Source organism: Bacillus sp. G1(2015b), from assembly GCF_001482475.1.
Taxonomy (GTDB): Bacteria; Bacillota; Bacilli; order Bacillales; family Bacillaceae; genus Bacillus; species Bacillus safensis.
Map to the genome: position 1 here is coordinate 115,343 of NZ_LKIC01000028.1, position 115,343 is coordinate 230,685.

Here is a 115,343-nt window from a genome sequence, read left to right on the forward strand (position 1 = left end):
ACAAGCTATCAATTGAATAAGGAATGGAGAAAATCTAACCCACTTATTGACAAACATTTCGTTGATATATAAGAATTTTCACTCTATTTTAAAAAAAAGTGTTTTCATTTTTTAATTTTCATATATAATAATTTTACGCCACCAATTTATTGCGCTAAATTTAATCTAAATATTCAGAAAATATTGTGAATTATATGAATGTGGCGTCTTTAGACTGATACTAAGTTTTGGGAGTGATGGTATGAGCAATTCGTTGTTTAGAAAAAAGAGCATTTCAGAGCTCATTGCGGCAACACAAGGGGAAAAAGCATTAAAAAAGGAATTGGGTTCATTTGATTTAACCATGCTTGGCATTGGAGCCATAATCGGGACAGGGATATTTGTTCTGACAGGTACAGGAGCCGTCACTGCAGGGCCAGGACTTGTTCTATCATTTGTCATCGCAGGTCTTGCTTGTTTGTTTGCAGCACTGTCATATGCGGAATTTGCTTCCACAGTGCCTGTATCAGGGTCTGTGTATACATTTACGTACGCATCAATGGGGGAATTTCTAGCGTTTATCATTGGCTGGGATTTAATATTAGAATATATGCTGGCCGCTAGTGCCGTTTCAGCGGGCTGGTCGGGCTATTTTGTGTCATTTTTAAATGGGATAGGGATTCATATACCAGTTGAGTTAACAGCAGCACCAGGTGGTTTAAAGGGGCAAGTGACATATTTTAATCTTCCAGCATTTATTATTTTAATGGTCATCACCTTCCTGTTGTACTTTGGTATTAAAGAATCAAAACGAGTAAATAACATCATGGTTATTATGAAAATTGCTGTGATTCTGCTCTTTATTTTAGTCGCTGTGAAATATGTAAAACCTGAAAACTGGACACCATTCGTTCCATTTGGCACATCAGGGGTCTTAAGTGCAGCAGCCCTAGTATTCTTTGCATTTATCGGGTTTGATGCAGTAGCTTCCGCGGCAGAGGAGACAAAAAATCCATCACGCAACCTGCCTAGAGGGATTATTACTTCCTTATTGATTTGTACGCTGCTTTATGTTGTTGTTAGTGCGATTATGACGGGCATCGTTCCTTTCATGAATTTTGAGGGAGTATCACATCCAGTGTCTCTCGTTTTACAAGTAGCCGGACAAAACTGGGTGGCTGGTATTGTGGATGTCGGTGCGATTCTAGGGATGACAACCGTGATGCTTGTCATGCTGTACGGCCAGACACGCGTGATGTTTGCTATGTCTCGTGATGGTTTGGTGCCGAAGGTTCTATCAAAGGTTCATCCAAAGCATAAAACACCTTACATCAATACACTGTTCTTCGGTACATTGTCAGCATTAATGGGTGGATTTATTCCACTTGATGAGCTGGCAAGCCTAGTGAACATCGGGACACTTTCAGCATTCATTTTGATTTCAGTGGCGGTCATTGTGATGAGAAAAACGCAGCCGGACTTACCGAGAGCATTCAGATGCCCAGCAGTTCCGCTTATTCCGATCTTGGCTATTCTATCTTGCGGATTGCTCATTTATAAGCTTGGTGCAATCACCTTTGTTCGTTTCTTAATCTGGCTTGCCATTGGGCTGGTTGTGTATTTCTTATATTCAAGAAAGCACTCAGAATTGAATAAAAAATAACTTAAAAAAGCCCGTGCTACTTGGTGCAGTCAAGTAACACGGGCTTTTGCTTTTGAGTACTGATTAAAAACCTAACTGAAGATCGACATCGATTGATACGATGGCATAGACACAAACAATGACAAAGATATTCAGTACGACACCGAGGAAACCTGGACCCGTACGGCCTTTTTTAATGAACAGTTCAATAATGCCAAATGGAACTGCGGCCATTGCAAAAGGTAGCATTTGAAAAGAATAAAATGTCACGTTGCTGATAATGGCGAGGTTTAGCATGAGCAGGGATAATATCGCTGTGCCGACAGAAATCCAGCCAAATACATTATGCTCTTTAAAGATTCTTACCAATTCCATAATTCCACCTCGCTCACTTTTGCCGTTTTAATGCGTTTTGTCTTCACAAATTTCTCAATTTCTTTAGAAGGTCCAGTGACCACAGAGCCATAAACCGTGACGCCATTTTGATCGATATAGCGTATACGATTAGACAGATCAAGATCAGGTCTGCCGGAGATCGTTGTTGCCCAGGTCGGGTGCTGATTGACATAAGCAAGGGCATCTTTGAATTGATCTACCTCAGTTTTGGATGTGTGCTGAAGCTCTTTTAAAAATTCAGAGTCTTTCCCAGGAAAGCCGATTGGCCGCTGATTTCCACTTAATGAATCCTCTGTTTTAATCGCATTCCACAGCACTTTCATATCGTATTTTTTAGCAAAGGAATAAACGTCCTTTGGTGTGTAAGCTTTGTCATAGGATACATACACTTCACTTACTGTTCCTTCAGGAAGCTTGTCTAACGTAGTGAGTGTTTGTTTTTTTGAGGCATCTGCCTGCGCCGAAGGATGAGTAAAGAAACCTTCCGTTTCGCGTGCGCTGTCACCATAATAAGAGATGGTAGGCTGCTTTAATTTATCGAAAAACATTTCGATTTGTTCACTGCCAATGGCTTCTGTTTTATTGCCAATTTGTTTTTGCAGCTTCAATTCGGTGTTCATCCCAAAAAGTTTGACCTGACCTTTTAAATCCTTCATATCTATGGCCACGTTTGGTTTGGTCAAAGCGACGGTGACAGCGGCTGTTTCCATGAAGTGATTGCCTTTGCTCTCGGCTCCGCCAACGCCGTAGTATAGATAACTTCCTAATGTACAAAGCGGTAAAATAATGAGTGTCGATATGACAGCAAGTACGGAAATACGTAAATATGACTTTCTTTTTCCGTATTGTAAAATGGCTTTTTGCTTCTCAGGACTGATGGAAAAATCTGTCCAATCCGAGTCGTTCAGTTCCTGGCTTAAGCGTTTTTCGTTTTCTTCAAGCTCTTCCTCAAACGCTATCATTTCTTCCTCATTCATCTCACCATTATTATATTTTTCCCATCGCTTGTTAAATTCTTCATTCATCATTAACACCTCTGTTGTAAAGTGCTTTTAGGCGCTGCCTTGCACGAAATAAAACACTTTTAAAATTTGCTTCAGTAATATTCATGACCTTGGATGCTTCCTTGTAATTTAGTTCTTTTAAATAATACAATGTCAACGCTTCCTTGTAGTTATCTGGAAGCTGCTCCAAATACATGGTGAGTACTTCCTTTATTTCAACCTGTTCAGCAGGGCTTTGTACAGACGTTTGTAAAAGACCGCCAATAAGGTCATCCGATATGGTCACTTCTTTTTTATGTTTCCTGACATAATCAATAAAAGCATTTCGTGCCACCTGAAATAACCAAGGTTTCACTTTGCTATGGTCGTAGGAATGAATATGTATATAAGCACGCATAAAGGTTTCCTGCAATAAGTCCTCTGCCAAATGTTTGTCTTTTGTCATGGAGAGCAGAAACCTGTAAACATCGTTCATATACATTTGATAAATTTCATCGATCGTCACTGATTTTTCTCCCCTCTATGTTATACACGCATAAGAAAGGCATAAAGTTGCACGAAACTTCTCATTACCGTACATTACTCATTTCTTTCGCCGAATCAAAATCATTTCTCCTTATCATAGCGAAATTTGCATCATTTATAAAGTATTTTCAATAGAACAAATCAGGAAAAAACATCGAAAAACGACAAAATTGGACACAATTCCTATTCTATTCTCCCCTAAAACCATGTGCTTGAATACAGTAAGAACGTTCATTTTAAACGAAAAAGATAGGGAGGATTGGGCTGCTCATAAATTTTTAGTACCAGGTAATAAAAAATTTGTTATAATAGAGACAAATCCTTCATTCTTCAAACAAAGGAAGTGCACTATGTATAAATTTTCAGGCTATACCGTCAAATTAATATTTGGTCTCCGAGGTGGAATCAAAGTATATCAAAAAGAGAATCTGCCAACTGATCGGGGTTTTGTCATTGCTTGTACACATGAGGGTTTTGTGGATGTTCTTGCATTAGGCGCAGGAATTCTTCCGTTTGAGATCCATTACATGGCGAAAAAAGAATTGTTTGCGAATAAATGGATCGGTGGATTTTTAAAAAAGATTCATGCCTTTCCAGTTGATCGAGAGAACCCTGGGCCAAGCAGTATTAAAACGCCCATTAAATTATTAAAAGAGGGAAAGATCGTTGGGATTTTTCCAAGCGGAACGCGTACAACAGAGGATGTTCCTTTAAAAAGAGGGGCAGTGACCATTGCGCAGCTCGGTAAAGCGCCAATTGTTCCAGCCGCATACAAAGGGCCTTCAAATGCGAAAAGCCTTTTCAAAAAAGGGAAAATGCGCTTAATTATCGGTGAACCGATTGAACTGTCTGAATTTGACCATCTCCCGCCAAAAGAAAGATTAGGTGCCATGACGGAAGTATTAAACACGAGAATTAAAGAGTTAGAAGCTCAATTAATCGAAAAGTCATAAGAAAAACGACCGCTTGCTTAGGCAAGGGTCGTTTTTTTATTAAGAAGCGCCTTCTTCAGCTGCTTCTAATAATTGTTCATTTAACTTTTTTACTTCGATGTATGCCACATGGTGTCCATCGACTTCATTAATGATAAATTCATAGCCTTGTTCACGAATGGCGTCATTTTTCTCTACTTCATATTTCTGAGTAAGGAACCAGCCGCCAATTGTGTCGACCTCTTCATTATCAAGCTGTATACCTAATAGCAGGTTGACTTGATCAACAAGGACCTTCCCATCAAAGATGTAATGGTCTTCTCCAAGTTTACGCACTTCGTTGATTTCATCAATGTCGAACTCATCACGAATTTCACCAACGATTTCTTCAAGAATGTCTTCAACGGTCACAAGACCTGCTGTACCGCCATATTCATCAGATAAAATGGCCATGTGTACACGTTCACGCTGCATTTTGAGCAATAAATCATGAACAGGAACCGTTTCAATCACATGAATAATCGGATTCACAAACTTTTCGATCGTATCACTTGTAGAACACTCACCGCTAATGCAGGCAGTGAGAACCTCTTTAATATTTAGAACACCAATAATATTGTCTTTGTCGCCATCTTCAATTGGATAACGTGTATATTTTTCTACCTTTGTTACCTTCAACATTTCCTCAATGGTAATATCATGAGGGAAGCTGACAACTTCGGTACGAGGAATCATAATTTCTTTCGCCAGACGGTCATCAAATTCGAAAATTTTATTTACATATTTGAATTCAGACTGGTTAATCTCGCCGCTCTTATAGCTCTCTGATAAAATAATCCGCAATTCTTCTTCAGAGTGCGCCATGTCATGCTCAGATACTTGCTGAAGACCAAACGCTTTTGTTAACAAACGAGCAGAACCATTTAATACCCAAATGAACGGGAACATCACTTTGTAAAAGATCATCAGTGGTCTAGCAAATAGAAGGGATACTTGCTCCGCCTTTTGAATGGCAAGCGTTTTTGGTGCAAGCTCTCCAACGACAACGTGTAAAAACGTCATGATACTAAACGCAATAATAAAAGTGACAATAGAACTAGCTGATTGAGGAATGGACAGCTCTACAAATAGTGGAGCAAGCATATGTGCAATTGTTTCTTCCCCTAACCAACCAATACCAAGGGCGGTAATGGTAATACCAAGCTGACAGGCTGATAGGTACTCATCAAGGTGAGTCGTTACATGCTTGACAGCAACTGCTGTTTTATTACCTTCTGCGATTAACTGATCAATTCTTGAGCTTCTTAAGCGAATGATCGCAAACTCTGATGCAACGAAAAACGCGGTTAAAGCTATAAGTAAAGCAACTATGAGTAAATTAACTATGTCCAATTAAGGCCTTCGTTCTGACTTTGAGAACGAAGGTAACACCTCCTGTTTAGTAAAAATTTTAACTTAACAGCAGTAAAAATGATTGGACAGCCGTCATTTTTTCAGGAGTAAGCTGTTCTTTTAGTTTTTCACGTTGTTCTGGCTGAAGCTGCTTACAACGTGCCAAAATGCGGTCCATATGCTCATTCATCCGATCGATATCAGAGGTTAAATGGACAAGTTCATCTTGATCTTCCTTTTGAGAAGGAAATTGTTCATCTAATCTGGATTTGATGTCAGAAAGAGCCAATCTCTGCTGTTTGCAAAGAACGATTAATTGTAATCGTTTTAAAGCATATTCATCGTAATAACGATAATTTGAGCAAGATCTAACAGGCGCAAGCAAACCTAGATTTGTATAATAATCTACAGTTCGTTTCGTTACCTGTGCAATCTGTGCTAGTTCACCAATACGATACTTTTTCTCAGCCCCATCTGAACATCTCCTCCTAACCGTCACGTTATAGTTTATGAAAATAGTTTAATATAATTCTAGTCTGAAACACAAGTTAATTGTTCATATTTCCTGCCAATAAGAAGAAACAGAGGAGGATTTCCCTCAATTTAGTCAGTCATGTCAAAAACAGCATGATGATACAGGAATTTTCAGATTATTTATGGTAAGATAAAATGAATACCGTTTCATATATATGTAGAGAGGCGGAATTTTACGTGAACCGGAGGTGGTTAAGTGGGGCCCTCAAAGTCGTCTTATTTAATCAGTTAACCGTTTTGCAAAACATAACATCATCAATCAGGAGGTGACTCCTTGTTCTTCAAAGAAAGAGCAAGGTTAAATGGACGATATTGTTAATCTGAGTATAGTCGGTGTTTTGATTGCTTTAACAGCTTTCTTTGTTGCATCTGAATTTGCCATAGTAAAGGTGAGAAGTTCAAGAATTAATCAGCTTGTTGCCGAAGGGTCCAAAAAGGCCATCATGGCGAAAAAGGTGACATCAAGGCTAGATGAATATTTGTCAGCCTGTCAGCTCGGTATTACAGTGACATCCCTTGGTTTAGGGTGGATTGGTAAGCCGGCTGTGAAAGAACTTTTGGTTCGAGGTTTTGGTTTGACAAACATTCCTGATTCAGCAATCAGCCTGATCTCAGCAACACTTGCGTTCTCTATTATTACCTTTTTGCATGTAGTTGTAGGTGAGCTTGCACCAAAAACGCTTGCCATTCAAAAGGCGGAAAAAATGACGCTATGGCTGTCAGGCCCGCTGCATGCATTTTATATCCTTATGTTCCCTTTCATTTATGTGTTAAACGGGTCAGCCCGTTTGTTAACTAAAATGATGGGCATCGATATGGGGTCTGAAAAAGAACATTCCCATTCTGAAGAGGAACTGAAGATTTTATTATCTGAGAGCTTAAAAAATGGGGAAATCAACCCATCAGAATATAATTATATGAACAAGATTTTCGATTTCGATAATCGAATTGCCAGAGAGATCATGATACCGCGCAGAGAAATTTGTGCGATTCCAGAAGATATGCCGTTAGATGATATCCTCGCCATTATGACGCAGGAAAAGTATACACGTTTCCCTGTGTTTTCAGGAGATAAAGACCATGTTATCGGCATGCTGAACAAAAAGCAGCTCTTTGCAGATCTTGTGTATCAAGGAGAAAAAGATCAACTGAAAATTCAAGATTATATATATCCAGTGATTGAGGTCATCGACACGATTCCTATTCAAGAGCTTCTCGTCAAGATGCAGCGTGATCGAATGCATATGGCGATCTTAACTGACGAATATGGCGGAACGTCTGGGCTTGTCACAACGGAAGATATTTTAGAAGAGATTGTCGGAGATATTCGAGATGAATTCGATGAAGATGAGCAGCCAGTTATTCAAAAAAGAGCCGATCATCATTATGTTTTAGATGGCAAAGTGAGATTGGATGAAGTTCAAGATTTGATCGAGATTTCATATCATGATGAGGAAATTGATACAATCGGCGGGCTCATCTTAAAAGAGAATATTGATATTAGAGAAGGACAATCCATCTATCTTGATGATATTCGAATGAAAGTGCTGGAAATGGATGGACGTTACGTTAAAAAGATTGATTTAAAAAAAGGTGTCACATCGGCAGAAAAAGGCAGTGCACGCACTGGGCTTGATATAAAGGAGCCGCTGCTAGTAAACGAAATGACCTTGAGCGAAAAATAAGCTCAAGGTTTTTTTAGGTATTTAGTCTCTTTTAAACGAATATATGTTCGGTATATAATAAGAACAAACGTTCGATAAAGGGGGATGGACATGCTTTGGTACGAAACAGCAAGTATCACGGAGAAAAAAACCTCAATGAAACGAATTGAGTTTCATTTAAAGAATTTCAAAAATTATCAAGCAGCGATCTTAAATATCGAAAGGCAGCTTGAAAAAAGAAGCCCGCATCATCTCGATCACATGACACGGAAAAAGTTAGAAGAGCAAAAAAGTCAGTATGAACTCATCGTTGCTTGTATTGAAACGGCATTAAAAGAGTTGGATGAAATAGAGCAGCAGCTCATCGATTATAAATATTTTCGAGATTGGCGGATGGCAAAATGTGCAATGGAAATCGGCTATAGTGAAAAAACACTCTTTTTGATGAAGCGCCAGCTCATGGATCAGTTGCTCATCAGCTTAGCCGCCATCACCAATATTTAAAAAAGATGCTGTCCTATTTGATAAAACGCAGCAAACAGACATAAAGACCCGATGATGGTGACCAATAAGTAGACAGCAAGCTGTCCAATTTGCCGCTCATGCAGCATGGACGCAGCCTCTACACTAAATGTAGAGAATGTTGTAAAACCACCGAAAAAACCAGTCCCAATGATCATAAGCAGCGGATCATTGTTAGTCACTGCACCTGTCAGTAAACCTAAACCGGCTGCGCCGAGTAAGTTGATGAGAATAATACTAAACGGAAAACGAGTATGAAACTTGGTTTTCTGAATCGATTGACTGAGGAAAAAACGAAGGGCACTGCCTATCCCGCCAGCAACAGCTGTATACAATACAATCATTTATCTGCTTCCTTTCGGCTGCTCATTTTGTTGAAAGAGGTGCTGAGCGGTGATCAGTCCACATAAGGCAGCGCCCACTCCAGCAATCACTGAGAGTAGAATGTACATGACACTTGATGTGAACAGTCCATCCTGTAATAAGAGAACTGTTTCTTTAGAAAAAGTGGACATTGTCGTAAAACCACCACAAAATCCTGTTCCGATTAAAGCAGCAAGATATTTTTTTCCCTTCCGAAACATAAAATACCCTGTTGAAAAGCCAAGAAGCAGACTGCCTATAATGTTTTCAATCAGCGTTGCATAGGGGAATGTGTGGCTGACAACGGACTGGCTAAGTTCATATCTACAAAGGGTACCAACCAGTCCACCGATAAATACGGCGAGATATGCTTTCATTTACATCATTTCTCCTTTAGAAAAAATGGCGGGTGATCCGTCACCACTCCATCAATGGGATATGTTTTGATCCTGTCGGCTGTTTTTTGGTCATTCACTGTCCATACAAAGACATCCATTCCAAATGAGTGGATGCGATCAATCCACCATCTGTTGATCAGCGTTTTCTTCATATTAAGGCAATCCGCAAAGGAGCTGTACTCCGCTAATTTCCTTTTCGTCAGTTTGAAGGCAGAGGGTTTTATAATAAAAGCCGTTCGAAGAGAAGGGGCGTAAGCTTTGACTCTTTGAAGGGCATTGGCATCAAAAGATTGAACCATGATGTGACGGGAATAGGCAAACCGGTTGATGATGTCGACAACTGCTTTTTCAATCCCAATCTGCCGTTTTGGATGCTTGATCTCAATCAGTATCCCGACACGCTGACTGTACCTTTGAAGGATTTCCTGTAAGGTGGGAATTCGTTCGTTGGCGTACTGAGAATCAAACCAGCTTCCTGCATCCAGTTTCTTCAGCCGATCAAGTGTATAACTTTTCACTAATCCGCTTCCGTTACTCGTTCGATCAACGGTATCATCATGGATAACGGCTACGTGCTGATCCATTGTCAGCTGGACGTCTAACTCAATATAATCCGCACCCTGCTGAACAGCTAAATCAAATGCGGCGATTGTATTTTCTGGGGCAGCGCTTGATGACCCTCTATGTGCGATAATATACACATGCTCCAGCTCCTGACATAAGTTCTGGTCTTATCATATCAAATTTTTGCTGTTTTTCCTTCTTTACTATATGGAACGAGGGAGAGCTGTATGTAATGGAACATGGCTTGTGGTGAGAAAGCATCGTGTATAAAAGGTGAAAAGTTGCAGGAATATCCCAAGCTCTTATTGAGTAAATCTGAACTACATCATTTTTTCTTCGATCAATTTTGTCCAAATCGTCAGCGTTCGTCAAAATATTAGTGCTTTCGTCATGTTGACTGAAAATTCTGATGTTTTATAATGATGAAAAGGAGGCGAGATGATTGGGTAAAGGGAGAATTAGAGTGGAAGAACGTATTAAGGTCGAAACGGATGCTGAAATGTTTAAAGCGACTCTCCTTGATCAGGCTCAGAAGAAAAAGTAGTTTGCTGCCCGTCGATATGTCTCTAGCCAAAATTGCATATTTGAACATCATGCCTCGGGATTATTCCCGAGGCTTTTTATGTAGAGGTCAGACATTTAAGAGAGGACATGAACGAAGGTTATATTATAAACTAGAGAGGATTGTTTTAAAGGAGAGAGACAGACATGTTTACACAAAAATGGATGGATACATATTTTACAGTAGATATTGCGATCCAAATCGGTATTAGCCTTTGTATTTTATTGCTTTTTTTATTGCTTCGGAAAGTATTTACGAAGTATTTATTTCAACTTCTGTTTAGGCTGACAAATCGGTCGAAGACGGAGGTCATTAACCAAATTGTTGTGGCATTTGAAAAACCAGCCAGGCTGTTTTTCGTGGCACTTGGTTTATATTTTGCGTTAAGACAGGCACCATACTTTGAGCATCATATGGATGTCATCATTAAATTGTATAGATCCTCCATTATTTTGATGCTGACGTGGGGACTTTGTAATTTAACCGCAGCATCTTCCTTCTTATTTCAAAAGGTCAATTCGAAATTTGAACTAGAAATGGATGATATTTTAGCACCGTTTTTATCAAAGGTACTTCGTTTCATTATTATCGCACTAAGTATTAGTATCATTGCACAAGAATTTAATTATGATGTCAATGGACTTGTGGCAGGTCTTGGTTTAGGTGGTCTAGCCTTTGCGCTGGCTGCGCAGGATACAGTGGCTAACTTTTTTGGAGGGATTGTCATCATTACAGAGAAGCCTTTTACGATGGGCGACTTTGTGGAGACACCAAGTGTTCTTGGGACTGTTGAAGATATTACATTTCGAAGCACAAAGTTTCGAACACCTGCTGAAGCCGTTGTGACCGTTCCGAATTCTACGCTTTCTAAGGAGCCGATCACAAACTGGACGAGAATGAATAAACGTCAGATTACGTTTTCTGTTCGCGTTTCCTACAATACACCAAAGGAAAACATTGATCAGTGTATTAAGCGTCTCAAACAGATGCTTCACGAGCATGATGGTGTGCATAAGGAGACGATTATGGTGAATCTCGATGTATTGGCAGACAGCTATTTGAACTTGTTTTTCAACTTTTACACAAACACGACAGCTTGGTCTGAAAACCTTGATATAAAGCAGGATATTAACTATCGCATCATAGATATTTTCCACGAAGAAGGTGTAGAATTTGCTTTCCCTGGACAGGCCATTTATATGAAACAAAAAGGTGAGAAGCAGCTGGGTGAATAAAGGAGGAATGGTACGTGGATCAAAAAAAGGTGGAAGCGCTAAGAGAGAGAATATCGCAGGCTTCACATATCACAGTACTCTCAGGTGCGGGTATGAGTACAGAATCGGGTATTCCGGATTTTAGATCAACGGGTGGTCTGTGGACAGAAGATACTTCCCGCATGGAGGCGATGAGCCGATCCTACTTTTTATCAAATCCTCATCAATTCTGGCCGAAATTTAAGGAATTGTTTCAGATGAAAATGAGCGGGGAATACGAGCCGAATAGCGGGCACACCTTTTTAGCCAGCCTTGAGCAACAAGGGAAGCATGTGGATATTTACACCCAAAATATTGACGGTCTTCATAAAAAGGCGGGAAGCCAGCATGTATATGAACTCCATGGCTCCATTCAAACGGCTACTTGTCCATCTTGCCAAGCGGTCTATGATCTGCCTTATTTGTTAAAAGAAGAGGTGCCGGTCTGTCAAACGTGTGGACGTGTGCTCAAAACAGATGTTGTTCTTTTTGGAGATATGGTCAAACATCTTGATCAAGTGGAGACATCACTTCAGAAAACGGACATGCTGCTCGTCATGGGGACTTCCCTAGAGGTAGCGCCAGCGAGATATATTCCAGAAGATGCAGCCCATGATCCTTCCATCTTCATGGTGATGATGAACTTGAGTGAAACAGAATTCGATCCGCTTTTTGATCTTGTCTTTCATGAGCGGATTGGCGATCTCGTGAAAGCTTTATAAATCATTAAAAAAACCCGCATCCAACAGGTGCCGATTTTTGACTTTTCATATCGAATACACGACAAATAGAAAAGCTCCCTATTTTCGTAGGGGGCTTTTTACTGCATGAATTCATAGGTTGATGCAATGCGGTATCTTTGGTCATGCGTCCACGAGTCGATTTATTCTGCTAGTTGTTTTCTAGAATGATCAGTAGCTATCATACCTTACTTATATAACTACTATTGAAGGTAATATAATCTTATCAACAATTTTCTCAATGTAACTCTTACTTATTGGTTGATCAATTAATATGATGCGATGTGAAAATAATCCAAGAATCGTATCAACTAATATGCTTCCATTTTCCTCTAATGTCTCAGTGCCTAAAAAAGGTTGCACTATCGTTTCAATTGCTTTTTGTAAGTTCAAAATAAATTCTCTATATAAATCCTTATTCTTTATACTTGCATGAGGGAGGGCTGCAAAAAGGATCGTCGTAAAATACTCATGTCGTTTATTACCCCTTACAAAGCTATGGCATAGCAAATTAACTAATTGTTCTCTAAGGGATAATTCAGCCCCTTCTATCGGCAAAGAAATAGAACCGTTTTTAAAGGGATCAATTCGTTTTACTGCCTCCAAGACAAGTTCTTCTTTTGAACTCCATCTTCGATAAATAGCAGCTTTACTTACTTTAGCTTCTTTCGCTATTTTATCCATGGTCAAATTTAAGAAGCCAATGTCAGTTAATATGTTCAGTGTCGTTTCCAATATGAGATCATTCTTATCCGGATCTATCGGCCGGCCTCGCTCTTTGGCTTTCATACATTCTCTATCCATTCTGAAAACTCCTTTTTCTTTATTATGCACTACATCTATTTGAACACAAAAAAAATTTTTAGTAAATACGGTACCTTAAAGTACCGTATTTGTGTTATAATCATTTTCGGAACTCATGAGTTTCGAAAATGATTATAGGAGACTTCTCTATTTTTTCATTTATACACACTAATGAAAGATGAGAGGGAAGAAGAAAGGGAGATTTTATTTGAGTACAAACACAAATGTCTCGGCGCCTGAAGTTACAGGTAAAGAGTATAAAGTTATTCCAATTTTTGCTGCATTTTTAATCAGTGCTTTTATTGGACTATTTAGTGAAACAGCTTTAAATATTGCATTAAATACATTAATTGATGTTTTCCATACTAATGCGACTACGATTCAATGGTTAACAACTGGATATCTATTAACATTAGGTATTTTGGTTCCTGTTTCAGGACTTTTACAACAATGGTTTACCACAAGACAATTATTTATTACTTCTTTAGTTTTTTCTATTATTGGCACCGTTATTGCTGCAATGGCTCCTAGTTTTGAAGTGCTAATGGTGGCTCGTATTTTCCAAGCGATAGGTACTGCATTAATATTACCTTTAATGTTTAATACGATTTTGATTATTATTCCTCCAAAAAAACGTGGTGGGGCAATGGGGATGATTGGGCTAGTGATTATGTTCGCGCCAGCTGTTGGCCCTACGTTATCCGGATTAATTCTCGAAGATTTAACCTGGCACTGGATTTTTTGGATTTGTTTACCCTTTTTAATTATAGGATTACTAGCAGGTATTTTTTATATGGAGAACGTTTCCGAATTAACAAAACCGAAGATTGATATTTTATCCATTGTATTATCAACAATCGGTTTTGGTAGTACGGTATTTGGATTTAGTAGTGCTGGAGAAGGACCAGAAGGATGGGGAAGCCCAAAAGTAATAGGATTGCTAATTATTGGAGTGATCGCATTAATCTTATTCTGCTGGCGCCAACTAAAAATGGAACAGCCTATGATAAATTTACGTGCTTTCCAATATCCAATGTTTACCCTAGGTGTTGTACTTGTATTCGTTTGTTTTATGCTTATTATGTCGTCGATGTTACTTTTACCAATGTACTTACAAGCAGGTTTGACGCTTTCCGCATTTGTGGCCGGTCTTACTCTACTTCCAGGTGGAATCATCAACGGCTTGATGTCTCCTGTTATTGGTAAATTATTTGATCGCTTTGGCCCCAAATGGCTTGTCATTCCTGGGTTTTTAATAACTATTATTGTAGTATGGTTTTTATCCAATGTTACGACAACAACTACGTTAACAGTGATGGTTCTACTTCATATCTCCTTGATGATTGGGATTGCCTTGATTATGATGCCAGCTCAAACAAACGGATTGAATCAGCTGCCTAAGAAATATTATCCTAGTGGAACAGCTATCATGAATACCCTTCAACAAATAGCTGGTGCGATTGGAACAGCCGTTTCAGTAAGTATTATGTCTTCGGGGCAGCAAGCATACTTAGCAGCTACCAAAGACCCTACAAATCCAATACACATCCCTGAAGCCATCACGGCAGGAATTCAGAACGGCTTTATATTTGTATTATTTATTGTAGTTCTCGCATTAATCTATGCATTCTTTATAAAACGTGTAGACATTAATTAAATAAAAATACAAGAACCAAAAAAAAACTCCTTATGTAAGATAGGGAGTTTTTCTTTTTGGTGTGTACATTCATTCTAATGTATTTGCCATTTAAGAATTTTCAGTAGTTCAATTAATTATTCATTTATTATTTCATTCGTATCTGAGATTACGATAGAAGAAACTGCTTGTCTAATAGTAAACGCTATTGTATAACCCTAGATATCCTTTATTATAGTGAAATTTTAGAAACAATAAAGTACAGGATTTATCTAAACTACTAGTGTGTTTTATTAAATTTTCGAGCTTCATTTTGGTTTGCTGACATCTCGAAAATTGGGTAGTCATAAGCTCTCATAGCTTTTTCATATTGAGAAATCGCATTATATACATCAGCTTTCTGTTTATGAACAGTTACAATTTGCTCTGCTAAAATACGAGCATCTCGCAAAGCTAAATTTGCACCAGCGCCGAAGCTTGGTGGCATAGCATGGATGGCATCACCAATCAATGTAACACGACTAGTCTCCCAAGGATCTATTGGTTCTATTGCACGAACGGAAAGCGCTGCTACAGTATGAGGGTCAATGCGTTCAACGAGACCTCGTAAAATAGGATGCCAATCTTTTGTTAAATCAACCATCATCTGATGAAGTTTCAGAGGAGATTCTCTGTCTGATGCACTTAAGTATTGTGGAATTCCCAGTGTAATCATGACATAATCATCAACAGACTCAATAGTAGATTTAGGTGCTAGTTCCTTAGCAGCTTCGTCTACTGTACGTCTTGGCTCAAACGGTCCAATTGCCATAAGTGTGTCATTTGAATCTGCCGCCATGATGAAACCATCAAATAAGATGTCTGGTAATGTCTGTCTGATCTCTTTGGTAAGAGGAGATTTAGAATAAATTGCTCTAGCATTTGTATCTATTGGTTGGACGTGAGGCATAAGCTGATAGCGAACAGCTGAATTGATGCCATCTGCTGCTACTAATATGTCCCCTTTGGCAACCGTACCGTCAGCTAAAAATAATGTTACTCCTTGTTTATTCTGTTCAAATCCTGTAACAACTGAGTTGAAATGAACATGTTTTTCAATGCCACTCAGTAAAATTTGGCATAATGTTTTTCGATTTACAGCTGTATGGGGGAATTTTTCATCGTTTGGAGCTCCAATATGTGGACGAACACCTATTTCATTCATTTGTTCATCTATTAATACAGCCATTTCACGACGTGGATTTTTTCTAGACGTCTGTACATACAACTCATACAAGTTTTCTGGAAGAGCAGCACGAAGCGATTCGCCACCATCCATATTCATATGCAAGCGATATCCATTTTTAGATACTTCATCTTCGCGCTCATATATGGAAAAGCTAATGCCTGCTTTCTTTAAGTGCTGCCCTAGACACAACCCTCCAATGCCGCCGCCTGCAATTAATACGTGTAAATCTGACATTACATATTCCTCCTAAACAATATTAAAACAACACTTTGTATGTTAAAATTCAAAGTGTTAGTTTATATTATCTAATTAAGCTGCTATCCAACAACCATTAATTTTCCATAAAATGTGGTTTAAACAACGTTTTTTACAATTATTGTCGTTTAAATTTTAAAAATAATTCAAAAGTAGGAGTTCAATGAGAAATGAAAAAGTTAGATCGACGTGTTTTGAAAACGAGAAGAGCCATTATTTCTGCATACCTTTCTTTACTAGAAGAAAAGAATATGCACGCTATATCTGTTAATGATATTACAGAAAGAGCAGATATAAACCGCTCTACATTTTATGCTCATTATAAAGATAAACAGCACTTACAAGAACAGAGTATCAAAGAAATATTAGATGACTTGGAAAAAGCCATTGCAAATAAGCCTTCGGGAGAGAAAACAACAGAATTTAGCTTAACAATGCTTCAAAATATCTTTGAACGAATGTTTGAAAACATCTATACCCATAGTAAATTTTATAACATCATGCTCGGAGAATATGGTCCTTCTGTATTTGCTAAGAAGTTAGAAGGGATTATTAGAAAACATACTCGAAAAGGTTTGGAGGTTGTTAAAGCAGATGACATTGATTCATCTGTTTCTCAAGATATTTACTTAAGCTATATGACATCAGCCCAACTAGGAGTTATTCATTATTGGAGAGAAAATCAGTTTAAAGATTCACCTGCTTTTATGGCTCAGCAACTTCTTCAATTGTATAAGATAGGAATGACTATGAAGGATTAAATTGGAGGGGGTTAGGGGAATACGTTATGCATCTAAACAGATTTGTAGATTTATATATAAACTTTCTTTTTATTTATTGAAGAAGACAGGTTGACAGGTGATCAACCTTAAAGATGTGGTTTATTTCCCCTACAATTTGTAGTGAAGCAAGGTATGATAGCGAAAACAACTAACAGATTAAATCGACTCGTGGACGGACACCACAGATGCCGTATTGCATCAACCTGTGTGATAATTCATGCAGCAAAAAAGCCACCTTTGAAAATAGGAGGCTTTTCTTTTGATCTTCTTGTTTCATCAATTCAATTTAGTAGGTTAACACAGTGACAGAAAAGTAACTAGACTTACTAAACCAACTGTTAACATTGGTTTTATTGGTCACATTAATCATGGGAAAACCACTTATTGCTGCAGCGGCTTCATTGTTTCATCAAGGACTTCAAATGTATAGCCCTTTGCCTTTAGCTGCGTGATTAAGCTGTTTAAGTATTTTGCCGTCGCTGGCTGATCGTGCATTAAGATGATTTTTGGTTCTTTTGGATATTTTGTCTCCAGCACTTGCAGCTGATTTAATACCTCTGGTACATATTTTGAGCTTTTATATTTCCAGTCAAGACTGTCAATGGTCCAATCCCAGTAGACAAAGCCTTGTTGTTTTAAACGTGCTTTTTGCTGATCAGTTAAATTTGGGGCGCTGCCATAAGGTGTTCTTACAAGATGGGTATACTCACCTGTGACAGAAGCCAAAATGCGCTGATCTTCTTTCATCTCGTTAACAGGAGAATCATTTTTTTGATAAAAGCGTTTCACATCATGGGTGATACCATGAAGCCCTAATTGATGACCTTCTTGATGAAGTCTTTTCACAGCTGCCGGGTGTTCTTTAATCTGCGGCCCGAGCATAAAGAATGTAGCCTTCACTTTTTGCGCTTTTAGCACATCTAACAGCTGATTTGAAGTCGCTGATGGACCATCATCAAAGGTTAAAAAGATTGTTTGATCCGTTACATGTTTATTAGAATCGATCTTAAAATGTGCATCTAATGTTTTCCTAGAAGCATCTTTTGCTTTCATACTAGTGCTTGTGTCCCTAAATTGACTGCTCGCAGACAATTTCGCCGGCTGATCTGCTGCCTGCATATTGGTTTTGGACATATCCCAAATAAAAAAGAGGATCAGTGTCAGAATGACAAAACCAATCGCCTTTGAGAGCAGCATTGTGTTTGAAGGTGTCTGTTTTTTTTTAACCCGTTGCATTACAATCGCTCCAATAAATCAAAAATTTGTGTCGAATCATGTAGTGAATTCTGTCTTTTTTCGCTGTTTTTTGTCATGTTTATATGGTGTCAGTATACAGGAAAAAAGAGCCTATGAATATAGAAGATGCTAAAAAATTGGAATCTTTTTGGTTATCAATCTATATTTGTTACAATGAAAGGTTATCCAATTCATATGATGTGAAATAATTCTGAATAATCATTGAAACGAACCCATTTATCCGCTAAGATAGCATCAGATTCAACCATTAATGCAAAGCGAAGGGGAGATTCCATATGAAAGTATTGTACAATGGAGATTTCATTGAAAAAAAGGATGCACATGTTGATATTGAGGACAGAGGCTATCAATTTGGTGACGGAGTCTATGAGGTCATCCGAGTATACAATGGTACTTTGTTTACGTTAAAGGAGCATACAGAGCGTCTGTTCAAAAGTGCAAAGGAAATTGGTATTCATCTGCAAGGTACAGTATCTGATATGGAAGAAAAGTTACAACAGCTCGTCGCTCACAATCAATTAACAGATGGCGGTGTGTACATTCAAGTCACGCGGGGTGTCGCACCTCGTAAACATCAATATAGCGATTCTCTCACTCCTCAAATCACGGCATATACGTTCCAGGTGAAAAAGCCTGTTCAAGAGCAGACAGCTGGTGCAAAGGCCATATTATCTGAGGATCTTCGCTGGTTAAGATGTGATATCAAAAGCTTAAACCTTTTATATAACATCATGGAAAAGCAGAAAGCATCTGAAGCTGGTGCGTTTGAAGCAATCCTGATAAGAGACGGTTTTGTGACCGAGGGAACCTCCTCGAATGTATATGCCGTGATTGATGGCGTGATTCGCACTCACCCTGCAAACAATCTCATTTTAAACGGCATTACCCGTAGAAAGCTGCTGGAGGTATGTGAGGCAGAAGGATGTACTGTTGAAGAAAATCGAATAAGCAAAGAAGAACTGCTGCGCGCTCAGGAAATCTTCATCAGCTCGACGACGGCTGAAGTCATTCCGATTGTTGAAATAGATGGCGAACCAGTAGGGAAAGGCGTTCCAGGCGAGCTGACAAAGCGCGTACAGGAAGGCTTCCAGCAAAAAATTAAACATGAAAGTGAAGCATCGATCTCTTCATAAATAAAAAAGGCTGTAAACATTCGTTTACAGCCTTTTGTGATGTATTTATTTCACAATAAGCACAGGTATATCTGATTTTGCTGATAACTTTTCACTCACACTGCCAAATAGCATTTTTTTCAATCTGCTTTGGTCACGTGCTCCCATGACGATGAGGTCTGCTGATATTTCCTCAGCATATTCGATAATCGCTTCTGCTGGTTCTCCCTCCACGATTTCAATGGCAGCCTCAAACTGCTCCTCATTTAAAAGCATTCGTGCTTCTGCGACGACCTCTTCTGTATGGTCTTCAAAAATCAAGGGACTTTGCTGTTCATCATGAGGCACATACACAGGGGGTGTTTGAAGATCTGCCATGCCGCCGCCGATATAAGCTCCGCCAGTCATTGGGCGCGGTGCATCAAACACCTGTCTGCCTGTTTTGCCATCATGGGCATAGGCAACGGTCAGCTTGGCATGCAAGGTTTTGGCTAAAGCGATTGCCTTTTTTAATGCTTTCTTACTGTCTTCATGTCCATCAAACGCAACGACCATCCGATCAGCTTGAAACAATGTCCTCATTCCTTTCAAAAGGAGTCTTTACACTCATGGTATACCCGTTAATAGAAAAAGATACACATAAGAGAGATTGATTTTTGTTAGAAAATTTCATTTATTGAAAAATATTTATTGACAAAATGGTGACAGCCACTATAATATAAAAAAAGATTCAAGAGCCAAAAGGAGGAAATGTCATGTGCAACATTGGAAGAATGAAATCAAACTGCATGAATGGGTTGATTCACGTGACAATTACACCTTCATTGGTCATTGAAAAGGAACTCGTATGTTCCAATTGATCGGATGAATCAAGGCGTATGTTGCGTATTTGTCAACATGCGCCTTTTTACATGACGAAAAGAGGCGTACCAGCTAGCTGGTGGCCTCTTTTTTTGTTGTATTCATTTCGCATTCCGAAATAAAGGAATGGAAAACAACAAGTAAATGAAGAGGAGTGAAAGCATGTGAACATGCCAAAATCAAGGCAAATGACAAAAACTCAAAAAACGAAACAAGGTGACTTGCAGGAAAATTTAGAAAGCGGCTAGCTTGAAAAGGAGAGACAAACATGTTTTCAGTATTTGCGAAATTAGGCTGGTTCTTTAAACAAGAGTGGAGGCGTTATACAATCGCTATTACGCTTCTGCTCATTGTGAATGTGCTTGAAATGCTGCCGCCAAGATACCTTGGCCAGGCAGTGGATGACATTCGTTCTGGTCAATTTACAACATCAAGTATTTTGTTTTATGTGACCATTTTTTGCTTACTAGGTGTCGTCGTCTATACACTTACATATTTTTGGATGTATCAGTTATTTGGCGGCGCAAATGTCATGGAGCGTGTGATGCGCGGGAAACTGATGCGCCACTTGCTGAAGATGACACCGACCTTTTATGAAAAGAAAAAAACCGGTAACTTAATGGCATTAGGAACAAACGATTTGAATGCTGTGGCCTTAACGACAGGTTTTGGCGTTCTGACCTTGGTTGATTCGACTGCTTATATGCTGATGATTTTCTTTACGATGGGTCTGACAATTAGCTGGAAATTAACCTTAATGGCGATTATCCCTATGCCGCTGATGGCGCTCTTGATTGCGTTTTATGGCAGCAAAATCCATGAGCGCTTTACTGTCGCTCAGGATGCATTTGGTGATATGAACGATCGTGTTCTTGAATCAGTGGCAGGCGTTCGAGTCATTCGGTCTTTTGTACAGGAGAAACAAGATGTCGAACGCTTTCGCGAAATGACAGATGATGTATTCCAAAAAAACATGCGAGTGGCGATCATTGATTCCTTGTTTGAACCGACAGTGAAATTACTTGTGGGGATCAGCTACTTAATCGGAATCGGCTACGGAGCCTATCTCGTATTCCAAAGTGATTTAACCATTGGGGAGCTTGTTGCATTTAACGTCTATCTTGGCATGATGATCTGGCCAATGTTTGCGATCGGCGAATTGATTAATATTATGCAAAGAGGAAATGCGTCGTTAGACCGGTTGAATCATACACTCAGCTACAAGCCGGACGTAACAAACGCTGCTCAGCCGAAAACGTTACAAGAGCCTGGAGATATTGAGTTTGATCACGTGACATTCAGGTATCCAACTTCACCTAAAGATAATCTCATTGATGTGTCCTTTACCGTTCGAAAAGGGCAGACGATTGGGATTACAGGCAAAACGGGAAGCGGCAAAACGACCATTGTCAAACAGCTTCTGCGCCAGTACCCGGCAGGTGATGGGCAAATATTGCTATCAGGTGTTCCAATCCAAGACATTGAATTAGATCAGTTATTTCAATGGATCGGATACGTACCTCAGGATCATATTCTTTTCTCAAAAAGTGTCGAACAGAATATGCGCTTTGGTCATCGGGACGCGAAACAAGATGAGTTAGCACAAGCAATCAAAGATGCTTACTTTGAAAAGGATCTACGCCTTTTGCCGGAGGGTCTGGAGACCATGGTTGGGGAAAAAGGTGTTGCGCTGTCAGGCGGACAAAAACAGCGAATATCCATTGCACGTGCTTTATTAATTGATCCAGACATTTTAATTCTGGATGACTCATTGTCTGCGGTAGATGCAAAAACAGAAACCGCTATCCTAGAAAATCTAAGACAAAACCGTCATGGCAAAACGACGTTTATTACGACTCATCGCCTATCAGCTGTTGAACATGCGGATCTCATTCTTGTCATGGAAGAAGGACGCATTGTCCAAAAGGGCACTCACAACGAGCTCATCCAGCAGGATGGGTGGTATAAAGAACAATTTTTGCGTCAGCAGCTGACAAATCAGCTGGAAGGAGGGGATGAGGCATGACAACAGGAAGAAGACTCCTTGCCTACGCACTCCTATATAAGAAAGTACTGTCTGTTGCCTTAATCTTTCTAATGATTGCAGTTGGTGCTGAGCTGACAGGACCGTTTATTGGGAAGAAAATGATTGATGATCATATTTTAGGTGTAGAAAAACCGTATGTCGAGGTCAATGAAAAGACAGACAAAACCGTTTATTACCAGGGAAATAACTATATACGAAGCGATCGATTAAACAATGGAATGGAATCTGGAAAGCAAATCAATGTGGTGCAAGTCGGGTTCGGTTACTATTTTGTGAATGAGCCGATTCGTTTTGATGGAAACAGAAAGATATCGGGAGATCAGCTCACCATTGATAATGGGAACGAGCGTGAGACTTATGAGGTACAGCGCTTATCAAAAGAAGAGATTTTTGCTTTTTATCAGCCAGAAATCAGTGGTTTGGTGCAGCTTGTTCTATTTTATCTAGGGCTGCTCATCGTTGCGATTTTCTTTCAGTATGGGCAGCATTACTTGCTCCAGAGGATTGCAAATCGAATTATTCAAAAAATGAGGGTAGACGTCTTTGAGCACATCCAAACGCTGCCGATCCGATATTTTGATAATTTACCGGCTGGAAAGGTTGTCGCGAGAATCACCAATGACACGGAAACCATTCGTGACCTATATGTCACAGTCCTTGCTAATTTTGTGACGAGTGCCATTTACATGATTGGGATTTACATTGCCATGTTTTTATTAAATGTGAAGCTGGCACTTATTTGTTTGGTAGCAGTACCGATTATTTTCCTATGGTCGATGACTTACAGAAAGTTTGCATCCGTGTACAATCACCGAATTCGTTCGATCATCAGTGAAATCAATGCCAAGTTAAATGAAGCCATTCAGGGGATGACCATTATTCAAGCGTTTCGTCATGAGAAAGCGACGAAAGAGGAATTTGATGAGCTGAACAACAATCACTTTCGGTATCAGCGAAAGATGCTCCATTTAAATTCACTTCTTTCACATAACTTGGTTAACCTGCTGCGAAATTTAGCATATGTGGCGCTTATTTGGTATTTTGGCGGTGCATCGTTAAGTGCGACAGGCATTGTGTCCATTGGAGTGCTCTATGCGTTTGTCGATTATTTAAATCGATTGTTCCAGCCGATCACAGGCATTGTGAATCAATTCTCCAGGTTGGAATTAGCAAGGGTTTCATCGGAAAGGGTTTTCCGATTATTAGATGAACCAGGAACAGAAGTAGAAGAACCTGTTCAGAAGAAGCTGGAGGGACACGTTCAGTTCAAAGATGTCACCTTTGCTTATAATGAAGGGAAAAATGTCTTAAAGAACATTACGTTTGAAGCAAAGAAAGGTCAAACGGTTGCACTTGTGGGGCATACTGGTTCTGGGAAAAGCTCGATCATGAACTTGCTGCTGCGTTTTTATGACATTCAGCAAGGAGACATTCTCATAGATGGCGAAAGCATATATGATCAGTCGCGTCAAACGCTGCGTAAACAAATGGGCATTGTGCTGCAAGACCCGTATTTATTTTCGGGAACGATTGCCTCCAATGTCAGCTTAGGAAATGAAGACATCAAAAGAGAAACCATTGAATCCTCATTAAAGCAAGTAGGCGCAGCAGAGTTATTGAAGCACCTGCCGCAAGGCTTTGATGAACCAGTCGTTGAAAAGGGAAGCACCCTTTCCTCAGGGGAACGTCAGTTGATTTCATTTGCGCGCGCATTGGCGTACGATCCAGCGATTTTAATTTTAGATGAAGCCACCGCCAACATTGATACAGAAACAGAAGCGATCATTCAGCGGGCGCTTGATGTAGTCAAAGAAGGACGAACGACTTTTGTGATTGCTCACCGATTATCCACGATTAAGAAAGCCGATATGATCTTGGTGTTAGAAAAAGGTGAAATCGTCGAGCGTGGCAGTCATGAACAACTCATGCAGCAAGAAGGGCTGTATGCGCAAATGTATGAACTGCAAAAAGGCGCTGTTGCAAACAGTTGATGAATAGTAGAAAAAAGAGCCTCTTCAAATTGAATGAGGCTCTTTTCCTTTGCATGAAAAAGTCGACGACTTTTACACAGGTTATATCGTTTGGACAGGCTGCAACATCAATAAGCGATGCCGACGCGTTGATGCACAAATTCCTTCGAATTTAACTGCTGATATAAAAAGTGTGCGGTATCTTCAACTGAAATTTTCTTTCCATCTATAGGGAGAAAATCTTTCTCATAGCGATATGACCGTGTCACTTCTCCATCTGGTAAATAGGTTGGACAAATAATGGTCCAATCTAGATCAGTCGATTGAAGGATTTCAAACGCTTTCGCATGCTCTTTAGCTGCTCGGGAAGTAGTCCGCTTTGATTCATTTGTTTCAAAACGGTAGAGCTCCGGCTGCTGCCTTGCTTTTAAAATACCTGCTGTACCAATTGTAATAATTCTAGATGTATTTGTTTGCTTCATGGCTTGTACGATATGCTCCATTGAAACAGATAATGTATCATCACCATCTGTTGATAGACAGCTCACAACAATATCTGCTCCTTTCATTGTCTCAAGCACATCTTCTCGATTTCTTGAATTGCCGGTGACTTGAAACATACCCGCAAGCATTTCTTCTCGGTTTGTCCGAATCAATGAACGAACCATGTAACGATCATCTACTTGAACGAAACGAAGAAATGCTTGTCCTACACGTCCATGAGCACCGAAAAGAGCTATTTTCATCTGTTCGATCCCTCCACTACATACTATAAGTGAAAAGAACCCAAAATGGTACAACTTTTATGTGATGCTTTTTTTATAAAGGTGAAAGGACCGAATACTATGACCATATTCACATAATAGAGAGATCCCTACAAATTGTAAAAGTTCAAAGTTCATACCAGAAATAATGTCCATGAAGATCCGCTCCTTTCTACTACATGATATGAGCTGAAAGGAGTTTGGTGAGGGATAAAAACAAAAAAAGAAGACACCATAAGAGGTGCCTTCTATGATCCAGGTATGAAATTAAGCTTTTGTTCCGCCAAGGTTTTGTTGAGCGTAAGACACAAGACGTTTTGTGATTTCTCCACCAACTGAACCGTTAGCACGAGCTGTAGTTTCTGCTCCAAGGTTTACACCAAATTCAGAAGCAATTTCGTATTTCATTTGATCGATTGCTTGCTCTGCTCCAGGAACTAGTAATTGGTTTGAACTATTAGAATTTGCCATGATGTGATTCTCCTTTTTGTATATGATTTATTTTTTTGGTTGGGTTTGCTGGAATCGCACCAGCGAAATGATCAAGTCATTTGCCACTTGGCGAAACCCAATGCAGTAACTGCTTTGTACTAAGTATTATGGTTATTTCCGAAAAAAACATACGAGAAAAGAACATGGTAAATGTTGTTGTGTCAACATACAAAAAACCATCACCCAATAATGAGTGATGGAGCTGCTTATATATCTTTTTATTCAGCTGAGCGTATGCGCAATTCTGTATCTGAATCAAAGAAATGGGCTTTGTTCATATTAATCGCAAGAGGGATAGACTGTCCCGCCTGTACATCGGTACGAGAATCAACACGTGCAATAAACGATTGATCATCGATAGAAGAGTAAAGCATCGTTTCTGCTCCCATTAATTCAGCTACCTCTACGTTAGCATTAATTTTTGTGCCTTCAGACGCCTCTATAAATACTGGTTCATCGTGAAAATCTTCTGGTCTGATGCCTAGTATGATATCCTTTCCAATATAGCCTTGGCTGCGTAATACTTTCATTTTTCCCTCTGGTACACGAATGTGAGTTTTTCCAACCGCGATGGCGCCGTCAGAGAGCTTTCCTGTAAAAAAGTTCATTGCAGGTGAGCCGATAAATCCACCTACAAACACATTCTCTGGGTTTTCATATACATCTTTCGGTGCTCCGACCTGCTGAATAAAACCATCTTTCATCACAACAAGGCGGGTTGCCATTGTCATGGCTTCAGTCTGATCATGTGTCACATAGATAAATGTCGTTTGCAGACGCTGATGAAGTTTAGAAATTTCAGCACGCATCTGAACACGGAGTTTTGCATCTAAATTAGAAAGCGGCTCATCCAAAAGGAAAACCTTTGCATCACGTACAATCGCTCTGCCAAGGGCAACACGTTGTCTTTGACCGCCAGACAGTGCTTTTGGTTTTCTGTCTAAATATTGCTCAAGCCCCAATATTTTAGCGGCATTTCGAACCCGCTCATCAATCTCTGCTTTCGGAAACTTCCGAAGTTTTAACCCAAAAGCCATATTATCGTACACATTCATATGAGGGTATAATGCATAGTTTTGGAAAACCATTGCGATATCCCGGTCTTTCGGTGCTACATCATTCATCCGTTTTCCATCTAACAGAAAGTCTCCTTGTGAAATTTCTTCTAGACCTGCAATCATGCGAAGGGTTGTTGATTTTCCGCAGCCTGATGGACCAACAAACACAATAAATTCTTTATCTTCTATATGTAGATTAAAGTTGTCTACTGCTGTTACCTTGTTATCGTACACTTTATAAATTTGATTCAGCATTATTTCAGCCATTTGATGTCAGCCTCCCCAGTTTCTCTTTTTGAAAGCGCTTTATTGTTGAATAAAGTGTATAAAATGGGGAAGAGTCTGTAAATGGACAACGTGCACAACATCCTATTTTCATTTTTGGGCAGGATGCTCATACCTTCGTTTTTTATGAAAGATCGAGTAGAGTCATCATTAAATAAGCAGCCGATGCTTCTGAAAAATGTCGTATATCTAGCCCAGTGCGCTCAATAAATTTATCAATTCGATATTGAAGACTGTTTCTGTGAACATATAATGCTTTTGCTGCTTTGGATGCGTTTAAATTACATTGCATATAGGTCATGAGAGTGCGGTAAACATCTCGGTCAACAATCGCTTCTTTAAAAGCATCTGATATAGCATGAGAGAGGACAGATGCATCATAACAAATGAACGATGGTAGGCATTGATAAAATGTGGCAACCCCTGATCTAAGCTTTTCTCGCTGCATGTGGCATACAAAGAGCTGTTGTTCATTTAATAATCTCATCTGTAAATGGTCATTTGGCAAATGCAGCTGCCCTTGTATAAAGACTGAGTCTGTTAAAAAATCACTTGTAATGGCCAGAGACAAATCATTTAATTGATCTAATTGACTATTTTCTGATGTAGCATTTGGTTGAATCAGCATAGCTGTTTCAGGGCCTGTCCATATGAAATGAGTATGTTCGAGGCTGTTATTCACAGCCTCTTTTATTTGCTGTCTTTGTTCCTCTTGATGGATCATTTGAAAATAATAAACACGGACGGGATGTTGGACAGTTAGTGGTTTGTTTTCAAAAAGATAGCTGAACCATCTTTGTTCACCCTCGGTATGCGCTTTTTGAAATAGATCAATCGGTGTAAGAAAAGAGTTGAGAAGTAGTGTTTCTCTTGCTGTAATCTCCGATTTGTCTACTCCAAATATTTCGCCTTCGTCTGTTTGATACCAAAGAATTTGTTTGTCATGAGTAGGTGTACTGATGATATGGTCTCCGTAAACAAGTTTTAATTTTTCTAACATGGCGGGGCTCCTTAAACAGTTTAATCATAGACATGGAATAGCATTAATTCGTGGATTTCTTCTTTTAAGGTTGGTTCAACTTCATGGGGCGGAAGCTGAGAGCCCCATTCAATGTCACCTGTTTTGTGGTAGATGCCTTCATAATGCGCACCATTGTGGAAAAAGGATATTTTCCAGCCTGGCAATTGTGCTTTTTTAAAAAGAGGTTTCCATTGAAAATGAGAAATCATATCATCATTGCCTCCTTGCTTTTATTGATGAAACAATAAACAAACACGACAACACGGAAACAACCTTGAACTTGATTTTATTGTATCTCATCTCATGAAAAGAGCATAGAAAAAGCATAAATTTAAGAGCACGACATGTGGCAAAAATGTAGTCAGTAGACGTTCGCGTGATCTGAAGTGGTGAGTGCCGTTTCTGAAAGGTAAGATGCGAAATCCATGATTCTTTTCCCGATCAGCCATTCTGATTTTTTCAAAGAGACATGCTGGAAAATCTCTCGGCCAGGGCGAGAATTGGCCTCAAACATCCAAATGGCGCCTGTTTGATCAATGCCTAAGTCAAAACCGATTTCACCAATATGCCCGGTCATTTTTTTATCTATTACTTGGCTAAGCGTGATGGCAGTATGAGAAAGCTGATGTAAAATCTGCAAACGTTTCTTTTCTTCTGGAAAGACAGCATAAAGTGTTTTCACCGTTCCGCCGTGTAACTGGTGAGTTGTGATGGTGTGATCTCCAGAAATTTTTGCTGCTGCTGCTGTGACTGTCCAATCACCGTCTTTATTTTTATTCGTATGAACTCTGAAATCCATCTGCTGATTGTCTATTTGAAGAAGCTCAATGCCTTGTTGTGCAATAAAATCATGAATTGCATGATCTTTTCGCAGCCTTTGAACAAACTGATCTATTGAATCATATGGAATAGCCCTTCCAAAATTTGAGCATACAGTGATTCCGTGATTTTCCTTTTTTAACCGATAAATACCGTCTCCATGACTTCCATTCGTCGGTTTTAAGTATATAACTTGATGCAGGTGGAGAAGTGTTTCAATTTTACTTAGAGCGTCCATGGGATCTAATTGTACAGAATGTGGGAGAAAGGACCATGTTTTTTCATCTGTTAATAGCTGTTCATGAATCTCCCATTTATTAAAAAAGTAAGGGTTGAACCAAGGGATATTATAGTCTTGGGTGAGTTTTCGCTTCGTTTCTTGAATGAGTGCTGACTGAGCAGCTTTTCTATTTGGAAGACGGTCATAAATGACTGACGGCAGGGGAAGCTGTTTTTTAACCCATGAACCTTGCTGGTACAACAATCCTTCTACAATTCCTTTTTCCCAATCAATAGAATGTGACCCAAAAAGATAGGCAAAACCAGCATGCTGTCTGAAAGAATTCAGCAGTTTGATAAAGAATTGTGATCTTGTTCCTAATGGCTGCGTGCTTTGCTCAAAACCTGCAGTGAAAATGCCCATCAACGGCCCTATAAAAAGTGTATGGTCAATGATGATCACATCAGCTTTTGATTGGTAAGGAATCAGTAAATCTCTGTATAGATCTTCAGATAATAATATTTTCTTTGGATGCTGATGATAGGAAATGTTGAAGCCATCAACTAAACGAGACCCTAGAGCAAGAGAATAGATGGCCTCTTTCTGTTTATAATGGTCTGGAAGATGAATTGTTTTTTCACTTGTGAGGTGTGGGGCGATGATGCAGCGATTTTTGTTCATAAGAAACCTCCTTCGGTTGAGACATCATCGATTGCGCATGTTCAAGAATGGTACGAATCAATTGATGTTCCTTTTCAGGGTAAACTTTTAAAAAAGCGGACCGTCCTGGCTTTGATCTGACATTTGATATGAACAGCCTGCCTTCACTTGTATGAAGTAAGTCTACTGCGAATTCAAAGCAAGGAGAGTACGTTTTATCTATATAAGCTGGAATTGATGCCTGAATGGATGCAATATCATCTAAAAGGAGCTCCTTGATGTGTGGCTGCAATGTATGTAGATAGTGTTCAAAGCCTATCACAGGATCCGATTTTTGTGTATAACTTAAAAGACTATTTTCTGCAGGTGATTTTGTGTGAATCCCCATGCGTTTCCATTGATTTTGTGAATCTTTCATAAGAAAAATCCTGATTTCATTAAATAAAGGTTCTTTTTGATCACTCGTGTTGAAAAATTGAAGGAAATACCGGCCTGCATATTTTTTGCACCAGCGCTCCATCTCTGACGCCCGAGAAAATGTAATGGTTTGATTGGAACTTAGCTGAACGGTGAATGTTGACTTGCCATCAAAGGAAATGAAGTAAGTAGATGCTGCATGCTGCTGGGAGAGAGGCTGCATTCTATAATAACCGCCAGCCCCGCACTCCCTTACCATATTGATCAGATCTGAGGGCTCTTTTAATAAAGAGCAGCCAGGTAAATATGGCTGTAAAGCAGAGAGGAGGCGGAGCTGTTCAAATAGCACCATTTTATTTGAAATGCCGGTATTCAAAAAATCTGTTTTTGGATACTTTTTTAGCCATTCCATGATGGGTTTTGCTTTTTTAGATTGTGCGTCATGCCGGTAAAGACATCGATCGTAAATCAAATCGGGAATCGGAAACTGTGCGTCGGCAAACCCTTGGTCATTCATATATGTTTGACCTTGTATCAAATTTGAAGCCGGCTTTAAATCAAGTGGTGTAAAACGAACAACCTTTAAATGATAAGAAGAGGCAGCTTTGGCGAGCTGACGTGTAAATGCCTCTTCATACTGCGGAGAAAGGGTTACAATACCTAATGTTGTCATTAAAAAACACCTTCTTTTCAACTTCTTTTTTTACCATCACAAAAACGTTTTTTTATGATTTTACTTAAAGCTTGCGCTCCTTTATCATTACGACAGATCGCTTGATCATATGTCTCGCTGCATACTTCATTTGCTTGGGAACTTGACAACAACTATAATACGTATAGATCAAAACAATAAACATCGGGTGTTGTTTGAAAGGTAGATGACGACTTTGAATATATTCACAACGTTTATCTTTATGATTGTTATCGGCGCAGTCATAGGTGCAGCGACAAACCATCTTGCAATTAAAATGCTTTTTCGGCCTTATAAGCCATATTACTTATTCGGAAAACAGCTTCCATTTACACCAGGGCTTATCCCTAAAAGAAGAGACGAAGTAGCCAAGCAGGTTGGTGTCATGGTTATGGAGCATTTGCTCACGCCAGAAGGTATTCAAAAGCGATTTGAATCATCCGAGGCAAAGCAGGAGATCCTGCGTACAGTCCATCGATATATTGACAAAGGCGCAAATATGGAGATAACCGTATTCTCCCTGCTAGAAAGATTCGGCGTGACAGAGGCTGATGTCAAAGCAGATAAATGGCTCCATCAGTGGTCTGATCAGAAGCTCAAATCACTGCTTGAAACATATAACCAGCAAACTTTATCTGAATTGCTCCCTGTAGAAGTGGAAAACAAAATATCATCGAAAATTCCAGATGCAGCAGATTATATTTTAAAGAGAGGCATTCATTATTTTGAAAGTGATGAAGGCAAAGCAAGGCTTGGCAATATGATTGATGATTTCTTAAAAGAACGGGGAATGCTTGGCAGTATGGTCCAAATGTTTCTAGGGAATTCAAGCTTAATTGATCGTGTACATCCCGAAATCATCAAGTTTTTAAGAAACGCAGAAACAAAAAGATTTTTATCAGATTTGCTTGTTCAAGAATGGGACAAGGTGAAGCAATTTTCTCTTCATGAGCTTGATGAAAAATGGAATGTGAAGGAACTTATTTTTAGTGTGAAAAATCAATTGCTTTCTCATTTCTCTACAAAGCTGATATTAGACAAACCTGTTGGGATATACGTCAGTGCTGTCGCGGATGATCTTAAAACACACTTTGCGCCAGTGTTGATTGATAAGGGGATCGGAGCGGCTTCAAATGCTTTAGAGGGTCTGCTTGCTAAGCTGCAATTTGAAGATATCATTCGTGAACAAATTGAACTTTTCCCGCTTGAAAAAATGGAAGAGCTAGTAGTCAGCATTTCCAATAAGGAGCTGAAAATGATTACATTTCTAGGCGGTCTTTTAGGCGGGCTGATTGGTGCTATCCAGGCTGTTTTTGTGGCACTATTTTAAGACAAGCTAGAGAAATTTTAATGAATTCATTGTATATATGTGAAACGAAAGCCATAGTTTGTTATAGTGGAGTGGTGTCCGCCGATCATATCGGTGATAACGGATAGAAAGGAGACATAACATGTCTGTAAATCTTTACGATGTTGCATATGACCTTGAAAAAGCATTGCGTCATAGCGAAGAATATTCAACTTTAAGAAATCTTTATGATGAGGTAAACGCGGATGAGTCCTCTAAAAGAATGTTTGAGAACTTCCGTGACATTCAAGTAAACCTTCAACAAAAACAAATGACTGGTCAAGAGATCACACAAGAAGAAGTGGAGCAAGCTCAAAAAACAGTTGCGCTTGTTCAGCAGCACGACAAAATCTCTCAGTTGATGGAAGCAGAACAACGTGTGAGTGTTCTTATCGGTGAATTAAATAAAATTATCATGAAGCCACTTGAAGAGCTTTATGGGAATCCAGAAGAAAACTAATGGAAAGGGCGATGTCATTCGCCCTTTTTTGTTTTAACTTTTCTCCTCAATATCTTTTAAAAAAAGGTTGTCGAAGCACATAAATTCTGCGATAATACTTATATTGAAAGTGCTTTCAAAAAGGCGCTCTCAAGGGACAATTGGGTGCGTTTCACTTGGGATTTAAGGCAGTGAGCCAAACGAGAGAGAAGCGCTTCTGGGAGAAACGCAAAGCATAAGGGGATCTGATATAAGCAATGCTTTGGTGTGTGAAAGATAAGGGGATCATGGGGAGCTTCATCACTCCATTGTAACGCATCCAAACCATACATAAAAAAAAGCCTAGGGGTAGGCTTTTTTTATTTATCAATCATTCATAACCTGTGGCTCTTTCAACTGCATGTTCTAAAGCACCAAGCTAGGGCATATCCTCATCGTAAGTACAGTCATCAAGAAGGGGGATGCCTCAGTGTCAAAAAAACTACTTGCACTCAATATAGATGGGACGTTACTTCGTTCCAATGGTAAAATCCATTCCGCTACAAAAGAAGCTGTGGAATATGTAAAGAAAAAAGGGGTTTACGTGACGATTGTCACCAACCGGCATTTTCGTTCCGCTCAAAAAATTGCCAAGGCGTTGAAGATTCCAACATCAACCCTTGTGACGCATAGTGGTGCATTTATCGCGGATAAACTCGATGAGCCGCTTCATGTGAAAAAATTAACGGAAGAAAAGACATTTAATATTGTGCAAATCCTTGAAAGCTTCGATTGTAATGTCCGCTTGCTGCATGAAAAATTCTCGATCGGCAACCGGAAAAAAACGCAGTCTCAGCTGATGGGAAAGACGCTCATTCATCCGTCTGATCCAATTTTCTATCCCGTTCAGTTTGTTGAATCGTTAAGTGATATGCTGATGGATGAACCGGTCAGTACACCAGTGATTGAAGTATATTCGACAGCGGAGCTTCAGCCTGAGATTCACAGGACCATTCAACAAGCATTCCCATCTGTTGATCTTATTAGGATCAGTGATGAGAAAATGAATATTGTCTGCAAAGGGGTTTCGAAAGAAGCGGGACTTTCTCTCTTAACCTCTGCACTCGGTTTTACTTTAGAAGATACGGTCGTTATTGGACATGGAACAGATGACATTCCAATGCTTGAATTGGCTGGTTTAGGGGTTGCTATGGGGAATGCTTCCAATGATGTCAAGCGCAAAGCAGATTGGGTGACGCGCTCGCACGATGAACAGGGTGTGGCTTACATGATCAAGGAATACTTTAGAATGCAGCAAAGAGAAGGATTTTTACATCAATTTGATATTAAAAGATAATACAGTGAAGGCCCTGTCAATCAAGAAATGACAGGGCCTTCGTCTGTTCCCTTCATTGCTTTTCCTACATGAATTTTGTAAAATGAAACAAGTTTGAAGATAAAGGTGATATGATGCGAATTTTAATTAAAGGGCTGTCAGATGAACGATTTCATCGCCCGCTTGTCAATATAGCCAATTTATTTGAAGAAGATAGTGAAGTGATTTTTGAACCAAGTGAATTTGATGATGGTTTGGTCATGGAATTTAGTTGGAAGGAAGAAAATGGCATGGTGAAAGCGTCTGGCTATATCGATGGATCAGATATCACCAGTCGTTTTTCACGGGATCTCCCAAAGAACTTGAACGATAAGGAGCGCTGGAAGCAAATCAAAAACACAGTGCTGTCTGTTTATTTACACTTGCTTCAGGAGCACACAGGAATGACACAAAAGTGGGGGATTCTCACAGGAATACGTCCTACGAAATTGCTCCATAAGATGCTGAGAGAGGGCATGTCAAAGGAAGATGCACATGCGGCATTAAAGCGTGATTACTTGATTCATGATGAAAAAATCAATTTGATGCAGGAGATTGTCGACCGTCAGCTTAAAGCCATCCCAGATCTGTATGACCTTCAGCAGGAAGTGAGTATTTATATCGGCATTCCTTTCTGCCCCACAAAATGTGCTTATTGTACGTTCCCTGCTTACGCCATTAAAGGACAAGCTGGTAGAGTGGGAACGTTTTTGTTTGGTCTGCATTTTGAAATGCAAAAAATGGGCGAATGGCTAAAAGAACATGGGATCAAAGTGACGACCGTTTACTTTGGCGGAGGCACGCCAACGAGCATCACAGCGGAAGAAATGGATTTGCTGTATGAAGAAATGTATCGCTCCTTCCCTGATGTGAAGCATATACGGGAAGTAACTGTCGAAGCAGGGCGTCCTGATACGATTTCTCCTGATAAGCTAGAGGTGCTAAACCGCTACAATATTGACCGAATTAGCATTAACCCGCAATCGTATGAGAATGAAACACTAAAAGCTATTGGCCGGCATCATAGTGTGGAAGAAACGATTGAAAAGTATCACTTATCAAGACAGTACGGCATGAATAATATCAATATGGACTTAATCATTGGATTGCCGGGAGAAGGGCTCAAAGAATTCCAGCACTCCTTGCAGCAGACTGAGGAACTCAAGCCTGAATCTTTAACTGTGCATACACTTTCCTTTAAAAGAGCATCTGAAATGACGCGCAATAAGGAGAAATACCAAGTAGCAGACCGAGAAGAAATCACACGTATGATGGATGAAGCCGTCACTTGGACGAAAGCGCATCATTATTACCCATATTATTTATATAGACAAAAAAATATTTTGGGAAATCTCGAAAATGTCGGGTATTCATTAGATGGACAGGAAAGCTTGTATAATATCATCATCATGGAAGAAGTACAGACAATCATTGGCATTGGGTGCGGTGCAGCAAGTAAATTCATTGATCCACGGTCAGGGAAAATTACGCAGTATGCCAATCCAAAAGATCCAAAATCGTATAATGACCGCTATGAACACTATACAGAAGAGAAAATTCAATTCCTTGAATCATTATTTGTTTCTCACGTTTAAACACTGCGATGACGCAGTGTTTTTTTCATTTGTAAAAGGGTATATAAGTGATAAAAAGTTAAAGCAGGTGTACATATGATAGATGTGATCGGAATTGGGGTTGGGCCTGCCAATTTAGGATTGGCCGCTTTGTTAGAGGAGTATGAGGATGTCTCATGCTGTTTTTTTGAACAGGAGTCTGAGTTTGCTTGGCATCCCGGTATGCTGATCAAAGGAACGGATTTACAAGTTTCCTTTTTAGCAGACCTTGTCACAATGGCGAATCCAAGGAGCAGGTATACCTTTTTAAATTATTTACATGAATCAAATAGACTTCACCGCTTCTATACATTTGAACAGTTTGATATCCCGCGGAGAGAATTCAATGAGTATTTATCATGGGTTGCAGGAGAGTTAGATAGCTGTCAGTTTGGGATGAAGGTAGAAGAAGTGACGGACTGCCAAGAAGGCTACCTTGTGAAAGTCAGACGATTGAAAGATGGTTCACTATCTGAGTATCGTGCAAAGCATGTCGTGCTTGGAACAGGAAGTAAACCGATGATTCCGGTCGATGTGCCTGAAGCAGCATACCCATATGTGACCCATAGCAGCCGTTATTTAGAACAGCAGAAATCACTTCACGAAGCTGAGTCGGTGGCGGTGATCGGTTCAGGGCAGAGTGCAGCCGAAATTTTCTTAGACCTGCTTCAGCATCAAAAGAAAGGCCAGCAGCTTTCGTGGTTTACGCGTTCTAGTGAATTTAGAGAGCTGGAGACGGCTGAGCTTGGCCAAGAGCTTTTTACACCAAAGTATGTCGAGTATTTTCATTCGCTTCCTTATGAAGAACGTATGAACACATTGCCTAGGCTGACAGGATTAAGAAATGGCATCGATGCATCGACGCTTTCGCGCATTTATCAGGAATTGTATCATCGCTCTGTTTCAGGTGAAGAGCCATCTGTGATCATTCAGCCAATGACCGAGCTTGAAGCGATTCAAATAGGAAAGCAGCAGCCCTTAGAGCTGCACCTCAGACAGTGGCAGCTGAAGAAAGAAAAAAGCATAACAGCAGATCATGCCGTATTAGCTACAGGGTACACACCGAATATCCCTGAATGGTTTGACGCATATGAACCTTTGATTGAATGGGAAAGTGATGCGCATTTTAAAGTGACAGACGACTTCAGGCTTGTGTTCAAAGACAAGCGCTCAAATCATTTCTTTACATTCACGAATCTTGATCATTCTCATGGAACAGCGGCGACCAATTTAAAACTATCGATTTACCGCAACCAGAAAGTGATTCAAACCATTCGCGGGGGCGAGGAAGCGCCAGTCAAGCAAGAAACTGCATTTCAGCAATTTGAATAAGACATAAAAAAGGGCCCAAGCATAGGGCCCCATTTTTATTAGATCGTCGTTTCTTTTTTTACTTTTGGTTTTTCAGGTTTCCATTTGAAGATTTTGTTGAGGATTTGATAGATTTTCTTAGATTCTTTCGTTACGAGCGGTCCTAAAATCGCAAGAATTAAGACATACAATGCAGCGAAGGGCTTCAAAGTAGCGGCAAGTCCGCCCGCAATGCCAAGCTCGGCAACAATGATTGAAAACTCTCCTCTCGATACGATGGTTAATCCAATATTAGAAGAGGCTTTATGAGAAAATCCAGCTCTCCGTCCAGCAAACATTCCGGCAGTGAAGTTTCCAATTAGGGTAAGCATCACAGCGCCGATCGCAAGCCAGAAGGCATCACCCAATGTAAATGGATCAATACTGAGACCAAAGCTGAAAAAGAACATTGCTCCAAAGAAATCTCTAAACGGAACCACGAGGTGCTCGATGCGGTCAGAGTGCTCTGTTTCTGAGAAAACAAGACCAAGTAAGAGAGCCCCAATAGCCTCTGCTACATGAATCGTTTCTGAGAAACCAGCGACAAAGAACAAAGCCGCAAATATCACAATGATGAACACTTCGTTCGAACGGATATCAAACAACTTGTTTAATAGTTTTGGCAGCTTTCGCGCAATGATAAAGAAAAGCATCATATAACCAAAAGCGATTAAAATAGATAATAAGGCACCGCCAACAGTAGTGGCATCTCCTAGGACAAGACCTGATACGACGGATAAATAAACGGCAAGGAAAATATCCTCAAACATAATAATCCCTAGAATTAACTCTGTTTCAGGATTTGCCGTCCGTTTCAAATCGACAAGGACTTTGGCCACAATGGCGCTGGATGAAATGGTAATCACTCCTGCCATAATGAGAACCTCAAGGAATCCAAACCCTGTGATAAAACCGTAGAGCAGTCCTAAGCTGAAGTTGATCAAAATATAAATAGATCCGCCGACTGCAATGGATTTACCAGATTTAATGAGTTTTCCGACAGAGAACTCAAGTCCAAGATAGAAAAGCAGGAACAGGACGCCCATTCTGCCAAAAAACGAAATAATCTCGGTGCTTTCGATAAATTTTAAATCAATGATCCCGATAGTTGGAGCATGCGGCCCAACAATCATTCCGAGGACAATGAGAAAAGGGATGATAGAAAATTTAATTTTATTGGCGATTAAGCTGGCGATGGCGATAAGAATAAGCGCCGTCCCAACTTCAAAGACTAAATGATCCATTCATCACTCTCCCCCTCTAGAAAGAAAATCACGTATCAATCGCTTCAAGTGTTTTCTTTCGCCCGAAATGACCATCGTATCATTTGCTTGAATAATCGAATCGGCACCAGGGTTGAGTAATTTTTCATTTGTATGTTTAATGATCGCAATCACGGTGACTTCATAATTTTGTCTCACATCTAAATTACCGAGTGTATGTCCCACCGCTTTTGCACCTTTTTCCACCTTAAACCATTCAATGATCAAGTCATTGAAGGCCATTTCAATGGTTTCTAGTGCCTGCGGTTTATACACCATACCGCCGATAATAGCAGCGATTTGCCGGGATTCAGCATCATCGAGTGAAATGGTAGACAGCACTTCATCTGGATCATCATCGTCAAAACGATAAATTTCCCGTCTGCCATCATCATGAATCACAATCGTCATCTTTTCTCTATTTCTCGTTTCAATTTCAAATTTCTTTCCGATCCCAGGAAGATCATTTTCTTTAATGTTCATTTTATCCCTCCGAATTTGATAGGCTGTGTTTTTCGTATAGTAAATACGGATGAAATAAAATGAATCAGTAGAGGTAATTAGATTGATACATAACGGGGATCGCACACTTCATTTCCAAAAAACATAGATCAATGGATAATGCAGATGATGGGGCAAGCTTTGACAGAAAAGTTTTGGCATCCGCCATTGATAATCTGTCCTTCAACAAAAGAGATGAAGCATGTTTTTTTGAAAATGAAGGTGTCTTCACAGCATTGATTTCTTCATCATAGATGGATGGAGAAATCAGGCTAGGTGTGCTCGCTTCTGCTTGTGACGCAAAAACGACATTTGAAAAAGGAGAAAACATGACGATGAAGCTAACCAATATCATGATGGAACATCTGATCAATCATCCTCCTCCTTTCAAATTTATTTTCTTTCTTATTTTACTATATAAAAATATATTTCTTGTTTCAATGATTATGCTTATTTTAGTATCAATTGATCTTGAAATTTTTTGTTTAGAGAAAAAGGTTTTACTTGATGGAAATGGAAGTAAGTTATGAGCTTTTAAACAAAAAGGGGGATGGATGATGACATATATCAATTGTCAGTTAGACGGGGATGTTTTTGAAATCGTTTTCAATAGGCCTGAAGCTTATAATTCGTTTCATGTGGACATGTTTGCTGAATTCAAAGAAGCATGTGATGCAGCGGAGGAAAGCAGTGCTAAAGTCGTTGTCATCAAGGGAGAGGGAAAAGGGTTTTCAGCAGGCGGAGATATTGGGATGATGCTTAAGCAGGAAAGTGAAGAAGATTTCCATCGTGTGATGGATTTGATCGAGGGAATTACACTTTCACTAGCTAGTATGAAAAAAGTGACGATTGCGCTTGTCCACGGGTCAGCAGCAGGCCTCGCTTTTAGCTTTGCCCTAAGCTGTGACTACTTGTTTATGCATCACGATGCTAAACTTGCCATGAATTTTAATGGGGTAGGATTAATTCCAGATGGTGGGGGGCATTTTTTCCTCACAAAAAGAGTCAGTGAGCAAACCGCCAAACAATTGATTTGGAGCGGACAAAAGCTGCCGGCTGAAGAAGCGTTAAAGCTGAACCTTGCAGACGGGCTGTTCCAAGAAGAGGTCGATACGTACCAAAAAGTGTGTGTGAAGCCGTTTATGAACATGCCGCTTCAAGCCTTTATCGAAACAAAGATGATCTATTTCCAGCAGTCAGAATCAAAGCTCTTAGCAGTTCTTCAAAAAGAGAGAGCAGCACAGGCAAGACTGAGAAAAAGTCATGATCACAAGGAAGGTATACAGGCCTTTTTAGAAAAAAGACGACCTGTCTTTCAAAAAGCATAGATGAACATAAGGCCGGCGAAAGCCGGCTCAGCGTGTAGACAAACCCTCGCATTCGGTGTCAGGTCTGCGCTCCGGTGCTCACGAATGTCAAATTCGCTCCGCTCCGGTACTCGTCCTTCCTAGGGCTGCAAAGGTTTTCTATCACGCTGAAAAGAAGACAAAGGACTAAAATAAAGATCATTTTAGCCCTTTGTCAACAATCTGGGCCGGCGAAAGCCGGCTTTTTAACGTTCAAATAAAAGCAGCTTGCCTGCTTGATTAACGAGTCGATGGGAATGCTTTGTGTATTGCTGTTCCATTAAGCGATGACGTCCTAATTCCTTTGCTTTCTCGTCACTATCCGCTGTGATTTTTTCATTTAATAAAGTCTCACCCGACCGATCAAATACGGTTAAAAAGTATGTCTTCTCCATTCCTCATCTTCCTTTCCTCTGTTTTTAATGTAATTAAACATGGAATAAGACAAAACCTCTTTTTTAGCCCTTAAAAATGTGTTTTGTAGAATGAGAGTGATAGAACGTGCATTCGTAAAAATGGCATGATAAAATATGGACAATGACAGTATCGGACAAGGAGATAGACGTTTGACTAAGCTCACCTTTATTCATGCCGCAGATTTACATTTAGACAGTCCATTTGCAGGAATGTCGACTATACCTAATTCTATATTTAAGCGGCTCAAAGAAAGTACATTTCAAAGTGCTAAGAACATGTTTGATCTTGCCGTTGCGCGAGAAGTAGACTTTGTGCTGCTGAGCGGAGATTTATTTGATGAATCAAATCGCAGCCTGAAAGCACAGCTCTTTTTAAGAAACCAGTTTTTAAGACTGCAAACACATGGGATTGAAGTCTTTATTATTTATGGGAATCATGATCATTTAGGCGGTGAATGGACACCGATTGAGTGGCCTGAGAATGTACATGTCTTTTCGAGCAGTACACCAAGTGATCACTCCTATTATCGAGGGGATCAGCTTGTCGCGAGCATTTATGGGTTTAGCTATAAAGAGCGGGCTGTCTATGAAAATATGACATCTCATTATGTCAAAACGACAGATGCTGCCTATCACATTGCGATGCTTCACGGCACATTAGCCGGGCAAGAAGGCCATGATGCCTACGCCCCATTTCAGCTTCAGCAGCTCCTTTCACAAGATTTTGATTATTGGGCGCTCGGACATATACATAAAAGAGCCCTTCTGCATGAAGATCCATATATTATTTATCCTGGTAATGTGCAGGGCAGACATATAAAAGAAACGGGAGAAAAAGGCTGTTACTTGATTCACCTCTCCGAAGATTCTCACACAGCGGATTTTATCAGCTGTGCAGATATCATCTTTGAGACACTGGCAATAGACATCACAGAAACGGCTCATATGACGGACCTTGTCACACTTGTGGAAGGCAAAATCAATAAGCTGAAAGAGGAAGGCATTCCTCATTTTGTGAGAATTGAATTGATAGGTGATGCGCCTTCTTACTTTGAGCATACACAGCTTGAGGTCATCGAAGAGCTGATGACTGTTTTTCATGAGCAGGAGGAAGATGAAGACGTGTTCGTTTGGGTGATGTCAATTGACTGCCGAACAAATGAGGATGTGATCTATCCAGAGGATTCTTTTTTGAAGGAACTCACTACAGAAATTGCACAGTTTGAGTCATATGAAGAGCTGCTTACACCTATCAAGCGTCACCCAACCTACAGAAAGTCAGGAAAAGCGCTCACAAAAGAGGATGAAGTGGATATAAAAGAAGAAGCACAAAGGCTGCTGACGGAACAGCTGAAGCAATTATGAGAAAAGGAGAGGTATGATGAAAATACGTTCACTCCATATAGCGAATTTCGGGAAATTCTCAAATCGAACCTTTCACTTTTCTGATGACGGTTTTCAGCTAGTTTACGGCCTGAATGAATCGGGGAAAACGACATTGAAGGCGTTTATTGAGTCGATGTTATTTGGTTTTTCAAAAAACAAGATGTACAAGTCGAAACAAGGTTCTTTCTATGGCGGCTCCCTCACTTGCTTAGATGAGGAGTTAGGTGTCATTCACATTGAGAGATCGTCCGATCGAGGCGGTCAAGCACAGGTGTTTTTACCGAATGGTGAAGTGAAAGACGAAGCATTTCTGCGGACTCTTTTAAAGGGAACGGATCGCAGATTATTCCAATCAATCTACTCATTTGATGTGTTTGGACTGCAAAATGTCCAAGCCTTAAACGAAGATCAAATCGGTGAATTTCTTCTTTTCTCAAGTTTATTTGGCTCAGATGCGGCCTCCAAGATGGAGAGCAGGCTGCTTAAGCAGCAGGAGCAGCTGTTTAAACCAAATGGACGCAAGCCAGAATTAAACCAGCAGCTTGATCGTTTAAAAGAGCTGACTGGCCAGCTGAAACAAGCTAGATTGGCAGAAGGCCGTTATACAGAAAAGAAACGGGAGCATTCTGAATTCATAGAGACGATCGCAGCGCTTCAAAAGGAAATGAAGCAGCCAGAAGAACAGATACAGCAGCTAACTGAACACATTCAACTTTATCCCATGATAGAGAAGAAGCTGGAGTTAAAAAAAGAATTAGCCCGTTATCCAGAACGAGTCAAACGCTTTAGATCAGAAACAGAGCATGAATTGGATAAGTTAGAATCACACCTTCACCCGAAAAAGGCTCAAATGACTGCACTAAAGCAAAAATTAGATCATTTGCAAACCACGTTGGCACAAGTTCAACCGCTTCATGACAAGGATACGTTACTGGAGATGAAGCGTGTCGTTGATGAATCTCCTCATGCTGAACGTGTCAAAAATCGCTTAGCTGAATGTAAAGCAGAACGTGATTCATTGAAACAAAAAATGGACGAAGCCGCAGTGAAGCTGAAGTGGCAGCGTTCAGTCAAGCTCGACCAGATCGACGACTCCCTTGAATTTGAGTGGGAATTAAAGGAGGCTGTCAGCCAATATGTTCGTTTAATGGACAGAAAGGCACAGCTGGATGACAGGTTTGATCATGCAAGACATGAGCTGGAAGAAGCGGAAACCGCTTTAAAAGGATTAAAGGAACAGCAGGCCAAATCGCACAGTACAGTGGAAACTGGGGAAACAAGAACAAAAGAGAAACAGGCTCATTCCCGGGCGTGGTTATTCCCTGTGATGGTGATGTTTGATGCTGCATTTCTGCTTGTCCTTTTCTTTTTAACAGAGTGGTGGGTTACTTTCTTATTTGCAGGTTTTTCTGTTTTTGTCTTCTTTGCTATTTACCCATTTTTGAAATCGGCACAGGTGAAACAGGGAAGCGGCGTGGGAACATTCGATTCCTTCCAAGTGCAGGCAGCTTCAGCTGAAACGCTTGTGAGGCAGAAGGAGCTTTTGTACGAAAGGATTATCCGGCAATATGAAGACTGGGAGAAGGAGCTGGAACCTGTCCAGCAGCAAGTAGAGGAAAAGAAAAGACAGCTGGGCTTGTCCTCAGAGCTTTCTTTCCTTGTAGAAGCCTTCCTTATTCTGAAGCAATTAAAAACGGATACAGCGGAATATGAGGAGCTTAGCCGGGAAATAGACGAGCTTTTAGGCCAGCAATCCAATTATGAGCATAGAGTGGAAGCGTTAAGCAGTCTTCTTCAACGAAAGGAAGGCACCATTCAAGAGAATATCTTGGCCTTTCAAGAGATATTGAAAGATGAGGCGAAAAGAGAAAAAGAACGTCAGACATTGGATGTATCGATTCAACATGTGAAACAGCAGATCACGACGCTAGAAGGGGAAATTGACTATTACGAAAAACAAATGGACGCGCTTTTTCGTCAAGTAGAGGCAGAGTCCAAAAAAGATTACCAAATCCTTTCTCATTTATCAAAAGAATATCGGGAACGGCTTTCTCATTTGCAGCAGCTGAATCAAGAGCTGCATAGAAGCGGCTGCTTTGATGAGGAAGAATCGATTGTTCGCAAAGGATTGCGTCTTCTTGAAGAAGAGTGTGCGGAAGCGAAGCAGCACCTGAATAACGTACAATCGAATGCGGCTAATATGGAAAAACGCTTAGCAGAACGAGCAGTGGAAATCCGGCAAATAGAAGCTTCTGGTACGGTTTCTGATTTGACTCATCAGCTTGCAGCTGAGCAGGAGCATGCAAAGCACCTTGCGAAAAAATGGGCGGCGATTCAGCTTGTCCGCTCCGTCATTCGAGAAAAATTGAATGAGCATAAAGAAACAAGGCTGCCAGCATTGCTGCAAACAGCTTCAAGCTTTATTCAGCCGTTAACGAATGATCGATATGAAGCCATTTTATTTTCACCCGAGGATGACCGGCTGATTGTGAAAAGGGTGGATGGACGAATATTCCGCCCAGAAGAGCTCTCACAGGCAACATGTGAACAAGTCTATCTGGCGATTCGTTTTGCACTCGCCTTGTCTCATCAGCAGGAATGTCAGCTTCCGTTTATGATGGATGACAGCTTCGTTCATTTTGATCATGTACGTCTAGGAAGAGTGCTGGAATTGATGAATGAACTCACGCGTTTTGAAACACAGCTGTTTTATTTTACTTGTCATCAGCATATGACGCAGGCTGCAGAAGATGGACAGATTACGAGTTTAGCAGTTGAATGATTGACAAATAATGACTTATGTTATACTTATATGAGCAGAAACATGGAAGGAGCTTTTATTGAATGGCTAAAGGGATCATGACCTATGATGTCGGCGAACAAGTTGACCTGCATTTATTAATTAAATCATCTACTAAAGGGATTGCAAGTAATGGCAAACCATTTTTAACGCTCATTCTTCAAGATCAAAGTGGAGATATTGAGGCGAAACTATGGGATGCAAAGCAGAATGATGAAATCACCTATGGCCCGCAAACCATCGTGAAGGTAGTAGGTGACATTCATCATTATCGCGGGAGGAATCAGCTGAAGCTTAGGAATATACGCCCTGTTGCTGAAAACGAGCAAATTCGAATTGATGATTTTCTCGAAACAGCTCCTATTCCAAAACACGATATGATGGATACGATTATGCAATATATCTTTGATATGAAAAACCCTAATATTCAGCGTGTTACAAGGCATTTGCTGAAGAAATATGGACAGGAATTTGCTGATTATCCAGCAGCGACAAAAAATCATCACGAATTTGTCTCTGGACTCGCCTACCATGTCGTGTCCATGCTGCATTTAGCAAAATCCATTGTCGATCTATATCCATCACTAGATCGAGATCTATTATATTCAGGCATCATTCTTCATGACTTAGGGAAAGTAAAAGAGCTTTCAGGTCCAGTCTCTACCACATATACAGTGGAAGGGAATTTAATTGGTCACATTTCCATCATGGTGACAGAAATTGCGAAAGCGGCGGAAGAGCTTAGTATTGATTCAGAAGAAATTCTCATTTTACAGCACTTAGTCCTAAGTCATCATGGAAAAGGAGAGTGGGGCAGTCCGAAACCACCAATGGTGAAAGAGGCTGAAATTCTCCACTATATTGATAATTTAGATGCGAAAATGAACATGATGGATCGTGCGCTTGAGCATGTGAAACCAGGAGAATATACAGAACGTATTTTTGCACTTGAGAATCGTTCGTTTTATAAACCAACCTTCCATCACGAATAATCATGTCAAAACGTCCGTTTATGCGGGCGTTTTTTTCATAACTTGTCTTCTTTTCGCATAAGCATGTAACACAAAGGAAGAGAGGAATGTCCTTAAGAAAAGGAGGCGATGAAAAAATGTTGTTTTTTCCGTGGTGGGTGTATGCCTGTATCATCGGCATTATTTTCTGTGCGTATAAATTAATGACAACAGCCAAAGAGGAGCAAGAAATTGATCAATCCTTTATTGAAAAGGAAGGAGAAATTTTTATCGAGCGAATGGAACAGGAAAGAGAGCGCAGACGTCAGGATCAGCAGGTGAAAAGATCACAGGATACTGCGGCACAAGAAGATCATTCGATTGCTTAATCTAGTCATACAAAAACCCCTCTGCACGATGATGGCAGAGGGGTTTTTTGTGATTACTGTTGAGTCTGCTGATTTTGTGCAGGCTGTTCAGATTTTTCTTTGAACGTTTTTTCAAGCTCTTTATCTTTTACTTTCACATCAGCATCTTTTACTAATTTGTTTAAGATGTTTTGGATTTCATTTGTGTCTGCTTGTTTTTGGTCAAGCAGTTCTTTTTTCAAGTCCGCTTTCATGTCATCATATTTACCGCGTTCTTCAGTCTTTTTAATGATATGGTAGCCGAATTGGGATTTTACTGGCTTACTGATTTCATTTACTTTTAGTTTGAAAGCAGCCTTACTGAAGTTCTCGTCCATTTGGCCTTCTTTTGCGAACCAGCCTACATCGCCGCCTTGTGCAGCTGAAGCAGTATCAGTTGAATATTCAGAGACAAGGGCATCCCATTTTTCACCTTTATCTAATTTCTTTTCCACTTCGTCAGCTGTTTTCTTATCAGCTACTAAAATATGGCTTGCACGGATTTTCCCTTTAAGGTCATCGTAATACGCTTTGACTTCTTTATCAGTGATTTTGATGTTAGCTTTGGCAGCCTTTTGAGTCAGCAGCTCATATTTCACTTGATCTTTGATGTAATCTTTACCGAATTCATCTTGAAGCTGTTTTAAACGATCTTCACCAAGTGTCTTTTTATATTCTTCCAATTTCTTATCGATTTCTTTATCGGATACTTTGTATTTGTCAGCAAGAACCTTTTGTTGAACAAGTAGGTTTAGAGCATCTCCACCTGCTTGTTTCTTAAGAGTTGTATAAAGTTCACCTTTTGTGACATCTCCTGATTTTGTTGTTGCGATTACATCTTTATCACCGCTACTGCATGCGCCAAGAGTTAAAACACTTACTGCTGTTACAGCTGCTAAAGCCATTTTTTTCATTCAAAAAACACTCCTAATCTTTCCAATTTATTTATCATTGCTTGTATCATAACATATTGTGACATGCTGTAAAAAGAAATGCAAATGGAAGGGCATTCGTCTAGTCAAAAAATTGCGCGCGACATACACATATAGTGATCACAAAAAGGAGGCTGAATTATATGGGAGCAGGATATTCTAATGGGTTTGCTTTATTGGTCGTGCTATTCATTTTGCTGATCATCGTTGGTGCAGCATATCTTTACTAATTAAATCGCTGTGACAGAAGGGAGCCGTCCTGCCGTGCGTGAGGGCGGTTCTTTTTTCAAACGATGACAGGTGCCTAAACGCTTTTTATTTTTCTGCATACACTGAGCTTAGAACAGAGGAAGAACTGGCAGGAGGTGTTTTTACATGGGAGGAGAAGTCTTTGCTGGCGGTTTTGCACTAGTCGTCGTATTATTCATCTTATTGATCATCATCGGTGCATCTTGGATTTGCTAATTAAAATATACACAAAAAGCTGCCCTCAAACTGGCAGCTTTTGCTTTGATCTTAAATGGAAATGGTAATTTCAACAAATGATGAGATAAGTAAGATCAGTATTGATACATTGATAAAGCGAAACACCTTATCTTGCCGTTCTTCAGGAATCTCTCTGACAAGGCATAATGTATTAGTAAGCCTGTTTATTGAATACACAATAAACGCGGCAAAGACGATGAAGTAAAATAAAACTATCGGAGATCCCCCCTCTCTATGCTATTCCCATACTACATTACCAAATTTTTTATGAAAAAGATAGAAGTTGGCTTTAAAAACCTCATGATGAGGAAGTTTGGTCAACTAAAATATCAAACTCGTCTTGAGCTTGATCGATGATGCAGGATTTAGGTGCTTTGAGCAGCTTCCATGCAAATAAAAAGTCAGGCAAACAATAGCCTGCATGTATACTTGCGATGATGATAAAATAGTGTGCGTACATGGGAAACGCCACGCCTAATACAAAGTAAACCGGTGAGATGACACAAAACGGGCTGAGAAGTGAAAAAAGCATCACTTTCTTAGGCACGCGCTGCCAGCAATTTCGTTTCATAAATAGCGTCATTTTTTTCTTATTTTTCATCACTGGGATCAAGTGAACCACACGGTGGACAAGCAATGTCACAAGTAAGAGCACGGCAAAAAGCGGTGCGTTATGGCTGCTTAGCCTCGTTTCAGGATGAGTCAGTTGAAAACATAAAAATGCCATAATGAAAAAAAGGATAGCAAGACTTATGGCAGAAATCATCATTCTCGTATAACCATAATCCTTTTCAAGATTAATGGTCTTCCAACAATTCATTTTTCATCCTTCCAATCTAAAAATCGAATTGAATATCTCAAGATAATTTACTCTTCCTGAGGATAAAAATCAATGGTTTTGATGAAAAAAAATAAAATGCTGCCTTCAAATGGAATAAAGAGAGGAAACTTTGGATTTTTCAAGAAAAAAGAACAGAAGGGGGAGGTTCGTCTCTTTCGTCAATGAGTAATTTCGGCTAAAATAGAAGGACTAAGAGAAAGAGGGAACGTACATGAGTATTGAGGAACGAATGAGCCAGCTTGAATATTATATGGAACTTTTATTGACGGCAACCGATATGAGCCGTTATCCATATTACGCGTTATTGATCAGGCAACGTGTATCGAAAGAAGAGGCAGAGGAAATTGAGCGTATTTGTGCTGAGCTTTCAGAGGAAATGGATAAGCAAAAAGCACAAGGCTACGTCATGTTTGACGATCTCCTTGCGCTCTTTGCGGGACAGTTAATTGAAAAGCTGGATGTTCATGAGACGATATTTGCTTTGCATGATCAAGGGCTCTTTCAGCCGCTAATGAATGAATTTATAAAGATCATTAAACAATTTGATTTGTGTTAGCCGCTTTTTCTGCTGCCTCCGCTGAGTTTTCAAGTTCCTCAGTCTTTTTCTTGACTCTTCCTCGCTCATTCAAAAAGTCCTTCTCAATGTTTGAAAACGATTTCTCAAAAATCTCCATGAAATCCTCACCATAAATGTTTCGGATGATACACATCATTTCTAAAATCTCAGGGAACTTTCCGTAAATGTCATGAAGCGGCTGTGCGCCTTTGACAATACCAGTTCGAGCCGGGTCATAATCTTCGAGTAGTTTATGGAATGTCTCTTCGCCTTTTGGCGTTAGTTCAATATACGTATTGCGTTTATCGTTTAACTTTTTAGAAAATTTTAAAAATCCTCGTTCCTCCAGTTTCTTGGAGAAGTTAAACGCCGTTGATACATGCATGACGCCAAACTTTGCAATTTCTGATATTGAAGCTCCTTTTAATTGATACGCAATCCACAAAATATGATGTTCATTGATATTTAGGTTATACGGTTTGATCCACTGCTGCCAGTCCTTTTCAATGGATTTCCAAAGAGCTTTGCTCAATTGGGCCATTCTTTGACTGAATAAAAGTGCTTCTTTTACATCGAAAGGCTGTTCCGAATGATTCATCCATTTCACCTACTTCTCTTTTTCTTGTAATTCTATTATGCCAATAAAATAAAGATTAATAAAGCTGAAAATTCAAGAATTTTTAAAAGTCATGAAAAACATTGACAAAATAACCTTTTTTCAACAAAAAAAGTGCGGGATACGCACCCCGCACACTTTTGTAAACGAATATTTTTTTGTGAGTATATTAGTTTTGTAAGGTTTTCTCCAGTTGTTTGAGCTTTTCCTCAATTTCCTGAATTTCCTTTTGTAAGTCCTGCTGATGAGGTTTGATTTCTTCGCGCCATTGCTGAATCGATGTTTGCAATTCAGATCCGACTTCTTTAATCACCTCTGCGCTTTCTTTTGCTGTTTCCACAATTTGCTCTTTTAAAGCTTGTCCATCTCTTTTTAATTTTGTCAGCGTATCTTCGAATTTGTCATAGCCGTCTTTCACTTTTCCGCGCACATCTCTGCCAGAAGAGGGAGTCGTCAGGAGCACTGCCGCACCTCCGAGGAGACTGCCTACAAATAATCCTGTTAATAAAGAACGTCCACTAGCCATTCAAATCACCTCTAGTCAAATTTTACACATTCGCATGTTCTCTCTGAGCTGACGATCAGCTTCATTGAACTTCCATACATAGCTTGCTTTATTTTAGCATACTTTTGAAGAAAAGGGAGGGGAGAAGGTTGTCTGTCTTTCTGTTCGTTTTTATGTGTATCGTCATCGTTTTTACAGGTGGTTCTATTCATTATGCAAGACAGCTTGGGTATGCAGGGTCTTATCCGCCAAAACATGTCTTAAAGCAAAAAGCACTTGTGTGTGCGGCAGGTGCAGGGATTTCGCTCCTCATTTTGCTGCTGACCCTTTTTCTTTTATAAAAGCATGAAAAAACCTCTTCATCTATCATGAAGAGGTTCGGTTATTCGTTAAGCAACTTCTATCATTCTTGCACGTCTCAGAATTGACTGAGCAATTGGGAAGACAAATACCATAGCGATGGTATTAATCACGGCTGCTGGCAGGACGACGCCCACAAGAAGTGCCGGTAATGCAGCTGGCAGTCCAGTGATCAGTAAAGCGGCAGATAAGAAAATCACGCCGGATACGATGGTTCCAATCGCAGTTAACACAGCGGTCAGCACGACTTTGTTCTTTATCTTCGAGCAAGATAAGAAAAGGGCTAGGAAGATAAAGGCTGTCACTGGCTTATCAATCATATTCGGAATTTGTCCGCCTGGGAATCCCGTTGTTAATGCAGAAATGACACCAGTCACTAGCGCAATCACGACGACATGCTGAACCTTTGGGAAAAGGATGATGCTTAAAAACATCATGACCAGCATCATATCAGGTTTCATTCCGAAAAAGATGGGCGGGAAAATCGTATGCAAAACAGCTCCCATTGCTGCAAGCAATGACATAATCACTAATTCTTTTGTTTTCATTTCTATGCTCTCCTCTGCTAAGCTCTTATAGGACTCTCCAATAATATGGCTCATCATTTATTGCAAGAGTCATGACTTTATATTTCTCGTTATTATAACAAATTTATTTCCCTATAGAAAAGCCTTTTTATTCATTTTCTTGCTGGAACTTTTTCATAAAGTCCGCAAGCTTTTGGCAGTCTTCAATTGAGACCGCATTGTAAATAGATGCTCTGCATCCACCGACAGAACGGTGGCCGGCAAGTCCAACCATCTGCTCTTGCTTTGCTTTTTCCACAAAGGAAGAAGTAAGTGCATCATCACGAAGAGTAAAGGTGACATTCATATGCGAACGGCTGTCAGCACGCGCATGTCCTTGATAAAAACCGCCGCTTTGATCAATTGTATCGTAGAGAATGCCTGCTTTTTGTTCATTGCGTTTTTCCGCTGCTTCTACACCGCCAGCTTGTTTAACATGCTCAAGGACAAGCGACAGCATATAAATCGCAAAAGTCGGTGGTGTGTGATAAAGAGAGTTAGCTTTTGCGTGTGTTGAATATTTTAATATTTTTGGCGTGCTGCTTTTCTCTTTCTCTAATAAACGTTTGCGCGCAATCACAATCGTGATACCTGATGGACCTAGGTTTTTTTGTGCCCCGGCATAGATGAAATCAAATGAAGAAACGTCTATTTTTTTACTGAGAATATCACTGGACATATCCGCAATGAGCGGGAGTGACGTGTTCGGGAACGTTTTCCACTGAGTGCCGAAGATCGTATTGTTCGATGTGATGTGTAAGTAAGCACCATCTGTTAAACCGGAAGCATCTACTTCTGGAATATATGAGTAGTTGTCATCTTCACTTGAAGCAAAGACAGATGTCTGACCAAACCCTTTTGCTTCTGACAATGCTTTTTCTGACCATGCGCCTGTTTGAATGAAATGAGCTGTTTCGCCTTCATGTAAGAAGTTCATAGGAATCATCGCAAATTGAAGACTAGCTCCGCCTTGTAAAAAGAGGACTTCATAATCTTCTGGAATGTCCATCAGTTCCACCAAAAGCGCTTTTGCTTTATTGTGGACTTCTTCATATTCACCGCTGCGATGAGAAAGCTCCATCACAGACATCCCAGTTTGTTTAAAATCAACAAGTTCTTCCTGTGCTTTTTGAAGCACTTCTAGCGGCAGTGCCGCCGGACCAGCATTAAAATTTGTCGTTCGCTTCATCACAATCTCTCCCTATTTCTCGCGTTAATGGATCAAAAGATAAAACCATCCTATCACAAATTTGAAGCATTTGGACAAAAAATTTGAATCGTTCAAAATATCTTACTATTAAGAGGTGAAAGCGATGAAAAGGGGCAAAAATAAGAAAAACCTCATCTGTTAAGATGAGGTAAGCCGCGTGTGGATGGCAGAAGAAATGTCTTTTAAATCCTCTGACGTGTATTGATCTTGATGTGATTTCCATACGGCACCAAAGCCATCACCTTTGCCGTAGCGCGGAATGATATGCATATGGTAATGGAACACCGATTGACCAGCTTTTTCACCGTTGTTGTTCAGGAGGTTTAACCCGATTGGTTCAAATTCCTGTTTGATCGCCCTTGCAATTTTCGGAATCGCTTGGAAGTAGTGGTTAGACACTTCTGGTGTCATCTCATAGATATTTTCTTTATGTATTTTCGGGATTACAAGGGTATGTCCTTTTGTTACTTGGCTGATATCAAGAAAAGCCAATACATGCTCGTCTTCATATACTTTTGCACATGGAATGTCTCCATCAATGATCTTGCAAAAAATGCAGTCGCTCACGCCATGTCACTCCTCATTATTTTTCCTTTATCGTATCACAAAAAGAAGCAAAAAAGAAAACAGGACAAGCGAACTCCTTTGGTCGCTCATCCTGCTCCTGCAGAAGAAATGCTGATGCTTTCATTCGATATGCCTTTTGAATTCTCTATTTACTGAAATAAAGAATTCATATGCCTGCTATTTCTGCCGTAAACACCTCATTTGACGTTTTGGTTTGTCGTATACATATTGTATAGGACACAAAAATCAAGAATCAGTGAAGCAAAACAGAAGCTAAGGTTTTTAGATGAAAAACCAACTTGTCATGCGGTTCTTTGCCTTTAACAAACACCTCATTTACTTATTGGTCATCAAGTTCATTTCTTCTACATACATTATGATGACCATAGCGCCTATTTTTTATTCATGACTCGTCTATAGGTAAACATTTCAAATTATCATTCGTTTTTGTTACTATAAAGGAAAAAGAAAGAAAGGAACGAATTCATGTCCCTTCTCACTGTAAAAGATGTAACGGGTGGATATACGAAGAATCCCGTTCTAAAAAATATTTCATTTGAATTAGAAAGAAATCAAATCGTCGGTCTCATTGGCTTAAACGGGGCGGGAAAAAGTACAACCATCCGCCATATTATCGGGCTTATGAAACCGCATAAAGGTGTCATTGAATTGAATGGACGAACCCTTCAAGACGACCAAGAGGCGTATCGTTCACAATTTACATTTATTCCTGAGACACCTGTTTTATATGAAGAATTAACGTTAAAAGAGCATTTAGAGCTGACAGCGATGGCTTACGGTCTATCGAAGGAACAATTAGACGAACGGCTGCCGTCGTTGCTGAAAGAATTTCGGATGGAGAAACGGCTGAAATGGTTCCCTGCTCATTTTTCAAAAGGAATGAAGCAGAAGGTCATGATTATGTGTGCATTCCTTGTGGAACCAGAGCTGTATATCATCGATGAACCGTTTTTAGGGCTTGATCCTCTTGCGATCAATGCACTGCTTGAACGGATGAATGCTGCGAAGAAAAGCGGCGCTAGTGTCCTGATGTCAACGCATATTTTAGCGACAGCTGAGCGCTATTGTGATTCCTTTATTATTTTGCACGAAGGGGAAATCAGAGCGAAAGGAACACTGGCAGAGCTGAGAGAACAGTTCAATATGAGAGATGCGACACTCGATGATCTTTATTTGGAATTAACAAAGGAAGAAAACTATGAGTAAAACAACGCTTACTATTTGGAAATCAAGATTAGAGGAACACATACAAGAAACAAGAAAATACTTAAAATACATGTTCAACGATCATCTTGTCATTGTGCTCATTTTTTTCCTTGCAGGCGGAGCAAGCTGGTACAGCAGCTGGCTCAAACAGATTCCGGCTCACTTCCCATCCTACTGGGTGATGGCAGTTGTTTTCTCGTTAGTACTTACAAGCTCATACGTACGTACGTTAATTAAAGAAGCCGATCTCGTGTTTTTACTTCCTTTAGAAGGGAAGATGGAGCCTTACTTAAAACAAGCTTTTAACTTTAGCTTCATTTCTCAGCTATTTCCTCTCATTGCTGTATCCATTGTCGCACTTCCGCTTTATTCGGCAGTGTCTTCAGGAGGCATCACGAGGTATGTGCTGATACTGGCGCAAATGATTTTGATAAAGGGTTTGAATACAGCCATTCAATGGAGAATGACTTATTTTCAAGGAAAACATGTGAGATGGCTCGATGCAGCCCTTCGTTTTCTATTAAATATGATGTTGATCTACACCGTCTTACAGGCAGCCTATGTGATTGCAATCGTTTTTTATCTTATCTACGGTGTCTATCTCGTCTACTTAACAAATGCAGTGAAAAAACAGCCTTTTCAATGGGAACTGCATATTTCTGATGAATTAAAACGGAAGCAGCGCTTTTATCGTTTGGCAAACTTATTCACCGATGTGCCTCACTTAAAGAAACAGGTGAAAAGAAGAGCATACATGGACTGGATGTTGAAGTTTGTTCCTTACGATCAGCGTAAAACTTTTTCTTATATGTATGTGAGGGCGTTTGTACGCTCAAATGACTATTTTGGTCTGGTGTTTAGATTAACGGCCGTGTTTGTCCTGATTATTTTGTATACAGGTGCAGCAGACTGGGTGGGTGCGTTGCTTGTCTTGTTCACAGTATTTATCACAGGTGTACAGCTTGTGCCTTTAACGAAGCACTTTGCTCATCTTTCATTACAGGCACTTTATCCAGTTTCTCAAAAAGAAAAGGATCGAAGCTTTTTTGTTCTCGTCCGTAATGTGCTCATCATCCAATCGATATTGCTGAGCTGTGCAGTACTTCCAGCAGGAGGCTGGCAGGGAAGCGGACTTGCCTTTCTCATTTCTTTAGCATTTGTGCTTGTCCTCTTTAAGCCTTACGTACAGAGCAGGTTAAAAAAGATGAGATAAGTGGATTTACAACGCGCGTATGATGACATCTAGGAGGGGACCGGATGAATGCAGCTGAACGGGAGTTGTATGAAGAAGCCATTCTTTTTCAAACACGGTTTTTAAGAAAACCTTCAAAGATCGAACGGTTTTCAAAAGGAGTTCAGCAGCAGGTGAACCGCCGAATTCCTGCCAGGTTTCATCAAGTCATCACAAGTGCAGTCAAAACAATGGTTGAATCCACCGTATCAGGATCACACTTCACTTCATTTTCAGTGATTGATGAACAATTATCTCTTGTAGAACGAAATGAACTGGCAAAGGATAAAGTGAAGTATTACCAGATGGCGGCTGCCGTCGAAGGGATTGGAACAGGTGCAGGCGGTTTATTCCTTGGAATGGCAGACTTTCCGCTGCTGCTGAGCATAAAGATGAAATGCCTTTATGAGCTGGCGTGTATTTACGGCTTTGATTTATCTCAAAAGGAAGAAAGACTCTTTTTGCTCTGTATATTTCAACTCGCTTTTTCCAGCAGTGCACATCGTCAAAAAATGATGAAGATCATAGATGATTGGGAAACGAGCCGAGAGGAAATGGATTGGTACAGCTTTCAGCAGGAGTATCGAGATTACATTGATCTTGTGAAGCTGTTTCAATTAATGCCGGTCGTCGGAGCCGCTGTTGGCGGCGTGGCAAATCATCAGCTGACAGGACAGCTCGGAGAGGTCGCACGCCATGTGTTTCATTTACGGATATTGAAAGATATGAAATAGAAAAGCCGCTGAGGACAGGGGCTTCAGATTGTTGACAAAGGGCTAAAATAATTTTTATTTTAGCCCTTTGTCTTCTTTTCAGCACAGCGTGATAGAAAAAACCTTTTCAGTCTAGGAAGGACGAGCACCGGAGCGCAGACCTGAAACCGAATGCGAGGGTTTGTCTACACGCTGAAACCGCTGAGGACAGCGGCTTTTTTTTATTCATTGTAGGAAAGAACGGCGTTAGCGAGTACCTTTGCTGCGACAGGCATTGCTTTTTCGTTGATATCGAACTTTGGATGATGATGTGGATACACATCCTGGCTGTTTTCCGGCATGGCGCCTGTGTAGAAGAAGGTGCCAGGGACATGCTGAAGGTAGTAAGCAAAGTCTTCTCCGCCCATTTGGGTTTCCGCTTCTTTTACTTCTGTTACACCTTCCGTCTGTTCTGCGACGTCCGCAATATATTCAGTAGGCTTCGGGTGGTTTTTGACAGCTGGATATCCTCTCACATATTCATATGTGTAGGAAGCATCATGCATCTGGCAGACCCCTTTTACCACCTGTTCAATTTCTCGTTCGATGATATGGCGTGCACTTTCTTCAAAGGAACGTGCTGTACCAGTTAAAACAGCTGAATCTGCAATGACGTTAAAGGCATTCTCTGCGACAAAACCTCCAACAGACACTACAGCAGAATCAATCGGATTGACTTTACGGGCAACGACTTGCTGCAGGTTTGCGACGATTTGTGAACCGATGAGTACGGCATCTTTTGTTAAATGAGGCTGGGCACCGTGTCCGCCTTTCCCTTGGACTTGTATTGAGAAACGATCGGCAGCTGCCATAAAGTTCCCGCTTTTATAAAGAATCGTGCCACAAGGCTCTGAAGACCAAAGGTGCGTACCAAATATCACATCGACACCGTCTAAACAGCCGTCTTCAATCATTGGTTTTGCACCGCCGGGAGCATATTCTTCCGCATGCTGATGAATGAGGACGATCTTTCCTTTTAATTGGTCACGATGTGTATGCAAAACTTTTGCTAATACAAGAAGTGTCGCAGTATGTCCATCGTGACCGCACGCATGCATCACTCCAGGCTTTGTTGATTTGTAAGGTACATCTTTTTCATCGTGGATGGGAAGTGCATCAAAATCAGCTCTGAGGGCAATGGTTGGCCCCGGAGAAGCTCCTTCGATAAAAGCGAGTACGCCATGACCGCCCACCTGAGTACGCGTAGGGATTTGTAATGTATCATAGTAGCTGGCGATGAAAGCGGCTGTTTCTTCTTCCTGAAAAGAAAGTTCTGGATTCATATGGAGATGGCGTCTAATTTCAACCATTTCCTCATAATGTTCATCAAGACGTTCATTGATGCTTTTCTGTAAAGTGGATATTGTCATTGAATCGAAAACCTCCTTCATGCTCTTTTACTGATTGTATGGTAATTGTTAGAATCTTTCAACAGAAGAGGATTTCGTGGTCAGTATCAAAAGGTCATTTTACATAAAAGTCGAAGTTGATATGAAGCAGGGAAAGGGAGGAGTAGCGTTGGGAAGCTGTCCAAATTGTTCAAAAACATTTTCTTTCGTCGAAAAATTCCATTTATCACATACGAAAATGATGATGTGTCCAAGCTGCCGGCATCAAATCAAAGAAACGTTTGTCTCAAAAATGAGTTTTTTCATGATCTGTTTGATTCCGCTATTGGTGCTGCTCGTTCAATTGAAAGGTGCTTCACCTATGTTGAAATGGCCGATCTTATTAGGTTGGATATTGCTGAATTTCTATGTGCTTCAGCCGATCATTCATCGGTACGAGCTGAAATCAAGCTCATAAAATGAAGAGCCCAGCGACTGGGCTTTTTTTCATGAAAAAAAGAAGTGCTGAGAGCAGCACTTCCTTAATTGTCTGTGACGGCATGGTAGGATGTGAGGTAAGCCGGACGAGAGAAAATGGAGCCTGTATCCTCGTGTGGCTGAAAGAATGCTTCTGATTCTTGAAAGTCTTGAAATAAGTCCTCTGATTCCCAAAGTGTCAAAATCAAATAAACTTCTTCATCTTTTTGAGGTCTTAAAACGCGAATAGCCTGGAAGCCGCGCTGATGTTCTGAGATGTTCGTCTTTTTCTGAAAGGTGGATTCAAAGAGTGCTCTGCTTTCAAGCTTAACAGGGATATGATTCAAGGTGACGAAACCAGATTGGACAAGCTCGCCTTTCGCATAAATCACATCATAGGCATGAGGGGCTTTAAATACAGTCTCACCCTCCGTTTCATGAAAAAGAGCTGCTTGTTCTTTCCCGACCATATAAAGCAGATTTTCCAGATGGTGTTTTTTTGCGATTTTATGCAAAAAATCTGCTGTCCCATATGTAATATAGAAATTCATCTAAACCGCCTCCTGCTTGATAGTATAACAAAAGAATGATATATAATTCTTTGGCAGTCAATCCATAAAACATATTATGAAGCAATACATCCCATACTATCCGTATAAAGGAATGAGGTGACCTAATTTGAAGAAAAAGAAGATAATCATTCCATTAGTCATTGCAGGAAGTACAATCGTACTCTCATTTATTGGCTATCTGACGATTTTATTTTTAGGACATTATGTCATAGATGAAAAGAAGCTTGTTTTTCACGCTTCCTCCAAAATCATTGACCAGAATGGAAAAGAACTCACAAGCATGTATTCAGAAAATCGGGACCCTGTGTCGTTAAAAGAGGTGCCCGATAAAGTAGCAAAAGCCTTTGTGGCTGTCGAGGACAAGCGTTTTTATGAGCATCACGGAATTGATGCACAGTCTATTTCAAGGGCGGTTTATCGAGATATATTAGCAGGAGGAAAGGTAGAGGGCGGCAGTACAATTACTCAGCAGCTCGCAAAAAATATTTTTCTCACAAATGACAAAACCTTTCTTCGAAAAACGAAAGAAGTCATTATTGCCATTAATTTAGAAAGAGATTATTCCAAGGATAAGCTGCTTGAGATGTATTTGAATCAGCTTTACTTCGGCCATGGTGTTTATGGTATTCAGGCAGCAGCCAATTATTACTTTAGTAAGGATGTCAAAGATTTAACGGTCAGCGAAGGTGCTACTCTCGCTGCGATGCCAAAGGCACCATCTACTTATTCGCCTGTTCTACACCCTGATAAAAATAAACAAAGGCGGGACACCATCCTGAATTTAATGAACGAACAAGGATATTTGTCTTCAACAGAAACGGTAGAAGCAAAAGGGAGAACACTAGGCATTCATTTAAAAAAGAAATCAGAAACACCTTGGGTGGACAGCTATGTTGATCTCATCATTAAAGAAGCAGAATCAGAGTATGCCATTTCACATGAACAATTGCTTCAAGGCGGCTATACCATTAAAGTACCGATTGATATGAATCTGCAAAAAACTGCATATGATGCGATGAAGAACAACCGTTATTTCCCGGGAAAAAGCGGTTCTCCGGAAGGCAGCGCCGTATTTATTGATAACGAGTCTGGTGGAGTGAAAGCAGCCATTGGAGGACGAGAATATCAGGCGAGAGGCTATAACAGGGTGACGGCTGTTAGGCAGCCGGGATCTGTTTTTAAGCCGATCGCGGTCTACGGTCCGGCAATGCAGGAGAAAAAATTCAGACCTTATTCACTGCTTGAAGATAAAGAAAAAAACTATGACGGCTACTCACCTAAGAATTACGATGGGCAGTATGAAGGCAGGGTCACAATGATGGAAGCCCTCATGAAAAGTAAAAATACCGCTGCTGTGTGGACGTTAAGCCAGCTGGGCATTGATACGTCGAAATCATATCTCGAGAAGATGGGGATAGATATCTCGGATAAAGGCTTAGCTATTGCGCTTGGCGGTTTAGAAAAAGGAGTTTCTCCATTACAGATCGCTGGAGCCTTCCATACATTTGCCAATGAAGGCGTATATAAAAAGCCTTTCTTTATTCAAAAGATCACCAATGATGAAGGAGAAACTGTAGAAAAGAATCGTGGTAAGCAAGAACGAGTGTTTAGCGTGCAGAATGCATGGAACATGACAAGAATGCTTCAGCAAGTTGTCAAAGGCGGGACAGCCCAGAGCGGTTCATACGCTGGAGATTTAGCTGGTAAAACAGGGACGACCACATATTCGGGTGTGAAAGGTGCAACAAAGGATGCTTGGTTTGCCGGTTATACGCCTAGTACAACGGGTGCGATTTGGATGGGGTATGACAAAACCGATAACAGCCACTATTTAACTGGGGGCAGTCAATACCCAGTGCAGCTGTTTAAAGATATTTTAACAGCAGCTCAAATCACCAATGAAACGTTTGAAAAACCAGAGGGAATAAAAGAGCTTCAATCTCCTATCCATTTAGAGGGAGTATCAGGATTTGAAGCCCGCTATGCGTTTAAAATCAAAGGATTATTTACATTAGAGCTGTCTTGGGACAAGCAGGAGGATAAACGCGTTGAATACCGCATCTATGAAAAGAGAAATGGAGGCGAGACGCTGATCGACACAGTGACAGGCGTGGGCAGTTATACAATGCCGTATGCCAATGTATTTTCAAACGCAGAGTATAAAGTTGTTCCATATAATACCCAAACACAAGAAGAAGGCGAAGGCAGTGCGTATGTCAAGCCAGAGTCTTTTGGACGTTAATATTCGGCGATTTTTTGAACATTGAGCCGCTTTAGTATACCGTGCCTTGAAAACGCGGTATAGTAAAAGCAGTGTTTGAGCCTTATGCAAAGAGAGTGTAAGGCGAAAGGTGGAATGAAAGGTAATGGGAAAAACGAAGGTTTTTAATGACACGTTCTTAAAGGCGTGTAAAGGGGAAAAAACAGACCATGTACCAGTTTGGTATATGAGACAGGCAGGACGCTCACAGCCTGAATATCGTGCCCTTAAAGAAAAATACGGGCTATTTGAAATTACGCATCAGCCAGAGTTATGTGCTTATGTAACAAGACTTCCTGTAGAACAATATGGTGTAGATGCTGCTATTTTATATAAAGATATTATGACCCCGCTTCCGGCTATTGGAGTGGACGTAGAAATTAAAAATGGAATTGGACCTGTGATTGATGCACCGATTCGATCTAAAGCAGATATCGAACGTCTTGGGGAACTTCATCCTGAAGAAGACTTGCCATATGTGCTTGATACCATTCAGCTTTTAACGAAGGAGCAGCTGAATGTTCCACTTATCGGTTTTGCTGGCGCACCATTTACGATGGCAAGCTATATGATTGAAGGCGGTCCATCTAAAAATTATCATAAAACAAAGGCGCTGATGTACAGTGATCCTGAGGCGTGGATGCTGCTCATGAACAAGTTAGCTGATATGACGATCACGTACATACGCGCGCAGGTAAAAGCCGGGGTCAGTGCATTTCAAATTTTCGACTCATGGGTTGGCGCTTTAAATGCAGCAGATTACCGGACATTCATTAAGCCTGTCATGCAGCGAATTTTCACAGAGCTGAAGTCTGAAAATGTCCCAATGATCATGTATGGAGTTGGTGCAAGCCATCTAGCGAAAGACTGGCACGATCTGCCGCTTGATGTGGTTGGACTGGATTGGCGTATGAGTGTAGATGAAGCGAGAAAAGAAGGGCTCACAAAAACGTTACAGGGGAACCTTGATCCAACCATCTTACTTGCTCCTTGGGAAGTCATTGAAGAAAGAGCAAAAGATATTTTAGATCAAGGAATGAAATCAGATCACTTTATCTTTAACTTAGGTCATGGGGTATTTCCTGATGTTTCACCAGATACGTTAAAGAAGCTGACAGATTTTATTCACGATTATTCAGCGAAATATAAAAAATCATCCATCTAAACTATTTCAAATGATCTGAAGGAGTGTTGGTTGTGGAGAAAAAGAAAATGGGACTTCTTGTCATGGCATATGGCACCCCATATAAAGAAGAAGATATTGAACGTTATTATACACATATCCGCAGAGGCAGAAAACCGGAGCCAGAGATGCTGCAAGATTTGAAGGATCGCTACAAGGCAATCGGCGGTATATCTCCTTTATCAAAAATTACAGAACAGCAGGCAAATGGTTTGTGTGATCATTTGAACGACATCCAAGACGACATTGAATTTCATGTCTACATTGGCTTAAAGCATATTGAACCATTCATTGAGGATGCAGTTGCAGAGATGCACAAAGACGGCATCACAGAAGCAGTGAGTATTGTTCTTGCCCCGCATTTTTCAACCTTTAGCGTGAAATCGTATAACAAGCGTGCACAAGATGAGGCAGACAAGCTTGGCAATCTGAAGATTACGTCTGTGGAAAGCTGGTACGATGAGCCGAAGTTTGTGGACTATTGGGTGAAACAAGTGAAGGATACGTATGCATCGATGAGTGAAGAGGAAAGAGAATCAGCCGTACTCATTGTGTCTGCACACAGTCTTCCTGAAAAAATTATTGCAGCAGGAGATCCATATCCTGATCAGCTCGCACAATCTGCCAAAATGATTGCAGAAGGTGCAGGAATTGAACATTATGAAATTGGCTGGCAAAGTGAAGGCAACACGCCTGATCCATGGCTTGGACCAGATGTTCAAGACTTAACACGGGATCTATTCGAACAAAAAGGCTATAAAACGTTCGTATATGTGCCTGTTGGGTTTGTCGCTGACCATCTTGAAGTGTTATACGACAACGATTATGAATGTAAAGTCGTGACAGATGAAATCGGTGCAGCCTACTATCGTCCAGAAATGCCAAATGCGAAACCAGCATTTATTGATGCTCTCGCAACTGTCGTATTAAAGAAGCTTGACGAAAGCAAGTAATTATATAAAAGAAGGCGATCCTATGCATGACAATCAAAAACACCTTGTCATCATTGGCGGTGGCATCACTGGTTTAGCCGCCGCCTTCTATTTGGAAAAGGAAGTCGAAGAAAAAGGTCTTCCCATTCAAATATCTCTTATTGAAGCGAGCCCTAGGCTAGGTGGAAAAATACAAACATTATATAAAGACGGGTACATCATTGAACGTGGACCTGATTCATTTTTAGAAAGAAAGGTCAGTGGACCGCAGCTGGCGAAGGATGTTGGTCTCGCGGATCAGCTCGTCAATAATGAAACAGGGCAAGCATATGTACTAGTCAATGAAACCCTTCACCCGATGCCAAAAGGCGCTGTCATGGGTATTCCAACTCAAATCAGCCCATTCATCACAACCGGTCTTTTTTCAGTTGCAGGAAAAGCGAGAGCCGCAATGGATTTCGTACTGCCAAAAAGCAAGCAGACAGAAGATCAGTCGCTCGGTGAATTTTTTAGAAGACGTGTCGGTGATGAAGTAGTTGAGAATTTAATCGAACCTCTTCTATCAGGCATTTATGCAGGTGACATTGACCGCCTCAGCTTAATGTCCACCTTCCCGCAGTTTTATCAAACAGAACAAAAGTATCGCAGTTTGATTCTTGGGATGAAAAAATCACAGCAGCATGCGAAAGCGCAGCAAGTGACAGCGAAAAAACAAGGGCAGTTCCAAACGATCAATCAAGGACTGCAAGCGCTTGTTGAAGCAGTAGAAAGCAAGCTCAAGCTGACAACGGTTTATAAAGGGACAAAAGTGAAGCAGATTGAAAAAACTGATGGGGGCTATGGAGTGCAATTAGACAGCGGTCAAACGCTTTTTGCCGATTCAGCCATTGTGACAACTCCGCATCAATCGATCTATTCCATGTTTCCAAAAGAAGCGGGACTTGAGTACTTGCATGATATGACATCTACTTCTGTTGCAACAGTTGCACTCGGTTTTAAAGAAGAGGATGTTCATAATGAATATGACGGCACTGGTTTTGTCATCTCAAGAAACAGTGATTTCTCTATTACAGCCTGTACGTGGACGAACAAAAAATGGCCGCATACAGCTCCTAAAGGAAAAACGCTATTGCGTGCTTATGTAGGGAAGGCTGGCGACGAATCAATTGTCGAACAGTCAGACCATCAAATCGTCAGCATTGTGCTGGAGGATTTGAAGAAAATTATGGATATTAAAGCAGATCCAGAACTGACGACAGTGACTCGTTGGAAGACGAGCATGCCGCAGTATCACGTCGGTCATCAGAAAGCCATTTCGAACATGCGAGAAACGTTTAAGCAATCATATCCTGGTGTTTATATCACAGGTGCTGCTTTTGAAGGTGTCGGAATCCCTGATTGTATTGATCAAGGAAAAGCGGCCATTTCAGAGGCTGTATCTTATCTATTTTCATAAAATAAACTCCCTTTTCTACCAAGGAAAGGGAGTTTTTCGTGTTCGAATAATTCAAAAAGAGTTGTGAATCATAAAAGTGAACAAAGTTGTTGCATCCGGAGAAAAGGATGTGGTATATTACTTTCTGTACTTAATGACCAAAACGTTCAAATAGTCATTTTGGGAGTGAGATCATGAGTGTTGATAGGAGACAAATGATTTTAGACGGGGCTACGAAGGCATTTACTCAATTTGGGTATAAAGCCACCACAATGGACCTTGTGGCGAAGCTGGCCAACGTCGGAAAAGGAACCATTTATACCTTTTTCAAAAACAAAGAAGAGCTGTTCGATGAAATTTTCACATCCCTTTTAATAGAGATGAGGAAAATTGCAGATGAAGCAATGGATGAGGAGAAAAGTTTCTCTGAAAACCTTCATTTAGCACTCTTTGCAATATTGGAATTTCGAAAAAACCACCAGCTCACAATCAAAATCTTTCAGGAAAATGCGGAGCTTGGCACATCAGCGGTCAAGGAAATGATTGAGAAGATGGAGCAAATGATCATTCGCTATGTTAAAACGAAAGTAAAAGAAGCGATTGATAAAGGCGATATTAAGCCATGTGATCCTGAATTGACTGCATTTGTGATGGTGAAACTATATATTGCACTTATTTTTGATTGGGAAAAGCGATACGAGCCTTTAACAAAAGAAGAGGTGGCCGAGTCGCTGGAGCTTTATGTACTCAAAGGACTTTTAGCCGCAACATAATTTTTTTTAAGTTCAAATGACCAAATTCTAAATTTAGTCATTCATCTATGGGAGGAAAACAGCAATGAATTTAATTCGGAATCAATGGAAAGACATTGTGACGAGCAAAAAACTACTGATCCCGATTTTCGCTGTGTTATTTATTCCGCTGATTTACAGTGGCGTATTTTTAAAAGCGTACTGGGATCCATATGGTACAGTCGATCAATTGCCTGTAGCAGTGGTCAACTTGGACGAAGGCAGTCATTATGACGGGAAAACACTGCATGTCGGCGATGATTTAGTGAAGGAATTAAAGAAAAACGATAATTTCAAATGGAATTTTGTCGACAGTGAAGAAAAGGCAGTGAAGGGATTAAATAACGAGGATTATTATCTCGTCGTGGAAATACCAAAGGATTTCTCGAAAAATGCAAGTACAGTCCTTGATAAACATCCAAAAAAATCGAATCTGAAATATTATACGAATCCAGGCGCCAACTATGCGGCGTCACAAATTGCGAATAATGCCATTATCAAATTAAAAGATTCGGTTTCAAAGGAAGTCACAAAAAATTACGCAGAGGTCATTTTTGATAACTTCAAAACGATTGCAAAAGGCTTAGATCAAGCAAGCGATGGTGCGAAGAAAATTGATGACGGAACAAAAAGTGCAAAAGATGGCAGTAACAAGTTAAAAGACAATTTAGCAAAATTGGCTGAAGGAACGTTAACCTATAGCGAAGGTGTTCATCAGTTTGCTGGTAAAATGGGTGAACTGAACACAGGAATACAATCTCTTGACAGCGGACTTGGCCAGCTCTTAACAGGCTATCAAACCATCGATCAGAAATTTGGAGAGCTTGGTACAGGAATTGATACATTGACTGAAGGGTTAAACACAAGCCGAGAAGGCCATCAGCAGCTCGCTTCTAAAATGCCGCAATTCACAGCAGGCATTGAGCAGCTAAACAACAAAGCACAATCCTTTTCAGAAAAAATTGAAGCAGTAGAAAAAGTCTTGTCATCACCAGAATTAGCGAATCTTGAAAAGATGGCGCCTAAACTCGATCAGGTGAAAAAAGACGCAAAGACGTTTAGTACAAAACTTGCTTCATTAAAAGAAGCGTTATCGAATCGAGATGCTAAAGTAAAAAGCATTATCCAAAACAGCTCAATGACAGATGAAGAGAAAAAGGCGGCAATGGATCAGCTTGACAGTCTGCCTAAAATCGAACTCCCTGATCTGTCTGGACTTGAACAAAGCTTAGCGGCCTTGCAGGAACTGCCTGATGCAAGTGAGGTTCAATCTGCGGTTGCTTCTGCAAAAGCTCAGCTGCAGCAAGTCAAACAGCTGCCACAGAAAACAGAACAGCTGTACACATCTACAGTCGCGATACAAAATGCGATTGATCAAATGACATCTGGTACGAATAAATTGTATCAAGGTGCACTGAAGCTTCAAACAGGTCAAGGCCAATTACAAGATGGTCTGCAAACAGCAAATGGAAAGCTTGATACAGCGAAAAGTGGTGCAGATAAGCTTGCAAATGGTTCAAGCCAGCTAAGCGCAGCGTTAAATAAGCTGGAAAGTGGTTCAACGAATATCCAAAGCAACACATCTAAGCTTGCTGAAGGCTCAAAATCACTCGATAAAGGATTGGGAGATTTAAAGAGCGGAACAGGTAAGCTGTCCGATAAATTAAAAAGCGCCGCTGATGAAACAGGAGAAATTGATGCGGGTCAAGACAATTACAATATGATTGCGAGTCCCGTGAAAACAGAAAATGATACAGCGAAAAAGATTGATAATTATGGTACAGGACTCACACCTTATATTTTATCGATGGGACTCTTTGTAGGGGCTCTCATGCTCACCGTTGTCTTCCCAATGAAAGACCCTGCTGGACGCCCTAGAAATGCGTTTGAATGGTTTTTCAGCAAATATAGTGTGCTCTTTTTTGTCGGTATCCTGCAAGCAGTTATTGCAAGCTCCTTGCTCATCTTTGGGCTCGGTCTTGAGGTGGAAAGCCTCTGGCGCTTCTATCTCTTTGCGATTATCGTCAGTCTGACATTCTTAGCGATCATTCAGCTGCTGGCGACAACAATGGGGAACCCAGGACGCTTCATTGCTGTTATCATCTTGGTTCTTCAGCTCGCAGCAAGTGCTGGTACATTCCCGCTTGAGCTTGTGCCGAAATTCTTCCAAGTCATTCACAGTCTGCTTCCAATGACGTATACAATCAACGGATTTAGAACGATCATTGCAAGCGGTGATGACAGCTATTTATGGCACCAAGCAGCGATCCTTGGTACAGTTGCGATCATCATGATGGCGGCAACAACAGCATACTTTGCTTGGAACGTAAGAAAAATGAAACAGGACGAAGTTTAATCCATGAATCCTTTCTCTTTAATAGAGGAAGGATTTTTCATTTGAAATTAGACATCTCGAACCTGAAGCGATATATTTTAAGAAGAGATGCTGAAAAAGGCATACATGGAAGGAATTGCTTTCAGACAAAGGAGGAAATGCCGAATGACTACTGAAGTAAATGAAACCGTTCAGCTGATTCAAAAGCTTGTATCAATCCCAAGTCCATCAGGAAATACAGAAAAAGTGATCGGCTTTGTTGAACGTTTTTTACAAGATTTGAACATTGAGACAAAACGAAATCGAAAAGGCGGATTAATTGCCACCATTAAAGGAACAGATGACAAAGAACATCGCATGCTGACAGCGCATGTCGATACGCTCGGTGCGATGGTTAAGGAAATTAAATCAAATGGACGGCTTCGTCTAGCACTTATTGGAGGCTTTCAGTATAACTCAATTGAAGGCGAATATTGTGAAATTGAAACAGCATCAGGCCATACATACACAGGGACCATTCTTATGCATCAAACATCCGTGCACGTCTATGCGGATGCTGGAAAAGCGAAACGAAACCAAGAAAATATGGAGATTCGTCTCGATGAAAAGGTGAAAGATGCAGACGATGTCAAAGCACTTGGCATTCAAGTAGGGGACTTTATCTCATTTGATCCGAGAGTGGAAGTGACGTCTTCAGGTTTTATTAAATCAAGACATCTGGATGATAAGGCAAGTGTGGCGCTACTTTTGCGGCTCATCCACAGAATTCAAAAGGAAAATATCACATTGCCGCATACGACGCACTTCTTAATTTCTAATAATGAAGAAATTGGCTACGGCGGGAACTCGAATATTCCAGAAGAAACGGTGGAATATCTAGCTGTAGATATGGGCGCGATTGGTGACGGTCAGTCAACAGATGAATACAGTGTATCGATTTGTGTAAAGGATTCGAGCGGCCCTTATCACTATGGATTACGCAAGCATTTAGCTGCATTAGCAGAAGAGCACAACATTGATTACCGCCTTGATATTTACCCTTATTACGGCTCTGATGCATCAGCAGCCATTAGAGCAGGGCATGATATCATTCATGGACTGATTGGTCCTGGTATAGATTCCTCGCATGCCTTTGAAAGAACACATGAAGATTCACTTGTCCATACTGCAGATCTTCTTTATCACTATGTTCAATCACCATTAATCACAGCATAAAAAAAGAACCCCGATAGATGGGGTTCTTTTTCATTAGCTTGAAAGCTGTGTTGGCTCGGGTACCTCTTGTCCTGTCATCACGCGATGTCCTTTTTCAGGGTCATACTGCCCTTCCCATTTAGACATCACAACAGCTGCAAGTGCATTTCCTGTTAAGTTCACAACAGTCCGTGCCATATCCATGATACGGTCCACACCTGCAATAAATGCAAGACCTTCAGCAGGTACACCGATCGTTCCTAATGTCGCGAGTAATACAACAAATGAAGTACCAGGAACGGCAGCCATTCCTTTAGATGTTACCATCAGTACAAGAACAAGTGTAAGCTGCTGGACGATCGTGAGGTCAATGCCATATACCTGTGCAAGGAAAAGCGCAGCAATGGCTTGATACAAGACGGAGCCATCCAGGTTAAACGTATAACCGATTGGGATAACGAACGAAACAATTCCTTTTGGACATCCGATGCGTTCCATTTTATCCATGACTCTTGGTAAAACTGTTTCAGAGCTGGATGTACTAAAGGCAAGAAGCATTTCGTCTTTCATGTAAGCAAGAAATCTGAAAATATTGACGCCAATCATCTTTCCGATAATTCCGAATACAACGATAAGGAAGAGAGCGAGCGCAAAATAAACAAGACCTACAAGCTTACCTAATGAAATAAGAGATTCAAGACCAAATTTTGATACGGTCACACCAATGAGTGCGAATACACCAAATGGTGCAGCTTTCATCACAACATTAACGACATGGAACATGGCATGTGATACACCCTCGAAGAAGGCGAGCACTGGTTTACCGCGTTCCCCAATCGCTGAAACGCCAAGTGCAAACAGCACAGTGAAGAAAATAATCGCAAGCAAATCACCTTCCGCCAATGATTGGAAGAAGTTCGTTGGAACGATATGAAGGAACGTATCAGCAACTGATTTGCTGCTTTGCTCTTTTTCCGTTTCAACATACTGGCTAATATCTTGTTTTTCCGTATTTCCAAAGTCAACGCCTGCACCAGGCTGTACAAAGTTTGCTAGGACAAGGCCAAGGATAATCGCAAATGTTGTGATAATTTCAAAATAAAGAATGGTTCTAAAACCAAGTTTCCCTACTTTTTTACCATCACCCGCACCTGCAACACCTAAAATTAAGCTGGATACGACAATTGGTATGACAATCATCTTAATGAGTCTTAAGAAGAAGTCTCCAATTGGTTTTAAGTATGTCTCGACTCCTGGGTTACCGAAAAAGATTGCCCCAACAACGACACCGAGAATAAGACCGATTAGGATTTGAGTAGCCAATCCAAATTTTAATTTTTTCATAGATTTCCTCCCTAACATATTCATTAAAGGAATATTCCCATCATATTAAGTTTTAATATATGAATTAAAGTATAACTAAAATTAAAGAGGTTCGTCCACGATAAAATTATATTAAGAAAATACAAAATTGTTAGAAAAAATAGACATTTAGAACCTCCTTCATTGTTTTTAGTCAATAAAAAGTGTCTTCAGAACTAAAACTCATCATATAAAAATACTAAAAAACCCTTTTGTGACAAGGGTTTTACCTTTTTACCTATTTTTCAGAAAAAATAAAAAGCACTTTTGACTCCAACTGACGGAGGAGGGAAAAAGTGCTTTTTTATTCAATTTATTCCCTTATTTAAGATAACTTACTTGTGAGCATTCCTCACATTCATTACCGTAACACTCGTGCTGTTCCATTAAATCATTTCCACATTTTGTGCATTTCTTTGAAGGCAAATTTCTAAAAAACTCTGTGATTTTTCCTAGCATTTGTCATCCTCCAATACGTTTTGTTGCTATCATTGTATTATAACAGATTAATAATTGTCAATCTGTTTTGTAACAATAGGCAAGAAGAATGCTTTTTCCATGAAAAATGGGTATATTGTAAGAAGGGGATTTTTAGAAAAGGAGGGAAAAATGACGATGAAATTAACCGTAATTGGATGCTATGGAGGGTTTCCGGCAGCAGGTGAAGCGACATCAGGCTACCTTTTTGAATCAAATGGCTTCAGGCTTCTTGTAGACTGCGGAAGCGGTGTTCTTTCAAAGCTTCAGCAATACATTGATATAGAAGAACTAGATGCTGTTCTCCTTTCTCATTATCACCACGATCATATTGCAGATATCGGACCACTCCAATATGCGAAGCTAGTGGGATATCATTTAGGAAAAAGCAGCGGCCCGCTTCCGATCTATGGACATACTGGTGATCAAGAAGCGTTTGGACGGCTTTCTGATGATGTACATACAAAGGCAAAGCCTTATCAGCCAGAAGAAGGGATTCAGCTTGGACCATTTCAAATTGATTTTTTGAAAACGGTTCATCCGGCAGAATGCTATGCTATGAGAATTCAGGCAGAGGATGCTGTGGTCGTGTATACAGCAGACTCAAGCTATCAGGAGGCATTTATTCCTTTTAGCAAGGGAGCAGATCTGCTCATAGCCGAAAGCAATTTTTACGCTGGACAGGATGGATCAGGTGCTGGACATATGAACAGTACAGAGGTAGGGAAGATTGCAAAGGAAGCAAATGTTGGGGAACTCATCATCACCCATCTGCCCCATTTTGGCCGTCATAAAGACCTAGTCAATGAAGCACAGGCGTTATATACTGGCAATATACAGCTTGCCCATTCAGGGCTTAGATGGAACAAGGAAGGAAGATAGAGATGCTGTTTATCGATAACGAACAACATTATGATCCAATGATTAACTTGGCAATTGAAGAATATTGCTTAAAATATTTAGATCCAGAAGAAACGTATTTGCTGTTTTACATCAATCAGCCGTCAATCATTATTGGAAAGAACCAAAATACAATAGAAGAAATCAACACGAAGTACGTGGAAGACAACGGAATCAAAGTCGTGCGCCGCTTATCTGGCGGTGGTGCAGTTTACCATGACAAAGGAAACTTAAACTTCAGCTTTATCACAAAAGATGATGGGGACAGCTTCCATAACTTTAAGAAGTTCACAGAGCCAGTCATCAAAGCGCTTGAAAAGCTAGGTGTTAAAGCTGAATTGAGCGGCAGAAATGACATCATGGCAGATGGACGTAAAATTTCTGGAAATGCCCAGTTTGCAACAAGAGGACGTATTTTCAGCCATGGCACGCTGCTATTTGATTCAGAAATTGAACATGTCGTTTCGGCTTTAAATGTGAAAAAAGAAAAGATTGAATCAAAAGGCATCAAATCGATTAGAAGCAGGGTTGCCAATATCAGTGAATTGATGGATCAAAAAATGACAACAGAAGAGTTTAGAAAAATTCTTTTAAGCTACATTTTTGATACAAATGGGGACGTGCCTCAATATCGCCTGACCGAAAAGGATTGGGAAAAGATTCACGAGATTTCCCGAGATCGCTATCAAAAATGGGAATGGAACTATGGCCGTTCACCGAAATTTAATTTACAGCATTCTAAGAGATTCCCTGCAGGCTCCATTGATTTGCGATTAGAAGTGAAAAAAGGGATGATCCAGGATTGCAAAATCTTTGGTGATTTCTTTGGCGTAGGGGATATTGCTGATATTGAGAAGCGGCTCATTGGGCAGCAATATGATCGTAAAACGATCAGTGACGTCTTAGAAGATATGGATATGCGCCACTATTTCGGCAATGTATCAAAAGAGGATTTTCTTGATTTGATTTATTAATCGCGTGAAAGCACGGCTAGAGATAGCGGTGCTTTTTTGATTGAAGGAAATGAAAGCGATTTACATTTGATCTTGTGGATTTTTTCGATTGTCTATTATAATAGAAAGGAGGAATGTTCGGCCAGAAAATGAATGGTCATTCATTCATTGATGACATGTAAGGGGTGGGAGAATGGATTTGATCAAAAATCTTCAGCAGACGGCGATGACGAAGGGAGAAAATATCGCACTGATCTATGAAGGAAAGAAGTGGACCTATCGAGAGCTGATGACAAGTATCGAGCGTTTTGCAGATGGATTAGTCAACGAAGGGTTTCAAGCTGGGGATCATATCGCGCTTATTTTAGGAAATTCACCGCATTTTGTCATTTCTTTTTTTGGCGCATTAAAGGCAGGGCTTGTCGTAGTACCTATTAACCCAACATATACACCTAGTGAAATTGGGTATATGCTCATCACAGGCGATGTAAAAGGTATTGTGGCGCCTGAACAGCTTCTGCCAGTGTACGAGCAGGTGTATGAGCAGCTTCCGTCCATTGAAAGAGTCATCATTTGTGCAGAAAATGAATCGGCGTGCAGATCAAGCTTCAAGGAAGTATCTGATCGACTTGTTTTCTTTGGAAAGCTTGTGTCAGGTGTTGCGAATGAGAATGTACATCCTTCCATTCAGCCAGATGATACCGCTGTTATTTTATTTACATCTGGCACGACAGGAAAACCAAAAGGTGCAATGCTGACTCATTTCAACCTTTATTCAAATGCTAGAGATGTCGCTGAGTATTTATCGATTGATAAAAAGGACAAGGTCATTGCCGCTTTGCCAATGTTCCATGTTTTTTGTTTAACAGTCTGCATGAATGCACCGTTGATTCATGGTGCGACGATTTATGTCTTGCCGCATTTCAGCCCATCAGAGCTTTTGCGCATGATGGAAAAAGAGAAGCCAACGCTATTTGTTGGTGTGCCCACCATGTATAACTATTTGTACCGCCAGGAGGGGCATGATAAAGCGATGGCATCTGTGAGGATCTGTATATCAGGCGGTGCCTCGATGCCTGTTGCCTTACTTCATGGCTTTGAGAAAAAGTTCGGTGTTACGGTCCTTGAGGGTTATGGATTATCAGAGGCATCACCAGTGACTGCATTTAATCCTCTTGACGGAAAAAGAAAACCAGGTTCTGTCGGGACTGACATTATGAATGTGAAGAATAAAATAGTGAATGAACTAGGAGAAGAAGTTGGTCCAAATGAAGTCGGAGAGCTGATAGCAAAAGGGCCAAACATCATGAAAGGTTATTATCAAATGCCAGAAGATACGGAAGCTGCACTAAGAGACGGCTGGCTGTATACTGGCGATTTGGCAAGAAGAGATGAAGAAGGATATATTTATATTGTCGACCGGAAAAAGGATATGATTCTTGTTGGCGGTTATAATGTGTATCCAAGAGAAGTAGAAGAGGTACTTTATCAACATGAAGCTGTAGCAGAAGCCGTTGTCATCGGTGTGCCAGATCCAAACACAGGAGAGGCAGTCGTCTGTTACATTTCCCCTAAGAAACATGCTCACATCAATCAAGAAGACATCATTACACATTGTTCACGCTATTTAGCGAAATATAAGCAGCCCCAAACGATCCATTTCATAGATGATATTCCTAAAAACACAACAGGTAAAATTTTAAGAAGAGCGCTAAAGGAAAAGTATCAAGCAGAAGAAAGTAAATAAAAAAAGGGAGTCTCTGATGAGGAGGCTCCCTTAGCATGTAGACAAATCCTCGCATCTCACGCCGAAAGAAGACAAAGGGATAAAAAGATCATTTTAGCTCTTTTGAATGGCTTCTTTTAACTGTTTCTGAAAAGATTTCGACTGTTTTTGATTCAGTTCATAAAATGTTCCATCAACTAAAAAAACGACTTGTGATCGGTCGGTCCAAAGCTGAAAGGTGGTGCCGTTTGTTCGTCCGAACATCACTTTGGCGATATAATCGGGCTTTTTTAAATTTTTCTTGAGATGATTGCTTGTTTGTCTGCCTTTATTTAATTCTTCAATTAGATCTTCTGCTGTGTCCTTATCATCTATTTCATACGAGATGGCTTCATTCGCTGGCGAGAGCAGCAATTTTTCTGCTCTATTCTCATCAAAGATTTCGCTCGTCCGGCTGAACACATAAAAGAAGGTGATGAATAAAAGTCCCAAAATCACAACTCCTGCAAGGATTTTCTTCATTTTGATCCTCCAACTCACTGTTATACATGTAGCTTCTCCGATTTTTAAGTCGCATAATCATTTTTTTCGCGAAAGCTTTTTCAGATGGGGCATGCTATGATGGAGCCACATGAGACAGGTTCTAAACGAAAAAAAGAGTGATTAGAATAGAGAGAGGAATGGAAAGGAGGCTGACCTGTGCGAGTACGTAAATGGGTAGCTCTTGCAACGGTAGCATACATATTGTACGGTCTTTTTATTTATTCATATTTGTTTCTAATGGGGGATTCATCGGTACCTGAAAGTGTAAAAGGGACAAGTGCAGATCCGCATACTTTTATGACAAGTCATGAGCTTGCGATCAGCGAGAATTTCTCGAACATTCGGAACCTGCTGTATTTCATAAACATCCCATTAGATTGGTATGTCTTTTTCCTTTTGCTCATTTCAGGGTTTTCACGGAAAATAGCAGACTGGAGCCTGGCAGCAGCTCGTTTCACGTTTTTAAGCAAACTTGTGTACGTGTTTGTGCTGTCGCTTCTAACAGTGCTCATTTCATTCCCAATTAAGTGGATTGGCTATCAGCTGTCTTTGCACTACGGAGTATCTGCACAAAATACGGCAAGTTGGTTGAAAGATCAAACACTGGATTTTTGGATTCAATATCCGCTCCTTGCCCTTTGTGCAATTGTGTTTTTTTGGCTGATTCAAAAGAGAAGAAAACGCTGGTGGCTGTATGCGTGGTGTTTGACAGTCCCAGTTACGCTGTTTCTCTTCTTTATACAGCCGGTCGTCATTGATCCGTTATATAACAATTTTTATCCACTAAAGGATCAAGCGCTTGAGAAAAAGATATTAACGCTTGCAGACAAAGCGCATATTCCGGCAGATCATGTGTATGAGGTCAATATGTCTGAGAAAACGAACACGATGAACGCTTATGTCACAGGAATTGGTGAAAATAAGCGTATTGTCTTATGGGACACAACACTTCAAAAGCTGAAAGACCGCGAAATTTTATTTATCATGGCGCATGAAATGGGACATTACGTCATGAAACATGTTTATATTGGATTAGCCGGATATTTAGTGCTGTCATTGGCCGGATTATTTGCGATCGATCGTCTTTATTTTTATCTTTATCAAAAAGGGGCAGCCACATTTCGTCTGAAGGTGTCACACGACTTTGCTGCTCTTCCGCTTCTTTTAATCATCGTATCGATGCTGTCATTTGCAGCTTCACCTTTTACAAATGCAGTGTCAAGGCATCAAGAACGGGCAGCCGATGAATATGCGGTGAACATGACAAAAGACTGGGAGGCGGGCGTAACGTCTTTTCAAAAACTTGCAAAATCAGGATTGTCCCAGGTGAATCCACCGTTTCTAGTGAAGATTTTCCGTTATGGACACCCAACCATGATGGAGAGAATCATGGATATGGAAAAAGCGGCGGAAAAAGAGAAGCCGCCTAAAAAGCAGTAATAAATAAAATCCGGCTGGATCAGCCGGATTTTTTTTATCACACTTGGTTAGTTAGAAGCCGCTTGAACGTTGATTAACCCTTTTCCATAATAGAATGAGTCACCAAGCGGTGTCGCTGTATTTTCTAAGCGCTGGCGAACCTGTGAATTTGTTAGGTTCGGGTTTTTAGAAAGAATAAGCGCTGCTGCTCCTGCTACATGAGGAGACGCCATAGATGTTCCAGTATAAGATGTGTATCCGCTGCTTGGTACTGTACTTAAAATAGAAGTACCAGGTGCAGAAACATCTAATTCTGGACCTGCGCTAGAAGATGAATTTCTGACATTGTTACTGTTTACATTGGCAACGGCAATTGTAGAATCATATTTTGCTGGATAGCCAACTGTACTTCTAGAGCCACTAGAGCCAGAGTTACCTGCTGCCGCCACAACAACGACTCCACGGTTATTCGCTGTATCAACGGCATTTTTAAGCGCTGTTGAACCGCTTGGTCCGCCTAAGCTCATATTGATGACATCCATATTATTGGCTACAGCCCATTCAATACCGCTAATAATCCAGCTGTATTGTCCGTCGCCATAGCGGTCTAATACTTTTACAGCATATAGGGAAGCGCTTGGAGCGACCCCGAGTACACCAATTGTGTTATCAAGGGCAGCAATGGTTCCAGCTACGTGAGTTCCATGTGATTGAAAGTCTTGGGTGGCATTTGGCTCTGAAGGGACGAAGCTCGCACCGCCTGCAACATTTAAATCAGGGTGTGCAGCGTGGATTCCAGTATCAAGGACAGCTACTTTGACATTAGCACCTTTATAACCTTGAGCGTGTACAGCTGGAGCTTTGATTTGAGGGATTCCATAAGGGACGGTTTGTGCATATGCTTCTGCTTTATGGTCTTCTTCTACGTAAGCAATGCTAGGGTCATGTTCAAGTTTTTTGGCGGCTTGTTCGGACATTTTCACTTGTGCAGCATTAATGAGGCGGTATTGTTTTTCTAGTTTTCCACCATTTTGAATGACAGCTTGTTTTTTAGAGCTGTTTGTGGTGGCAGAGGCTTTAAAACCAACAATATAGCTTTTTTCACTATCTGTTTTGGAGACCGTCTCGGCATTTGCCATGGAGCCTCCAAACCCTGCTGAAAACAGAAGAGGGACAGCCAATAAAACACTTGTCATCACATTTTTCTTTTTCACGCACATTCCACATCCCTTTTTTCTTATTTCAGAATAATCATCCGTAGTCTAATAGAATGATCCGTTTGACTATTCTGTATATTCAGTTTAAGGGAAGTAGGCAAATAAGAGTAGACCTGAATTTTTGTGAAAGTCCTAGCGAAAATTGGGGAATTAAGTCACTTGGAACTGGTGGTAAAATATGTTTATTCTATCATTTCAGCGATGATCTATTAAAAAGGGAGTGTGCTTTTTTTCTCATGATCCATTTCTGGTTAAATATTCGATACCCGAAAAGCCATAAAATAGGTAGAATAGTCTAGCATCTATTTCGAATTTCGATATAAAAAAATATTATTTTATCATTGTTTTTGTCATAAAAAAGAACCTGCTAAGATAACAGGCTCTTTAAGAAGGGGTGGATTGAGTTAAATGGCTGACCACATTGTAATCACGAACCTTCCATTTACCATCTGACCATTCCACATAATTTAAGCAAGCATTGACAAGTCTCGTGTTCTGTAGACCCATATGTTCATCAGCCAAAGTGGTGAGTAAAGCATGGATAGCAGCGCCGTGAGCTACGATCAAGACATGTTGATCTGGATAGGCGGCTCTGACTTTCTCAATACCTTCTAACATTCGGTTTTGAATCGTCTCAAGTGGTTCCATATTTGGATACTGTTTATCTGGAAACAGCTTTTGACGTTCCTCAAACGACATGCCTTCAGCGTCACCGTAATCTCGTTCAATGAAATCATCCATGATCACAAGTGGGGCATGGACATGATTTAAAATCAAGTGTGCCGTTTCTTTTGCCCTTGTTAGTGGACTGGAAATGACAACATCCCAATGGACATCCTTTAAGTAAAGTCCAGTTTGTTCAGCCTGCCATTTACCTTTGTCGTTTAAAGGGATATCTGTTCGTCCTTGAATTCGTTTCGCTGCATTCCAATCTGTTTCCCCGTGTCTGACTAGGCAAATTGTTGTCAATCAAATCCCGCCTTTTCTATCTTTTCTTCTATTATACTAAAGCAGAAGAAAAAAGGCTGTATTAGCGATTTGTCAGGCTAGTTAAGGATTCGACGGAGCTTGCGACTTGAGACACCGTTTGTTTGACTTCCTTCAATTCGTTAAGGAAGGTCTGAAGGTCAATTTCAATTTTTCCGTTTTGGTTTTTGCTTAAGTTCATGCTGCTGACGATATCATCAAAGAGTGAATTGATTTGTGTCATTTTTTCTTTACTGTCTGTCACAAGTAAATTCACGTCCGCAATATGCTGAGACACAATGGCGATTTGTGAATTGGTATTGTTAACGAGTTCAGATACAGTTGAAACCGTTTTCTTTGTGTCCTCTGATAATTTGCGCACCTCGTTTGCAACGACAGCAAAGCCTTTTCCGTGTTCACCTGCTCGTGCAGATTCGATTGAGGCATTTAAAGATAACAAGTTCGTCTGCTCTGCAATACCTGTAACGATCCCAAAGATTTGTTCAATTTGTTTAGCGATTTCTTCAAGGCGCTTAATTTCTGTTTCAATTTTTGTCATGCTGCCGTCAATTTGATTCATTTGTGTTTGCTGAATTTCTAATTCTTTTTTACCGCCGATTGATTTTTCTTCAACCTGTGCTGAAATTTGTGTTCCAGCTTGTGACATGTCCGCCATCTCATCCGATTTTGAGACAAGCTTGTCAACTGCACTTGTTGTGTTTGAGAAGAGAGAAGCAAGCGAATTTGACGTTTCCGTGATTTTTGTATGAAGCTCCTGCTGCTGCTCTTCTGCTTCATCACGAATTTTAGAATATTCATTTTGGAATGTATCTAGGACAAGCTGCTGCTCTAAATTTAAAATTTTCGTTGTCGCTTTGACTGCTGTCTGATATTCTTTGAAATCTTGGATATGGTTTGCAAATAAATCCATAATTGATAGCAGAAGGTCTTGGAATGCGGCCATGTACCATTTAGGCTGGAGGCCAATCCGTAAATGAACTTGCGCAATTTTAATGCGTTTTGCCACATAGTTTTCGTCAATCACACCTGCAAACATTTCGCTAATATGAATGCGGAGTGTTTTTTTCAAACGATCGACAGAACTATTGTCTTGAATGATATGCATCAAGGAAGACTCGACTTCTAAATTTTTATAAAATTTATCAACGATATGTGCAATATCATCCTGAACAATTGAATTGAGCTGCTTTAATATCAATAGGTCATGCTGCGTCAGGTCGATCATTTTGATTTGTTTAGCAATGTCCGTATTGTTCGAGAAATTGATTCGTTTTATCCCATCATCCTGCTCTGTGAAAAAAGCAGTGTTTTTTCTTTTCGGTTCTTTTTTAAATAACAATTTGTTTGTCCCCCCATAATCATCACAAATATCAGACTTTATGTTTTTTATCGGATAATATTGGATTTTTTAAAGGGGAAGAGTGAAATTTTACTGTTCTTTATACGACCTTTTTAGTGGTTTTTTAGCAGGGCCTTCTACTACTTCTCCAGTAATAGAAAAACGTGAACCGTGACACGGGCAATCCCAAGTGCGGTCACTATTATTCCAAGCGACTTCGCAGCCTAGGTGTGTACACGTGGTATCGACAAGAAAGACATTTCCATCCTCTGATTTATAGGCGCCGCACTTTTTATGTTCATACGAGATAATGCCGCCCTCGCCTGGTTGTAAATCATCGATTGTTTGATCAGTTCGTTTGAATTTACCACTGATCAGCTTGGCAGCGACATTGGTATTTTCTTTTATGAAATCTTTGACGAAAGAGTCAGTAACAGGTCTTGATGGCGTAAAAATTGATTCGTATGGATTCGATTTTCCTTCAATTAAATCACCGATAAGAGTAGCAGCCACGTGGCTTGTGGTCATGCCCCATTTTCTAAAGCCGGTCGCTACAAAGATATTCTGGTGGTGTTTGGTCAGGCGGCCAATGTAAGGGATTTGATCCATTGTGACCATATCGTGTGTCGACCAGCGATACAGCACTTCTTCAATTCCAAGGGTGGCGTCTCCAAACGTTTCTAGTCCTTCATAGTGAGCGGATTCATCTCCGCCTTGTCCTGTTTTATGACCTTCTCCTCCGATGAGGACAACTTCCTCGCCGTGCCATTCTGACGTTCTTAAAGAGTGAGCAGGCTGATCAATTCCGAGGTACATCCCGTCTGGGAGAGGCTTCGTCGTTTTGGCTGCTACGACATAGGATTGTTCTGGATGAATTCGGGTGAAGTAAAGTCCTTTCCCATCATAAAAAGGAAAGTGTGAGCATGAAATGATGTAGCGCCCTGTCAGATGATGTCCGTTTTTTGTGACGACAGCAGGCCGGTTCCCTTCTTTTACATCAACAGCGGTTGTTTGTTCAAAGATACGTACACCTCGCTCGAGGAGCTTGTCAATTAGCGCATTGAGATAATGAAGGGGATGAAACTGTGCCTGATTCGTCATCGCAAGGGCTGCTTTGATGTCAGCGTCAAAAGGAAGCTCTGTTTTCCATTCTCGGTCAATACCAAGCTGTTTGTAGGCATCTAATTCCTTCTTTAACTTTTTTACACCGCTTTCTTCCTTTGTATAAAGGTACGCATCTTTAATCTCTAGCTGACAATCGATGTCGTGCTCTTTGATACGAGCTTGAATGAGGTCTTTTGCTTTCTCGTTTGCTTCTACATACAAACGTGCTTTTGGCATGCCAATTTGTTGAATCAGCTCATAATAGTACACATCATGCTGTGAGGTGATTTTAGCCGTTGTGTGTCCGGTCGTGCCTTGCAGCAATTGATCGGCATCAATGATGATCACATCTAATCCTCGCTCTTTCATTTCAAAGGCCGCAGCGATACCGGTAATACCGCCGCCGACAATGATCACATCTGCTGTGAGATCTTCATTGACAGAAGAAAAAGAATGCTTCCGGCTGTCCAACAGCCATAACGATTTTGCCTCTTCCATTCCTTTATGTTCTTGTTCCATGTTGTCGCCTCCACTTAACTTGTTGTGTATAATTTTTCCACAATAATGAAAATCATACACCTGAAAGGAAACAAGGGCGTCATACATAAAAAAGGAGCCAGCACATAAAAATAAACAAGATAAAAGGAAGGAGTGGACTACCGTGTCAACAAAGCAGCCGAAGAAAACATTGCCGCCTCAGCACCAAAATGAACGGCCGGGTCTTGAATATAAAATGAACCCTAGACCTGTCTTTGATCGTGAGGTGCAGGACAAAAAGTTAGCAGGAAAAACAGCCATTGTGACAGGTGGAGACAGCGGGATCGGAAGAGCAGTCTCTGTCTTATTTGCGAAGGAAGGTGCCAATGTCGCCATTGTTTACTTAAGTGAACATCGCGATGCCGAGGAGACGAAGGACTATATTGAGAAAGCGGGAGGCCGTGTCATCTTAATTGCAGGTGATTTAGGGGATGAGGCTTTTTCAAATGAGGTCGTCAAAAAAACAAAAGATGCGTTTGGTTCCATTGATATTTTGGTGAATAACGCCGGGGAACAGCATCCGCAAAAAAAGCATTGAGCAAATTACCTCGCATCAGCTTCTTCGGACGTTTCAAACGAATATTTTTGCGATGTTTTATTTAACAAAGGCTGTTCTTCCTCATTTAAAAAAAGGAAGCAGTATTATTAATACAGCATCTGTCACCGCCTATAAAGGGCATGAAACATTGATCGATTATTCATCTACAAAAGGGGCGGTCGTCACATTTACGAGATCATTATCCTTATCGCTCATTAAACAAGGGATTAGAGTGAATGGGGTAGCACCGGGTCCCATTTGGACACCGCTGATTCCATCAACCTTTACGGAAAAAGAAGTCTCTGAATTTGGTGGAAATGTCCCAATGGAGCGTCCTGGTGAGCCAGTAGAGCTTGCACCGAGTTATTTATTTTTAGCAAGTGAAGACTCATCTTATATGAATGGACAAATGCTCCATGTGAATGGCGGAACCATTTTAAATGGATAAACAAAAAACTTGCGGTAAAGAGACAAGTTGCTGTCTCTCTGCCGCAAGTAAAATCATCATGATTGATGTAAGCAGTGTTCTGCATATTGAGCTGACAAGTCATTGAATCGCTTTTCATCACGCTGATCCAGAGCCTTATCAATCTCTTCTCTTAGGAAGGTTAAGCGCTGTTTATAAAGCGCTTCATCTAAAACCATTTGAATATAGATGTCTAAAATGGTGACGCCGTTTTCTTCGGTTTTTTGGGTGTTGCGGGACTTCATGAGCTCAGCATACGTTTTTTTCTCTTTCATAAAGAATCCCCCCGATGCCTTTTTTATAGTATATGGATTGGCGGAGAAAAAATCAACAAGAATTTATAATTTTTAGACAATTTATTTTTGAGCAGAATCGACATCACTTGTCCAATCGACAGAATGTGATATATCTTTAAAAAAAGCTTTTCGATAGATCGAATGGACTAAAAAATATGATAAAAAGATGATTTTTAATAAATTTTGAAAAAATCCTGTCGTTTCTTATATGTTGGTGATAGATTAATAGTATCTTAAATAACCAAATATTAACACAGGAGGAAATGAAGTGTCAGGAATTAGTGAAACACCTTTAGATTCATACGTCATTAATCAAACAACAATGGCGGTCCTTTCAGTTGAAGAAGGAAAAAGAGTATATTCAAAAGTCATAGAAAGAGAGACAAGCTTTTATGTTGAATTAAAGCCCCTGCAAATTATTGAACGCAGCTGCAGATTCTTCGGCTCAAGCTATGCAGGCAGAAAGGCGGGAACATACGAAGTAACAGGAATTTCTCACAAACCCCCAATTGTGATTGACTCATCCAACCATCTGTATTTCTTCCCAACCTATTCATCCAACCGTCCTCAGTGCGGCTGGATCTCCCACAAATACATTCATACCTTCCAGGAATCATCCCTCGGAGACACGGTGGTCACCTTTACAAATGAGCAAACCATCAAACTTGATGTCTCATATAAATCATTTGAGAGTCAGGTGCACCGAACAGCATATCTCCGAACGAAATTTCAAGATCGTCTTGATGGAGGTCTTCCTAAGAAACAAGAATTTATGCTGTATCCAAAGGAACAGCAGCTCAATCTCGTATACGATTTTATATTAAGGGAGCTTCGTAACAGATATTAATCAAAAGCCAGCGGCAGAGCAGCCGCTGGACCTCTTATCTAATATGGACTTCATGCAATGTAAAAAGGGGGACATCCATCATAAAGATGAATTCATTGAAACCAAATACGTATGTCTCGTCGTCTATTGGTTGTATTGGGAAATGACAGGGAAATGTGAATCCTTAGACGTATTTTCATCTATTTATTCATAAATCACAGAAGTGACACGAGCTTGTCTGTTACAATAAAAGAAATCATTTCTTGCGAAGTATTTTTATGTAGTAAAGGATGCTTATATTTGACCGATATGAACGAATGGGATGAAGAAATGGAGGCTCTGTATGAAAAAACAATCACATTTGGTGCTGCTATTTATCCTAACAGTGACATTACTAGCAGCCTGTCAGCAAGCAGGTCAATCGCCTTCAAAACAAGACGCAAAAGAAGCTGCTTATGAACAATGGGTTCAATCTTATATGGATGAGTTAAATGAATCATATGAAAAGATGACCGATCAGTTTATCTCAGATGGACATGGAAAAATTCAAACAAATAAAAAATTGACAGAAGCGACGAAAGCATTTGATCGTGTGATTCAAAAAGGACTTGATCATCAAGAAGTTCCAGCCGCTTATCAAAAGGCCGATCAACAATTAAAGACGGGCCTGGCTTCATTTGAAAAAGGGGTTAGTAAGGTGGAGAAGCTCTTGAAGCATCCCGATCAAGAAAAGCTGTTTATATCCGCTACCCATCATTTTCAGGATGGCTTGCAGCAGACAGCCGCATTTATTGAAGAAGTAGGTCAGATTCAGCAATCATCCTAAAAAGCTTGGAAGGTTTACTTCCAGGCTTTTTTAGATGTGAAGTATTTTCTTTAAACGGCGAACGCCCTCTTGAATCATGCTTTCGTCCGTACAGGCGAATCCTAGCAGTAATCCCTTTCGATTGCTTTCAAAACAATAAGGACTTAAAGGATAAATGCCAACGCCAGCTGCCTTTGCTGCTTCAATGCTTCCTTTTTCATCAAAGTCTGGTGTTCCTTCTAAAAAGACATGAAGGCCCGTATCGGTTCCATAGATACGGAAGTGTTTGTCAAAGTGATGTGCGAGAAGGGCTTCCATCATGGCTGCCTGTCTTTTTTTATACAGCTGTCTCATTCGCCTGACATACCGCGTGAATTCTCCTTCTTTGAAAAAAGAAGCGAGTGTGATTTGTTCCATAATGGGCAGCTGTCTTTGAATGAGTGATTGCAGTGCGGCAATTTCTTTTATGACTGCTTTGGAGCCGATAATGGCAGCAAGCCGGATGCCAGGTGCCAGCACCTTTGAGAAGCTTAAGATGTAAATCACATGCTCGGGTGCTTCTGAAAATAGGGAAGGGAGCGGCCCGCCATGGTAACGATAATCTCCATCAAAATCATCCTCTAATATATAAGACTGATGGCTGACAGCAAACTTTAGCAGCTGCTGCCTTCTGTTTACACTCATACATACTCCAGTTGGACGCTGATGGGAGGGCGTCACAGCAATCAGTTTTGTTTGCTGGGGCAATGTATTCACCATCATTCCTTCTTCATCAACTGGTGCGGGGTGAATGTTCATTTCGCGATGCATAAACGACAGCCTTGCCCCAGGAAAACCTGGATCTTCAACAGCTACTGTATCCCCTTTTTTAAGCAATACCTGTGAAATCAAATCAATGGCTTGCTGGGTGCCACCTGTTAACACCATTTGATCTTCTTCTACTTCAATCCCGCGCTCAACAGATAAATATTGGCGTATTTCTGAACGCACTTCCCATAATCCATGCGGGGAGGAATAGCCCCAATTCTTCATATCTAATCGCTGTAATGCTTTCATGAGCGAGCGTTTCCATATGTTTTGAAAGTGGTCATCGATCGCCGGTTCCTGATGACGAAAATCAATATCGAGCTTCTCATGAAATTGATTGGCTGACAGCCAATGATCCATTTGTTTTTCAGCTTCTTCAAAGTGAGGTCTTATCGGAGGTGAGAAAGGCGGTTCACTTTGATGGGGAGGGGAAGCTGTATATTGATCACTTGAAATGACCTTTGTACCGCCTCTTCTAGATGTGCTGACGTAGCCTCTTGCCAGCAGTTCATCGTAGGCAAGCTGGACGGTTGATCTTGATACATTAAGCTCCTGTGCGAGCACTCTTGTCGGTGTTAACTGATCGTCGGGATGCAGTTTTTGTGAATGAATTTTTTGAATGATCTCATTCACGATTTGCTGCCAGAGCGGGGTAGCGCTTGAACGGTCTAAATGAATATACATCGCGCACCTTCTTTCGTTTTCACATCATAAGATGATGATGACACGGAATTATGGACTGGTCAATAGTGCCGTTTTTGGATGTAGGAAGTAAGCCAAATGGTGTGTACACTGTTCTCATATGTAATGATATAGAGGAGAGAGTCAAATGATCCCAGCATCCAAAGAAGAAACGGCACACTTATCCATGATCCCGTTTATTTTCGTTTTACTTGGTCTTTTTATGATTACGATTGCTGTGAATCTGCAAGTGCCCCTTTATACGGCGTATGCAGAACAAGCAGGGTACGGAAAGGCGGCAACAGCACTTGTATTTGCTGCGTATGTCTTCGGACTCATTCCAGTTTTGCTTTTTCTTGGCGGTATTTCTGACCGGGCTGGACGCAAACCGATTTTATTGGTTGCGCTTAGCTTTTCGTTATGTGCCACTTTGTTGATGATTGTACATCCTTCCATACAGATGCTTTTTGCTGCCCGGCTGCTGCAAGGTGTCGGTCTTGGTCTTAGCGTTGGAACATGCACCGCATATTTGATTGCTTTATATCCTGAGAAATCAAGCTGGATTCCAACTTTTATTGCATTATGCAGTTCGGCTGGATTTGGGGGCGGTGCTCTTTTTACGGCACTTCTTTCTTTTCAGCATGTGTCGCTCACGCCGCTTAGCTATTGGATTGTGCTGGCCTTTTTGTTCTTAACTATTGTGGGTGTCTTCTTTTTCGTGCCGCCTGTCCAAGGAGATTCAGGTAAACCGATGATGAACATGCCAAGATTTCCAAAAGGAACAATGCCGGCGAATGCAGCCATTGCTATCGCGTGGTCGGTGTGCGGCCTTGTCATTTCAATTTTGCCAGCACAGCTTAAATTAAATGGTTATGAATTGTGGGTAGGACCGGCGCTCTTTTTGATTAATATGGCAGGTGTCCTGATGCAGCCCTTTGTGCGCAAGATGAATAGCAGCACAGCGCTGCTTTTGGGGTTTATCTGTCTTCCATGCGGATATGGCCTCTTGCTATACGGTGCAAACAGCGGATCTATCTTCCTTGTGCTTGCCGGAACGATGCTGGCGGGTACTGCCTGCTATGGATTTACTTATTTAGGTGGACTTCAGCTCATTGTTGAGCGGGGGAAAAAAGAGGCGGCTAGAGCCGTTGCAGGCTATTACTTGTTTGCTTATTTAGGTCTTGGTATTCCAAGTGTGTTTGTTGGCCTCTTCGCTGATATTTACGGTACTCAGATCGTATTAATCCTCTTTTTCTTACTCGTTTTGGCTGCCTGCCTCATTCTATTCATCTCAGGTGTCAGACAGAAACAAAAGTAAGGTGCCTATCTTTCTCTTTCTCTTCCAATTCGTTTAAAATATAGAGAGGAGAGGGGAAGATGAACATGAAAAAAGTGCAGCTGGACGGCGCAGTGTGCAGGTCGCAAAAAGAGCTTCATGATCAGCTAAAAACAGTTTTACACCTTCCTGATTATTACGGGAAAAACCTTGATGCCCTTTGGGACTGTTTAACAGGAGAGGTGCCTCTTCCAGTAGAACTGACATGGGTGAATTTTCAAACGAGCAAAGACGCTCTTGGCGATTATGCTGAGAGCTTGCGTCAGTTATTTCAAGAAGCAGAAGAAGAACTGAAGGGACAATTTCAATTTGATATTCAATCATGATGGAAAAAGCAGCCGCTGCCGCAGGCTGTTTTTTTGATTTTGATTTGTAAATAGGTGAGCTGTCTGATGTTTAAGATTGTGGATTCATAAAAATATGTTGTATGAAGGAAACTTTCATCAAAATATGTTATAGTGGGACCTACATTGATAGACTAAGATAGAGTGAGGGTTCGGAAAGGATGAAGGAAAAAACAAGATCAAAAAGAAGACTAAGGCCTTGGGTCAAAGCCGTGCTGTTTATCATGGCATTTGTCATGGTGATGGCAGTGTCCGTGACTGGATACGCATATTATAAAATTTCAAAAGCGTCGAATAAGGCGCAAGTATCATTAGAAAGAGGAGACACCTCGCAAAAGCGTGTAAAAGCGTTTGATCCAGGAAAAGACAGCTTTTCGGTGCTGCTGCTTGGAATTGACAGCCGTCCAGGTGAAACGGTAGACGAAGCAAGAAGTGATGCGGTCTTACTGGCGGCGGTGAACCGAACAGACAAAACCATTAAGCTTCTCAGTATTCCTCGTGATTCTTATGTGGATATACCTGGAAGAGGATATGATAAAATTGCTCACGCCCATGCGTTTGGGAGTGCAGATTTGTCAGTCAAAACGGTCGAAAATTTGTTGAACATTCCTGTAGACTATGTGATTTCAGGTAACTTTAAGGCATTTCAAGACATTGTGGATGAGCTAAACGGAATTGATGTAACGATTGAAGATGAAAGCATTGTAAAACAGATGGAAAAGGATTCAAAAGGAAAAGTTCAAGTGCAGACAGGCACTCATAGACTGAATGGCGAAGAAGCTCTAGCCTTTGTGAGAACGAGAAAAGCAGACAGTGATCTCATGCGCGGAAAGCGCCAAATGGAAGCACTTCAAGCCATCTTTGAAAAATCTAAATCGATTTCTTCGATCCCGTCATACGACAACATCATTGATACGCTTGGTGATAATGTCTCAACCAATCTTTCCATGAAACAGTTCATCGGTCTTTTTCCATTACTGAGCTCATTGAAATCAGTAGATACCATTCAGCTAAAGGGACATGATTATCAGCCTGGGAATGTGTATTATTTTGAGTTAGATGGATCAGGATTAAACGAAGTGAGAACAGAGCTGAGAAAACAGCTTGAATTATCATAAATAAGTAGGAGCCTGCCGCCGCGGCAGGCTTTTTTTGCATGTGTAACGCGCAACATTTCAGCCTATAGTTCATTTGTTTGTTGGAGAAAATATCGAGTCAGCAGTTCCTCTACCCGGTGACGTATACGCGGATTAAAGTATTTATGCTTTTCTTCATAGCCATTTATGATAAATAGGTACGTTGTAAATCCCTCATCGTGTTCAATTTGCTGTACTTTCATATTTTCTTTACGTAAATCCTGCTTCAGTTCATAAAGTGCTTTCTGTGCTTCCTTTAACACAGAGGTCACAAGCTGAATGTATGGTTCATTTAATTTAAATGTTTGATGTTGTTTTAAGTGTGTCAGATCACGATTGAGGATGGAGATGACCATAGGAAGAAAGATGGCCTGTTCCATCATTTGAAGCTGTACTCTTGATAGTCTCGTCATGTCTAAGCCTGCTTTCTTTATAAATAGAACAAGTGTTCTTGTTTATTATATCGAATGAGTCAAACAATCTCAAGGGGGGGCGAGTGGGATTTATTTGTATATTTTTATGTTTTCCATGTAAAATGAAATGTAGACAAACCTTGAAGGAGTCAAACAAGTTGACATCATTTCTTTCTCTATTTACTCATGAAAATATCACATCATTTTTTGAAAGCTACAAGGCCTTTGGACCAATTGTCGCTATATTGCTTCCTCTGATTGAAGCATTTCTTCCTTTTTTACCACTCGTGGCATTTGCGGTGGCAAATGCAAATGCATTCGGCCTTTGGGAAGGCTTTTTATTAACCTGGATCGGTGCAAGTGCAGGTTCTATTCTTGTCTTTTTACTGATCAGAAAATTTGGACAGATGAGAATGCTGAACTTTATTAGCAGACATCCTTCCATTAAGAAATTAATGCTTTGGGTAGAGAAACGGGGATTTGGTCCGTTATTTATTTTACTCTGCTTTCCTTTTACACCTTCTGCTGCCGTCAATGTGGTCGCGGGCTTATCAAGAATTAGCATGTGGCAATTTTCATTAGCTGCTTTAGCTGGTAAGTGTGTTATGCTCTTTATCATTAGTTTTATTGGTTATGACCTTTCTGCCTTAGTAAAGAATCCGTTAAGAAGTGTTTTTGCGGTTCTAGTTATCGTTTTATTATGGTATGTTGGAAAGAGAGTAGAAAATAGGTTGAACATTCGAATGAGCAAGCGTGAGGACAAAGGAGGCTCTTAATGAAAAAGAAGCCATTGTTATGGTTGATGATTATTACATGCATCGTCTTATTGTTCCAGGTAAAGAATTTCATGTTTGTGAAGTATAAAGTAGAAGGGGTTAGTATGGACCCCACATTTACAGATGGAACAGAATTATTAATCAACAAGTTCTCGCCAAAACTCACGAAAATTAGCCGGTTTGATTATGTGTTATTTCACGGACCAAAAAATCAAATTTTGATCAAACGGGTCATTGGACTCCCGGGAGAATCGATCAAGTATGTCGATGATCAGTTATTTGTGGATGGTGCAAAATGGAAAGAACCCTATTTAAAAGAGCAGAAAAAACATAAAATGGGGAATGTCCTGACAGGGGATTTTCAGCTGAAAGCCATCACAGGACATGATAAAATCAAAAAAAACCATTACTTCGTGATCGGAGATAACCGAATACATAGCTTTGACAGCCGGCATTTTGGAACGATTTCAAAAGATCAAGTAGTTGGTGTCAAAAGAAATCAGGATGAATAAAAAAGAGGCGCTCTGCACATGCAAAGCGTCTCTCTTTTTTATTTAGCGGCTTTATATTCAGGATGTCTTTTTGCCCAGACATGATGTAAGAATCGAAAAAACGGTGGCAGCATAGCTATGACAAGAATGATTCTAACGACTTGTACAGCTACTACAAAGGTTGAGTCCTCATGGAGTGTAACTGCTGTTGTTGCCATTTCTGCAATACCGCCAGGAGAAAAGGCAAGAATGGCTGTAATGACAGAAATCCCTGTGACCTCAGCAATGGCAATTGAACTGAGAACCGTTGCAGCAATTAGTCCAGCTGAGCTGACGACGGCTACAATTAACGTGTTTTTTAGTCCGACAAACATCTGTTTATTCATTTTTGAACCGATGGTTGCACCTAGAAATACCTGTGATGCGATATTCGCTTGTGCTGGCCAATAAGGAATCAAATCATGACCTATGAGCGCACCTGCACCTACTTGAAGAGCAGCAACTCCTAACATGCTGCCAATCAGCCAAGGGGCAGGGAAATGAAGACGAACCGCCAGGCGTGACATAAGCCAGGCACCTAAAATAAGTGCAGCAGTCCACGAGATATTTGACAGGGTGAAAACACCGGATGAAAAGGCGCTCCCTTGAATGCCTGCAGCTGCATCCGCTGGATTTTTTGTATTTAAATAGAACACCGTAAATGGGATGGTGAGTACCACCATTAATACACGTGTTGTTTGTACGAGACTGACAACGGCTGTATTTGCTCCAACCTCTTGGGCAATCCCTGGCATAGCAGATAAACCGCCTGGTGCTGTGCCGACAAAGCTGGTCAGCATATCTGTTTTACTCAGCTTCCATAAGGCAAAGCCAGAGAGCATCGCCAGTAGAATAGAAAAAACGAGCATGAAACTCACAGGGAGCCAATGTTCAGCGAAAATATGAAGAACTTTCATGTTCATTTTTTGTCCGAGTTCGATTCCGAGAATAAATTGACCAAGGAGTAGCCATCTGCTGTGAATACGCAAGGTGTTGTTTCCTTTACGCTGAAACAGGGTGGGACGTCGCATGGCAATAAATGCAGCTGTGATTAATGTACCGATCATCCAGCCAATAGACATTCCTGTTAAAGACAAAAGAAAACCACCTAAACCGCTTATTGCGATCAAAATGAGATCGGTTCGAAGGCTGTTTCCTTGTTTCATCACATGTAAACCTTCTTCCTATAATTTTGTTCAGTAAGTGAAATGTTGTTATCTTCACTATAATACAAAAGTCTCTATAAATAAAATACGAATTTTTTTACCATTTTCATAAGATTATCTTATCAAGAACCTGACAGCTTCTTAATAAAAGTGAAGATATAATTTTTACCAAAAACAAAAACAAATATACAACGATTTTCCCCTATTTTTGTTATCAGTTGACTATCATTTTCAATTACACTACAATCCTTAGTGTGAGGTGATAACATGAAAATTCCTTCTTTTAAATATAATGAAAAGGGATTGAATCGTTTTTTCGGTCCTTTAGAGGGAAGAATTATGGAGATCCTTTATCAAGGTGAGGATATGCCGATTAAAGAAGTGCAGCAGAAGCTGTCAGATGAAAAGCCGATTAATTTCAACACGGTGATGACTGTGCTGAACCGCTTAACCGAAAAGGGAATTGTGGAGAAGAAAACAAAAGGGCGTTCATCTATTTATAATCCTATTTTAACAAAAGAAGAATTTCTAAATGAGCAGACAAAATGGATTACGCAAGGACTGATGGACGATTTTGGTCCACTGGCAGTGAATCATATGGTGGATGCAATTGAAAGTGCTGACCCTGAATTACTCAAAGTGCTTGAAGCAAGGCTGGCATCCAAAAAAGAGGAGCAGCAAAATGAATAAAATGAAATCGAGTCTGCTATTTTTAGGCGGTATATTGATTGGTTTAACGATTTTTTATCAGATGGGGTATTACGTGCTTTCAAGCTTTTTTGGCTGGAATCAAGCATATAATCTCATTCATGTATGCCAATCTGTTCTCGAATTCTATGGATTCACTCCTTTGAAATATTTTCTAGATGCTTTAGTGCTCTACACACTGGGATTTGCGATTTTCTATATGACGAAGCAAATCAAAACGTACATTCAATTCAAGCAAAATCTCATGCTTGCAGTCGATCACCAGTCGACCGAATCTTTATCTGAGAAATATGCAAACGACATCATTGTGTTTCATTGTCATGAACCGCTTGCTTTTGCCATGGGTATGCTTCACCCAAAGGTTTACTTATCAACGTCTCTCATGGACATGCTGGATGAAGAGGAAATTGACGCTGTTGTTCATCATGAATTGCACCACAAATACAGCTATGATCCTTTAAAGGCCTTCACATTCTCAATGCTCACAAAAGTTATTTGGTACATTCCAGTGTTAAAGCATATGAGACAAAGCTATTCCGTTTTTCGTGAAGTGATCGCAGATGACTATGCGATTCGGCAGACAGGCACTGAGCTTGGAGTAGGGCAAGCCCTTTTGAAACTCATTAAAAAGAGAACTCAGTTTCAAAAACAAACGAAGTTTGCGGTATCCTTTGGAGATCGGGCATTGAATTTAAGAATACAAAAGATCTTAAATCCAACATACAATATTCCTTTCAATGTACCCATCATTCCCATTGTCACATCAACCATTCTCATGGTGGTCTTGATGATTATGCTTAATCTAAATTACTAATTTTTTTTACTTATTAACATTACATTATGTAGTGTAAAAACAGGAGGAAATCACTATATGAAAACGAATCAAGAAATAGGAACACTTTTCGTGCGTGTTATTTTAGGTTTGATCTTCTTTCTACACGGACTTCAGGCATATCAAGGAGGTCTGGGAGGAACAGCGGCATTCTTTGGACAAATCGGTATACCGGAATTTATGGCCTATATTGTGAAGACAATTGAACTGGTCGGTGGTATCGCCTTGATTTTAGGTCTAGGAACACGTATTTTCGCAGCGCTATTTGTACCAATTATGGCTGTGGCGATTATGACGGTTGGTTTTTCTAAAGGATTTGTTGGCGGTTATGAATTTGAACTATCACTGCTTGTCATGGCGCTTTATTTAACACTTAGCGGCAGTAAGATGCTGTCCATTGATGGGCTGCTAAAACATCAGCAGCAAAGCAATGAAGCAAAATTTCATTAAACGATCATGAAAAAAACTCCTTCTGCTATGTGTGGCAGAGGAGTTTTTTTATTTATCAAATTGTTGTTTTCACGTTTGAAAAAGGGAAAGAGATGAGAGGTTTGCTGAAATAGTCCTTTATTTTATAGATTGAATGAACAAAAAGACGATTTCATTTTTTGACGGAACATACGATCTCCTATTAAAATAGGACTATCTAAGACACATGGTGCGTTAAAAGATATAAAAACCATACAGCATGCTGCTGTTCATCTTGAGCAATACGTTTCATCAGCTCTTTTGTTCCTTGATCCCGGACATAATCTGATACCGTTAAGTAAAAATCGACCGTTCTTTGTTCATCTTTAAATGCGAAAAGAAGCCCTTCTCTAAATTGATCTGGACAAGGTTCTGTTACGCTTGGTTTGTGGTTTTTACCTGTTAAAGAATAATATAGCTTTGTAAATAGTTGATAGTGTCTGACTTCATCCTGGCGTATTTCTTGAATGATTTTTTTTGCCTCAGGAGTTTTTGCTCTTTGGGCAAGTTTTTCGTAGCATTGGATCGCAGAATATTCACCATTGATCGCTTTTTCAAGGTCAGAAATGATCCTTGTGTTTTGGCGCATGTCATATGGCGAGTAGTCATAATAACCGTAATACATGATATTGCCAGCCTCCTTTAAGTTCATGATGGTTTATGATATGAGAAGAGTTAGGAAAGGTGCCTATATCTTTTTAGGAAGGAGAAGGGGAAAATAGCTATTTAATTCTATTTTCGCTAGAATATGAGTACATAAGAAAGGTGTTGTGGAGCGTGGAGATTCAGTTTTTAGCAGGCAGATCGGGGAGTGGAAAAACGACTGCAATCTTAGAGGAAATCAAAGAACAGCTTCGGCTAGATCCGCTGGGTCCGCCAATCATTTTTTTAGTCCCGGATCAAATGACATTCTTAATGGAATACGAGCTTGCAAAAACGTCTGAAGCTGGCGGGATGATCAGGGCCAAAGTATTTAGTTTCACGCGTCTTGCTTGGTCTATTTTACAGCAGACTGGCGGAGCGAACCGGCAATTTGTGACAAGCACAGGAATTCAAATGCTTTTAAGAAAAGTGATTGAAGAAGAGAAAGAAAAGTTTAAGGTATTCAAAAAAGCGAGTGATAAGCCAGGGTTTGTCGAGCAAATCGAAAAGACGATGGCTGAGTTCAAAAGATACTGCATGCTGCCGGAGGATATTGAAAAAATTTCATTATCGAGCATGTATTCAGAGTATACAGAAGAAAGACGGGCAGGCGAAAAATTGCATGATCTGCATGTTCTTTATCAGCAGATGGAGCAGCATTTACAAGATGAATATGTGCACTCAGAAGACTATTTGACGCTTCTCACGCAGCAAATTCCTTTATCTGAAGAAATAAAAGGAGCACATATTTATATAGATGGCTTTTATCAATTTACACCGCAGCAGCTTCTCGTCATTGAACAGCTTCTGCTACATGCTGAGAAAATAACGGCTGCGTTCACAGTGGATCGTTCCTATCATGATAAGCAGCCAAATGAACTTGATTTATTTCGTATGACTGGTAAAACGTATTTCCAGCTCTATCAGCTTGCCAAAGAGTGCGGAGCGGCCATTTCTGAGCACATTTTGGAGAGAAATAGCCGGCATCTTCATACGCCAGATCTTGCTTATTTAGAACGCCAATATGAGCAGAGACCGGTGCAGCCATATCAGGAAGTAACCCCTCATCTCACAGTGTCTAAAAGTGCGAGTAAACGAGCTGAAATTGAGGGTGTAGCGAGAGAAATTCTCCATTTAGTGAGAGAAGAAGGACTTAGACTGCGAGATATTTCAGTTGTCGCGCGGCATGTAGATGACTATAAAGATACGTTAAAAGAGGTTTTTCGAGATTACGATATTCCTTTTTTTATTGATGGAAATGAATCAATGCAGTATCATCCGCTCATTGAATTGATTCGTTCGAGCTTGGATGTCATAAAAGGAAACTGGCGGTATGAGGCCGTGTTTCGCTGCGTGAAAACAGAGTTCTTATTTCCGCTCGAACTTGCCAAAAACAAAGCGAGAGAACAGGCAGATCAGCTTGAAAACTACTGTATTGCTTATGGTGTGAAAGGAGAACGCTGGACAAACGGCTCCCGTTTCCACTACAGACGATTCCAATCTTTAGATGAGGATTTTGGACAAACAGATCAAGAAATTGAAATGGAACAGATGCTGAATGATGTAAAGGAATGGATTGCACCTCCGCTTTTCCAATTGCAAAAAAGGCTGAAAAAAGCGCAAAAGGTAAAAGACATGGTGGAGGCAGTTTATGTCTTTTTAGAGGAAATACAAGTGCCAGATAAACTTGAAAAAGCTAGGCTGGAAGCAGAAGAAGCAGGTAGATTAGCTGAAGCCATGCAGCATGGACAAGTATGGGATGCTGTTATTCAATTAATGGATGAATTTGTTGAAATGCTCGGTGATGAGGAGCTCTCATTTCCTTTATTCCAGCAAATGATGGATACAGGATTGGCCTCTTTAAAATTCGCTTTAATTCCGCCTTCACTCGACCAAGTATTTATCGGAAGTATGGATTTATCAAGAATGTATCAAGTGAAGTGTATGTTTATCATTGGGGTAAATGATGGCGTTATTCCCGCACGCCCTTCTGACGAAAGTGTTTTGTCTGAGGATGACAGGGAATGGTTAAAGCGAGCAGGAGCAGAGCTGGCAGAGACAGGAAAGGAACGGCTGCTAGATGAGCAATTTTTAATTTACCAGGCGCTGTCGAGTCCATCTCATCATTTGTATTTGTCTTATTCAGTGTCAGATGAAGAGGGGCGCTCTTTATTGCCTTCGACTCTTATCAAGTATTGTCAGGAGCTTATGCCAAATCATCAGCATGCTTTGTATGTGTTAGACCCGGAACAGCTGGATGACGAGGAGCAATTAAAATTTGTAGCGAATGAGCATGTCTCTTTATCGTATACTGTCTCGCAGCTGCAGCAATGGCTCAACCAATATCCCATCAGTGGTGTATGGTGGAGTGTTTATAATTATTTGATAACGTCTACTCATCGGGATGTATCAAAAAACATCTTGTCGAGTTTGTTTTTTACAAATCGAGCAAAGCGCTTAAAACCAAACGTCACAAAAGAACTTTACGGTGATCACATTCAAGGCAGTGTTTCAAGAATGGAGAAATTCAATGCGTGTGCATTTTCTCACTTTGCTTCCCACGGGTTAAAACTAAAGGACCGGCAATTTTATAAATTGGAAGCACCCGATATCGGCCAGCTGTTTCACTCGGCTTTAAAGCATATTTCAGATACGCTTGTTGAACAAAAAAAGGATTGGAAAAACTTAACGAAGGATGACTGTGTCAATTATTCAAGACATGCAATCGAACAGCTTGCTCCGCGTCTTCAAAAGGAAATCCTCTTAAGCTCTAATCGGCATGCTTATATTAAAGAAAAACTCCAGAAAATCTTAATTCGAGTCTCTTCTATCCTAAGTGAGCATGCAAGAGTGAGTGGATTTTCTCCCGTTGGACTTGAGTTAGGGTTTGGCGGCCAAGGACCTCTTCCGCCGTTTACTTTTCAATTGAAAAATGGCTGCACGATGGAGCTTGTCGGAAGAATTGACCGCGTAGATAAAGCAGAAGGTTCAAAAGGGCTGCTGTTGAGAATCGTCGACTACAAATCGAGTGAGAAAGGTCTTGATCTAGCAGAGGTATACTATGGGCTTGCCTTGCAAATGCTCACTTACTTAGATTTAACCATTACGTATTCGAAGGAATGGCTCGGTGTAGAAGCAACGCCAGCTGGCATTTTATATTTCCATATCCATGATCCGCTCATTCAAGCACCGATTCCGCTCGCAGAGGATGAAATTGAGCAGGAAATATTCAAGAAATTTAAAATGAAAGGTCTATTGCTTGAAGATGTAGAAGCGGTAAAGCTAATGGATCAAACGCTTGAATCAGGAAGATCACAAGTCATTCAAGCAGGTTTGAAAAAGGACGGATCTTTCCGTTCTGACTCTGCTGTTTTAAGTGAAGATCATTTCCATATACTCACACAGCACGTTCGGCGCACATTTGAAGAAGCAGGCGAAAGAATTACAAATGGTGAAGTTGCCATTAATCCATATAAATTGAAGGATCAAACACCATGCCGCTTTTGTTCATTTAAGTCTATTTGCCAATTTGATGAATCGATAGAGGATAATGAATTTAGAGTGCTTTCATCTGAAAAGGATGATGTTGTGATAGACCGGATCAAAAAAGAAGGGGATCAGTATGCAAATACCAAAACCGAATAACAGTACTTGGACGGATGACCAGTGGGAAGCCATCGTTTCAGAAGGACAAGATATTCTTGTTGCGGCGGCAGCAGGGTCAGGTAAAACAGCTGTTTTGGTTGAACGGCTGATTCGAAAAATGACCCGTCCAGAAGATCCAGTTGATGTGGATCGTCTGCTCGTTGTGACTTTCACAAATGCATCTGCGGCAGAGATGAAGCATCGGATCACAGAAGCACTTGAAAAGGAATTAGCGAAAAACCCCGGGTCCCTTCATATGAGAAGACAGCTGTCGCTCATGAATCGTGCCAATATTTCTACCTTGCACTCCTTTTGTTTGCAGGTTCTGCGCACCTTTTATTATGAAATTGACCTTGATCCAGGCTTCCGTTTGGCTGATCAAACAGAAGGAGAATTGTTAGGAGATGAAGTGTTGGATGAACTGTTTGAGGATGAATATAAAGCTGGAAAGCCATCGTTCTTTGAACTGGTTGATCGCTATACTTCTGACCGTCATGATTTAGACTTGCAATGGCTTGTGAAGAGAATTTATGAGTTTTCCAGATCTCACCCTTCACCTGAGCAATGGATGAGGGCATTTCTTTCTCTTTATGATGTAGATGCTCAAACAAAAGTAGAACAATTACCGTTTTACCCATATATCAAAGAGGACCTTTCTCTCGTTTTTCGAAGCTGTCTGGAACTACTCGAACGAGCTCTCGCCCTATCAAAAGAACCGGGCGGCCCGGCACCGAGAGCGGAAAATTTTATAGATGATTTAGAGCAAGTCAATGAATTAATCAGGCACCAAGATGATTTTGAAAAGCTTTACGAGCTTTTGCCAAACATCAATTTTAAAAGGCTCAAAACATGTAAAGGTGACGAATATGACCCTGTGCTGTTAGAAAAAGCCACAGATGCACGCAATCAAGCAAAAAAACAATTAGAAAAACTTAAAGATGAATACTTTATGCGCAGTCCAGCCCAGCATTTGAAGAGCTTAGCTGAAATGAAGCCGGTGGTCGAAACACTTGTGGAGCTTGTCATCCAATTTGGACAGCGTTTCGAAAAAGCGAAGCAAGAAAAATCAATCGTGGACTTTTCGGATTTAGAGCATTATTGCTTACGCATTTTAGCAGAGCAGGATGCGGAAGGAAATTTGATCGAAACAGAAGCGGCCAAGTACTATCAACAGCAGTTTGAAGAAGTGCTCGTTGATGAATACCAAGATACAAACCTTGTACAAGAAACGATTTTAAAGCTTGTATCTAAAGGGGAACATGCCGCAGACGGCAACCTGTTTATGGTTGGTGATGTAAAGCAGTCCATTTATCGCTTTAGACTGGCTGAGCCTATGCTCTTTTTAAACAAATATAAACAATTTACACCAGACGGCAAAGAAACAGGGAAGAGAATCGATTTAAATAAAAACTTCCGTAGCCGTTCAGATGTGTTAGACAGTACGAACTTTTTGTTCAAACAGCTGATGGGTGAAACAGTTGGAGAAATTGAATATGATGAACAAGCTGAATTAAAGCTTGGAGCGAGTTATCCAGAAAGTAAAGAAACAACGACAGAAATGCTTCTTGTCCATTTAGATCAACAGGAAGCAGAAACTGACGAAGAGCGAGAAGAACTAGAGACCGTACAGCTTGAAGCGAGAGTCATTGCTAAAAAAATAAGACAATTGGTGGAGCAGCCATTTCAAGTGTACGATGCAAAACAGCAAATGACCCGTAACTTGCAGTATCGGGACATTGTGATTTTGCTTCGTTCTATGCCATGGGCCCCGCAAATGATGGAGGAATTGAAGAAGCAGGGAATCCCTGTGTATGCGAATCTTTCTTCCGGTTATTTTGAAGCAACAGAGGTATCTGTCATTCTTTCTCTGTTAAAAGTCATTGATAATCCATATCAGGATATCCCGCTTGCAGCTGTATTAAGATCACCACTTGTCCATTTAGACGAAAATGAAATGGCACTGATTCGCACGAGTGATAAAAAAGGCACTTATTATGATGCTGTGAAGGCATTTATGAGTGTGACTCATTCAGATCACCCTACATGCAAAAAACTAGAACGGTTTTTCAGGTTGCTGCGTAAATGGCGTGATTTCTCGATGAATCATTCAGTAGCGGAATTGATTTGGGAAGTATACCGCGATACGCAGTATCTAGATTACGTTGGCGGGATGCCTGGAGGCAAGCAGAGACAGGCGAATCTCCGCGCTCTTTATGATCGAGCGAAGCAGTATGAAAAAGCTGCCTTTAGAGGGCTGTTCCGTTTTCTTCGTTTTATCGAAAGAATGCAGGAGCGTGGAGATGATCTTGGTGCGGCAAAAACGTTCAGTGAAACAGAGGATGTTGTTCGCATGATGACGATTCACAGCAGTAAAGGGTTAGAATTTCCAATCGTCTTTACCGCAGGACTCGGCAGGAACTTTAATATGATGGACTTAAACCAGTCCTATTTACTTGATAAAGAGCTAGGCTTTGGAAGCAAGTATATCCATCCTGAGCTGAGAATTAGTTATGCAACATTACCGCTTGTAGCGATGAAAAAAAAGATGAGGAAAGAGCTGTTATCTGAAGAGCTGAGAGTTCTATATGTGGCGCTCACAAGGGCTAAGGAAAAATTATTTCTGGTCGGCTCAGTCAAAAATCAGGTGAAAGCATTAAGCAAATGGCAAAATGCTGCAACCGGAGAAGATTGGCTGCTCCCTGATTTTGAACGTTATCAATCGAAAACATACTTAGATTTTATTGGTCCTGCTCTCATCCGTCACCAAGCAATGTCATCTATTTTAGAAGAAACAGGTGATGTTGTTCTTTCGCATCCATCAGCATTCACAATCTCATTTACTCAAGCTTCCGATCTTCTAAAAGAAGATATGTCACTTGAAAAGGAGCAGCAAGACGAGGTGGTACAAGCTTTGATGGAGGGGCTGCCTGTTGAAGAATATGGTGATGCTGATGAGAAAGTAGCAGAGAGACTTTCATGGAGATACCCATATCTAGCGGCCTCACAAGTCGGCACAAAGCAGTCTGTTTCCGAGATAAAGAGAATGAAAGAAATACAGGATGAGTACAGTGTTCCTTCTTCTCTTCGAAAAGCTCGTGCCACGTTGTATGACCGGCCGGCTTTCATGAAGAAAAAAGCACTCACTGCCGCAGAGCAAGGCACCGCAATGCACACAGTCATGCAGCATATTGCGCTTCCTTCTGACGAGCCCTACGATGATTCACGTATACAGCAGCTGCTCGATTCCTTACAGCAGCGAGACTTGCTAACAAATGAGCAAGTCCAGTCAATTGATCAAGAAGGAATTGCAGCTTTCTTCTATACTTCTATTGGTCAAAAGCTGCGAAAAGCGGATTGGGTGAAACGAGAAGTGTCATTTAGTATGGTGTTACCTGTTAAAGAGGTATACAGCCATATTGATGCAGAGGGGGAGCCTGTCCTTATTCAAGGGATGATTGACTGTTTATTTGAAACGGACGGAAAGCTATATTTACTAGATTATAAAACCGATAGAGTGCAAGGCAGATTTACAGGCGGCCTTGAAGCAGCTGTGCCTGCATTGAAAAAGCGCTATGAAACTCAAATAGCGTTATATGCAAAAGCAGTAGAACGTTTAACAAACAGAACATTAGAGGAGAAAATTCTTTATTTCTTTGATGGGAATATAGAAATTTCATTATAAATGTTTCGGAATGAGAGGTGAATCAAATGAGGATTCTGCATACGGCGGATTGGCATTTAGGAAAAACCCTTGAAGGCCGAAGCCGGCTTGATGAGCAAGCACAGTTTTTAGATGAGCTGTATCAAATCGTAAAAGACGAACACATTGATGTCATTGTCATGGCTGGAGACGCCTTTGATACAGTGAATCCGCCTGCTAGAGCAGAGCAGCTTTTTTATGAAAGTCTATCCGCCTTATCTGATAAAGGAAAACGTCAGGTCGTGGTCATCTCAGGCAACCATGATAATCCGGATCGACTATCCGCCGCATCTCCTTTAACAAATGATCAGGGGATTCATTTAATTGGATATCCGACAAATGATATCATCCGCGTCGATGTTCCTTCTTCGAGTGAACGTTTATCCATTGCAGCACTCGCTTATCCGTCTGAAGCGAGACTAAACGAGGTACTGGCTGAAACATTTGAGGAAAAAGTGCTTCGTGATCATTACAATTTAAAAATACAGCAAGCATTCCAACATTTAAGCACTCAATTTCAAGCCGATACGGTCAATATCGCAACGAGCCATATTTATGTGGCAGGAGGAAGTCAAACAGATTCAGAAAGACCGATTGAAGTAGGCGGTGCATATACCGTTGCGGCTGAAAGTCTGCCAGAAGCAGCCTGCTATGTGGCCCTTGGTCATTTGCACAGGCCGCAAACCATCAAGCGTGCCAAAACGATCGCCCGCTATTCCGGGTCACCTCTTGCTTACAGCTTTTCTGAATCAGGATATGCCAAATCAGTCACGATTGTTGAAGCAAAACCTAATGAAAAAGCAAGCTGGAAAGAAGTGTTGTTATCAAGCGGAAAACCACTTGTGAAATGGAAGGCGACTGAGGGACTGAGTCAAGTACACGAGTGGCTGGATGAAAAACGGGATCTTCAGGCATGGATTGATTTAGAGATTCATTTAACAGATCAGCTCTCTATAGAAGAGATCCATCAGCTCCGAAAGCAGCATAGCGGGTTTGTCCATATTAGACCAAAATTTAAAGAACTGCAGCAATTGGAAGAACAAAAGCAAATCGAAAAGCTCTCGATCGAAGAGCGGTTCGTGAAATTTTATGAGCGCCAGACAGGCGGCGGACTTCCTGATGAAAAAACAATTAAGCTGTTTTTAGAGCTCGCCAATGAAATGCAAGAGGAGGAAGCGACTTGAAGCCGATTACGCTAACCATTAAAGGACTTCATAGCTTCAGAGAAGAACAAACAATTGACTTTAGCTCATTATGTGATGCAGGTGTGTTTGGCATTTTTGGACCGACAGGAAGCGGAAAATCGTCCATATTAGACGCAATGACCCTGGCACTCTATGGCAAAGTGGAACGTGCGTTAAATAATACACATGGTATTTTGAACCAAGCGGAAGAGAAACTGTCAGTTTCCTTTACGTTCGCTTTGCAGAAGGAACACCATATTTCTTATAAAGTCGAACGTGCTTTTAAGCGGGCGGATGAAATGAAAGTCAGAACGACACTATGCCGTCTGATTGAAATTGGTGATTCGCAGACAGTCCTTGCAGATAAAGCGAGTGAGGTCAATCGTAAAATAGAGGAATTACTCGGGTTAACCATCGATGATTTTACGCGTGCGGTTGTCTTGCCCCAAGGGAAGTTTGCAGAATTTCTTTCCTTAAAAGGAGCCGATAGACGACAAATGCTTCAGCGTTTGTTTAACCTGGAAAAGTATGGGGATCAGCTCGTCAAACGTTTGCGTGCAAAGGCGCAGAATCAGTATGGACAAAAAAATGAACTGCTTGCTGAGCTGAATGGTTTAGGTGAAGCTGGTCCAGAGGCGCTCGCAAAGGCAAAGGAAGCGGCAGAGCAGGCAAAGGCTATTTTTCATGAGAAAAAACAAGCGCGGGATGAGGCGTTCACTGCTTTTACAAAGGCGCAAACAATTTGGCAGTATCAAAAAGAACAAGAAGCTTATGAGACGGAACTAAACCATCTGAATCAACTGGCACCATCAATGGAAGAAAAAAAGGCCAAGCTTCATATTGCTGAGCAGGCAGAGGCATTAAAGCCCTATGCGGATGCATTAACAAAGGCTGAAAATCAGCTTTCTCAAGCATTAAAAGAGAAGCAGGAAGCAGAAAATCAGCTTCTGCATCAACGATCGATCTATGATCAAATGACGCAGAACTATGAGCAAGCCAGACAAAAGAAAATAGAAACTGAGCCGGAACTTCTCCAAAAGAAAGAGCAGCTGATTCAGCTAAAGGAAATTGAACGAAAAAAAGAGGCGGCTCTTCAGGAAAAGACGGCAATCGAACAGAGAAAAAATAATACAGCGCAGCAATTATTACAAAAAAAAGAAGAAGCAGACAATCTCCAATCATTGTTAGAACGTGCACTGGCAAAACAAACACAGCTGAAGCGTGAGCTGGAGTCATTACAAGTCTCTGTAAAAGAACGGAAAAGTGTACAGGATGCTTTGCGTTTAAGCGAAAATGTTCAAAGAATACATCAAAGCATACACAAGGAAGAACAAAAGATGGAGGAGCTCAAAAAGCGATCATCACAGACCGTAGCAGCATTTGAAAAGCTTCAAAAACAGCAAAAAGACCATCATGAAAAAATAGACCAATCGTTTCAAGCGATTGAACAGCTCTATTTCTATGTATGTGAATTCGAACGGGCTTTTACAGAATGGAGTAAAAGAGAACAAAGTCAGAAGCTCGAAAAATTAAAACAGCGTGATGCTGTTAGGGCGGCGGAATTAAGAAAAGAATTAGCGGCAGAGCTTGTAGATGGTGAGCCATGTCCTGTTTGTGGATCGGTTCATCATGACCCAAAGGCATTGGAAAACAATGACCATGAAGAAACAGTGGCACAAATCGATGAAGTGATTCAACGGATGGACACAGAGCTTAAGCAGGCAGAGGAATACACAAGAGACATGTATGCCGCCAAGCAGCTATTGGAAACGCACGCTAATCAATTAGTAAAACAATTTGCCTTTTTATCTCAGAAAGCTCCAGGTGCGGAAGTGGCAGCAGCAGTAGAAGCAGTGCAAAATCCGGAGTCCTTGCAGTATCTCATGCAAGAATGGAAAGGCTTGAAACAAGATATTCAAGAAGTTGATCGTAAACGAGCTCGTTTAATGGATGAAACACATGATCAAGCAGCAGAGATAAACAAGATAAAAGATCAAATGACATTTGAACAGCAGCGTATCGAAGAATTAGACGGGCTGATCAAGGAGCTTCAATCTGAGCTTTCAGAGCAAACATCTCAATTTGAACAGGCCTTCCCGCACTTTACTTTGCATCAAGTACAAGAGATGCAAAAGCAAATAGATGAAAAGGACCAGCAAGCGGAAGGCTATAAAGAGCGGATTGAGAAAAGTATTTCATTTTTGGAAGAAAAACAGCAGGCAAAAGAACAGCTGCAAACAGCCATATACGATGTGGAGAAGGAACTTGATAAACTAGCGCATCAGCTGGAAAGTCAGGAAAAGCTCATTCATCAATATGAAACAGATTTAGGGCGATATCCATTAAAAGCTGTCTCCATTTCTGAAGAACTGATCGAGGTTGAACACACGCTTGTTCGTCTGAATGAAATGGAACAGCAATCGTACAAGCAATTACAGCATGCGCAGGAGCTCTTTAGTCAGGCACAAAGCCATTTTTCAAGCAGTGAACGTCAGCTTCAAGAGGCTGAACGAAGAAAACAAGAAGCAAGAGCAGCATGGGATAAAGAATCGGAGTCTTCTCCTTTTGATAAGCCTCAAGAGATTGCATCTGCTTTCCTGAATCAGGCAGTACGTCAATCAGTTAAACAAGAAATTGATGAATTTGAGGATAAAAGAAAGCAATGTGCCGCAAACTTAAAGCGAATTTCTGAACTGCTGAAAGATGAGTCACTAGATGAAGAGCAGTGGACTGATATTCAACTGAGGAAAGAAGCGGCAGAAAAGGCATTGGAAGAAGCAACAGTGATGAGCGGCTCTGCTTATGAACATCTGCGTGTGATGGAAGAAAATCACCAGCGATTTGCAAGTATTCATGAACGCTTAGCGGAGCTGCAGCAAGAAATTGATCGGCTCGATAAGCTGCAAACCGTGTTTAAAGGAAATACATTTGTTGAGTTCTTAGCAGAAGAACAGCTGGAAAGTGTCAGTCGTGATGCATCTGCCCGTCTTGGTATTTTGACCAGACAAAGGTATGCGATTGAAGTGGATTCAGAAGGCGGCTTTGTCATGCGTGATGATGCGAATGGCGGTGTCAGACGTCCAGTGTCCAGCTTGTCCGGCGGGGAGACCTTCCTGACGTCGCTTGCGCTTGCACTAGCTCTTTCAGCGCAGATTCAGCTGAGAGGTGAGTTTCCGCTGCAATTCTTTTTCCTTGATGAAGGTTTTGGTACCCTTGATCAAGACTTGCTTGATACGGTCATTACCGCATTAGAGAAATTACAATCCCAAAACTTAGCTGTTGGTGTCATCAGCCATGTGGAAGAATTGAAAATGCGGCTGCCGAAGAAACTGATTGTCCATCCAGCAGATCCAAGTGGGAAAGGGACAACAGTCTCAATGGAATTAATGTAAATATTGAGGTGATGACACGGTGGCAAAGCAAACAATTGGATTATGTGAGCTGTGCGGAAGACAAGATGTCCTGCTCACAGAACATCACTTAACGCCAAGAGAAGAGGGTGGTGCTTTTTTACCGACTGCCTTCTTGTGCATCCCTTGTCATAAACAAGTACATGCCCTTTTTACAAACCAGGAGCTTGCCGCATGTTTGAACACAATTGATGCACTGAGGCAGGATGAAAAGCTTGCTTCGTACATCAAATGGATTCGGAAACAGCCGGCAAGCAAGCTAGTTAAAACAAAAAAATCTAGACAGCGCAGAAAGAAATAAGCATAAAAAAGCGCTCCTCTATTTGAAATAGGTGTAGAGGAGCTGCTTCATGCATTACCTACCATATTCTGATCATTTAAGTCAGGATCCACATAGTTGGTGGCGCTAATGCCATTATTTAATATCAAGAAATCTCCGGTATTCCCCGCTCCAGAGCCTAAAGCAGATTTTGACGAACTTTTAGGCGACAGGTAGAATGAGTCACCGACGTTTACGACGCCTCCAGAAATAGAGTTAATGTAAATGGGTCCGACAATTGCTGGCATAATCGACATCCTTTATTCGAAGTCATATCACCATCATATGCGCAGGTAGGTCCATTTGTGAGTTTTGCGGACTTTCATCATTGCTAAACAGCTCCCTAATATGCTTCACTCGCGCGACGCCATTCATTCGACAAGTAGAGCCGATTTGATAGACAGAGGACGATGATACCCCTTCTACATGGATGGAAGACACTTTAATCACAGGCTTTTCATGGTAAAAGGCTGTTCTCACTGATCGTTCTGGCAGCATCAATGGAATAGGCTCATAATACACTTCAAATTCTTTCGCATCTAAATTTTCTGCTTCATAGCCATAAAACAAACTAATGGTTCGTTGAACAGCTAACACCTTGACTTTCGGGCATAGCTCCTGAGTATCACCGATTTGAACCACACTCGAAATCCCGACAGAATTCACCTTTGAGAACTTCACTTGAGATGTGCGCTTGATCATTATCGAGGTGCTAGAGGAACAAACGGGCCAATAATCAGAGATTCTGGCGGTGTATCGAAAATTGAGGATAATTGTACATGATCTGTGTCCCCGATGATAAATAAGGAAGAAGACGATACCCCGACTACTTTAATGCTTCCGGTCTCAATGTTGCGGTTGACAACTGTGAAATTCATCCGTTTTCCTCTCCTTTCGTTTCACTTGGAATATGGGCTAAAAAGTGCTCAATCGCCCGCTTTACATCATGCTTCACATATTCAGCAATTTGCTCTGAACGCTGCAACGGTGTCATATCTTCCCGGTGTGATAACTGTCCCGCATAGTATTTGATCCTGCTGTCAATTTGCTTGCGAATGTCCTCAATGATATGGTGTTTGTTGCTTTCATCGAGGGACCCTTCATATCGCTGCTCTAGTTCTTCAAGAAGTTCTGGAGCTTCTTCATTTAGAAATGCATCGACAAGCTGCCGTGTTTGATTGAAAAATTGATCAGCCATTTCTTGTTGCATCATTCCAATTCCCGGGGTTGTTGTTTGGCCCACTTCAAAGTTTTGAACACTGTTTGGATCAGATGGGTTGAGGCCGATATTCAGCGTCCCTTCCAGCCGTTCGATTTTCAGTTGATCAAATTGATAATCAATCCGTTCAATATTCGTTGTCGGTTTATCTTTGATCATTTGCATTTCCTGCTGAAGCTCGTTAAGCCTTTTTTCAAGCATCATGATTTGTTGCGATTGTTTTTGAATGATGCCATATACTTGTGAAGCGTTGCTCTGATAATCATACATTTACCTACACCTCCGGGGATTGCAGATGACTTAAGTTGTTGGTGACTGAAGCGGTACAAAAGGTGCTGTGCTTGCGCCTTGAGATTCTTCAATTCCTTGTGTACCTGCTGCGGCAGGCGCTGCTTCTACGTAGCTTCCCGTGTTATACAGGTTGGAAAGGGCTTTGATGGATCCAGCACTCCCGATTTGCAGAACAGAGGAGTTACTTACAGACTCCACACGTAAATAATTAATTTGTATCGCTTGATTAATATAGAAGTTCAACGGATCCTCACTCCTTACAAGTTACCAACAAGCGGTTGATCTATGACATCACTGTCGTACGTATTTGTCACACTTTTGTAGTTGCTAATTTGCAATTGATCACCTGTATTAAAACTGCCTGCGCCAGCAAACGTTTTAACCTGACTATTTGGAGAAATGGTGATACAGTCTCCAACATGAACGACTCCGCTCGTTCCGACGGCATTTACTTTAAAGGCTCCCACAATAGCCGGCATAGCGGTGCACATCCTTTATAAAATTAGGGCACTTTGTTTTTGGGCGTTTCACCATAGCTTATGATGGGTCTTTTAATGTGTGATTGTCTTTTTGAAAGCTTTTCATGAGAGGAATTAGATGTATGGCTTACCCTTTTTTTGAGCAATCTTTAGAGGTGGATTTGATGCCTTTATTTAAGAGCATGTCAAGCTCTTGACTGCATCTGATGGTTTCTTCGGCATTCATCCCGAATTTTTTTGCAGTCTCAATTAAATGTAATCTTTTTTGTTCAATTTCATAATTGATCATAACGGACGCCAACTCTCACATTTTTTATCAAATAGAAGGATATGGTTAGTATACCCTATTTTTCTATAAAAAAAGCTGTTTCGTCAATATGAGTAATAAAGTGACAAAATTCGAAAGTGTTCTTACGTACCAAATTTCTCTTTTCTGATCTCAGCCTGTAAATAACGTCGTCTTTTGTTGATATACTGCCGGATTAAGTCTCGTTCAGATGGTAGGATGTCTTTTCGATCTTTCGTATATGGATCATCTCCAATTCGGTCCACAATCGATTCATGCCATTTCTCTATGATTGGACAGAGCCGGTCTTCTACAAAATGTGTATCGAGTACATGCTGGAAAAGTGTGTAATAGGCCTCTTTAAACGAAGGGATATCTAGTAATCTAGCAGTTAATGTATTAAAGCCGTTTAATGGGATGTAATCAAACGCCATTTCTTCACCATGAATGTCACGACCCCATGTTGCATCATAATCCCAAGGAAGTACTTGAAACCGTCCTTGTTCATTCACATAAAGAGCGTAGTTATGAACAAAACCATCAAAGTTTTGTGTGCATACCACACCGATGAGCCAGCGGAAATATTGTGTCACATCTAGGTATTGTTCAATTTTTTCTGCAAAAGTGTCATCTCTTGCTGTGTTGAGAAAGTAAATAAATTCACTCAGCTGCTGATCATGTTGAGACGTCCCCGTTTTTTTCTCGTATCCGAGAAGAAGGTGCTTTTTTGGCTTTTTATCAAAAGAACTCAAAAGGGAGAAATTCGCGTCGTCATCAACCGCATAATAAATGCCGCCTCCTGAAAACTGTCGTTTTTGAAGAAAGAACTCATCGACGGATTCTATTTTCAAATAAATGCCTTCTTTTCTTCCGTTTATGGTGAGAAACACATGAGAAGCGGCTGGACTAAGCACCCCCATCTGCTCAAAGAAATAAAAAGATAGTCTGTTTCGGATAAACGAAGGGTCATTGTACTCTGCATTTAAATGAAAGATGGATTCGCCTTGTCTTTGTTTTGGCTTTCGGTATTCAATTTGATAGGATTTTTTCTTAAGCTTTCTAATGTGTGAACCGCGGTATGAAGCATAAATATGTGATTTGGTTTGGCCTGTTTTCAGAATAGCTTCAACAGGTTCATCGTTCCAAATGTCTTTTTTTAGTTCAATCAGGTCCTTTGGATGAATCCACATATCAAGTTGTTTTAAAGGTTCCGTGTTCATACGTTCATCAGCCTCCTATATGCTCTTCTTTACAATATGAAAGTGAAGGAATGTCCTGTACCGGCTGGTAGGTATTCATGGAGTTTTAAAGGAAAGAGGCATTCGTCACGAACACTTGTCTACCGAGTCTCGTAACATAAAGCAGAGAAGATAAACAGCTTTGTCTGTTTGTTTTGTCGAAGCATAGACTGGAGGGGAATTGTTCGTGAGTACATTTGATCATTCGCACATTGAACATGCAGTGGCTTCACTTCGAAGTGAGGGACGTGATCATCACTTAGATCGTGAACCAGAATCGAAACGTTCGCATAAGTCAGCTCGTTCTCGTCATTCAAATCGCGGTCATTGGTTCTTTGGCGGTGGTGGACGCCGTAAATCACGCCGCAGTAAAAAAAGCTACAGAAGCTATCGTTCAAAGAAAAGTTATCGCTCTAAGAAAAGCATGAAGAGTAAAAAGTCATATAAAAGCAAAAAATCTTGCAGAAGCAAAAAGAGCGAACCGAAAAAGTCATGTCGCAGCAAACACAGATCGCATCATAAGAAAAGCTGCCGCAAGTCACACCGCAGCAAGCACAGATCGCATCATAAGAAGAGCTGCCGCAAGTCACATCGCAGTAAGCACAGATCGCATCATAAGAAAAGCTGCCGCAAGTCACATCGCAGCAAGCACAGATCCCATCATAAGAAGAGCCGCAAGTCACGCCGTAGCCATCGATCTAAACGTTCTCATCACCATAAACGCAGCCGATCTTGCCATAGATGTGGAAAGAAGAAGCATCGTTCTCAAAGAACAGGAAATGTTGAGCGTAAATGGGATCAAGGAAATATGTGGGAATATCGCCGTTTCCGCTAGGCATTCAATCATCATTTTTGAAACCCTTTTTAAAAGAGAGTATGATAAAAAAGGGTTTTTTTTATTTCATAGAGAAATAAAATGAGACATCATAACTTAGCGAAATGAAGATTGTGAGGGGAAGACATGAAGTTTTTTACAGGTGAGATACATAGCAGCATGTTTATTGGGGTAGTCATTGATGATGAATGGGTGATGGACGTCAAAAAGGCAGAAGCCAAATTATTTGAGCTTGAGACACTGCCAAACTCTTTATCTGAGTGCATCAAAATGGGGGACAAGTTTGTAGAACATGTGGGGCAGCTTCTTGATTGGGCTGAGAAAAAAGAAGAAGACCGCGGCTCTTATGTATATCCGCTTTCGGACGTGAAACTCCATGCCCCGATTCCAAAGCCGTCTAAAAACATCATGTGTGTCGGAAAGAATTATCAAGATCATGTTATGGAAATGGGAAGTGCGGCGGATATTCCTAAAGACGTGATGATTTTTACAAAGGCACCTACTTCTGTCATTGGACACGAAGATGAGATTCTTCTTCATGAAGATGTGACAAGTGAATTGGATTATGAAGGAGAGCTTGCTATCGTGATGGGCAAATCAGGGAAAAACATTGCTCCTGAAGAGGTCCGAGATTATATATTCGGTTACACCATTTTAAATGATGTGACGGCAAGAGATTTGCAGAAAAAACACAAACAATTTTTCATTGGCAAAAGTTTAGATACAACCTGCCCGATAGGACCTTATATCGTTCATAAATCAATGATCGAGGATCATGGTGCGCTCCATGTGGAAACAAAGGTAAACGGAGAGGTTCGTCAGTCTGCCAGTACGGAATTAATGATCTTCACAATTGAGAACATCGTCTCCACTCTTTCAAAAGGGATGACGCTAGAAGCAGGTGACATCATTGCAACAGGTACACCTTCTGGGGTAGGGAAGGGCTTTGAACCGCCTAAGTTTTTAGCTTCTGGAGATCGAATTGACATCACGATTGAACCGATTGGGACGCTGACAAATCACGTCAAATAAAGCACGTGATGACACAGGATTGTCGCTTTGTGTTCGACTTATTTCGTGGTACGATGAGAAGGTACTTGTTCTGATAAAGGGGGAAATCACAAATGGGAACACATTTACATATCACAGCATGGGTGCTGGGGATTATTTTATTCTTCGTAGCCTTTGCTCTAGCAGGTAAAAACGACAAAGGCGCTAAAATTGTGCACATGATCGTTCGCTTATTCTACTTGATCATTATCGCAACAGGCGTAGAGCTGTATGTTCGCACAGGAATGAAAATTCCAGGTTTCGGGGGCGAGTATATCGGAAAAATGATTCTCGGTATCCTAGTGATCGGTTTCATGGAAATGGTCCTAGTGCGCAAGAAAAAAGGAAAATCGGTGACTGGTGTGTTGATTGGTTTTATCGTATTTGCGATTGTGACCATTCTTCTCGGTTTACGTCTGCCGATCGGTTTCCATATCTTTTAATATAAAAAGGACATTGCTTATACGAAGCAGTGTCCTTTTTATGTGGCATCAAATTGTGAAACGATCCGTTGTCCATCTGAAGTGGTCCATTCAAAACGAATGTGACTGGAGGCAGGGTCATGGTGACATTGAAGTGCAAGTGATTGCGTATCTGCCGAAAACTGAAAGAAAGAGACGCGCTGCAATGAATGAAAGGAAGAGAAGACACAATCATAGACGGAAAAACCAAGCTGCTCTACCTGCTCAAGGATGTGATCAAAGACGTTCTCCGGTACGAACATGAGAAGATCGAGCAAGCCTTTGGCAAGGGACGCCGTATATTGAATTTTTTCTCCTCCTTGTACTTCTATTAGCTGCCCGTTTTCATGAAGAACCATGGAACCAAGCAATTCTCCTTTTGTCCATCGGTCATTTTCCTTCAAACAGATCATTGTGCTTTGAAGACTTTCTGGCAGCATGATCTCTCCTTCTTCATCTTCAATCAAACAATGCCCGTTTTCAATGAGTAAATACCCGTTACACCATCTTCTGCTGCAGCGTTCAAGCTGCTTCATTCGATTCTCCATTTGCAAAAGCTCCTTTCCTCTTTCTTTTCTTACCAAATCAAGCCTGTCCTATACACCGGGAAAAAAGGACAAATCAACTATCAAGGAGACGATGCATAAACTAAGAAAGGCTGAATGAGAACACTTGAGGAAAAACGGATGGGAGCTGATGATGATGTGTGGAATTACAGGCTGGGCAGACTTTAAAAAGCAGCTCATCCAACAGGATCATGTAATCAATCAAATGACAGATACATTATCTAAAAGAGGGCCAGATGATACAAATACGTGGAAAAGTGAGCATGTTCTTTTCGGGCATAAAAGGTTAGCGGTGGTAGATGTAGAAGGCGGAAAGCAGCCGATGACATATACACATCAAAACCATGCTTATACGATTGTATACAATGGAGAGCTCTATAACACGGAGGATATAAGAAAAGAATTGTTAAAAAGGGGGCACCGCTTTCTTGGGCATTCTGATACAGAAGTTCTTCTTCATGCCTATACAGAATGGAAGGAAGAGTGTGTCTCCCATTTTAATGGCATTTTTGCATTTGTGATCTGGGATAGTGAGCGTGAATTGTTATTTGCAGGGAGAGACCGGCTAGGCGTCAAGCCATTTTTCTATACAGAACGTCATCATTCCTTTTTATTTGGTTCAGAGATTAAAGCACTTCTTGCTCACCCTGATATCAAAGCAAAAGTCGATCATGAAGGGCTGTCGGAGATCTTTGGCTTAGGGCCGTCAAGAACACCAGGCCAAGGAATGTTTAAAGGGGTAAAAGAGCTGAGACCTGCACATGCCTTGACCTTTTCAAAAGACGGCCTGCGCGTGTGGAGATACTGGAATGTCAAAAGCAAGGAGCATACTGACTCACTTGATGACACCGCACAGCACATTAAGCATCTCTTTACAGATGCTGTGACAAGACAGCTTGTCTCTGATGTGCCTGTATGTACATTTTTATCTGGCGGCGTCGATTCTAGTGCCATTACTGCCATTGCCGCTAAGCACTTTGAGAAAATAGGGAAAGCACCGCTTCATACGTATTCCATTGATTACGAAGAAAATGATCAATTCTTTGAAGCAAGTCAATTCCAGCCGAATGCTGATGGCCCATGGATTGATCAAATGACCAAAGCGTTTCAAACAAATCATCACAACTGTATCATCGGTCAAAAAGAGCTGGCTGCTTATTTGAAGGAAGCGGTTGAGGTTCGAGATTTACCTGGGATGGCAGATATCGATTCTTCTTTACTTATATTCTGCCGAGAAATTAAAAAGGATTTCGTTGTTGGTTTATCAGGTGAGTGTGCTGATGAGATTTTTGGCGGCTATCCTTGGTTTCACATGGCAAATGAAACAAATAGTTTCCCTTGGATGAGATCGACAGAAGCAAGAACGCAGCTCCTGCAAGACTCTTGGCAAAAAAAGCTGTCACTTAAGGAATACGCACAAAGCAAATATGAAGAAACGGTGGCAGAAACGCCTCTTTTAGATGGAGAAACTGGAGTCGATAAAGCCCGGAGAGAACTTTTTTACTTAAATATGATCTGGTTTATGACAACACTGCTTGATCGAAAAGATCGAATGAGTATGGGGGCTAGTCTTGAGGTACGTGTGCCATTTGCAGATCATCGCCTTGTCGAATATGTGTGGAATATTCCTTGGGAAATGAAAATGCATGGAAATCGTGAAAAAGGGGTTTTGCGAAAAGCATTAGAGGGAATTTTACCGAATGAAGTGCTTTATCGAAAGAAGAGTCCTTACCCGAAAACACATCATCCAGCCTATACTCAGGCTGTGAAAGAGATGCTAACAAACTGTCTCGCACAAAAAGATTCTGTCCTTCACGAATTTTTAGATCCACATCAATTAAAGCAGCTGATTGAAACGGAAGGAGCTTCCTTTCATGTGCCTTGGTATGGCCAGCTCATGAAGGGCCCGCAGTTGATTGCCCATCTAGCACAGATTCATCATTGGTTTGAAACGTATCGAATTGATATAGAAGCGTAATAAAGGGTCGGCTTTCTTGCACTTGTTGAAAGGAAGCCGGCTTTTTTGATACATAACATGAGACTTTTTGAGCACATCAAAAGTTGATCTAGTCTTTTTAATTTGTATAATTAACTTAAAGTGAATTAATTTGGAGGAAAAAGGATAATGAAAATCATTGTGATCGGAGCGGGACCAGGGGGACTTGCGGCAGCTATGATGCTTCAAAGCAAAGGACATGAAGTTCATGTATACGAAAAACAGTCCTTTGTCGGCGGACGTAATGCTAAGTTTCAGCTTGGTGATTTCACGTTTGATACAGGTCCTACCTTTCTCAGCATGATTCATATTGCAGAGGAGCTGTTCACCTTTGCTGGTAAAAATCTTTATGATTATATCGATGTGATTGAATTAAAAGAGATGTATAGATTAATTTTTCAAGACAATCAGCTGGATATGATCAGGGATCGCGATGAAATGTACAAACGATTAGAAGCCTTTGCGCCTGGTGAGGGCGAAGGATATCTAAGATTTATGAAGGATACAAAGCGCAAAATGGATCGGCTCACACCAATTTTACAAAGTAAAATGGACCGCTTTCATCATTACCTTCGTCCGAAGGTGATCAAAGCACTTCCACAGCTTTCGCTAAATAAAAGTTTGTATGATGTACTGTCAGACTATTTCTCGAATGAATCAGTGAAATATGCCTTTACATTTCAATCGAAGTACTTAGGAATGTCGCCGTGGGAATGCCCTGGTGCGTTCTCCATCCTTTCGTTTATGGAGCATGATACAGGTGTATTCCATCCGAAGGGCGGTGTCAATCAACTGTCAGAAGCGATGGCAAAGGCGGCGGTTGAAGCTGGAGCAGAGATTCATCTGTCAGCTGGCGTCGAAAAGCTGCTCACGGAGGGAAGGAAAGTAAAAGGCATTCGTTTAGAATCTGGGGAAGAAATACAAGCAGATGAGGTTGTCGTCAATGGAGACTT

Annotated in this window: 115 protein-coding genes and 2 pseudogenes (1 of these 117 cut by a window edge); 62 read left to right on the top strand and 55 right to left on the bottom strand. The window is 40.7% G+C overall.

What is annotated here, in order from left to right; genetic code table 11:
* Positions 1-241: 241 nt before the first annotated feature.
* Positions 242-1,642, top strand: a complete 1,401-nt coding sequence (locus AMR95_RS15240) for an amino acid permease (protein ID WP_024425289.1) — start codon at positions 242-244, stop codon at positions 1,640-1,642.
* A 63-nt stretch (positions 1,643-1,705) separates the two neighbouring features.
* Here AMR95_RS15240 and AMR95_RS15245 read toward each other — a convergent pair whose 3' ends face one another.
* Genes AMR95_RS15245 through AMR95_RS15255 form a run of 3 tightly spaced genes read right to left on the bottom strand, consistent with a single transcriptional unit; the run spans position 1,706 to position 3,526 of the window.
* Positions 1,706-1,996 (bottom strand): hypothetical protein, encoded by a 291-nt coding sequence (locus AMR95_RS15245; protein ID WP_024425288.1) that lies wholly within the window; start codon positions 1,994-1,996, stop codon positions 1,706-1,708.
* On the bottom strand, positions 1,984-3,042 hold the full coding sequence (locus tag AMR95_RS15250) for an anti-sigma factor (RefSeq protein ID WP_041089604.1): 1,059 nt from the start codon (positions 3,040-3,042) through the stop codon (positions 1,984-1,986). The genes AMR95_RS15245 and AMR95_RS15250 overlap by 13 nt, the downstream gene beginning before the upstream one ends.
* Positions 3,035-3,526, bottom strand: a complete 492-nt coding sequence (locus AMR95_RS15255) for a sigma-70 family RNA polymerase sigma factor (RefSeq protein WP_024425287.1) — start codon at positions 3,524-3,526, stop codon at positions 3,035-3,037. Before AMR95_RS15255 ends, AMR95_RS15250 begins: the two co-directional genes overlap by 8 nt.
* Positions 3,527-3,896: 370 nt before the next feature.
* On the opposite strand from AMR95_RS15255, the gene AMR95_RS15260 reads away from it, so the two are divergent.
* Positions 3,897-4,499 (top strand): lysophospholipid acyltransferase family protein, encoded by a 603-nt coding sequence (locus tag AMR95_RS15260; protein WP_039177489.1) that lies wholly within the window; start codon positions 3,897-3,899, stop codon positions 4,497-4,499.
* 39 nt (positions 4,500-4,538) lie between these two features.
* On the opposite strand, the gene AMR95_RS15265 is transcribed toward AMR95_RS15260, so the two are convergent.
* Together AMR95_RS15265 and AMR95_RS18960 are read right to left on the bottom strand one after the other, a co-directional pair.
* Positions 4,539-5,870 (bottom strand): hemolysin family protein, encoded by a 1,332-nt coding sequence (locus AMR95_RS15265; RefSeq protein ID WP_039177491.1) that lies wholly within the window; start codon positions 5,868-5,870, stop codon positions 4,539-4,541.
* A gap of 58 nt (positions 5,871-5,928) precedes the next feature.
* Positions 5,929-6,369 carry a MerR family transcriptional regulator gene (locus tag AMR95_RS18960; protein ID WP_075622707.1) on the bottom strand — a complete coding sequence of 147 codons (441 nt, stop codon included), beginning with the start codon at positions 6,367-6,369 and terminating at the stop codon, positions 5,929-5,931.
* Between the two features lie 337 nt (positions 6,370-6,706).
* Here AMR95_RS18960 and AMR95_RS15275 point away from each other — a divergent pair, with 337 nt between their 5' ends.
* A complete protein-coding gene (locus AMR95_RS15275; RefSeq protein WP_039177497.1) occupies positions 6,707-8,089 on the top strand; it encodes a hemolysin family protein in 1,383 nt (460 codons plus the stop codon).
* A gap of 90 nt (positions 8,090-8,179) precedes the next feature.
* The gene (locus AMR95_RS15280; RefSeq protein WP_034282242.1) at positions 8,180-8,572 is read left to right on the top strand and encodes a hypothetical protein; all 393 of its coding nucleotides are present in this window, start codon (positions 8,180-8,182) and stop codon (positions 8,570-8,572) included.
* Here AMR95_RS15280 and crcB (AMR95_RS15285) read toward each other — a convergent pair.
* Genes crcB (AMR95_RS15285) through AMR95_RS15295 form a run of 3 tightly spaced genes read right to left on the bottom strand, consistent with a single transcriptional unit; the run spans position 8,569 to position 10,052 of the window.
* Positions 8,569-8,934: a fluoride efflux transporter CrcB gene (gene crcB, locus AMR95_RS15285; RefSeq protein ID WP_039177499.1), complete on the bottom strand. Its 366-nt coding sequence runs from the start codon at positions 8,932-8,934 to the stop codon at positions 8,569-8,571. The genes AMR95_RS15280 and crcB (AMR95_RS15285) overlap by 4 nt on opposite strands.
* Entirely contained in the window at positions 8,935-9,330 is a 396-nt protein-coding gene (gene crcB / locus AMR95_RS15290; protein WP_039177502.1) for a fluoride efflux transporter CrcB, read from the bottom strand.
* A 5-nt stretch (positions 9,331-9,335) separates the two neighbouring features.
* Positions 9,336-10,052 (bottom strand): glycerophosphodiester phosphodiesterase, encoded by a 717-nt coding sequence (locus AMR95_RS15295; RefSeq protein WP_039177505.1) that lies wholly within the window; start codon positions 10,050-10,052, stop codon positions 9,336-9,338.
* Positions 10,053-10,357: 305 nt separating this feature from the next.
* Here AMR95_RS15295 and AMR95_RS19155 point away from each other — a divergent pair, with 305 nt between their 5' ends.
* From AMR95_RS19155 to AMR95_RS15305, 3 genes are all read left to right on the top strand, one after another.
* A complete protein-coding gene (locus AMR95_RS19155) occupies positions 10,358-10,459 on the top strand; it encodes a YhdX family protein (RefSeq protein ID WP_008359843.1) in 102 nt (33 codons plus the stop codon).
* Positions 10,460-10,623: 164 nt separating this feature from the next.
* Positions 10,624-11,712: a mechanosensitive ion channel family protein gene (locus tag AMR95_RS15300; protein ID WP_058838778.1), complete on the top strand. Its 1,089-nt coding sequence runs from the start codon at positions 10,624-10,626 to the stop codon at positions 11,710-11,712.
* A 29-nt stretch (positions 11,713-11,741) separates the two neighbouring features.
* Positions 11,742-12,452, top strand: coding sequence for an NAD-dependent protein deacylase (locus tag AMR95_RS15305; RefSeq protein ID WP_058838883.1), 711 nt, complete (start codon positions 11,742-11,744; stop codon positions 12,450-12,452).
* Positions 12,453-12,662: 210 nt separating this feature from the next.
* Here AMR95_RS15305 and AMR95_RS15310 read toward each other — a convergent pair whose 3' ends face one another.
* The gene (locus AMR95_RS15310) at positions 12,663-13,274 is read right to left on the bottom strand and encodes a TetR/AcrR family transcriptional regulator (RefSeq protein ID WP_058838779.1); all 612 of its coding nucleotides are present in this window, start codon (positions 13,272-13,274) and stop codon (positions 12,663-12,665) included.
* A 208-nt stretch (positions 13,275-13,482) separates the two neighbouring features.
* Between AMR95_RS15310 and AMR95_RS15315 the strand changes: the two genes are divergently transcribed.
* Complete coding sequence (locus tag AMR95_RS15315; protein ID WP_058838780.1) at positions 13,483-14,931, top strand: DHA2 family efflux MFS transporter permease subunit; 1,449 nt, start codon at positions 13,483-13,485, stop codon at positions 14,929-14,931.
* A gap of 259 nt (positions 14,932-15,190) precedes the next feature.
* Here AMR95_RS15315 and AMR95_RS15320 read toward each other — a convergent pair whose 3' ends face one another.
* The gene (locus AMR95_RS15320) at positions 15,191-16,372 is read right to left on the bottom strand and encodes an FAD-dependent oxidoreductase (RefSeq protein ID WP_058838781.1); all 1,182 of its coding nucleotides are present in this window, start codon (positions 16,370-16,372) and stop codon (positions 15,191-15,193) included.
* A gap of 191 nt (positions 16,373-16,563) precedes the next feature.
* Between AMR95_RS15320 and AMR95_RS15325 the strand changes: the two genes are divergently transcribed.
* Complete coding sequence (locus AMR95_RS15325; protein WP_058838782.1) at positions 16,564-17,154, top strand: TetR/AcrR family transcriptional regulator; 591 nt, start codon at positions 16,564-16,566, stop codon at positions 17,152-17,154.
* A 402-nt stretch (positions 17,155-17,556) separates the two neighbouring features.
* Here the strand turns inward: AMR95_RS15325 and AMR95_RS15330 are convergent, their stop codons facing one another.
* On the bottom strand, positions 17,557-18,411 hold the full coding sequence (locus tag AMR95_RS15330) for a polysaccharide deacetylase family protein (protein ID WP_058838783.1): 855 nt from the start codon (positions 18,409-18,411) through the stop codon (positions 17,557-17,559).
* A 296-nt stretch (positions 18,412-18,707) separates the two neighbouring features.
* On the opposite strand from AMR95_RS15330, the gene dat reads away from it, so the two are divergent.
* The gene (gene dat / locus AMR95_RS15335; RefSeq protein WP_058838784.1) at positions 18,708-19,565 is read left to right on the top strand and encodes a D-amino-acid transaminase; all 858 of its coding nucleotides are present in this window, start codon (positions 18,708-18,710) and stop codon (positions 19,563-19,565) included.
* A gap of 45 nt (positions 19,566-19,610) precedes the next feature.
* Here dat and AMR95_RS15340 read toward each other — a convergent pair whose 3' ends face one another.
* Positions 19,611-20,117, bottom strand: a complete 507-nt coding sequence (locus AMR95_RS15340; RefSeq protein ID WP_039177520.1) for a universal stress protein — start codon at positions 20,115-20,117, stop codon at positions 19,611-19,613.
* A 556-nt stretch (positions 20,118-20,673) separates the two neighbouring features.
* Here AMR95_RS15340 and AMR95_RS15345 point away from each other — a divergent pair.
* Together AMR95_RS15345 and AMR95_RS15350 are read left to right on the top strand one after the other, a co-directional pair.
* Positions 20,674-22,431: an ABC transporter ATP-binding protein gene (locus tag AMR95_RS15345; protein ID WP_039177521.1), complete on the top strand. Its 1,758-nt coding sequence runs from the start codon at positions 20,674-20,676 to the stop codon at positions 22,429-22,431.
* On the top strand, positions 22,428-24,443 hold the full coding sequence (locus AMR95_RS15350; RefSeq protein WP_058838785.1) for an ABC transporter ATP-binding protein: 2,016 nt from the start codon (positions 22,428-22,430) through the stop codon (positions 24,441-24,443). The genes AMR95_RS15345 and AMR95_RS15350 overlap by 4 nt, the downstream gene beginning before the upstream one ends.
* Positions 24,444-24,550: 107 nt before the next feature.
* Here the strand turns inward: AMR95_RS15350 and AMR95_RS15355 are convergent, their stop codons facing one another.
* From AMR95_RS15355 to AMR95_RS15385, 7 genes are all read right to left on the bottom strand, one after another.
* Complete coding sequence (locus tag AMR95_RS15355; protein ID WP_039177527.1) at positions 24,551-25,168, bottom strand: NAD(P)-dependent oxidoreductase; 618 nt, start codon at positions 25,166-25,168, stop codon at positions 24,551-24,553.
* Positions 25,169-25,453: 285 nt separating this feature from the next.
* Entirely contained in the window at positions 25,454-25,657 is a 204-nt protein-coding gene (locus AMR95_RS15360) for an alpha/beta-type small acid-soluble spore protein (protein ID WP_039177528.1), read from the bottom strand.
* Positions 25,658-25,896: 239 nt separating this feature from the next.
* Entirely contained in the window at positions 25,897-27,003 is a 1,107-nt protein-coding gene (locus AMR95_RS15365; protein ID WP_039177530.1) for an ABC transporter ATP-binding protein, read from the bottom strand.
* A gap of 142 nt (positions 27,004-27,145) precedes the next feature.
* Positions 27,146-28,021 carry a helix-turn-helix domain-containing protein gene (locus tag AMR95_RS15370; protein ID WP_039177533.1) on the bottom strand — a complete coding sequence of 292 codons (876 nt, stop codon included), beginning with the start codon at positions 28,019-28,021 and terminating at the stop codon, positions 27,146-27,148.
* 20 nt (positions 28,022-28,041) lie between these two features.
* Positions 28,042-28,251, bottom strand: a complete 210-nt coding sequence (locus AMR95_RS15375; RefSeq protein ID WP_003211787.1) for a YheE family protein — start codon at positions 28,249-28,251, stop codon at positions 28,042-28,044.
* Positions 28,252-28,403: 152 nt separating this feature from the next.
* Positions 28,404-29,762 (bottom strand): YheC/YheD family endospore coat-associated protein, encoded by a 1,359-nt coding sequence (locus tag AMR95_RS15380; RefSeq protein WP_058838786.1) that lies wholly within the window; start codon positions 29,760-29,762, stop codon positions 28,404-28,406.
* Positions 29,719-30,831 carry a YheC/YheD family protein gene (locus AMR95_RS15385; protein WP_039177539.1) on the bottom strand — a complete coding sequence of 371 codons (1,113 nt, stop codon included), beginning with the start codon at positions 30,829-30,831 and terminating at the stop codon, positions 29,719-29,721. The genes AMR95_RS15380 and AMR95_RS15385 overlap by 44 nt, the downstream gene beginning before the upstream one ends.
* A 214-nt stretch (positions 30,832-31,045) precedes the next feature.
* Here AMR95_RS15385 and AMR95_RS15390 point away from each other — a divergent pair, with 214 nt between their 5' ends.
* The 5 genes from AMR95_RS15390 (at position 31,046) to AMR95_RS15410 (ending at position 36,935) form a co-directional block, all read left to right on the top strand.
* A complete protein-coding gene (locus tag AMR95_RS15390) occupies positions 31,046-32,179 on the top strand; it encodes a DUF445 domain-containing protein (RefSeq protein ID WP_058838787.1) in 1,134 nt (377 codons plus the stop codon).
* 121 nt (positions 32,180-32,300) lie between these two features.
* Entirely contained in the window at positions 32,301-32,657 is a 357-nt protein-coding gene (locus AMR95_RS15395) for a YlbF family regulator (protein WP_024425750.1), read from the top strand.
* 448 nt (positions 32,658-33,105) lie between these two features.
* A complete protein-coding gene (locus AMR95_RS15400) occupies positions 33,106-33,972 on the top strand; it encodes a Cof-type HAD-IIB family hydrolase (RefSeq protein ID WP_058838788.1) in 867 nt (288 codons plus the stop codon).
* A gap of 113 nt (positions 33,973-34,085) precedes the next feature.
* The gene (locus AMR95_RS15405) at positions 34,086-35,585 is read left to right on the top strand and encodes a coproporphyrinogen III oxidase (RefSeq protein WP_058838789.1); all 1,500 of its coding nucleotides are present in this window, start codon (positions 34,086-34,088) and stop codon (positions 35,583-35,585) included.
* Positions 35,586-35,660: 75 nt separating this feature from the next.
* The gene (locus tag AMR95_RS15410) at positions 35,661-36,935 is read left to right on the top strand and encodes a lysine N(6)-hydroxylase/L-ornithine N(5)-oxygenase family protein (protein ID WP_039177550.1); all 1,275 of its coding nucleotides are present in this window, start codon (positions 35,661-35,663) and stop codon (positions 36,933-36,935) included.
* Positions 36,936-36,973: 38 nt separating this feature from the next.
* Here AMR95_RS15410 and AMR95_RS15415 read toward each other — a convergent pair whose 3' ends face one another.
* From AMR95_RS15415 to AMR95_RS18965, 3 genes are all read right to left on the bottom strand, one after another.
* Positions 36,974-38,197 carry a cation:proton antiporter gene (locus AMR95_RS15415; RefSeq protein ID WP_039177552.1) on the bottom strand — a complete coding sequence of 408 codons (1,224 nt, stop codon included), beginning with the start codon at positions 38,195-38,197 and terminating at the stop codon, positions 36,974-36,976.
* 3 nt (positions 38,198-38,200) lie between these two features.
* The gene (locus AMR95_RS15420) at positions 38,201-38,698 is read right to left on the bottom strand and encodes a cation:proton antiporter regulatory subunit (RefSeq protein ID WP_058838790.1); all 498 of its coding nucleotides are present in this window, start codon (positions 38,696-38,698) and stop codon (positions 38,201-38,203) included.
* A 64-nt stretch (positions 38,699-38,762) separates the two neighbouring features.
* A complete protein-coding gene (locus tag AMR95_RS18965) occupies positions 38,763-39,089 on the bottom strand; it encodes a potassium:proton antiporter (protein ID WP_228285953.1) in 327 nt (108 codons plus the stop codon).
* Between the two features lie 184 nt (positions 39,090-39,273).
* Here AMR95_RS18965 and AMR95_RS15430 point away from each other — a divergent pair, with 184 nt between their 5' ends.
* Positions 39,274-40,044, top strand: a complete 771-nt coding sequence (locus AMR95_RS15430; RefSeq protein ID WP_058838791.1) for an enoyl-CoA hydratase — start codon at positions 39,274-39,276, stop codon at positions 40,042-40,044.
* 224 nt (positions 40,045-40,268) lie between these two features.
* Here the strand turns inward: AMR95_RS15430 and AMR95_RS15435 are convergent, their stop codons facing one another.
* Positions 40,269-40,457: a YhzD family protein gene (locus AMR95_RS15435; RefSeq protein ID WP_047202901.1), complete on the bottom strand. Its 189-nt coding sequence runs from the start codon at positions 40,455-40,457 to the stop codon at positions 40,269-40,271.
* 171 nt (positions 40,458-40,628) lie between these two features.
* Between AMR95_RS15435 and AMR95_RS15440 the strand changes: the two genes are divergently transcribed.
* The 4 genes from AMR95_RS15440 to AMR95_RS15455 all read left to right on the top strand — a co-directional run bounded on the left by AMR95_RS15440 (position 40,629) and on the right by AMR95_RS15455 (position 46,003).
* Positions 40,629-41,843, top strand: a complete 1,215-nt coding sequence (locus AMR95_RS15440; protein WP_058838792.1) for a metallophosphoesterase family protein — start codon at positions 40,629-40,631, stop codon at positions 41,841-41,843.
* A 16-nt stretch (positions 41,844-41,859) separates the two neighbouring features.
* Positions 41,860-44,646 (top strand): ATP-binding protein, encoded by a 2,787-nt coding sequence (locus AMR95_RS15445; RefSeq protein ID WP_058838793.1) that lies wholly within the window; start codon positions 41,860-41,862, stop codon positions 44,644-44,646.
* Positions 44,647-44,708: 62 nt separating this feature from the next.
* Positions 44,709-45,656 (top strand): 3'-5' exoribonuclease YhaM, encoded by a 948-nt coding sequence (gene yhaM, locus AMR95_RS15450; RefSeq protein ID WP_024425447.1) that lies wholly within the window; start codon positions 44,709-44,711, stop codon positions 45,654-45,656.
* Positions 45,657-45,772: 116 nt separating this feature from the next.
* Complete coding sequence (locus AMR95_RS15455) at positions 45,773-46,003, top strand: sporulation YhaL family protein (RefSeq protein WP_039183045.1); 231 nt, start codon at positions 45,773-45,775, stop codon at positions 46,001-46,003.
* Positions 46,004-46,056: 53 nt separating this feature from the next.
* Here AMR95_RS15455 and AMR95_RS15460 read toward each other — a convergent pair whose 3' ends face one another.
* Entirely contained in the window at positions 46,057-46,935 is an 879-nt protein-coding gene (locus tag AMR95_RS15460) for a peptidylprolyl isomerase (protein WP_039177572.1), read from the bottom strand.
* Between the two features lie 161 nt (positions 46,936-47,096).
* On the opposite strand from AMR95_RS15460, the gene AMR95_RS18975 reads away from it, so the two are divergent.
* Entirely contained in the window at positions 47,097-47,183 is an 87-nt protein-coding gene (locus AMR95_RS18975) for a YjcZ family sporulation protein (RefSeq protein ID WP_008361129.1), read from the top strand.
* A gap of 145 nt (positions 47,184-47,328) precedes the next feature.
* On the top strand, positions 47,329-47,418 hold the full coding sequence (locus AMR95_RS15465; RefSeq protein WP_017360317.1) for a YjcZ family sporulation protein: 90 nt from the start codon (positions 47,329-47,331) through the stop codon (positions 47,416-47,418).
* Between the two features lie 51 nt (positions 47,419-47,469).
* On the opposite strand, the gene AMR95_RS19440 is transcribed toward AMR95_RS15465, so the two are convergent.
* Positions 47,470-47,655 (bottom strand): hypothetical protein, encoded by a 186-nt coding sequence (locus tag AMR95_RS19440; protein ID WP_072368131.1) that lies wholly within the window; start codon positions 47,653-47,655, stop codon positions 47,470-47,472.
* Between the two features lie 82 nt (positions 47,656-47,737).
* Positions 47,738-48,259 (bottom strand): DUF3267 domain-containing protein, encoded by a 522-nt coding sequence (locus AMR95_RS15470; protein ID WP_039177576.1) that lies wholly within the window; start codon positions 48,257-48,259, stop codon positions 47,738-47,740.
* Positions 48,260-48,491: 232 nt separating this feature from the next.
* Here AMR95_RS15470 and AMR95_RS15475 point away from each other — a divergent pair, with 232 nt between their 5' ends.
* A complete protein-coding gene (locus tag AMR95_RS15475) occupies positions 48,492-48,836 on the top strand; it encodes a YhaI family protein (protein ID WP_058838794.1) in 345 nt (114 codons plus the stop codon).
* Here AMR95_RS15475 and AMR95_RS15480 read toward each other — a convergent pair.
* Together AMR95_RS15480 and AMR95_RS15485 are read right to left on the bottom strand one after the other, a co-directional pair.
* Complete coding sequence (locus AMR95_RS15480) at positions 48,814-49,434, bottom strand: HTH-type transcriptional regulator Hpr (RefSeq protein ID WP_058838795.1); 621 nt, start codon at positions 49,432-49,434, stop codon at positions 48,814-48,816. The genes AMR95_RS15475 and AMR95_RS15480 overlap by 23 nt on opposite strands.
* A gap of 187 nt (positions 49,435-49,621) precedes the next feature.
* A complete protein-coding gene (locus AMR95_RS15485; RefSeq protein ID WP_058838796.1) occupies positions 49,622-49,978 on the bottom strand; it encodes a YtxH domain-containing protein in 357 nt (118 codons plus the stop codon).
* Between the two features lie 128 nt (positions 49,979-50,106).
* On the opposite strand from AMR95_RS15485, the gene AMR95_RS15490 reads away from it, so the two are divergent.
* Positions 50,107-50,298 (top strand): hypothetical protein, encoded by a 192-nt coding sequence (locus tag AMR95_RS15490; RefSeq protein ID WP_024425454.1) that lies wholly within the window; start codon positions 50,107-50,109, stop codon positions 50,296-50,298.
* Positions 50,299-50,346: 48 nt separating this feature from the next.
* On the opposite strand, the gene AMR95_RS15495 is transcribed toward AMR95_RS15490, so the two are convergent.
* From AMR95_RS15495 to AMR95_RS15505, 3 genes are all read right to left on the bottom strand, one after another.
* Positions 50,347-50,865, bottom strand: coding sequence for a tryptophan transporter (locus tag AMR95_RS15495; protein ID WP_039177586.1), 519 nt, complete (start codon positions 50,863-50,865; stop codon positions 50,347-50,349).
* A gap of 127 nt (positions 50,866-50,992) precedes the next feature.
* Positions 50,993-52,072 (bottom strand): 3-phosphoserine/phosphohydroxythreonine transaminase, encoded by a 1,080-nt coding sequence (serC, locus tag AMR95_RS15500; RefSeq protein ID WP_058838797.1) that lies wholly within the window; start codon positions 52,070-52,072, stop codon positions 50,993-50,995.
* Between the two features lie 159 nt (positions 52,073-52,231).
* Positions 52,232-52,660, bottom strand: a complete 429-nt coding sequence (locus tag AMR95_RS15505; protein WP_024425457.1) for an HIT family protein — start codon at positions 52,658-52,660, stop codon at positions 52,232-52,234.
* A gap of 486 nt (positions 52,661-53,146) precedes the next feature.
* Between AMR95_RS15505 and AMR95_RS15510 the strand changes: the two genes are divergently transcribed.
* Genes AMR95_RS15510 through AMR95_RS15520 form a run of 3 tightly spaced genes read left to right on the top strand, consistent with a single transcriptional unit; the run spans position 53,147 to position 55,852 of the window.
* Positions 53,147-53,887 carry an ABC transporter ATP-binding protein gene (locus AMR95_RS15510; protein ID WP_047202605.1) on the top strand — a complete coding sequence of 247 codons (741 nt, stop codon included), beginning with the start codon at positions 53,147-53,149 and terminating at the stop codon, positions 53,885-53,887.
* Positions 53,880-55,100 (top strand): ABC transporter permease, encoded by a 1,221-nt coding sequence (locus tag AMR95_RS15515; RefSeq protein WP_058838798.1) that lies wholly within the window; start codon positions 53,880-53,882, stop codon positions 55,098-55,100. Before AMR95_RS15510 ends, AMR95_RS15515 begins: the two co-directional genes overlap by 8 nt.
* A 44-nt stretch (positions 55,101-55,144) precedes the next feature.
* Entirely contained in the window at positions 55,145-55,852 is a 708-nt protein-coding gene (locus AMR95_RS15520) for an EcsC family protein (RefSeq protein WP_058838799.1), read from the top strand.
* A gap of 200 nt (positions 55,853-56,052) precedes the next feature.
* On the opposite strand, the gene AMR95_RS15525 is transcribed toward AMR95_RS15520, so the two are convergent.
* Entirely contained in the window at positions 56,053-57,240 is a 1,188-nt protein-coding gene (locus AMR95_RS15525; protein ID WP_039177597.1) for a M20 family metallopeptidase, read from the bottom strand.
* 283 nt (positions 57,241-57,523) lie between these two features.
* On the opposite strand from AMR95_RS15525, the gene AMR95_RS19445 reads away from it, so the two are divergent.
* Positions 57,524-57,676 (top strand): hypothetical protein, encoded by a 153-nt coding sequence (locus AMR95_RS19445; protein ID WP_224927902.1) that lies wholly within the window; start codon positions 57,524-57,526, stop codon positions 57,674-57,676.
* 64 nt (positions 57,677-57,740) lie between these two features.
* On the opposite strand, the gene AMR95_RS15535 is transcribed toward AMR95_RS19445, so the two are convergent.
* Positions 57,741-58,226 (bottom strand): antibiotic biosynthesis monooxygenase family protein, encoded by a 486-nt coding sequence (locus AMR95_RS15535; protein ID WP_024425462.1) that lies wholly within the window; start codon positions 58,224-58,226, stop codon positions 57,741-57,743.
* 127 nt (positions 58,227-58,353) lie between these two features.
* Between AMR95_RS15535 and AMR95_RS15540 the strand changes: the two genes are divergently transcribed.
* The 7 genes from AMR95_RS15540 (at position 58,354) to AMR95_RS15570 (ending at position 68,398) form a co-directional block, all read left to right on the top strand.
* The gene (locus tag AMR95_RS15540) at positions 58,354-60,489 is read left to right on the top strand and encodes a transglycosylase domain-containing protein (RefSeq protein WP_058838800.1); all 2,136 of its coding nucleotides are present in this window, start codon (positions 58,354-58,356) and stop codon (positions 60,487-60,489) included.
* A gap of 124 nt (positions 60,490-60,613) precedes the next feature.
* Positions 60,614-61,672: a uroporphyrinogen decarboxylase gene (hemE, locus tag AMR95_RS15545; protein WP_039177601.1), complete on the top strand. Its 1,059-nt coding sequence runs from the start codon at positions 60,614-60,616 to the stop codon at positions 61,670-61,672.
* 32 nt (positions 61,673-61,704) lie between these two features.
* Entirely contained in the window at positions 61,705-62,643 is a 939-nt protein-coding gene (gene hemH, locus AMR95_RS15550) for a ferrochelatase (RefSeq protein WP_024426557.1), read from the top strand.
* A gap of 22 nt (positions 62,644-62,665) precedes the next feature.
* Positions 62,666-64,078 carry a protoporphyrinogen oxidase gene (hemY, locus tag AMR95_RS15555; RefSeq protein ID WP_058838801.1) on the top strand — a complete coding sequence of 471 codons (1,413 nt, stop codon included), beginning with the start codon at positions 62,666-62,668 and terminating at the stop codon, positions 64,076-64,078.
* Positions 64,079-64,251: 173 nt separating this feature from the next.
* Positions 64,252-64,830, top strand: a complete 579-nt coding sequence (locus tag AMR95_RS15560; protein ID WP_047202367.1) for a TetR/AcrR family transcriptional regulator — start codon at positions 64,252-64,254, stop codon at positions 64,828-64,830.
* 64 nt (positions 64,831-64,894) lie between these two features.
* Positions 64,895-67,204 (top strand): YhgE/Pip domain-containing protein, encoded by a 2,310-nt coding sequence (locus AMR95_RS15565; protein WP_058838802.1) that lies wholly within the window; start codon positions 64,895-64,897, stop codon positions 67,202-67,204.
* A 144-nt stretch (positions 67,205-67,348) separates the two neighbouring features.
* Entirely contained in the window at positions 67,349-68,398 is a 1,050-nt protein-coding gene (locus tag AMR95_RS15570) for a M42 family metallopeptidase (protein ID WP_039177610.1), read from the top strand.
* Positions 68,399-68,431: 33 nt separating this feature from the next.
* Here the strand turns inward: AMR95_RS15570 and AMR95_RS15575 are convergent, their stop codons facing one another.
* Both AMR95_RS15575 and yhfH read right to left on the bottom strand, forming a co-directional pair.
* Positions 68,432-69,721 carry a cation:dicarboxylate symporter family transporter gene (locus AMR95_RS15575; protein ID WP_039177611.1) on the bottom strand — a complete coding sequence of 430 codons (1,290 nt, stop codon included), beginning with the start codon at positions 69,719-69,721 and terminating at the stop codon, positions 68,432-68,434.
* 339 nt (positions 69,722-70,060) lie between these two features.
* Positions 70,061-70,198: a protein YhfH gene (yhfH, locus tag AMR95_RS18985; RefSeq protein WP_008359029.1), complete on the bottom strand. Its 138-nt coding sequence runs from the start codon at positions 70,196-70,198 to the stop codon at positions 70,061-70,063.
* A gap of 156 nt (positions 70,199-70,354) precedes the next feature.
* Between yhfH and AMR95_RS15580 the strand changes: the two genes are divergently transcribed.
* The 3 genes from AMR95_RS15580 to AMR95_RS15590 all read left to right on the top strand — a co-directional run bounded on the left by AMR95_RS15580 (position 70,355) and on the right by AMR95_RS15590 (position 73,816).
* Entirely contained in the window at positions 70,355-71,098 is a 744-nt protein-coding gene (locus AMR95_RS15580) for an MBL fold metallo-hydrolase (protein WP_047202380.1), read from the top strand.
* Between the two features lie 2 nt (positions 71,099-71,100).
* The gene (locus AMR95_RS15585) at positions 71,101-72,090 is read left to right on the top strand and encodes a lipoate--protein ligase (protein ID WP_024425472.1); all 990 of its coding nucleotides are present in this window, start codon (positions 71,101-71,103) and stop codon (positions 72,088-72,090) included.
* Positions 72,091-72,262: 172 nt separating this feature from the next.
* Positions 72,263-73,816 carry a fatty acid--CoA ligase family protein gene (locus AMR95_RS15590; RefSeq protein ID WP_058838803.1) on the top strand — a complete coding sequence of 518 codons (1,554 nt, stop codon included), beginning with the start codon at positions 72,263-72,265 and terminating at the stop codon, positions 73,814-73,816.
* A gap of 93 nt (positions 73,817-73,909) precedes the next feature.
* Here the strand turns inward: AMR95_RS15590 and AMR95_RS15595 are convergent, their stop codons facing one another.
* On the bottom strand, positions 73,910-74,317 hold the full coding sequence (locus tag AMR95_RS15595) for a hypothetical protein (RefSeq protein ID WP_058838804.1): 408 nt from the start codon (positions 74,315-74,317) through the stop codon (positions 73,910-73,912).
* A 177-nt stretch (positions 74,318-74,494) separates the two neighbouring features.
* Here AMR95_RS15595 and AMR95_RS15600 point away from each other — a divergent pair, with 177 nt between their 5' ends.
* Positions 74,495-75,778, top strand: a complete 1,284-nt coding sequence (locus AMR95_RS15600) for a M48 family metallopeptidase (RefSeq protein ID WP_058838805.1) — start codon at positions 74,495-74,497, stop codon at positions 75,776-75,778.
* Positions 75,779-75,825: 47 nt separating this feature from the next.
* Here AMR95_RS15600 and AMR95_RS15605 read toward each other — a convergent pair whose 3' ends face one another.
* The 5 genes and pseudogenes from AMR95_RS15605 to AMR95_RS15620 form a co-directional block, all read right to left on the bottom strand.
* A complete protein-coding gene (locus tag AMR95_RS15605; protein ID WP_058838884.1) occupies positions 75,826-76,971 on the bottom strand; it encodes a serine alkaline protease SapB in 1,146 nt (381 codons plus the stop codon).
* 387 nt (positions 76,972-77,358) lie between these two features.
* Positions 77,359-77,943, bottom strand: a complete 585-nt coding sequence (locus tag AMR95_RS15610; RefSeq protein ID WP_039177618.1) for a histidine phosphatase family protein — start codon at positions 77,941-77,943, stop codon at positions 77,359-77,361.
* Between the two features lie 61 nt (positions 77,944-78,004).
* Positions 78,005-78,616: a methyl-accepting chemotaxis protein gene (locus tag AMR95_RS19605; protein ID WP_404841197.1), complete on the bottom strand. Its 612-nt coding sequence runs from the start codon at positions 78,614-78,616 to the stop codon at positions 78,005-78,007.
* 144 nt (positions 78,617-78,760) lie between these two features.
* Positions 78,761-79,300, bottom strand: a pseudogene (locus tag AMR95_RS19610) (protoglobin family protein); the annotation flags it as partial.
* Positions 79,301-79,390: 90 nt separating this feature from the next.
* Complete coding sequence (locus AMR95_RS15620; RefSeq protein ID WP_058838806.1) at positions 79,391-80,923, bottom strand: FAD-dependent oxidoreductase; 1,533 nt, start codon at positions 80,921-80,923, stop codon at positions 79,391-79,393.
* 214 nt (positions 80,924-81,137) lie between these two features.
* Here AMR95_RS15620 and AMR95_RS15625 point away from each other — a divergent pair.
* Positions 81,138-81,927: pseudogene (locus AMR95_RS15625) on the top strand (SDR family oxidoreductase).
* 56 nt (positions 81,928-81,983) lie between these two features.
* Here AMR95_RS15625 and AMR95_RS15630 read toward each other — a convergent pair.
* The gene (locus AMR95_RS15630; protein WP_008348804.1) at positions 81,984-82,220 is read right to left on the bottom strand and encodes an IDEAL domain-containing protein; all 237 of its coding nucleotides are present in this window, start codon (positions 82,218-82,220) and stop codon (positions 81,984-81,986) included.
* A gap of 289 nt (positions 82,221-82,509) precedes the next feature.
* Here AMR95_RS15630 and AMR95_RS15635 point away from each other — a divergent pair, with 289 nt between their 5' ends.
* Together AMR95_RS15635 and AMR95_RS15640 are read left to right on the top strand one after the other, a co-directional pair.
* Positions 82,510-83,088, top strand: a complete 579-nt coding sequence (locus AMR95_RS15635; RefSeq protein WP_039177625.1) for a competence protein ComK — start codon at positions 82,510-82,512, stop codon at positions 83,086-83,088.
* 322 nt (positions 83,089-83,410) lie between these two features.
* Positions 83,411-83,893: a hypothetical protein gene (locus AMR95_RS15640; RefSeq protein ID WP_039177626.1), complete on the top strand. Its 483-nt coding sequence runs from the start codon at positions 83,411-83,413 to the stop codon at positions 83,891-83,893.
* A 30-nt stretch (positions 83,894-83,923) separates the two neighbouring features.
* Here the strand turns inward: AMR95_RS15640 and pdxR are convergent, their stop codons facing one another.
* On the bottom strand, positions 83,924-85,363 hold the full coding sequence (gene pdxR, locus AMR95_RS15645) for a MocR-like pyridoxine biosynthesis transcription factor PdxR (RefSeq protein ID WP_058838807.1): 1,440 nt from the start codon (positions 85,361-85,363) through the stop codon (positions 83,924-83,926).
* Between the two features lie 145 nt (positions 85,364-85,508).
* On the opposite strand from pdxR, the gene AMR95_RS15650 reads away from it, so the two are divergent.
* The 3 genes from AMR95_RS15650 to AMR95_RS15660 all read left to right on the top strand — a co-directional run bounded on the left by AMR95_RS15650 (position 85,509) and on the right by AMR95_RS15660 (position 88,158).
* Complete coding sequence (locus AMR95_RS15650) at positions 85,509-86,678, top strand: MFS transporter (protein WP_058838808.1); 1,170 nt, start codon at positions 85,509-85,511, stop codon at positions 86,676-86,678.
* Positions 86,679-86,743: 65 nt separating this feature from the next.
* Positions 86,744-87,022 carry a barstar family protein gene (locus AMR95_RS15655; RefSeq protein ID WP_058838885.1) on the top strand — a complete coding sequence of 93 codons (279 nt, stop codon included), beginning with the start codon at positions 86,744-86,746 and terminating at the stop codon, positions 87,020-87,022.
* A 179-nt stretch (positions 87,023-87,201) separates the two neighbouring features.
* Positions 87,202-88,158, top strand: a complete 957-nt coding sequence (locus AMR95_RS15660) for an LCP family protein (RefSeq protein WP_058838809.1) — start codon at positions 87,202-87,204, stop codon at positions 88,156-88,158.
* A gap of 62 nt (positions 88,159-88,220) precedes the next feature.
* Here AMR95_RS15660 and AMR95_RS15665 read toward each other — a convergent pair whose 3' ends face one another.
* Positions 88,221-88,589, bottom strand: coding sequence for a hypothetical protein (locus AMR95_RS15665; protein ID WP_058838810.1), 369 nt, complete (start codon positions 88,587-88,589; stop codon positions 88,221-88,223).
* Between the two features lie 158 nt (positions 88,590-88,747).
* On the opposite strand from AMR95_RS15665, the gene AMR95_RS15670 reads away from it, so the two are divergent.
* Entirely contained in the window at positions 88,748-89,365 is a 618-nt protein-coding gene (locus tag AMR95_RS15670) for a TVP38/TMEM64 family protein (RefSeq protein WP_024425492.1), read from the top strand.
* On the top strand, positions 89,365-89,877 hold the full coding sequence (gene lepB, locus AMR95_RS15675) for a signal peptidase I (RefSeq protein ID WP_039177636.1): 513 nt from the start codon (positions 89,365-89,367) through the stop codon (positions 89,875-89,877). The genes AMR95_RS15670 and lepB overlap by 1 nt, the downstream gene beginning before the upstream one ends.
* Positions 89,878-89,915: 38 nt before the next feature.
* On the opposite strand, the gene AMR95_RS15680 is transcribed toward lepB, so the two are convergent.
* Complete coding sequence (locus AMR95_RS15680) at positions 89,916-91,061, bottom strand: AbrB family transcriptional regulator (protein WP_058838811.1); 1,146 nt, start codon at positions 91,059-91,061, stop codon at positions 89,916-89,918.
* Positions 91,062-91,328: 267 nt separating this feature from the next.
* Between AMR95_RS15680 and AMR95_RS15685 the strand changes: the two genes are divergently transcribed.
* From AMR95_RS15685 to AMR95_RS15695, 3 genes are read left to right on the top strand one after another with little or no spacing between them, the layout of a single operon-like run.
* A complete protein-coding gene (locus AMR95_RS15685) occupies positions 91,329-91,751 on the top strand; it encodes a BlaI/MecI/CopY family transcriptional regulator (protein ID WP_024425495.1) in 423 nt (140 codons plus the stop codon).
* Positions 91,744-92,583, top strand: a complete 840-nt coding sequence (locus tag AMR95_RS15690; protein ID WP_047202351.1) for a M56 family metallopeptidase — start codon at positions 91,744-91,746, stop codon at positions 92,581-92,583. The genes AMR95_RS15685 and AMR95_RS15690 overlap by 8 nt, the downstream gene beginning before the upstream one ends.
* A gap of 57 nt (positions 92,584-92,640) precedes the next feature.
* Positions 92,641-93,051 carry a DoxX family protein gene (locus tag AMR95_RS15695; protein WP_039177642.1) on the top strand — a complete coding sequence of 137 codons (411 nt, stop codon included), beginning with the start codon at positions 92,641-92,643 and terminating at the stop codon, positions 93,049-93,051.
* 196 nt (positions 93,052-93,247) lie between these two features.
* Here the strand turns inward: AMR95_RS15695 and AMR95_RS15700 are convergent, their stop codons facing one another.
* Positions 93,248-93,694 carry a ferritin-like domain-containing protein gene (locus tag AMR95_RS15700; RefSeq protein WP_039177646.1) on the bottom strand — a complete coding sequence of 149 codons (447 nt, stop codon included), beginning with the start codon at positions 93,692-93,694 and terminating at the stop codon, positions 93,248-93,250.
* A 152-nt stretch (positions 93,695-93,846) separates the two neighbouring features.
* Between AMR95_RS15700 and addB the strand changes: the two genes are divergently transcribed.
* From addB to AMR95_RS15725, 5 genes are read left to right on the top strand one after another with little or no spacing between them, the layout of a single operon-like run.
* Positions 93,847-97,356, top strand: coding sequence for a helicase-exonuclease AddAB subunit AddB (addB, locus tag AMR95_RS15705; RefSeq protein WP_058838812.1), 3,510 nt, complete (start codon positions 93,847-93,849; stop codon positions 97,354-97,356).
* Complete coding sequence (gene addA / locus AMR95_RS15710; RefSeq protein WP_058838813.1) at positions 97,334-101,038, top strand: helicase-exonuclease AddAB subunit AddA; 3,705 nt, start codon at positions 97,334-97,336, stop codon at positions 101,036-101,038. The genes addB and addA overlap by 23 nt, the downstream gene beginning before the upstream one ends.
* Before the next feature lie 26 nt (positions 101,039-101,064).
* Positions 101,065-102,240, top strand: coding sequence for an exonuclease subunit SbcD (sbcD, locus tag AMR95_RS15715; protein ID WP_058838814.1), 1,176 nt, complete (start codon positions 101,065-101,067; stop codon positions 102,238-102,240).
* On the top strand, positions 102,237-105,632 hold the full coding sequence (locus AMR95_RS15720) for an AAA family ATPase (RefSeq protein ID WP_058838815.1): 3,396 nt from the start codon (positions 102,237-102,239) through the stop codon (positions 105,630-105,632). The genes sbcD and AMR95_RS15720 overlap by 4 nt, the downstream gene beginning before the upstream one ends.
* A 19-nt stretch (positions 105,633-105,651) precedes the next feature.
* A complete protein-coding gene (locus AMR95_RS15725; protein ID WP_058838816.1) occupies positions 105,652-105,951 on the top strand; it encodes a hypothetical protein in 300 nt (99 codons plus the stop codon).
* A 47-nt stretch (positions 105,952-105,998) separates the two neighbouring features.
* On the opposite strand, the gene AMR95_RS15730 is transcribed toward AMR95_RS15725, so the two are convergent.
* The 8 genes from AMR95_RS15730 to AMR95_RS15765 all read right to left on the bottom strand — a co-directional run bounded on the left by AMR95_RS15730 (position 105,999) and on the right by AMR95_RS15765 (position 109,464).
* Positions 105,999-106,217, bottom strand: coding sequence for a spore germination protein (locus tag AMR95_RS15730; RefSeq protein WP_003211468.1), 219 nt, complete (start codon positions 106,215-106,217; stop codon positions 105,999-106,001).
* Positions 106,218-106,239: 22 nt separating this feature from the next.
* Entirely contained in the window at positions 106,240-106,671 is a 432-nt protein-coding gene (locus AMR95_RS15735) for a spore germination protein GerPE (RefSeq protein WP_024425504.1), read from the bottom strand.
* Positions 106,671-106,847 carry a germination protein GerPD gene (locus AMR95_RS15740; protein WP_003210893.1) on the bottom strand — a complete coding sequence of 59 codons (177 nt, stop codon included), beginning with the start codon at positions 106,845-106,847 and terminating at the stop codon, positions 106,671-106,673. The genes AMR95_RS15735 and AMR95_RS15740 overlap by 1 nt, the downstream gene beginning before the upstream one ends.
* Entirely contained in the window at positions 106,844-107,458 is a 615-nt protein-coding gene (locus AMR95_RS15745) for a spore germination protein GerPC (protein ID WP_058838817.1), read from the bottom strand. The genes AMR95_RS15740 and AMR95_RS15745 overlap by 4 nt, the downstream gene beginning before the upstream one ends.
* Before the next feature lie 30 nt (positions 107,459-107,488).
* A complete protein-coding gene (locus tag AMR95_RS15750; protein ID WP_003210877.1) occupies positions 107,489-107,722 on the bottom strand; it encodes a spore germination protein GerPB in 234 nt (77 codons plus the stop codon).
* Positions 107,723-107,736: 14 nt separating this feature from the next.
* Complete coding sequence (locus AMR95_RS15755) at positions 107,737-107,958, bottom strand: spore germination protein (protein WP_024425506.1); 222 nt, start codon at positions 107,956-107,958, stop codon at positions 107,737-107,739.
* Positions 107,959-108,085: 127 nt separating this feature from the next.
* A complete protein-coding gene (locus AMR95_RS15760; RefSeq protein WP_039177669.1) occupies positions 108,086-108,247 on the bottom strand; it encodes an aspartyl-phosphate phosphatase Spo0E family protein in 162 nt (53 codons plus the stop codon).
* A gap of 122 nt (positions 108,248-108,369) precedes the next feature.
* Positions 108,370-109,464, bottom strand: a complete 1,095-nt coding sequence (locus AMR95_RS15765; protein WP_058838818.1) for a CotH kinase family protein — start codon at positions 109,462-109,464, stop codon at positions 108,370-108,372.
* Positions 109,465-109,669: 205 nt separating this feature from the next.
* Between AMR95_RS15765 and cotG the strand changes: the two genes are divergently transcribed.
* The 3 genes from cotG (at position 109,670) to AMR95_RS15775 (ending at position 111,810) form a co-directional block, all read left to right on the top strand.
* On the top strand, positions 109,670-110,317 hold the full coding sequence (cotG, locus tag AMR95_RS19615) for a spore coat protein CotG (protein ID WP_082672261.1): 648 nt from the start codon (positions 109,670-109,672) through the stop codon (positions 110,315-110,317).
* Between the two features lie 126 nt (positions 110,318-110,443).
* Entirely contained in the window at positions 110,444-111,349 is a 906-nt protein-coding gene (locus tag AMR95_RS15770; RefSeq protein ID WP_039177674.1) for a fumarylacetoacetate hydrolase family protein, read from the top strand.
* A gap of 92 nt (positions 111,350-111,441) precedes the next feature.
* Positions 111,442-111,810: a YisL family protein gene (locus AMR95_RS15775; RefSeq protein ID WP_034282135.1), complete on the top strand. Its 369-nt coding sequence runs from the start codon at positions 111,442-111,444 to the stop codon at positions 111,808-111,810.
* Between the two features lie 38 nt (positions 111,811-111,848).
* Here the strand turns inward: AMR95_RS15775 and AMR95_RS15780 are convergent, their stop codons facing one another.
* Positions 111,849-112,376, bottom strand: a complete 528-nt coding sequence (locus tag AMR95_RS15780) for a DUF2777 family protein (protein WP_058838819.1) — start codon at positions 112,374-112,376, stop codon at positions 111,849-111,851.
* Between the two features lie 154 nt (positions 112,377-112,530).
* On the opposite strand from AMR95_RS15780, the gene asnB reads away from it, so the two are divergent.
* The gene (gene asnB / locus AMR95_RS15785; RefSeq protein WP_058838820.1) at positions 112,531-114,372 is read left to right on the top strand and encodes an asparagine synthase (glutamine-hydrolyzing); all 1,842 of its coding nucleotides are present in this window, start codon (positions 112,531-112,533) and stop codon (positions 114,370-114,372) included.
* Between the two features lie 147 nt (positions 114,373-114,519).
* On the top strand, positions 114,520-115,343 hold the 5' portion of the coding sequence (locus tag AMR95_RS15790) for a phytoene desaturase family protein (RefSeq protein ID WP_039177682.1). Its footprint extends 694 nt past the window's final position; only the first 824 of its 1,518 coding nucleotides appear in the window; the start codon lies at positions 114,520-114,522; the stop codon falls past the right edge of the window.

Coding starts and splice junctions, on each gene's coding strand:
- AMR95_RS15240 (WP_024425289.1), top strand. CDS start 242: ATGAGCAATTCGTTGTTTAGAAAAAAGAGCATTTCAGAGCTCATTGCG.
- AMR95_RS15245 (WP_024425288.1), bottom strand. CDS start 1,996: ATGGAATTGGTAAGAATCTTTAAAGAGCATAATGTATTTGGCTGGATT.
- AMR95_RS15250 (WP_041089604.1), bottom strand. CDS start 3,042: ATGAATGAAGAATTTAACAAGCGATGGGAAAAATATAATAATGGTGAG.
- AMR95_RS15260 (WP_039177489.1), top strand. CDS start 3,897: ATGTATAAATTTTCAGGCTATACCGTCAAATTAATATTTGGTCTCCGA.
- AMR95_RS15275 (WP_039177497.1), top strand. CDS start 6,707: ATGGACGATATTGTTAATCTGAGTATAGTCGGTGTTTTGATTGCTTTA.
- AMR95_RS15280 (WP_034282242.1), top strand. CDS start 8,180: ATGCTTTGGTACGAAACAGCAAGTATCACGGAGAAAAAAACCTCAATG.
- crcB (WP_039177499.1), bottom strand. CDS start 8,934: ATGATTGTATTGTATACAGCTGTTGCTGGCGGGATAGGCAGTGCCCTT.
- crcB (WP_039177502.1), bottom strand. CDS start 9,330: ATGAAAGCATATCTCGCCGTATTTATCGGTGGACTGGTTGGTACCCTT.
- AMR95_RS15300 (WP_058838778.1), top strand. CDS start 10,624: ATGTTTACACAAAAATGGATGGATACATATTTTACAGTAGATATTGCG.
- AMR95_RS15310 (WP_058838779.1), bottom strand. CDS start 13,274: ATGGATAGAGAATGTATGAAAGCCAAAGAGCGAGGCCGGCCGATAGAT.
- AMR95_RS15320 (WP_058838781.1), bottom strand. CDS start 16,372: ATGTCAGATTTACACGTATTAATTGCAGGCGGCGGCATTGGAGGGTTG.
- AMR95_RS15325 (WP_058838782.1), top strand. CDS start 16,564: ATGAAAAAGTTAGATCGACGTGTTTTGAAAACGAGAAGAGCCATTATT.
- AMR95_RS15330 (WP_058838783.1), bottom strand. CDS start 18,411: ATGCAACGGGTTAAAAAAAAACAGACACCTTCAAACACAATGCTGCTC.
- dat (WP_058838784.1), top strand. CDS start 18,708: ATGAAAGTATTGTACAATGGAGATTTCATTGAAAAAAAGGATGCACAT.
- AMR95_RS15345 (WP_039177521.1), top strand. CDS start 20,674: ATGTTTTCAGTATTTGCGAAATTAGGCTGGTTCTTTAAACAAGAGTGG.
- AMR95_RS15350 (WP_058838785.1), top strand. CDS start 22,428: ATGACAACAGGAAGAAGACTCCTTGCCTACGCACTCCTATATAAGAAA.
- AMR95_RS15355 (WP_039177527.1), bottom strand. CDS start 25,168: ATGAAAATAGCTCTTTTCGGTGCTCATGGACGTGTAGGACAAGCATTT.
- AMR95_RS15360 (WP_039177528.1), bottom strand. CDS start 25,657: ATGGCAAATTCTAATAGTTCAAACCAATTACTAGTTCCTGGAGCAGAG.
- AMR95_RS15365 (WP_039177530.1), bottom strand. CDS start 27,003: ATGGCTGAAATAATGCTGAATCAAATTTATAAAGTGTACGATAACAAG.
- AMR95_RS15370 (WP_039177533.1), bottom strand. CDS start 28,021: ATGTTAGAAAAATTAAAACTTGTTTACGGAGACCATATCATCAGTACA.
- AMR95_RS15375 (WP_003211787.1), bottom strand. CDS start 28,251: ATGATTTCTCATTTTCAATGGAAACCTCTTTTTAAAAAAGCACAATTG.
- AMR95_RS15380 (WP_058838786.1), bottom strand. CDS start 29,762: ATGAACAAAAATCGCTGCATCATCGCCCCACACCTCACAAGTGAAAAA.
- AMR95_RS15385 (WP_039177539.1), bottom strand. CDS start 30,831: ATGACAACATTAGGTATTGTAACCCTTTCTCCGCAGTATGAAGAGGCA.
- AMR95_RS15395 (WP_024425750.1), top strand. CDS start 32,301: ATGTCTGTAAATCTTTACGATGTTGCATATGACCTTGAAAAAGCATTG.
- AMR95_RS15405 (WP_058838789.1), top strand. CDS start 34,086: ATGCGAATTTTAATTAAAGGGCTGTCAGATGAACGATTTCATCGCCCG.
- AMR95_RS15410 (WP_039177550.1), top strand. CDS start 35,661: ATGATAGATGTGATCGGAATTGGGGTTGGGCCTGCCAATTTAGGATTG.
- AMR95_RS15415 (WP_039177552.1), bottom strand. CDS start 38,197: ATGGATCATTTAGTCTTTGAAGTTGGGACGGCGCTTATTCTTATCGCC.
- AMR95_RS15420 (WP_058838790.1), bottom strand. CDS start 38,698: ATGAACATTAAAGAAAATGATCTTCCTGGGATCGGAAAGAAATTTGAA.
- AMR95_RS15430 (WP_058838791.1), top strand. CDS start 39,274: ATGACATATATCAATTGTCAGTTAGACGGGGATGTTTTTGAAATCGTT.
- AMR95_RS15435 (WP_047202901.1), bottom strand. CDS start 40,457: ATGGAGAAGACATACTTTTTAACCGTATTTGATCGGTCGGGTGAGACT.
- AMR95_RS15445 (WP_058838793.1), top strand. CDS start 41,860: ATGAAAATACGTTCACTCCATATAGCGAATTTCGGGAAATTCTCAAAT.
- yhaM (WP_024425447.1), top strand. CDS start 44,709: ATGGCTAAAGGGATCATGACCTATGATGTCGGCGAACAAGTTGACCTG.
- AMR95_RS15455 (WP_039183045.1), top strand. CDS start 45,773: ATGTTGTTTTTTCCGTGGTGGGTGTATGCCTGTATCATCGGCATTATT.
- AMR95_RS15460 (WP_039177572.1), bottom strand. CDS start 46,935: ATGAAAAAAATGGCTTTAGCAGCTGTAACAGCAGTAAGTGTTTTAACT.
- AMR95_RS18975 (WP_008361129.1), top strand. CDS start 47,097: ATGGGAGCAGGATATTCTAATGGGTTTGCTTTATTGGTCGTGCTATTC.
- AMR95_RS15465 (WP_017360317.1), top strand. CDS start 47,329: ATGGGAGGAGAAGTCTTTGCTGGCGGTTTTGCACTAGTCGTCGTATTA.
- AMR95_RS15470 (WP_039177576.1), bottom strand. CDS start 48,259: ATGAATTGTTGGAAGACCATTAATCTTGAAAAGGATTATGGTTATACG.
- AMR95_RS15475 (WP_058838794.1), top strand. CDS start 48,492: ATGAGTATTGAGGAACGAATGAGCCAGCTTGAATATTATATGGAACTT.
- AMR95_RS15480 (WP_058838795.1), bottom strand. CDS start 49,434: ATGAATCATTCGGAACAGCCTTTCGATGTAAAAGAAGCACTTTTATTC.
- AMR95_RS15485 (WP_058838796.1), bottom strand. CDS start 49,978: ATGGCTAGTGGACGTTCTTTATTAACAGGATTATTTGTAGGCAGTCTC.
- AMR95_RS15495 (WP_039177586.1), bottom strand. CDS start 50,865: ATGAAAACAAAAGAATTAGTGATTATGTCATTGCTTGCAGCAATGGGA.
- serC (WP_058838797.1), bottom strand. CDS start 52,072: ATGAAGCGAACGACAAATTTTAATGCTGGTCCGGCGGCACTGCCGCTA.
- AMR95_RS15510 (WP_047202605.1), top strand. CDS start 53,147: ATGTCCCTTCTCACTGTAAAAGATGTAACGGGTGGATATACGAAGAAT.
- AMR95_RS15515 (WP_058838798.1), top strand. CDS start 53,880: ATGAGTAAAACAACGCTTACTATTTGGAAATCAAGATTAGAGGAACAC.
- AMR95_RS15520 (WP_058838799.1), top strand. CDS start 55,145: ATGAATGCAGCTGAACGGGAGTTGTATGAAGAAGCCATTCTTTTTCAA.
- AMR95_RS15525 (WP_039177597.1), bottom strand. CDS start 57,240: ATGACAATATCCACTTTACAGAAAAGCATCAATGAACGTCTTGATGAA.
- AMR95_RS19445 (WP_224927902.1), top strand. CDS start 57,524: ATGATCTGTTTGATTCCGCTATTGGTGCTGCTCGTTCAATTGAAAGGT.
- AMR95_RS15535 (WP_024425462.1), bottom strand. CDS start 58,226: ATGAATTTCTATATTACATATGGGACAGCAGATTTTTTGCATAAAATC.
- hemE (WP_039177601.1), top strand. CDS start 60,614: ATGGGAAAAACGAAGGTTTTTAATGACACGTTCTTAAAGGCGTGTAAA.
- hemY (WP_058838801.1), top strand. CDS start 62,666: ATGCATGACAATCAAAAACACCTTGTCATCATTGGCGGTGGCATCACT.
- AMR95_RS15560 (WP_047202367.1), top strand. CDS start 64,252: ATGAGTGTTGATAGGAGACAAATGATTTTAGACGGGGCTACGAAGGCA.
- AMR95_RS15565 (WP_058838802.1), top strand. CDS start 64,895: ATGAATTTAATTCGGAATCAATGGAAAGACATTGTGACGAGCAAAAAA.
- AMR95_RS15570 (WP_039177610.1), top strand. CDS start 67,349: ATGACTACTGAAGTAAATGAAACCGTTCAGCTGATTCAAAAGCTTGTA.
- AMR95_RS15575 (WP_039177611.1), bottom strand. CDS start 69,721: ATGAAAAAATTAAAATTTGGATTGGCTACTCAAATCCTAATCGGTCTT.
- yhfH (WP_008359029.1), bottom strand. CDS start 70,198: ATGCTAGGAAAAATCACAGAGTTTTTTAGAAATTTGCCTTCAAAGAAA.
- AMR95_RS15580 (WP_047202380.1), top strand. CDS start 70,355: ATGAAATTAACCGTAATTGGATGCTATGGAGGGTTTCCGGCAGCAGGT.
- AMR95_RS15585 (WP_024425472.1), top strand. CDS start 71,101: ATGCTGTTTATCGATAACGAACAACATTATGATCCAATGATTAACTTG.
- AMR95_RS15590 (WP_058838803.1), top strand. CDS start 72,263: ATGGATTTGATCAAAAATCTTCAGCAGACGGCGATGACGAAGGGAGAA.
- AMR95_RS15595 (WP_058838804.1), bottom strand. CDS start 74,317: ATGAAGAAAATCCTTGCAGGAGTTGTGATTTTGGGACTTTTATTCATC.
- AMR95_RS19605 (WP_404841197.1), bottom strand. CDS start 78,616: ATGGCGGACATGTCACAAGCTGGAACACAAATTTCAGCACAGGTTGAA.
- AMR95_RS15620 (WP_058838806.1), bottom strand. CDS start 80,923: ATGGAACAAGAACATAAAGGAATGGAAGAGGCAAAATCGTTATGGCTG.
- AMR95_RS15630 (WP_008348804.1), bottom strand. CDS start 82,220: ATGAAAGAGAAAAAAACGTATGCTGAGCTCATGAAGTCCCGCAACACC.
- AMR95_RS15640 (WP_039177626.1), top strand. CDS start 83,411: ATGAAAAAACAATCACATTTGGTGCTGCTATTTATCCTAACAGTGACA.
- pdxR (WP_058838807.1), bottom strand. CDS start 85,363: ATGTATATTCATTTAGACCGTTCAAGCGCTACCCCGCTCTGGCAGCAA.
- AMR95_RS15650 (WP_058838808.1), top strand. CDS start 85,509: ATGATCCCAGCATCCAAAGAAGAAACGGCACACTTATCCATGATCCCG.
- AMR95_RS15655 (WP_058838885.1), top strand. CDS start 86,744: ATGAAAAAAGTGCAGCTGGACGGCGCAGTGTGCAGGTCGCAAAAAGAG.
- AMR95_RS15660 (WP_058838809.1), top strand. CDS start 87,202: ATGAAGGAAAAAACAAGATCAAAAAGAAGACTAAGGCCTTGGGTCAAA.
- AMR95_RS15665 (WP_058838810.1), bottom strand. CDS start 88,589: ATGACGAGACTATCAAGAGTACAGCTTCAAATGATGGAACAGGCCATC.
- lepB (WP_039177636.1), top strand. CDS start 89,365: ATGAAAAAGAAGCCATTGTTATGGTTGATGATTATTACATGCATCGTC.
- AMR95_RS15680 (WP_058838811.1), bottom strand. CDS start 91,061: ATGAAACAAGGAAACAGCCTTCGAACCGATCTCATTTTGATCGCAATA.
- AMR95_RS15685 (WP_024425495.1), top strand. CDS start 91,329: ATGAAAATTCCTTCTTTTAAATATAATGAAAAGGGATTGAATCGTTTT.
- AMR95_RS15690 (WP_047202351.1), top strand. CDS start 91,744: ATGAATAAAATGAAATCGAGTCTGCTATTTTTAGGCGGTATATTGATT.
- AMR95_RS15695 (WP_039177642.1), top strand. CDS start 92,641: ATGAAAACGAATCAAGAAATAGGAACACTTTTCGTGCGTGTTATTTTA.
- AMR95_RS15700 (WP_039177646.1), bottom strand. CDS start 93,694: ATGTATTACGGTTATTATGACTACTCGCCATATGACATGCGCCAAAAC.
- addA (WP_058838813.1), top strand. CDS start 97,334: ATGCAAATACCAAAACCGAATAACAGTACTTGGACGGATGACCAGTGG.
- sbcD (WP_058838814.1), top strand. CDS start 101,065: ATGAGGATTCTGCATACGGCGGATTGGCATTTAGGAAAAACCCTTGAA.
- AMR95_RS15730 (WP_003211468.1), bottom strand. CDS start 106,217: ATGCCAGCAATTGTCGGACCCATTTACATTAACTCTATTTCTGGAGGC.
- AMR95_RS15735 (WP_024425504.1), bottom strand. CDS start 106,671: ATGATCAAGCGCACATCTCAAGTGAAGTTCTCAAAGGTGAATTCTGTC.
- AMR95_RS15740 (WP_003210893.1), bottom strand. CDS start 106,847: ATGAATTTCACAGTTGTCAACCGCAACATTGAGACCGGAAGCATTAAA.
- AMR95_RS15745 (WP_058838817.1), bottom strand. CDS start 107,458: ATGTATGATTATCAGAGCAACGCTTCACAAGTATATGGCATCATTCAA.
- AMR95_RS15755 (WP_024425506.1), bottom strand. CDS start 107,958: ATGCCGGCTATTGTGGGAGCCTTTAAAGTAAATGCCGTCGGAACGAGC.
- AMR95_RS15760 (WP_039177669.1), bottom strand. CDS start 108,247: ATGATCAATTATGAAATTGAACAAAAAAGATTACATTTAATTGAGACT.
- AMR95_RS15765 (WP_058838818.1), bottom strand. CDS start 109,464: ATGAACACGGAACCTTTAAAACAACTTGATATGTGGATTCATCCAAAG.
- AMR95_RS15770 (WP_039177674.1), top strand. CDS start 110,444: ATGAAGTTTTTTACAGGTGAGATACATAGCAGCATGTTTATTGGGGTA.
- AMR95_RS15775 (WP_034282135.1), top strand. CDS start 111,442: ATGGGAACACATTTACATATCACAGCATGGGTGCTGGGGATTATTTTA.
- AMR95_RS15780 (WP_058838819.1), bottom strand. CDS start 112,376: ATGGAGAATCGAATGAAGCAGCTTGAACGCTGCAGCAGAAGATGGTGT.
- asnB (WP_058838820.1), top strand. CDS start 112,531: ATGTGTGGAATTACAGGCTGGGCAGACTTTAAAAAGCAGCTCATCCAA.